The 115,343-nt window shown below is 70.0% G+C and carries 89 protein-coding genes and 4 pseudogenes (1 of these 93 running past the window's edge); 39 read left to right on the plus strand and 54 right to left on the minus strand.

Annotation, left to right across the window (positions count from 1 at the left end):
- Positions 1 to 62 precede the first annotated feature (62 nt).
- On the minus strand, positions 63 to 449 hold the full coding sequence (locus ABZ194_RS11330; RefSeq protein ID WP_355594885.1) for a hypothetical protein: 387 nt from the start codon (positions 447 to 449) through the stop codon (positions 63 to 65).
- Between the two features lie 343 nt (positions 450 to 792).
- Between ABZ194_RS11330 and ABZ194_RS11335 the strand changes: the two genes are divergently transcribed.
- On the plus strand, positions 793 to 1,446 hold the full coding sequence (locus ABZ194_RS11335) for an O-methyltransferase (protein ID WP_355594887.1): 654 nt from the start codon (positions 793 to 795) through the stop codon (positions 1,444 to 1,446).
- An 89-nt stretch (positions 1,447 to 1,535) separates the two neighbouring features.
- On the opposite strand, the gene ABZ194_RS11340 is transcribed toward ABZ194_RS11335, so the two are convergent.
- The 3 genes from ABZ194_RS11340 to serA all read right to left on the minus strand — a co-directional run bounded on the left by ABZ194_RS11340 (position 1,536) and on the right by serA (position 6,133).
- Positions 1,536 to 2,630 (minus strand): branched-chain amino acid aminotransferase, encoded by a 1,095-nt coding sequence (locus tag ABZ194_RS11340; protein ID WP_355594889.1) that lies wholly within the window; start codon positions 2,628 to 2,630, stop codon positions 1,536 to 1,538.
- Positions 2,631 to 2,809: 179 nt separating this feature from the next.
- Positions 2,810 to 3,856 carry a 3-isopropylmalate dehydrogenase gene (locus tag ABZ194_RS11345; RefSeq protein WP_355594891.1) on the minus strand — a complete coding sequence of 349 codons (1,047 nt, stop codon included), beginning with the start codon at positions 3,854 to 3,856 and terminating at the stop codon, positions 2,810 to 2,812.
- Between the two features lie 687 nt (positions 3,857 to 4,543).
- Positions 4,544 to 6,133, minus strand: a complete 1,590-nt coding sequence (gene serA, locus ABZ194_RS11350) for a phosphoglycerate dehydrogenase (protein ID WP_355594893.1) — start codon at positions 6,131 to 6,133, stop codon at positions 4,544 to 4,546.
- A gap of 204 nt (positions 6,134 to 6,337) precedes the next feature.
- Here serA and ABZ194_RS11355 point away from each other — a divergent pair, with 204 nt between their 5' ends.
- Entirely contained in the window at positions 6,338 to 7,192 is an 855-nt protein-coding gene (locus ABZ194_RS11355) for a hypothetical protein (protein WP_355594895.1), read from the plus strand.
- Positions 7,193 to 7,356: 164 nt separating this feature from the next.
- Here the strand turns inward: ABZ194_RS11355 and ABZ194_RS11360 are convergent.
- Positions 7,357 to 7,597 (minus strand): annotated as a pseudogene (locus ABZ194_RS11360) (PadR family transcriptional regulator); the annotation flags it as partial.
- Positions 7,598 to 7,685: 88 nt separating this feature from the next.
- Here ABZ194_RS11360 and ABZ194_RS11365 point away from each other — a divergent pair.
- Positions 7,686 to 8,231, plus strand: a complete 546-nt coding sequence (locus ABZ194_RS11365; protein WP_355594897.1) for a DUF1707 and FHA domain-containing protein — start codon at positions 7,686 to 7,688, stop codon at positions 8,229 to 8,231.
- A 311-nt stretch (positions 8,232 to 8,542) separates the two neighbouring features.
- Positions 8,543 to 9,355 (plus strand): CAP domain-containing protein, encoded by an 813-nt coding sequence (locus tag ABZ194_RS11370; protein WP_355594899.1) that lies wholly within the window; start codon positions 8,543 to 8,545, stop codon positions 9,353 to 9,355.
- A 108-nt stretch (positions 9,356 to 9,463) separates the two neighbouring features.
- Here ABZ194_RS11370 and ilvC read toward each other — a convergent pair whose 3' ends face one another.
- The 8 genes from ilvC to ABZ194_RS11410 form a co-directional block, all read right to left on the minus strand.
- On the minus strand, positions 9,464 to 10,444 hold the full coding sequence (gene ilvC, locus ABZ194_RS11375) for a ketol-acid reductoisomerase (RefSeq protein WP_355595138.1): 981 nt from the start codon (positions 10,442 to 10,444) through the stop codon (positions 9,464 to 9,466).
- Positions 10,445 to 10,483: 39 nt separating this feature from the next.
- Positions 10,484 to 11,008: an acetolactate synthase small subunit gene (ilvN, locus tag ABZ194_RS11380; RefSeq protein WP_355594901.1), complete on the minus strand. Its 525-nt coding sequence runs from the start codon at positions 11,006 to 11,008 to the stop codon at positions 10,484 to 10,486.
- Positions 11,009 to 11,087: 79 nt separating this feature from the next.
- Entirely contained in the window at positions 11,088 to 12,851 is a 1,764-nt protein-coding gene (locus ABZ194_RS11385; protein ID WP_355594903.1) for an acetolactate synthase large subunit, read from the minus strand.
- A 250-nt stretch (positions 12,852 to 13,101) separates the two neighbouring features.
- Positions 13,102 to 15,777 (minus strand): EAL domain-containing protein, encoded by a 2,676-nt coding sequence (locus ABZ194_RS11390; RefSeq protein WP_355594905.1) that lies wholly within the window; start codon positions 15,775 to 15,777, stop codon positions 13,102 to 13,104.
- Between the two features lie 249 nt (positions 15,778 to 16,026).
- Entirely contained in the window at positions 16,027 to 16,935 is a 909-nt protein-coding gene (locus ABZ194_RS11395; protein ID WP_355594907.1) for a 2-hydroxyacid dehydrogenase, read from the minus strand.
- A gap of 68 nt (positions 16,936 to 17,003) precedes the next feature.
- Positions 17,004 to 19,142 carry a VanW family protein gene (locus ABZ194_RS11400; protein WP_355595140.1) on the minus strand — a complete coding sequence of 713 codons (2,139 nt, stop codon included), beginning with the start codon at positions 19,140 to 19,142 and terminating at the stop codon, positions 17,004 to 17,006.
- A 54-nt stretch (positions 19,143 to 19,196) separates the two neighbouring features.
- Positions 19,197 to 19,868: a response regulator gene (locus ABZ194_RS11405; protein ID WP_355594909.1), complete on the minus strand. Its 672-nt coding sequence runs from the start codon at positions 19,866 to 19,868 to the stop codon at positions 19,197 to 19,199.
- Positions 19,865 to 21,580, minus strand: a complete 1,716-nt coding sequence (locus tag ABZ194_RS11410) for a sensor histidine kinase (RefSeq protein ID WP_355594911.1) — start codon at positions 21,578 to 21,580, stop codon at positions 19,865 to 19,867. The genes ABZ194_RS11405 and ABZ194_RS11410 overlap by 4 nt, the downstream gene beginning before the upstream one ends.
- A 270-nt stretch (positions 21,581 to 21,850) precedes the next feature.
- Between ABZ194_RS11410 and ABZ194_RS11415 the strand changes: the two genes are divergently transcribed.
- The 3 genes from ABZ194_RS11415 to ABZ194_RS11425 are packed head-to-tail and all read left to right on the plus strand — an operon-like array spanning position 21,851 to position 24,753.
- Complete coding sequence (locus tag ABZ194_RS11415; protein ID WP_355595142.1) at positions 21,851 to 22,717, plus strand: tripartite tricarboxylate transporter substrate binding protein; 867 nt, start codon at positions 21,851 to 21,853, stop codon at positions 22,715 to 22,717.
- Positions 22,717 to 23,253, plus strand: a complete 537-nt coding sequence (locus ABZ194_RS11420) for a tripartite tricarboxylate transporter TctB family protein (protein WP_355594913.1) — start codon at positions 22,717 to 22,719, stop codon at positions 23,251 to 23,253. Before ABZ194_RS11415 ends, ABZ194_RS11420 begins: the two co-directional genes overlap by 1 nt.
- Positions 23,254 to 24,753, plus strand: a complete 1,500-nt coding sequence (locus ABZ194_RS11425; RefSeq protein WP_355594915.1) for a tripartite tricarboxylate transporter permease — start codon at positions 23,254 to 23,256, stop codon at positions 24,751 to 24,753.
- Between the two features lie 92 nt (positions 24,754 to 24,845).
- Here ABZ194_RS11425 and gatB read toward each other — a convergent pair whose 3' ends face one another.
- The 8 genes from gatB to ABZ194_RS11465 all read right to left on the minus strand — a co-directional run bounded on the left by gatB (position 24,846) and on the right by ABZ194_RS11465 (position 35,593).
- Positions 24,846 to 26,351: an Asp-tRNA(Asn)/Glu-tRNA(Gln) amidotransferase subunit GatB gene (gatB, locus tag ABZ194_RS11430; protein WP_355594917.1), complete on the minus strand. Its 1,506-nt coding sequence runs from the start codon at positions 26,349 to 26,351 to the stop codon at positions 24,846 to 24,848.
- Between the two features lie 19 nt (positions 26,352 to 26,370).
- The gene (locus ABZ194_RS11435; protein WP_355594919.1) at positions 26,371 to 26,937 is read right to left on the minus strand and encodes a hypothetical protein; all 567 of its coding nucleotides are present in this window, start codon (positions 26,935 to 26,937) and stop codon (positions 26,371 to 26,373) included.
- Positions 26,934 to 28,022: an AAA family ATPase gene (locus tag ABZ194_RS11440; protein ID WP_355594921.1), complete on the minus strand. Its 1,089-nt coding sequence runs from the start codon at positions 28,020 to 28,022 to the stop codon at positions 26,934 to 26,936. Before ABZ194_RS11440 ends, ABZ194_RS11435 begins: the two co-directional genes overlap by 4 nt.
- A gap of 52 nt (positions 28,023 to 28,074) precedes the next feature.
- Positions 28,075 to 29,565: an Asp-tRNA(Asn)/Glu-tRNA(Gln) amidotransferase subunit GatA gene (gatA, locus tag ABZ194_RS11445; RefSeq protein WP_355594923.1), complete on the minus strand. Its 1,491-nt coding sequence runs from the start codon at positions 29,563 to 29,565 to the stop codon at positions 28,075 to 28,077.
- Positions 29,562 to 29,861, minus strand: a complete 300-nt coding sequence (gatC, locus tag ABZ194_RS11450) for an Asp-tRNA(Asn)/Glu-tRNA(Gln) amidotransferase subunit GatC (RefSeq protein ID WP_355594925.1) — start codon at positions 29,859 to 29,861, stop codon at positions 29,562 to 29,564. The genes gatA and gatC overlap by 4 nt, the downstream gene beginning before the upstream one ends.
- Before the next feature lie 211 nt (positions 29,862 to 30,072).
- Positions 30,073 to 32,139, minus strand: a complete 2,067-nt coding sequence (locus ABZ194_RS11455; RefSeq protein ID WP_355594927.1) for an EAL domain-containing protein — start codon at positions 32,137 to 32,139, stop codon at positions 30,073 to 30,075.
- Between the two features lie 148 nt (positions 32,140 to 32,287).
- Positions 32,288 to 34,468, minus strand: a complete 2,181-nt coding sequence (gene ligA, locus ABZ194_RS11460; RefSeq protein ID WP_355594929.1) for an NAD-dependent DNA ligase LigA — start codon at positions 34,466 to 34,468, stop codon at positions 32,288 to 32,290.
- A gap of 120 nt (positions 34,469 to 34,588) precedes the next feature.
- Positions 34,589 to 35,593, minus strand: a complete 1,005-nt coding sequence (locus ABZ194_RS11465) for a methionine synthase (protein WP_355594931.1) — start codon at positions 35,591 to 35,593, stop codon at positions 34,589 to 34,591.
- 178 nt (positions 35,594 to 35,771) lie between these two features.
- Between ABZ194_RS11465 and ABZ194_RS11470 the strand changes: the two genes are divergently transcribed.
- A complete protein-coding gene (locus tag ABZ194_RS11470; RefSeq protein WP_355594933.1) occupies positions 35,772 to 36,413 on the plus strand; it encodes an MBL fold metallo-hydrolase in 642 nt (213 codons plus the stop codon).
- A 97-nt stretch (positions 36,414 to 36,510) separates the two neighbouring features.
- Here ABZ194_RS11470 and mnmA read toward each other — a convergent pair whose 3' ends face one another.
- Together mnmA and ABZ194_RS11480 are read right to left on the minus strand one after the other, a co-directional pair.
- Positions 36,511 to 37,581: a tRNA 2-thiouridine(34) synthase MnmA gene (mnmA, locus tag ABZ194_RS11475; protein ID WP_355594935.1), complete on the minus strand. Its 1,071-nt coding sequence runs from the start codon at positions 37,579 to 37,581 to the stop codon at positions 36,511 to 36,513.
- Positions 37,582 to 37,646: 65 nt separating this feature from the next.
- Positions 37,647 to 38,810 (minus strand): cysteine desulfurase family protein, encoded by a 1,164-nt coding sequence (locus ABZ194_RS11480; RefSeq protein WP_355594937.1) that lies wholly within the window; start codon positions 38,808 to 38,810, stop codon positions 37,647 to 37,649.
- 144 nt (positions 38,811 to 38,954) lie between these two features.
- Between ABZ194_RS11480 and ABZ194_RS11485 the strand changes: the two genes are divergently transcribed.
- The 6 genes from ABZ194_RS11485 to ABZ194_RS11510 all read left to right on the plus strand — a co-directional run bounded on the left by ABZ194_RS11485 (position 38,955) and on the right by ABZ194_RS11510 (position 46,136).
- Positions 38,955 to 39,461 (plus strand): TetR/AcrR family transcriptional regulator, encoded by a 507-nt coding sequence (locus ABZ194_RS11485; RefSeq protein WP_355594939.1) that lies wholly within the window; start codon positions 38,955 to 38,957, stop codon positions 39,459 to 39,461.
- 386 nt (positions 39,462 to 39,847) lie between these two features.
- Complete coding sequence (locus ABZ194_RS11490; RefSeq protein WP_355594941.1) at positions 39,848 to 41,038, plus strand: MFS transporter; 1,191 nt, start codon at positions 39,848 to 39,850, stop codon at positions 41,036 to 41,038.
- Positions 41,039 to 42,199: 1,161 nt separating this feature from the next.
- The gene (locus ABZ194_RS11495; protein WP_355594943.1) at positions 42,200 to 43,099 is read left to right on the plus strand and encodes a hypothetical protein; all 900 of its coding nucleotides are present in this window, start codon (positions 42,200 to 42,202) and stop codon (positions 43,097 to 43,099) included.
- Between the two features lie 16 nt (positions 43,100 to 43,115).
- Entirely contained in the window at positions 43,116 to 44,012 is an 897-nt protein-coding gene (locus tag ABZ194_RS11500; RefSeq protein ID WP_355594945.1) for a transporter substrate-binding domain-containing protein, read from the plus strand.
- A 445-nt stretch (positions 44,013 to 44,457) separates the two neighbouring features.
- Positions 44,458 to 44,976 carry a hypothetical protein gene (locus ABZ194_RS11505; RefSeq protein WP_355594947.1) on the plus strand — a complete coding sequence of 173 codons (519 nt, stop codon included), beginning with the start codon at positions 44,458 to 44,460 and terminating at the stop codon, positions 44,974 to 44,976.
- Positions 44,976 to 46,136, plus strand: a complete 1,161-nt coding sequence (locus ABZ194_RS11510; RefSeq protein WP_355594949.1) for a methyltransferase domain-containing protein — start codon at positions 44,976 to 44,978, stop codon at positions 46,134 to 46,136. Before ABZ194_RS11505 ends, ABZ194_RS11510 begins: the two co-directional genes overlap by 1 nt.
- A 412-nt stretch (positions 46,137 to 46,548) precedes the next feature.
- On the opposite strand, the gene ABZ194_RS11515 is transcribed toward ABZ194_RS11510, so the two are convergent.
- The 16 genes from ABZ194_RS11515 to glgP form a co-directional block, all read right to left on the minus strand.
- Positions 46,549 to 47,502: an electron transfer flavoprotein subunit alpha/FixB family protein gene (locus ABZ194_RS11515; RefSeq protein WP_355594951.1), complete on the minus strand. Its 954-nt coding sequence runs from the start codon at positions 47,500 to 47,502 to the stop codon at positions 46,549 to 46,551.
- A gap of 18 nt (positions 47,503 to 47,520) precedes the next feature.
- A complete protein-coding gene (locus ABZ194_RS11520; protein WP_355594953.1) occupies positions 47,521 to 48,300 on the minus strand; it encodes an electron transfer flavoprotein subunit beta/FixA family protein in 780 nt (259 codons plus the stop codon).
- A gap of 341 nt (positions 48,301 to 48,641) precedes the next feature.
- The gene (locus ABZ194_RS11525) at positions 48,642 to 49,949 is read right to left on the minus strand and encodes a serine/threonine-protein kinase (protein ID WP_355594955.1); all 1,308 of its coding nucleotides are present in this window, start codon (positions 49,947 to 49,949) and stop codon (positions 48,642 to 48,644) included.
- Between the two features lie 163 nt (positions 49,950 to 50,112).
- Positions 50,113 to 52,131 (minus strand): serine/threonine-protein kinase, encoded by a 2,019-nt coding sequence (locus tag ABZ194_RS11530; protein ID WP_355594957.1) that lies wholly within the window; start codon positions 52,129 to 52,131, stop codon positions 50,113 to 50,115.
- Positions 52,128 to 54,581: a protein kinase gene (locus tag ABZ194_RS11535; protein WP_355594959.1), complete on the minus strand. Its 2,454-nt coding sequence runs from the start codon at positions 54,579 to 54,581 to the stop codon at positions 52,128 to 52,130. Before ABZ194_RS11535 ends, ABZ194_RS11530 begins: the two co-directional genes overlap by 4 nt.
- Positions 54,582 to 54,697: 116 nt before the next feature.
- Positions 54,698 to 55,219: a YbaK/EbsC family protein gene (locus ABZ194_RS11540; RefSeq protein WP_355594961.1), complete on the minus strand. Its 522-nt coding sequence runs from the start codon at positions 55,217 to 55,219 to the stop codon at positions 54,698 to 54,700.
- Positions 55,220 to 55,277: 58 nt separating this feature from the next.
- Positions 55,278 to 56,840, minus strand: coding sequence for an FAD-dependent oxidoreductase (locus ABZ194_RS11545; protein WP_355594963.1), 1,563 nt, complete (start codon positions 56,838 to 56,840; stop codon positions 55,278 to 55,280).
- 44 nt (positions 56,841 to 56,884) lie between these two features.
- Positions 56,885 to 58,108, minus strand: a complete 1,224-nt coding sequence (locus ABZ194_RS11550; protein ID WP_355594965.1) for a DUF6395 domain-containing protein — start codon at positions 58,106 to 58,108, stop codon at positions 56,885 to 56,887.
- Positions 58,105 to 58,596 (minus strand): hypothetical protein, encoded by a 492-nt coding sequence (locus tag ABZ194_RS11555; RefSeq protein ID WP_355594968.1) that lies wholly within the window; start codon positions 58,594 to 58,596, stop codon positions 58,105 to 58,107. Before ABZ194_RS11555 ends, ABZ194_RS11550 begins: the two co-directional genes overlap by 4 nt.
- A 90-nt stretch (positions 58,597 to 58,686) precedes the next feature.
- Positions 58,687 to 59,460 (minus strand): enoyl-CoA hydratase-related protein, encoded by a 774-nt coding sequence (locus ABZ194_RS11560; RefSeq protein ID WP_355594969.1) that lies wholly within the window; start codon positions 59,458 to 59,460, stop codon positions 58,687 to 58,689.
- A 151-nt stretch (positions 59,461 to 59,611) separates the two neighbouring features.
- The gene (locus ABZ194_RS11565) at positions 59,612 to 60,721 is read right to left on the minus strand and encodes a glycosyltransferase family 4 protein (RefSeq protein WP_355594971.1); all 1,110 of its coding nucleotides are present in this window, start codon (positions 60,719 to 60,721) and stop codon (positions 59,612 to 59,614) included.
- 58 nt (positions 60,722 to 60,779) lie between these two features.
- On the minus strand, positions 60,780 to 62,900 hold the full coding sequence (locus tag ABZ194_RS11570) for a glycogen debranching N-terminal domain-containing protein (protein WP_355594973.1): 2,121 nt from the start codon (positions 62,898 to 62,900) through the stop codon (positions 60,780 to 60,782).
- A 147-nt stretch (positions 62,901 to 63,047) separates the two neighbouring features.
- Positions 63,048 to 65,144 carry a M48 family metallopeptidase gene (locus ABZ194_RS11575; RefSeq protein ID WP_355594975.1) on the minus strand — a complete coding sequence of 699 codons (2,097 nt, stop codon included), beginning with the start codon at positions 65,142 to 65,144 and terminating at the stop codon, positions 63,048 to 63,050.
- Positions 65,141 to 65,974, minus strand: coding sequence for a sigma-70 family RNA polymerase sigma factor (locus tag ABZ194_RS11580; RefSeq protein ID WP_355594977.1), 834 nt, complete (start codon positions 65,972 to 65,974; stop codon positions 65,141 to 65,143). Before ABZ194_RS11580 ends, ABZ194_RS11575 begins: the two co-directional genes overlap by 4 nt.
- Positions 65,971 to 66,207, minus strand: a complete 237-nt coding sequence (locus tag ABZ194_RS11585; protein WP_355594979.1) for a hypothetical protein — start codon at positions 66,205 to 66,207, stop codon at positions 65,971 to 65,973. The genes ABZ194_RS11580 and ABZ194_RS11585 overlap by 4 nt, the downstream gene beginning before the upstream one ends.
- Positions 66,208 to 66,395: 188 nt before the next feature.
- The gene (gene glgP / locus ABZ194_RS11590; RefSeq protein WP_355594981.1) at positions 66,396 to 68,978 is read right to left on the minus strand and encodes an alpha-glucan family phosphorylase; all 2,583 of its coding nucleotides are present in this window, start codon (positions 68,976 to 68,978) and stop codon (positions 66,396 to 66,398) included.
- Positions 68,979 to 69,362: 384 nt separating this feature from the next.
- On the opposite strand from glgP, the gene ABZ194_RS11595 reads away from it, so the two are divergent.
- The 5 genes from ABZ194_RS11595 to ABZ194_RS11615 all read left to right on the plus strand — a co-directional run bounded on the left by ABZ194_RS11595 (position 69,363) and on the right by ABZ194_RS11615 (position 75,969).
- A complete protein-coding gene (locus ABZ194_RS11595) occupies positions 69,363 to 71,525 on the plus strand; it encodes an alpha-1,4-glucan--maltose-1-phosphate maltosyltransferase (RefSeq protein ID WP_355594983.1) in 2,163 nt (720 codons plus the stop codon).
- A 43-nt stretch (positions 71,526 to 71,568) separates the two neighbouring features.
- Positions 71,569 to 73,272 (plus strand): maltose alpha-D-glucosyltransferase, encoded by a 1,704-nt coding sequence (treS, locus tag ABZ194_RS11600; RefSeq protein WP_355594985.1) that lies wholly within the window; start codon positions 71,569 to 71,571, stop codon positions 73,270 to 73,272.
- Positions 73,273 to 73,276: 4 nt separating this feature from the next.
- Positions 73,277 to 74,590 (plus strand): phosphotransferase, encoded by a 1,314-nt coding sequence (locus ABZ194_RS11605; protein ID WP_355594987.1) that lies wholly within the window; start codon positions 73,277 to 73,279, stop codon positions 74,588 to 74,590.
- A gap of 255 nt (positions 74,591 to 74,845) precedes the next feature.
- The gene (locus ABZ194_RS11610) at positions 74,846 to 75,523 is read left to right on the plus strand and encodes a DUF433 domain-containing protein (protein WP_355594989.1); all 678 of its coding nucleotides are present in this window, start codon (positions 74,846 to 74,848) and stop codon (positions 75,521 to 75,523) included.
- A gap of 38 nt (positions 75,524 to 75,561) precedes the next feature.
- Positions 75,562 to 75,969 (plus strand): hypothetical protein, encoded by a 408-nt coding sequence (locus tag ABZ194_RS11615; protein ID WP_355594991.1) that lies wholly within the window; start codon positions 75,562 to 75,564, stop codon positions 75,967 to 75,969.
- Between the two features lie 332 nt (positions 75,970 to 76,301).
- On the opposite strand, the gene ABZ194_RS11620 is transcribed toward ABZ194_RS11615, so the two are convergent.
- Complete coding sequence (locus ABZ194_RS11620) at positions 76,302 to 77,534, minus strand: lipase (RefSeq protein ID WP_355594993.1); 1,233 nt, start codon at positions 77,532 to 77,534, stop codon at positions 76,302 to 76,304.
- A gap of 163 nt (positions 77,535 to 77,697) precedes the next feature.
- Here ABZ194_RS11620 and ABZ194_RS11625 point away from each other — a divergent pair, with 163 nt between their 5' ends.
- From ABZ194_RS11625 to ABZ194_RS11640, 4 genes are all read left to right on the plus strand, one after another.
- On the plus strand, positions 77,698 to 78,876 hold the full coding sequence (locus ABZ194_RS11625; RefSeq protein WP_355594995.1) for a histidine kinase: 1,179 nt from the start codon (positions 77,698 to 77,700) through the stop codon (positions 78,874 to 78,876).
- Positions 78,873 to 79,535 carry a response regulator transcription factor gene (locus ABZ194_RS11630; protein WP_355594997.1) on the plus strand — a complete coding sequence of 221 codons (663 nt, stop codon included), beginning with the start codon at positions 78,873 to 78,875 and terminating at the stop codon, positions 79,533 to 79,535. Before ABZ194_RS11625 ends, ABZ194_RS11630 begins: the two co-directional genes overlap by 4 nt.
- Positions 79,536 to 79,869: 334 nt before the next feature.
- Positions 79,870 to 80,409, plus strand: coding sequence for a GNAT family N-acetyltransferase (locus ABZ194_RS11635; RefSeq protein ID WP_355594999.1), 540 nt, complete (start codon positions 79,870 to 79,872; stop codon positions 80,407 to 80,409).
- A 236-nt stretch (positions 80,410 to 80,645) separates the two neighbouring features.
- A complete protein-coding gene (locus tag ABZ194_RS11640) occupies positions 80,646 to 80,975 on the plus strand; it encodes a hypothetical protein (RefSeq protein WP_355595001.1) in 330 nt (109 codons plus the stop codon).
- Positions 80,976 to 81,011: 36 nt separating this feature from the next.
- Here the strand turns inward: ABZ194_RS11640 and ABZ194_RS11645 are convergent, their stop codons facing one another.
- Both ABZ194_RS11645 and ABZ194_RS11650 read right to left on the minus strand, forming a co-directional pair.
- Entirely contained in the window at positions 81,012 to 81,224 is a 213-nt protein-coding gene (locus ABZ194_RS11645) for a DUF397 domain-containing protein (RefSeq protein WP_355595003.1), read from the minus strand.
- Positions 81,215 to 82,030 (minus strand): helix-turn-helix transcriptional regulator, encoded by an 816-nt coding sequence (locus ABZ194_RS11650; RefSeq protein WP_355595005.1) that lies wholly within the window; start codon positions 82,028 to 82,030, stop codon positions 81,215 to 81,217. Before ABZ194_RS11650 ends, ABZ194_RS11645 begins: the two co-directional genes overlap by 10 nt.
- A 375-nt stretch (positions 82,031 to 82,405) precedes the next feature.
- Here ABZ194_RS11650 and ABZ194_RS11655 point away from each other — a divergent pair, with 375 nt between their 5' ends.
- Entirely contained in the window at positions 82,406 to 82,858 is a 453-nt protein-coding gene (locus ABZ194_RS11655) for a hypothetical protein (protein WP_355595007.1), read from the plus strand.
- A gap of 67 nt (positions 82,859 to 82,925) precedes the next feature.
- Here the strand turns inward: ABZ194_RS11655 and ABZ194_RS11660 are convergent.
- Together ABZ194_RS11660 and ABZ194_RS11665 are read right to left on the minus strand one after the other, a co-directional pair.
- Positions 82,926 to 83,486, minus strand: a pseudogene (locus ABZ194_RS11660) (RNA-guided endonuclease TnpB family protein); the annotation flags it as partial.
- Between the two features lie 51 nt (positions 83,487 to 83,537).
- Positions 83,538 to 83,837, minus strand: a complete 300-nt coding sequence (locus ABZ194_RS11665; RefSeq protein ID WP_355595009.1) for a hypothetical protein — start codon at positions 83,835 to 83,837, stop codon at positions 83,538 to 83,540.
- Between ABZ194_RS11665 and ABZ194_RS11670 the strand changes: the two genes are divergently transcribed.
- Complete coding sequence (locus ABZ194_RS11670; RefSeq protein ID WP_355595011.1) at positions 83,838 to 83,975, plus strand: hypothetical protein; 138 nt, start codon at positions 83,838 to 83,840, stop codon at positions 83,973 to 83,975.
- 92 nt (positions 83,976 to 84,067) lie between these two features.
- On the opposite strand, the gene ABZ194_RS11675 is transcribed toward ABZ194_RS11670, so the two are convergent.
- The 3 genes from ABZ194_RS11675 to ABZ194_RS11685 all read right to left on the minus strand — a co-directional run bounded on the left by ABZ194_RS11675 (position 84,068) and on the right by ABZ194_RS11685 (position 85,216).
- Positions 84,068 to 84,475, minus strand: a complete 408-nt coding sequence (locus tag ABZ194_RS11675) for a VOC family protein (RefSeq protein WP_355595013.1) — start codon at positions 84,473 to 84,475, stop codon at positions 84,068 to 84,070.
- A 125-nt stretch (positions 84,476 to 84,600) separates the two neighbouring features.
- Positions 84,601 to 85,071, minus strand: coding sequence for a transposase (locus ABZ194_RS11680; protein ID WP_355595015.1), 471 nt, complete (start codon positions 85,069 to 85,071; stop codon positions 84,601 to 84,603).
- Positions 85,010 to 85,216, minus strand: coding sequence for a hypothetical protein (locus ABZ194_RS11685; protein WP_355595017.1), 207 nt, complete (start codon positions 85,214 to 85,216; stop codon positions 85,010 to 85,012). The genes ABZ194_RS11680 and ABZ194_RS11685 overlap by 62 nt, the downstream gene beginning before the upstream one ends.
- A gap of 843 nt (positions 85,217 to 86,059) precedes the next feature.
- Here ABZ194_RS11685 and ABZ194_RS11690 point away from each other — a divergent pair.
- The 13 genes and pseudogenes from ABZ194_RS11690 to sppA form a co-directional block, all read left to right on the plus strand.
- Positions 86,060 to 86,314: pseudogene (locus ABZ194_RS11690) on the plus strand (transposase); the annotation flags it as partial.
- Between the two features lie 48 nt (positions 86,315 to 86,362).
- Positions 86,363 to 86,761: pseudogene (locus tag ABZ194_RS11695) on the plus strand (transposase); the annotation flags it as partial.
- A 151-nt stretch (positions 86,762 to 86,912) separates the two neighbouring features.
- On the plus strand, positions 86,913 to 87,377 hold the full coding sequence (locus tag ABZ194_RS11700; RefSeq protein WP_355595019.1) for a hypothetical protein: 465 nt from the start codon (positions 86,913 to 86,915) through the stop codon (positions 87,375 to 87,377).
- 131 nt (positions 87,378 to 87,508) lie between these two features.
- On the plus strand, positions 87,509 to 87,850 hold the full coding sequence (locus tag ABZ194_RS11705) for a hypothetical protein (RefSeq protein WP_355595021.1): 342 nt from the start codon (positions 87,509 to 87,511) through the stop codon (positions 87,848 to 87,850).
- 676 nt (positions 87,851 to 88,526) lie between these two features.
- The gene (gene pglZ, locus ABZ194_RS11710) at positions 88,527 to 94,859 is read left to right on the plus strand and encodes a BREX-2 system phosphatase PglZ (protein ID WP_355595023.1); all 6,333 of its coding nucleotides are present in this window, start codon (positions 88,527 to 88,529) and stop codon (positions 94,857 to 94,859) included.
- A 364-nt stretch (positions 94,860 to 95,223) separates the two neighbouring features.
- Complete coding sequence (locus ABZ194_RS11715) at positions 95,224 to 95,604, plus strand: hypothetical protein (protein WP_355595025.1); 381 nt, start codon at positions 95,224 to 95,226, stop codon at positions 95,602 to 95,604.
- A complete protein-coding gene (locus ABZ194_RS11720) occupies positions 95,601 to 97,889 on the plus strand; it encodes a caspase family protein (RefSeq protein ID WP_355595027.1) in 2,289 nt (762 codons plus the stop codon). The genes ABZ194_RS11715 and ABZ194_RS11720 overlap by 4 nt, the downstream gene beginning before the upstream one ends.
- A 9-nt stretch (positions 97,890 to 97,898) precedes the next feature.
- Positions 97,899 to 98,360 (plus strand): DUF296 domain-containing protein, encoded by a 462-nt coding sequence (locus tag ABZ194_RS11725; RefSeq protein ID WP_355595029.1) that lies wholly within the window; start codon positions 97,899 to 97,901, stop codon positions 98,358 to 98,360.
- A 53-nt stretch (positions 98,361 to 98,413) separates the two neighbouring features.
- Complete coding sequence (locus tag ABZ194_RS11730; protein WP_355595031.1) at positions 98,414 to 99,760, plus strand: FMN-binding glutamate synthase family protein; 1,347 nt, start codon at positions 98,414 to 98,416, stop codon at positions 99,758 to 99,760.
- Between the two features lie 104 nt (positions 99,761 to 99,864).
- Positions 99,865 to 101,073: an amidase family protein gene (locus tag ABZ194_RS11735; RefSeq protein ID WP_355595033.1), complete on the plus strand. Its 1,209-nt coding sequence runs from the start codon at positions 99,865 to 99,867 to the stop codon at positions 101,071 to 101,073.
- Positions 101,074 to 101,438: 365 nt separating this feature from the next.
- Positions 101,439 to 103,730, plus strand: coding sequence for a 1,4-alpha-glucan branching protein GlgB (gene glgB / locus ABZ194_RS11740; protein WP_355595035.1), 2,292 nt, complete (start codon positions 101,439 to 101,441; stop codon positions 103,728 to 103,730).
- 253 nt (positions 103,731 to 103,983) lie between these two features.
- Positions 103,984 to 105,957: a S8 family serine peptidase gene (locus ABZ194_RS11745; protein ID WP_355595037.1), complete on the plus strand. Its 1,974-nt coding sequence runs from the start codon at positions 103,984 to 103,986 to the stop codon at positions 105,955 to 105,957.
- Between the two features lie 30 nt (positions 105,958 to 105,987).
- Positions 105,988 to 107,688, plus strand: coding sequence for a signal peptide peptidase SppA (sppA, locus tag ABZ194_RS11750; protein ID WP_355595039.1), 1,701 nt, complete (start codon positions 105,988 to 105,990; stop codon positions 107,686 to 107,688).
- Between the two features lie 133 nt (positions 107,689 to 107,821).
- Here sppA and ABZ194_RS11755 read toward each other — a convergent pair whose 3' ends face one another.
- The 3 genes from ABZ194_RS11755 to ABZ194_RS11765 all read right to left on the minus strand — a co-directional run bounded on the left by ABZ194_RS11755 (position 107,822) and on the right by ABZ194_RS11765 (position 110,346).
- Positions 107,822 to 108,301 carry a flavin reductase family protein gene (locus tag ABZ194_RS11755; RefSeq protein WP_355595041.1) on the minus strand — a complete coding sequence of 160 codons (480 nt, stop codon included), beginning with the start codon at positions 108,299 to 108,301 and terminating at the stop codon, positions 107,822 to 107,824.
- 131 nt (positions 108,302 to 108,432) lie between these two features.
- A complete protein-coding gene (locus tag ABZ194_RS11760; protein WP_355595043.1) occupies positions 108,433 to 109,293 on the minus strand; it encodes a GNAT family N-acetyltransferase in 861 nt (286 codons plus the stop codon).
- A 186-nt stretch (positions 109,294 to 109,479) separates the two neighbouring features.
- The gene (locus tag ABZ194_RS11765; RefSeq protein WP_355595045.1) at positions 109,480 to 110,346 is read right to left on the minus strand and encodes a GntR family transcriptional regulator; all 867 of its coding nucleotides are present in this window, start codon (positions 110,344 to 110,346) and stop codon (positions 109,480 to 109,482) included.
- Between the two features lie 1,166 nt (positions 110,347 to 111,512).
- Here ABZ194_RS11765 and ABZ194_RS11770 point away from each other — a divergent pair.
- Positions 111,513 to 111,959 carry a DUF6292 family protein gene (locus ABZ194_RS11770; protein ID WP_355595047.1) on the plus strand — a complete coding sequence of 149 codons (447 nt, stop codon included), beginning with the start codon at positions 111,513 to 111,515 and terminating at the stop codon, positions 111,957 to 111,959.
- Between the two features lie 290 nt (positions 111,960 to 112,249).
- Here ABZ194_RS11770 and ABZ194_RS11775 read toward each other — a convergent pair whose 3' ends face one another.
- The 4 genes in view from ABZ194_RS11775 to ABZ194_RS11790 are tightly spaced (at most 37 nt apart) and all read right to left on the minus strand, a layout consistent with a single transcriptional unit that may run on beyond the window.
- On the minus strand, positions 112,250 to 113,167 hold the full coding sequence (locus ABZ194_RS11775; RefSeq protein ID WP_355595049.1) for an ABC transporter substrate-binding protein: 918 nt from the start codon (positions 113,165 to 113,167) through the stop codon (positions 112,250 to 112,252).
- Between the two features lie 37 nt (positions 113,168 to 113,204).
- Entirely contained in the window at positions 113,205 to 113,876 is a 672-nt protein-coding gene (locus ABZ194_RS11780) for an ABC transporter permease (protein WP_355595051.1), read from the minus strand.
- Positions 113,873 to 114,535, minus strand: a complete 663-nt coding sequence (locus ABZ194_RS11785; RefSeq protein ID WP_355595053.1) for an ABC transporter permease — start codon at positions 114,533 to 114,535, stop codon at positions 113,873 to 113,875. Before ABZ194_RS11785 ends, ABZ194_RS11780 begins: the two co-directional genes overlap by 4 nt.
- Positions 114,528 to 115,343: the 3' portion of an ATP-binding cassette domain-containing protein gene (locus ABZ194_RS11790; protein ID WP_355595056.1), read on the minus strand. The gene runs 288 nt beyond the window's last position; only the last 816 of its 1,104 coding nucleotides appear in the window; the start codon falls outside the window, past its right edge; the stop codon is at positions 114,528 to 114,530. Before ABZ194_RS11790 ends, ABZ194_RS11785 begins: the two co-directional genes overlap by 8 nt.

The raw sequence follows: 115,343 nt of genomic DNA on the forward strand, positions 1-115,343 counted from the left end.
CCGTAGCGCGTCATCGCGCCCACCGCCGTGCGACCCGGGCCGGAGGGGTCCCGGGTCGCACCTCACGGCCCCCTCCCGGAGGGGGGAAGGGGGCCGCCCCATCCCTGAAAGGACAGTTCGGTGATCACGTCATCGGTGGTGGGAGCATCGCTCCCCTTCCTCCACAGACTGCGCTCAGCCTGTGCGACCTTGGCAAGCTCGTGCTTTCGCAGCGGCGCCACGACCCACCAGTCGGCTCGGCCGAACCTGGCACTCAACTCGGCGTGCTGCGCGTTGCGCAGGCTGACCTCCAGGCAGTGCAGAGGGCAGTAGAAGGCCTCCGACACCTCGATGTTCCACCGGAACAGATCCCATGCCCGCCTGTCATCCCCGCCCGTAGCATCCCGATACGGAGCGAAACGCGGCGAGGAGAACATCCGATGGAACCATTCGGGCAGCTCAAAGCTCACAGCGGCACTCCGGGGGAGGATCGGTTGTCGGGGAACGGGTGGCCGGATACACTTAGCCGGGTAAGCCCCGGGTCCGCCTCTGCTTCGCATGCCGCCCGGGGCACGGCCTTTTCTCCGCCCTTTCCCAGGCACCCATCCGCCGATGAGCCACCGGCCGCGGGAAGCGCCCTGCGCCACGCGAGAACGGTAGTGCCTTACCCCCGAGGCACGCAGACGTATTCCCGTACACAAACTGCGAACCTCCGTGAAGCCCGGCGCCCCGCTTCACATGGCGCGGAGATTTTTCCGGTACCGGACACCGATCGGACGGCCGCCGGCCCCGGTCCGGATGACAATGGTCTGTATGAAGGCGACCTATCTGGACCCCGCCGTCGGGCAGTATCTGCTCGCGCACACCACCCTGCCCGACGACCTCCTCGACGCGCTCGCCCTGGAGACCAGAGAGGTCACCGGCGACCGGGCGGGCATGCAGATCTCCCCCGACCAGGGGCGGTTCCTCACCATGATCACTCAGCTCAGCCGTGCGGGGAACGTGGTGGAGGTGGGGACCTTCACCGGTTACTCCTCCATCTGCCTGGCCAGGGGGCTCGGTTCCGGCGGCAGGCTGACCTGCTTCGACGTCAGTGAGGAGTGGACGGTGATCGCCCGGCGCTACTGGGAGAAGGCCGGGCTCACCGACCGCGTCGAGCTCAGGATCGGCCCGGCCGCCGAGCGGCTGGCGGAGCTTCCCGCCGACCGGGCCGTGGACCTGGCGTTGATCGACGCCGACAAGCCCAACTACCCCGTCTACTACGAGATCCTCATGTCGCGTCTCGCCCCGGGCGGCCTGATCCTCGTCGACAACACCCTGTGGAGGGGCCGCGTGGCCGACCCCACGGTGGACGACGAGGCGACCCGGGCCATCCGCGAGTTCAACGACCTGGTCGTGTCCGACAGCAGGGTGACCTCGCTGATGCTGCCGATCGCCGACGGCCTCACCATGATTCGAAAGCACTGACGAGCGACACGGGCAGGCTGGTCGAGGCGTAGGCGCCGTCCGGCGGAAGCCCGGCCGGGGTGTGGCGGCCGAGTCTCCCGAGGGGGCGGTCAGCAGATCTTGTGGATCCAGCCGTGCGTGTCGGGGCGGGAGCCGTACTGGATGCCGACCAGGGCCTCACGGATCCTGGAGGTGACGGGGCCCTGGGTGCCGTCGCCGACGGTCCAGGCGCGGTCGGCGCCCTTGACCGAGCCGACCGGGGTGACCACCGCGGCGGTGCCGCAGGCGAAGACCTCGGTGAGTTCGCCGGACTCGCAGCCGCTCTGCCACTCCTCGATCGACAGGCGCCCCTGCTCGGCGGTCAGGCCGAGGTCGGCGGCGAGGGTGAGGATCGAGTCGCGGGTGATGCCGGGAAGAAGCGTGCCGGTCAGGGCCGGGGTGAGCAGGCGGTCGCCGTAGACGAAGAACAGGTTCATCCCGCCCATCTCCTCGACCTGGCGGTGCTCGTGGGAGTCGAGCCAGACCACCTGGTCACAGCCCTGCTCGACGGCCTGGCGCTGAGCCACGAAGGCCGCCGCGTAGTTGCCGCCGCACTTGGCGAAGCCGGTGCCGCCGGGGGCGGCCCGGGTGTACTCGGTGGAGAGCCAGACCGAGACGGGCCTGCCCGCGCCGAAGTAGGCGGCGGCCGGAGAGGCGATCACCATGTAGCGGTAGGTCCTCGACGGGTAGTTCACCCCCAGCGCGGCCTGTGTGGCGATCATGAAGGGGCGCAGGTAGAGGCTGTGGCCCTGGATGGTGGGCACCCAGTCACGGTCGGTCTGGACGAGGAGTTCCAGTGACTCGACGAACGTCTCCTCGGGCAGCGCCGGCATCGCCATCCGCGCCGCCGACAGGTTGAAGCGGGCCGCGTTGGAGTAGGGCCGGAAGCTGGCGATCGTCCCGTTCTCCTGACGGTAGGCCTTCAGACCCTCGAAGAGCTCCTGGGCGTAGTGGAAGACCGAGGTCGCCGGGTCGAGGCTGAGCGGCCCGTACGGCATGAGCCGCGCGTCGTGCCAGCCCTCCCCCTCCGTGTAGTCGATCGAGATCATGTGGTCGGTGAAGGTCTGGCCGAATCCCGGATCCGCCATTACCCGCTCACGCTCGGCCGCGGTGCGCGCGTGGTCGGAGAGCTGCACGTCGAAGCTGAGCTTCTGAGCGGTGGTCATGGCCGAGATCCTTCTCTTTGTGGCGGACTACGCCTGAGTCCATTCTGCGATGGAGCAGGTAACGGGAAACTACTGCACCCTGTGGAAAACCGGCAGTGCCGGGGGCGGGCGGGGCAAAAAGAAGGCGCCTGGCCGCTCGGGTGAGCCGCCAGGCGCGTCTGAGCCGGGTGGGCGGCCTCTCAGCCGGCTACTCGGGCGGTGATGTCGTCGCCGATCTCATGGGTGGTCCGGCCGGTCCAGCCGGTCAGCCGCTCGACCAGGTCGTCGGCCACGGCCTGCTCGACCCTGGCGGCCTGCTCGGCCAGGCCGAGGTGGTCCAGGAGCATGGCGACCGACAGGATCGTCGCGGTCGGGTCGGCCTTGCCCTGCCCGGCGATGTCGGGGGCGCTGCCGTGGACCGGCTCGAACATGCTCGGCGCGGTGCGGTCGGGGTTGATGTTTCCGCTGGCGGCCAGGCCGATGCCACCGGCGATGGCGGCGCCGATGTCGGTGATGATGTCGCCGAAGAGGTTGTCGGTGACGACCACGTCGAACCGCTCCGGCTGGTTGACGAAGAACATCGAGGCGGCGTCGACGTGACAGTAGTCGGTGGTCACGTCGGGATACTCCAGGCTGACCCGGTCGACGGTGCGGGCCCAGAGGTCACCGGCGTAGGTGAGCACGTTGGTCTTGTGGACCAGCGTCAGCTTCCTGCGCGGCCGGGTGAGCGCCCTGTCGAAGGCGTAGCGGACGACGCGCTCGACGCCGAAGGCGGTGTTCAGCGACTCCTGGGTGGCGATCTCGTACGGGGTGCCCCGGCGCAGCACGCCGCCGGCGCCGGCGTAGGGGCCCTCGGTGCCCTCGCGGACGACGATCATGTCGATGTCCTCGGGGCGGGCCTTGCCCAGCGGGGTCTCCACGCCGGAGAAGAGCTTGACCGGGCGCAGGTTGACGTAGTGGTCGAGCTCGAAGCGGAGCTTGAGCAGCAGGTCGCGCTCCAGGATGCCCGGCGGCACGCTGGGGTCGCCGACCGCGCCGAGCAGGATCGCGTCGTATCCGCGCAACTCGTCCAGGACCGTTTCGGGAAGGGTCTCACCGGTCCGGTGGTACCGCTTGGCCCCCAGGTCGTAGGTGGTGGTCTCCACCTTCGTGCCGACCGCCTCCAGGACCTTCAGGCCCTCGGTGACGACCTCGGCTCCGATCCCGTCCCCGGGAATGACCGCCAGGCGAATGTTGCGCGAGTCCATGCACGCACCCTACCGGTCCGTCTCGGTGATCGAACCACCGATCTCACCCCTCGGACAGGTGTCCCACAGGTCGGAGACGGGAATTTTGCCTTTTTTGTCGCCTTTTAACCGTTTCTTTAAGGTCGCGATCCACCACCCGCCCAGGCGGGTTCCGGCAGAGCCGGCCCGCCGGGAGGGGTCCGGCTAGGAACGCGTGGGGATCCCGCCGTTGTCACGGCGGTCCAGGGCGGTCTGGAGTGCCTGGGCGGCCTCGTCCTCGGTCTCCTCGGGACGGTTCCAGGGATACATGTCGTACATGGTGACTCTCGTCTCGGTCGTGGGGAACAGATCACATGGAACGGGGGAAGGTGATCCGGGCTCCGGTCGTGGAGCCGGAAACAGACCCGAGGCCGCGAATCCGGATCACGGATCGCGGTGGGGGCGTGAGCCGGCCGGCGCCGTCGCACCGCGGCGGGCTGCCGGCCCGCCTCTGTCAGGCCCCGCCGCGGCAGGTGATGACTACAAAAACCTGCGGCATTCCCTGCCATGGTATCCGGCGGTTACCACACCGTCTCGCCCCCCGTACAGATTTCTCACATGCTGAGACAGTGCCGCAGGCGGCTCGGGAGCGTTCCAGGAACGGACACGGCCGGTGCCCCCGGCGATCCGGGGCGCCGGCCGTGTCACGGAGGGATTGTCCGGGAGGTACTACTCGGCCAGGTCGACCGAGCGACCGCTGTCGGCGCCGATCTCGGTGCCGATCTGGTCGATCACCTCGGACGGGATGGCGGTGTCGACGGTCAGCGCGATGAGCGCCTTGCCGCCCTTGACGTCCCGCGCCACCTGCATGGAGGCGATGTTGATGCCGTGGTCGCCGAGAATGCGGCCGACGACGCCGACGACGCCGGGACGGTCGGTGTAGGTGAAGAACGACAGGTGGTCGGTCGGCTCGATCTCCATCTGGAAGCCGTTGACCTCGACGATCTTCGTGATCTGGCGCGGTCCGGAGAGCGTGCCGGAGACCGAGACCGTGCGCCCGTCGGCGAGGACGCCGCGGACGGTCACCACGTTGCGCCAGTCGGGGCTGTCGGAGCTGGTGAGCAGCTCGACGATCACGCCTCGGTCCTTGGCCAGGAGCGGGGCGTTGACATAGGTGACCGAGTCCTCGACCACGTCGGTGAAGACACCCTTGAGGGCGGCCAGCTCCAGCACGCGGACGTCCTTGGAGGCGATCTCGCCGCGCACCTCGACGTCGAGCCTGGTGGCGACCTCGCCCGCGAGCGCGGTGAACACCCGGCCGAGCTTCTCGGCCAGCGGCAGGCCCGGCTTGACGTCCTCGGCCACCGCGCCGCCCTGGACGTTGACCGCGTCCGGCACGAACTCACCGGCGAGGGCGAGCTTCACGCTCCGCGCGACCTGGGTGCCGGCCTTCTCCTGGGCCTCGTGGGTGGAGGCGCCCAGATGCGGGGTGACGACGACCTGGTCCAGCTCGAAGAGCGGGCTGTCGGTGACGGGCTCCTTGGGGAACACGTCGATGCCGGCTCCGGCGACGCGCCCCTCCTTGATCGCGGAGTAGAGGGCGTTCTCGTCGATGATGCCGCCCCGGGCGACGTTGATCAGGCGGACGGACGGCTTGACCTGGTGGAGCTCCCGGTCGCCGATCAGCCCGACGGTCTCCTTGGACTTGGGCAGGTGGACGGTGATGAAGTCGGCCTCGCGCAGGACCTCCTCCAGCGAGACCAGCCGGACGCCCATCTGCGCGGCGCGGGCCGGCTGCAGGTAGGGGTCGTAGGCGATCAGCTCGACGCCGAACGGCTGGAGGCGCTGGGCGACCAGCTGGCCGATCTTGCCAAGGCCGAGGATGCCGACGACCTTCTCGTCGAGCTCCACGCCGGTGTACTTCGAGCGTTTCCACTCGCCGCCCTTGAGCGCGGAGTGCGCCTGGGCGACGTTGCGGGCGGAGGCGAGGATCAGCGCGACGGTGTGCTCGGCGGCGCTGGTGATGTTGGAGGTGGGCGCGTTGACGACCATGACACCGGCCTTGGTGGCGGCCTCCACGTCCACGTTGTCGAGGCCGACGCCGGCGCGGGCGACGACCCGGAGCCGGGGCGCGCCGGCGATCGCCTCGGCGTCCACCTGGGTGGCGCTGCGCACGATGAGCGCGTCCACGTCGGCGAGGGCGGGCAGGAACTGGGCACGGTCGGCGCCGTCGGTGTGACGGACTTCGAAGTCAGCGCCCAGAACCGCGAGGCCGGCCTCGGAGAGTTCCTCTGCGACCAGTACGACGGGCTTGTTCACAGGCAAGATCCTTAGAGACGTGGAGGCTGCACGAACCTCACGTAGTCTATCGGCGCTTGTGAACGCGTTCACGAGTGTCCCGCGATCCGAGACGTTACCCGCCTCCCGTGTGATCTGGGCGGAGAAAATTTAACTTGGCCTTGATGTCGAGAAATATTCGCGATTACCCTGATAAGCCGTGGTTCAGTACCTATGGTTCGTTATATGAGCATCGGGAACCCCGCTCTCGGCGACGTGCTCGCACAGCACGGCGATCCGCACCGGCTGCTTGCGGCGCTGGCCGAATGGGGACTTCTGGTGGCCGTGCGCCCCGACCGTTCCGTCGTGCTCGGCACGACCCAGGCCGGTGATCGGGTCCTGCTCGGATACACCTCCGCGAGCACCTACGCACGTCACCGTGGCAATCACTCGCTGTCGGCCTGCGACGCCGACACCATCCTCGACATCCAGCGCGTCACCGGCGTGCGGGAGATCGTGATCGACGCGGCGGGGCCGGCCGCCGCCGCCGTGCCGATCGAGGACCTCCAGCGTCACCTCCTCTCGACCCGCGGTGGTCCCGCGCCGGCGCTGTCGGCCGCGACCCCGACGGCGTACGCGACCGGAGCGATGGCCACGGTCTCCTCCCACATCCCCACGGTGAGCCAGCGGATCCCCGTGCCCGCGGCGCCCGCCCAGCCGTGGATCCCCGCGCCCCGCCCCCACCTGTCGGGGCCCATGCAGCAGGTGGACCCCGGCTACCGCCGGTGTGACCACCCCATCCTGCCCGCGCTGCGGGTCGCGGTCGCGGAATTGCTCACCGACTATCCGCTGGTCCACCACGTGTGGATCTCCGAGGCCCGGACCAGCTCCGGCGCCCCCGGGATCATGCTGCATGTCAAGGCGCACATGTCCGCGGCCGAGGAGGTCGTCAGGGACCTGCACCGCGGGGTGCGCGCCCGGCTGCCGCAGCTCGCGGCGAGCGAGGCGCCGATCCTGATGGCCCGGGTCGCCGACGCGCACAGCGAGCAGCGCATGATCGAGCTGGGCGTCCACGTGGTCTGCGCCGACGTCACCGACTGACCCGCCGCCCCGCGCGCACCGGGGCACGACCGGGGTACGGCCACGCCCTCGCGGGGCCGGGCCGCACCCCGGCGAGCGACCGGGCGCGGGCGCTATCCGATCCGGCGAACCGGCGTCGGCGTCGTCCTCGTCCGGCGCGGTCGAGGCCCTGGAGTGTGCGCGCCGAACCGTCGCTCCATCTCGATCCGACCGGCCTCGGTGATCGTGTAGACGACCCGCTCCCTGGTCGTCGTGTTCCCCGGGGGCCACCAGGCCGTCGCGTTCCAGGCGGGAGAGCGTCGTGTAGACCTGGCCGATGTCGAGCGGCCAGGTCGCCCCTGTCGGCGCCTCGAACTCGGTCCGCAACTGATAGCCGTAACGGGGGCCCCGGCTCAGCAGAGCGAGAAGTCCATGCCGGATCGTCATGGATACTCCGTATGCATACGCAGTATGGTTGCGGCAAGTGATCCGCATATTGTGGACAGGTTCCGCTTCTGGGGCCGATACTCGGGAGATGAGCTCGACGCATCCCCCGTCCCGCGCGTCCGATGGGGACCGCGATCGTGCGATCAACGAGCTCCGTGACCGCGCCGTCGAGGGCCGCCTCTCGCACGACACGTTCCTCGGCCGGGTGGACATGGCGTTGCGCGCGCGCAACCAGGGCGAGCTCGACAACCTGGTCGCCGATCTGCCCCCGCGCGGCCGGTTCCGCCGCGTGGTGACCGAGGTCGTCTCCTCGGCCTCCGACTTCACCAAACGCCTGGAGTCGGCCTGGCGGCGCCCCAGGCTGCCCCGCCTGGCGCTGCCCGGCGACAGCCGTACGCGCTACGTGGTGGGCCGCGGCTCGGCCTGCGACCTCGTCCTGGCCGACCTGACGGTGTCGCGGATCCACGCTGAGCTGCGCTGCGACGCGGAGGGCTGGCTCGTCATCGACCTGGGCTCGCTCAACGGCACCCGGCTGAACGACTGGCGTCTGGTCGGACCGGCGAAGGTCCGCCCCGGAGACGTGCTCTCCTTCGGTGACTGCGCCTTCATGGTGATCACTCCTCAGCTCGCCTGAGCCCCTCGGCTCCGAGCTTCCCGAACCGAACCGGCACCCCCCAGCACGCCCCGCCACGGCCCGCCACGGCATGCTCCGGTACTGCACGGTATGCCCCGGCACGGCCTCATCGAGCCGGCCCACACCGTCGCGGCGGCGAACGGGACACCACCGGACGGCGAGTCCCAGACGCCTCTGGAGTCACCCTGGTTTACCCAAAACCCGCAATTATTATCCGGATTTTGGTGACAGGAGTGATCCAATCCCGACAGAATGCGGAATTCATCCAGCGCCTAACAATCTGGAGGAAATCCATGCGTAGACCGCTAGGGATGCTTGCGTGCCTCGGGAGCCTGGTGGCGCTCGGCACGCCGATGGCCACCGCGCAGGCCGCCACACAGGCCGCGGCGAGCCCGCAGGCCGGGTGCCGTGTGTACGCGACAAAGCCCTATGTCACCTCTGACGGCAGGATTCAGGCGTCCGCCGCCCGCCTGGGCTGCGGCGACGTCGCCCGCGTCCGCGTCCAGATCAAGCGCGTCGAGGCCGGCCCCGACCCCGTGGTCAAGAGCGCGGCCAGGACGGGCTCCAACGGGCGGGTCACCGCGGCGCTGCGGTGCGCCCCCGGTGTCTACTACACCGTCGCCACCGACCAGCGGGGCGGCGGCGGCCGCTCGGGGACCGTCCGGCTGTCCTGCTCCCCCGGCACGCCGACCCCCACCCCGACGCCGCCTCCCACCCCGTCCCCCACGCCGTCCCAGGGCTCGTCCTCCCAGGAGGAGGTGGTCCGGCTGACCAACGTCGAGCGGCAGGCCGGAGGGTGCGGCGCGCTCAAGAACGACCCGCAGCTGCGCTCGGCCGCCCAGGGTCACTCGGACGACATGGCGACCAAGAACTACTTCAGCCACACCTCGCAGGACGGCCGGACCATGACCGACCGCATCAAGGCCTCCGGGTTCAGCCCGATGTCGGCCTGGGCGGAGAACATCGCGATGGGCCAGCGGACCCCGGCCGAGGTGGTCAAGGCCTGGATGAACAGCACCGGTCACCGGCAGAACATCATGAACTGCGCCTACACCCACATCGGGGTGGGCGTGGCGAACAGCTCCCGCGGCATCTACTGGACCCAGAACTTCGGCAAGCACTGACCCCGCCCCGGTCTCGCCCCGGATCCGCGAGAACCGGATCCGCGAGAACGGCCCGTGCCTCGCGACGTGAGACGTCGCGGGGCACGGGCCGTCCGGGAGGAGCCGAGGCTACTTGAGCCAGCTCATCATCGGGCGCAGCTTGGCGCCGGTCTTCTCGATCGGGTGCCCGGCCAGCTCCTCGCGGTAGGCGGAGAACCTCTTCTGGCCGCTGTCGAACTCCTCCACCAGTTCCCTGGCGAACTCGCCGGACTGGATCTCGGCGAGGATCCGCTGCATCTCCTTCTTGGTCTCCTGCGTCACGACGCGCGGGCCGCGGGAGTAGCCACCGTACTCGGCGGTGTCGGAGACCGACCAGTACATCTTGTGGATGCCACCCTCGTACATCAGGTCGACGATCAGCTTCATCTCGTGCAGGCACTCGAAGTAGGCGACCTCGGGCTGGTAGCCGGCCTCGATCAGCGTCTCGAACCCGGCCTTGATCAGCTCTGACACGCCACCGCAGAGGACGGCCTGCTCGCCGAAGAGGTCGGTCTCGGTCTCCTCGGTGAAGGTCGTCTTCAGCGCGCCGGCGCGGGTGCCGCCGATGCCCTTGGCGTAGGACAGGGCGAGGTCCCAGGCGCTGCCGCTGGCGTCCTTCTCCACCGCGACGAGGCAGGGCACGCCCCGGCCCGCGGTGTACTGGCGGCGGACGAGGTGGCCCGGCCCCTTGGGGGCGACCATGGCCACGTCCACCCCCTCGGGGGCCTCGATCAGGCCGTAGCGGACGTTGAGGCCGTGGCCGAAGAAGAGGGCGTCGCCCTCGACGAGGTTCGGGGCCACGTGCTCGGCGTAGAGGTGGCGCTGGATGTGGTCCGGCGCGAGGATCATGGTCAGGTCCGCCTCTTCGACGGCCTCCGCGGGGGCGAGCACACGCAGCCCGTCGGCCTCGGCCTTCTCCCGGCTCTTGGAGCCCTCGGGCAGGCCGACCCGGACGTCCACCCCGGAGTCACGCAGGGAGAGCGCGTGGGCATGGCCCTGGCTGCCGTACCCCAGGACGGCCACGTGCCGGCCCTGGATGATCGACAGGTCGGCCTGGTCGTCGTAGAAGATCTCAGTCACTTGCTTGACCTTTCAGGGTTTCTCGTAGGGTTACGCGGTCCGGTCCAGGGCCCGGAGGGAACGGTCGGTGATGGAACGGGCGCCACGGCCGATGGCCACCATGCCCGACTGGACGAGCTCCTTGATGCCGAACGGCTCCAGGAGCTTGATGAACGCCTGCAGCTTGTCCGGCGTACCGGTGACCTCTATGGTGACCGCGTCCGGCGCGACGTCGACGCAGCGCGCCCGGAAGAGGTTCACCAGTTCCAGCACACTCGAACGGCTCTCGGCGTCGGCTCGCACCTTGATCAGCGTGAGCTCGCGCTGCACGGCCTGCGCCGGGTCGAGCTCCACGATCTTCAGCACGTTGATCAGCTTGTTGAGCTGCTTGGTGACCTGCTCAAGCGGCAGGTCCTCGACGTTGACCACGATGGTCATCCGCGAGATGTCCCCGTGCTCGGTCGGGCCGACCGCCAGCGAGTCGATGTTGAACCCACGGCGGCTGAACAGCGCCGCGACGCGCGCGAGCACACCGGGCTTGTTCTCCACCAGCACGGAGAGCGTATGCCTGCTCATGCCTTCCTCCTCGCCTGGCCGGCCGCCGGGCTCTCGCTCTGCCTGTCCGTTCGCTGTCTGTTCGTTCGCCCGCCCACCGCTAGTCCTCGCTGTTCCAGACCGGCGCCATGTCGCGCGCGAACTTGATGTCGTCGTTGCTGGTCCCCGCAGCGACCATCGGCCAGACCATGGCGTCCTCGTGGACCACGAAGTCGATCACGACCGGGACGTCGTTGATCTCCATCGCCTTCTCGATGACCGCGTCCACGTCCTCGGGACGCTCGCAGCGCAGGCCGACGCAGCCGTACGCCTCGGCCAGCTTCACGAAGTCCGGGATCCGGCGGACCGTCTGCAGGTTGGTGTTGGAGTAACGCTGGTTGTAGAACAACGTCTGCCACTGGCGGACCATGCCGAGGTTACCGTTGTTGATGATCGCGACCTTGATCGGCACACCCTCGATGGCACAGGTGGCCAGCTCCTGGTTGGTCATCTGGAAGCAGCCGTCGCCGTCGATGGCCCAGACCGTGGCGTCGGGCCTGCCCATCTTGGCGCCCATCGCCGCCGGAAGCGCGAAGCCCATCGTGCCGGCGCCGCCGGAGTTGATGAAGGATCCGGGGTTCTCGTAGCCGATGAACTGGGCGGCCCACATCTGGTGCTGCCCGACGCCCGCGGTGAAGATGGCGTCCGGGCCGACGATCCGGCTCAGCCGCTCCATGACGTACTGCGGGGCGATGGAGCCGTCCTCGAACTCGGCGTAGCCCAGCGGGTAGGTCTTCCGGTAGTCGTCGAGCTGCCTCCACCACTCCGCGTAGTCGCCCTTGTGCGGCTCGTTGCGCATCACCGCGATCAGCTCGGAGATGACCTCCTTGCAGTCGCCCACGATCGGGACGTCCGCGTGCCGGTTCTTGGAGATCTCCGCCGGGTCGATGTCGGCGTGGACGATTTTGGCGTGCGGCGCGAAGGTGGACAGCTGACCGGTGACGCGGTCGTCGAAGCGGACGCCGAGCCCGATGAGCAGGTCGGCGCGTTGCAGTGCGCCGACCGCGGGCACCGAGCCGTGCATGCCCGGCATGCCGAGGTGCTGACGGTGGCTGTCGGGGAAGGTGCCGCGCGCCATCAGCGTGGTGACGACGGGGATGCCGGTCAGCTCGGCGAACTCCAGCAGCTCGGCCGCGGCCCTCGCCTTGTGCACGCCGCCCCCGACGTAGAGCACCGGACGCCTGGCCTCGACGATCAGTTTGACCGCCTCACGGATCTGCTTGGAGTGCGGCCGGGTGACCGGGCGGTAGCCCGGCAGCTGCATCACCGGCGGCCACTGGAAGGTCGTCCTGGCGCTGAGCGCGTCCTTGGCGATGTCCACCAGCACCGGCCCCGGACGCCCCGTCGACGCGATGTGGAAGGCCTCCGCGATCGTCCTGGGGATGTCGGCCGGGTTGGTGACCAGGAAGTTGTGCTTGGTGATCGGCATGGTGATGCCGGAGATGTCGGCTTCCTGGAACGCGTCGGTGCCGATGGAGTCACTCGGCACCTGGCCGGTGATCGCGACCATCGGGACCGAGTCCATGTACGCGTCGGCGATCGGGGTGACCAGGTTGGTCGCCCCCGGGCCACTGGTGGCCATGCAGACCCCGACCTTGCCCGTGGCCTGCGCGTAGCCCTGGGCCGCGTGCCCGGCCCCCTGCTCGTGCCGGACAAGCACGTGCCGGACCTTGACCGAGTCGTAGAGGGGATCGTAGGCGGGAAGAATCGCGCCGCCCGGGATCCCGAACACGGTGTCGACTCCGACGTTCTCCAGCGCCCTCACGAGGGCCTGGGCTCCTGTCATCTGTTCGGTCATCGGCTCGTTCCTTGTGTGGCTGAGCATGTTTGACGGCATAAAAAATGCCCCATCCCGCCGGGGATGGCGGAGCTGGGGCGGCGCGCAGGTCGAGGTGCTTCGCTATCGGCCCGCGCGCCGGCGAAGTACTACGAGGATCCCACGATGATGCATGGATCCACCATGGCCGACCGACCGGGCCCACGTCAAATTCGTGGGACGGGAGTCTCAAAGCCCGAGACAACAGATGTTAGGGGCCGGACAGGGCCCGAACCGCCGGGGGCGGGAGGGCCGGCGGTCAGACACCGCTGGGCAGACTGGAGCAGCTCGTGCGCATGAGGGAGACGACCCCGGGCGCGGCCATCGGCCGGGCCACCAGGAAGCCCTGGCCCCGGGTGCAGCCCATCTCGCGCAGCAGCTCCAGCTGCTCGGGGCGCTCGATGCCCTCGGCCACCACGATCAGGCCCAGGTCGTGGCCGAGTCGCACGATGGTGCGGGTCAGCAGGGTCAGCGTCTCGTCGCGGCCGAGGCCGGACACGAACGACGGATCAATCTTGATCATGTCCACCGGGAGCTGCCGCAGAAAGGCCAGCGAGGCGTAGCCGGTGCCGAAGTCGTCGATGGCCAGCCGTACGCCGAGCCCGCGCAGCTCCGAGAGGCGCGAGACGGTCTCCTCCGCGTCCTCGACCAGCATCTCCTCGATGACCTCAAGGGTCAGCGCGCTGGGCGGCAGGCCGCTCTCGGCCAGCGCCGACTCGACGCTCTCCACGAAGCGCGGCGCCATGATCTGCCGGGCCGAGAGGTTCAGCGAGAGCCCGATCTCCCACGAGGAGGCACGCCAGGCGGCCACCTCCCGGCACGCCTCACGCAGGATCCACTCACTCAGCGGGACGATCAGCCCCGTGTCCTCGGCCGGGCCGAGGAACTGCTCGGGCGGCACGAACACACTCCCCCGCCACCAGCGCACCAGCGCCTCCACGGCGGTGACCCGCGAGGTGGCCAGGTCCACCACCGGCTGGTACTCGATGACGAACTGGTTCTCCAGCAGCGCCCGCTGCAGGTCGGCGGCGAGCTCAAGACGGCGCACCACGTCGGCGTGCATGTGCGCGGCGAACACCTCGACCCGCCGTCCGCCGAGCTCTTTGGCCCGTGCCATCGCCACGTCCGCGTTACGGATCAGGTCCGCGGAGGACACGTTGTCGTCGGCGAAGGCCACCCCCACGCTGGCGGTCAGCGCGATGTCCCGATCGGCCACCCGGAACGGCTCCGAGGAGACCGTGCGGACCAGCCGCTCGGCCAGGTCCACCGCCGTCTGGGCGTCCGCCGCCGCCTCCAGCAGCACCGCGAACTCGTCACCGCCCCACCGGGCCAGGGTGTCGTCGGCCTGTACGGCGGCGCGGAGCCTGCGGGCCGCCTGGCCGAGCAGGTAGTCGCCGCTGGCGTGGCCAACCGAGTCGTTGACCGCGGTGAACCCGTCCAGATCCAGGAAGACCACGGCGGCGCTGCTCGCACCGGGCCGGCCGAGCACCTCCCGGGTGCGCTCCTCGAAGTAGGCGCGGTTGGGCAGGCCGGTGACGCCGTCGTGGAAGGTGAGGTGGGCCACCTGGTTGCGCAGGGCCTCCTGACCGCTGACGTCACGGGTGGTCACCAGCAGCAGGTTCTCACCGCGCATCTGCCGGGTCGCCGCCGACTCGGTGGGGCGCCAGGTGCCGTCGGCCGCCCGGACCCGGCAGGCGACCCGGCAGATGCCCGGCCCCTCGACGGGCTCGTCGTCCAGGCTCATGGCGCGCAGCGCCGCCTGTATGCCGGGGACGTCCTCGGGGTGGATGTAGTCGAAGATCCTGCCGCCGATCAGCTCGTCGGGGCGGTAGCCGTACGTGATCTCCACACCCTTGCCGACCTCCCGCACCACACCGTCGTAGTCGCAGAGCAGGACCACGTCCCCGGTGCTCTCGGCCAGGTCGTGCAGCTGCTGCTCGCCGAGGTCCACCAGGCGGCGCATCCGGCCGGTCTCGATCAGTGTCGCGAACAGGCGGACCACCAGCACCGCGACGACCGACGCCGACACCAGGGCCGGGACGGCGACCGGCCCCTCCAGCCTGCCGCCCAGCACGCGCAGCAGCACGACGGCGGTGGCGGCGACGACCAGGAGCAGCGGTACCGCCGCGACCAGCGACGAGGCGGTCCTCCCGGCGGGCGCCACGCTCTCCCGCGCGCTCCGGGCCTCCGCGGTACGGCCGCCCCACGCGGCCACGGCGAGCAGCAGGAAGGCCGCGGGCGCGGGCCACATCCAGCCGGACGGCGGCGTGTCGCCGGCCATCCGGGCCAGCGCGGTGACCGTCTCGGCCGCCGTGACGACCGCCAGCACGGCCAGCGCCGCGGGGCCGACGGGCCGGGCGGCCCTGCGGAGCGGCAGCACGGTGAAGCCCACGGCGCAGGTGAGGATCAGGCAGAACAGCGGTGAGGCGAGCGCGACGGCGAAGGTGCCGGCGTCACCGGCGTCACGGTAGGCCGGGCCCAGCAGCAGAACCCAGCCGATGACGAAGAGCGAGGCGGCGCAGACGTGCGCGTCGGCGAGGTCCCTCGCCGACGCCCGCCCGTGAGCGGGCCGGACGGCGGACAGGCCGGTGCCGACGGCGAGCATCGCCGTACCGGCGAGCAGCACCAGGTCGGCGAAGGTCACCACGAACGGCGTGCCGTCGGCGAGCGGGCGCACCCCGACCCCGACCAGCCAGGTGACCGAGCCGGCGGCCAGCCAGCGCCAGGCCAGCGCGTGGCGCCGGTCGGCGAGCCGGCGGGCCGCGGCGAAGAGCGAGACCGCGGCGACCGCGGCGGCGGTGACACCCGCCACGGTCCCGACGAGCACGAGGGGAGAACCTCCGGCGAGGGCGGCAACGAGCCCCACCGCGGCCATCACGGCGGCGGCGGTCAGCGCTACCCTGGGGTCACGCCAGCGCATCATTCGTCTGCCCATCGGTGTCGATTCGTCTCGCTCCCGCAGCGTTTCCTCACCGCTGCGCTCACGTTGCCATCGCGAACACGTCGTTCTCCGTCGTGCGCGTCCGTGACGACACACGGTCAGTGTGTGCTCTCCGGCCGGCGCGAGAGGTGACAACACCGTTGTCGTCACCGATCTGATAACCGTGCGATCGATCAGGATCGCAGTAATTCACCGTACGCACCCCAGGTCACGAGGTAGCCACGGTCAGGATTCCTTTCCCGGTCAGTACGGACCGGTGATCACGTTTTTAAGCGGCTCCCCCGCCAGGTGGCGCAGCAGCTGCGAGCGGAGCAGTTTCAGCATGCGCCGCGCGGAGGCCGGGCTGCTCCCCGCGACGTGCGGGGTGAGGAACACCCCCGGCGCCGTCCACAGCGGATGGCCGGCGGGCAGCGGTTCGGGGTCGGTGACGTCCAGCGCGGCCAGGATCCGGCCCCCGCGCAGCTCGGCGAGGAGCGCCCCGGTGTCCACCACCCCGCCTCTGGCCGCGTTCACCAGCACGGCGCCGTCCTTCATCGCCGCCAGGAAGCCGGCGTCGACCAGCCCGGTGGTTGACGGGGTGGACGGCACCAGCAGCACGACCACGTCCGCCCGGGGCAGCAGGCCGGGAAGTTCGTCCTGGCCGTGCACACCGTCCCGCGCGGTCCGCGCCACCCGGACGACGTCGACCTCGAACCCCTCCAGCCGCCGTTCCAGCGCCTGGCCGATCGAACCGTAGCCGACGATCAGCACCGTGGAGTCGGCCAGCGCGGCGGTGTGGTGGTAGGTCCACTCGCCCTCCCGCTGCGCGACGGTGAACCCGGGGAACTCCCGCAGGACCGCGATCATGGCTCCGACCGCCCACTCCGCGGTGCCCGCGTCGTGCACGCCCCGCGCGTTGCACAGCACCACGCCCTCCGGCAGGTGGGGCCGGTAGGCGTCCACCCCCGCCGTGACCGTCTGCAGCAGCCTGAGCCGGGACATCCGGGCGAGCAGCTCGGGGATCCGTTCCGTCGGGATCAGCGGCGGCACCCAGACCTCGACCTCGTCCGCCCCGTCGGGGAGCGGCTCCGTACCGTCGTAGACGGCGCACTCCACATCGGGCAGATCGCGGAGGACGTCCACGGCGGCCTTGAAGGGAACCCAGATTTTCATGGCTGCATTATCACCGATCGTCCGGTAACCTCCCCGGGCGTCCGGCGGCCCGGACCACCGGGCCCGGGCTAGTCGATCTGCTCGGACTGCTCGGGCTTGGCGGGCTCGGCGGGCTTGGTCGGCCGCTCGGGTTTGTTGGGACGCTCGGGGGTGGTGGAGACGCACTTGAGGTCGGTCTCCGGCCGGTAGACGGTCTTCTTCGTCTCCCGCCTGACCTCCGTGCCGTCCTTCTTGAAGATCCGGGTCACATCGATCGTGAACCCCTGCTGGCCGGTCATCGCGATGCAGCGGGGGCCGCTCTCGGTCGCGTGCTTGAACGGCGTGACGTCGTAGCGTTCCGAGGACGTCGACTCGATGTCGTAGCGCTTGGTGCTCCAGAAGGCGACGGTGATCCCCCTGTCGGTGTAGGAGGTCTTCACCAGCACGCCGTACTTGGAGTCGTTCCGCCAGCGGAAGTCCGGCTCGGGCCAGGAGACCGTGGACTCGCGGCCGGCCGGGTAGCGGGAGATGTAGAACTCGTGCGCCACGTGCTGGACGTCCTCCAGACCGCCGAAGAACACCGCGTTGTACATGGTGGTGACGAACTGGGAGATGCCGCCGCCCACGGAGTCGACCAGCCGGCCACCCTGGATCATGGGAGCCGGGACGAAGCCCCGGGCCGTGTCCCTCCGGCCGACGAGGCCGTTGAGCGAGAAGGTCTCGCCCGGCATGACCAGATGGCCGTCCAGGAGCCTGGCGAGCGTGCGGATGTTGGTCACCCGGGACGGGCAGCAGTCGTACGGCGTGGTGAACTCGCTGATCTTCTCCTTGATGCCCAGCCCGCGCACCTCGGCCTCGGAGATCCGAGGCCGGACGGTGGTCAGGGTGACCGGGATCGTACGGCCGCCGCCCCCGGTGATCACTCGGACCACGTCCTTGGCGAGCCTGTCGTCGTCGATGCCCTTGCCCTGGCGGCCGGGGATCAGCCTCGGCCTGTTCCCGACGATCTGGAAGGTGGGTTCCCTGGGGGCCAGCGCCGGATCGACGAGTTTCCGCTCCACCGTCACGACCGCCCGTCTGGCGTCGAACACCGGGTACATGCCGCCGGAGTCACCGGGCTCGAAGGACAGGTGGGTGGCGATGGTCTCCACCGGCAGCTGCACCTGTCTGCCCTGGTAGGTCAGGGTGATCGGACCGGTCAGGACCTTTCCGGCCTCGGCGGCGACCTTCTCGACCGCGTCGGCCGTCACCTTGGGCTTGATCACCGAGACCGGCAGCCCGACCTCCTCCTGCGGGCCGAGGAAGGCGGCCTCGATGACGCGGGCCGCGGCGTCGCGCTCCAGCTCGCGGCCGTCCCTGGGCAGGACGGCCACCGGCTTGACCCCCTCGAAGACGACCGCCCCCTCACGGACCTTGCGGTCGATCTTCTTGGCCAGGGCCGCGACGGCCGTCTTCATGAGGTCGGCGTCGACGGAGACCTTGGGGGCCAGGTCGGTGGTGCCGGTCAGCGCCCGCCAGACCTCCAGCGGGGCGGGGAAGTCGCTGGGCGCCTGGTCGATGGTGGCGACGACGTCGAACTCCAGCCCGGCCTTCTCCGGGTCGAAAGTGTGCTTCACGCCCGCGGCCCTGAGGGTCATCGCCTTGGTGGCGTCGGGCGTCAGCCGGTCCCTGAGCCTGTCCGCCGCCTCGGTCGCGGTCAGCCCGCCGATGTCGATGCCGTGCACCCGGGTGCCGGGCAGCATCTTGCCGGACATGACGATCGCCGGAACGGCGTAGGCGAGGCCCGCCAGCAGCGCGAGCAGCAGCAGCACGACGACGGTGAGGGCACGGCCCCGGCGGGGGGCGGGCTCCTCGTAACGGTACGGCCCCGGAGGGTCACCGTCAGGCGTGGCGGGCCCCTCCTCGGGAGGGCGACGCCGCGCCGGACGCTCGGAGGCGGGCATCTGCCAGGGCTGGGGCGGCGAGGCCGCGGGCGGCAGGGCGCCCGGCCCGACGGCGGGGCCCGTGGGGCGGCCGAACACCGGGGAGCCCAGGATGTCGGGCGAGACGCCCGGGGGAAGCCCGGACCCGCCCCTGGGCCGCGCTCCCGGGGGGAGGCTGGGGTCGCGGGCGCCCGGCCGGACGGGCCTGGAGGGGAGAGGCACGACCGAGAACGGGTCCGTCGGCGGGTCTGCCGACGCTCCGGCGTTCCGCACGGCCTCCGTCTCCTGCTGTTTCTCGGCGTCCACCTCAGTCAACCCTAATCCACAACCCTCAACGAGAGCCTCCAAAGAAATAACAAATCAACCCGTCCAGCGGTAGCGGTGCTCGGGTCTGCCCGCGGTGCCGTACCTGGGCCGGAGCTCGGCCTGGCCGGTCGCGCACAGATACTCCAGGTAGCGGCGCGCGCTGACCCTGGAGAGCCCGGTGAGCGCCGCCGCCTCCGCAGCCGAGACGTCGGTGCCGGTGTCCCTGAGCGCGTCGGCGACCAGGGCGCAGGTGGTGGTGGACAGCCCCTTGGGCAGCGGCGGCGGCCCTCCCCTGACCACCCCGAACAGCCGGTCCACCTCCTCCTGGCGGATCACGGAGCCGATCGCGGCGAGCTGCCTGCGGGTCTCGGCGTACTGTTCGAGGCGCTCGGTGAGCGCGCCCGCGGTGAACGGCTTGATCAGGTAGTTCACCGCACCGCCGCGCATGGCCGCGCGGACCGTGGCCACATCGCGCGCGGCGGTGATCAGCAAGACGTCCACCGGGCGGGACCCGCCCCTGAGCGTGGTGAGCACGTCGAGGCCGGACACGTCCGGCAGGTAGATGTCGAGCAGCACCAGGTCGGGCCGGTGCTCGGTCACCGCCGCGACCGCCGCCCTCCCGGTGTGCACCATGCCGATCGCGGTGAAGCCCGGTACCCGTGCCACGTAGCCGCTGTGAATCCTGGCCACCATGAAGTCGTCGTCCACGACCAGCACACGGATCACTTCGGCGTCTCCACATCCTCGTGCCCGCCCGGCCTGGCGGTGCGGGCGTCCCATCTGCCACCGATCCCGTTCACGCCCTCGTACCCGCCCCGCTTCGCGCTACGGGCGTCCCATCTGTCACCGGCTCCGCTCACATCCTCACGTCTTGGCAGCAGGGCCGTGAAGACGGCACCGCCGGCGTTGTGCACCCGCACCCAGCCGCCCCGGCGCAGGCAGGTCTGGCGGGTCAGGGCCAGACCGAGTCCGCGCGGGCCCGAGTGGGCGATCTTGGTGGTGAACCCCTCGCGGAACACCTCCTCTGCCAGGTCGGGGATGATCCCCGGACCGGAGTCGCCGACCCGGACGTGCAGGCCGTCCGCCTCGGTGCGGACCGAGACCTCGACCGTGCCCCCGATCTCGTCCAGCGCGTCGAGGGCGTTGGCCACCAGGTTGCCGACGACCAGCACGGCGTCGTGCGGGTCGCCGATCATACCCTCCTCCACCCGGGAGTCCTCCGCGAGCACCAGGGAGGCGCCCCGCTCGGCCGCCTCGGCCGACTTGGCCAGTAGCAGCGCGGCCAGGGTCGGGTCGGCGACCTTCTGGCGGATGCCCGACGCGTACCGACCGTAGTCCTCGGAGATCTGGGTGATGTAGTCGACCGCCGTCTCGTGCTCGCCGAGCTCCAGCAGACCCACCACGGTGTGCATTCTGTTGGCGAACTCGTGGGCCTGGGCGCGCAGCGCGTCGGCCGTGCTGCTCGCCTGGTCGAGTTCCTCGGTCAGGCGGATCAGCTCGGTCCGGTCGCGCAGCGTGACCACCCAGCCGCTCTGCCGCTCGCGGACCGCCACGGGGGTCCGGTTGAGCACCAGCACCCTGTCACGGTGGAGCACCAGCCGGTCGTCGCCGGAGTCCACCCCGTTCAGCACGTCGCGCATCCGGCTCGACAGCGGCATCTCCCGCAGGTTGCGGCCGACGTCGTGGTAGGACAGGCCGATCAGGTCGCGGGCGGCGTCGTTGACCAGCGTCACCTTGCCCTGGAGATCGAGGGCGAGCACCCCCTCCTTGACGCCGTGCAGCACTCCTTCGCGCTGTTCGAGCAGGGCCGCGATCTCCCGGGGCTCCAGCCCGAAGGTCTGGCGCCGGACCCGGCGGGCGATCAGCCCGGTGGCCGCGGATCCGGCGGCGAGTACGGCGAGCACGGTCCAGAGCAGCGGCGGAAGCGTCTGGCCGAGCTGGTCGTCGACGGTGTCCTGCAGCACCCCGACCGAGGTCAGCCCGATGACCCGGCCGGAGGAGTCGAAGATCGGCGCCTTGCCGCGCAGCGAGCGGCCGAGGGTGCCGGTCTCGACACCGGTCCAGGTGTGGCCGGTGTTCAGCACCTCCGAGGCGTCGGTGGACAGCTTCCTGCCGATCTCAACGCTGTTCGGGTGGGCGTAACGGATCTGCTGCCGGTTGGCGATAACCACGTAGTCGGCGCCGGTTGCCGCCTGCACCCCCAGCGCGATCGGCTGGAGGATCAGTTCGGGCCGGGACCGGCGGAAGGCCTCGCGTACCTGGGGCAGCCCGGCCACGGACTCGGCGATCGCAAGGGCGCGCTGCTGATACTGCCAGTCGAGCTGGCTGCGGGTGTGCTTCACCCAGACGCCGGCCGTACCGCCCACCGCGAGGAACACGATGACCATCTGCAACACGAACAACTGCGTGCCGAGGGAGGCGTTCATTATCCGTCGCACGAGTGAACCCCCTGGTCAGGGACCTTATGAAAACAGCTGGAGATAACGGTCGGGTTGCAACTGATGTGACCAATACGACCGATATGACGCCAAGATGGCAAAGGATCGACACTGTGCCTCACGGGGGCTCAGCATCCACAACACGCTTACCTAACGCTCTTGGAGTTGACCATGCGTCTTCGGAGACTCGCCGCACTTGCCGTCGTGTCCCTTGCCGCTCTCACCGCATGCGGCACCGGCTCGGAATCGGGGGTGGGGGCTTTGAGAATCATGGCTCCGGCCTCCCCTGGCGGCGGCTGGGACCAGACCTCCCGCACCGCGGAGCAGGCACTCAAGTCACTCGACCCGTCTCGCAAGGTCGAGGTGTACAACGTTCCCGGAGCGGGGGGCACCATCGGGCTGGCCCAGCTCGCGAGCGAGAAGGGCAACGGCAACCTGCTGATGACCATGGGCCTGGTCATGGTCGGCGCGGTGGAGCAGAACAAGTCGAGCGTCACGCTGAGCGAGACCACGCCCATCGCGAAGCTCACCGAGGAGTACGAGATCGTCGTGGTTCCGGCGGCCTCGCCCTACAAGACGCTGGCGGATCTGGCGGCGGCCTGGAAGGCCGAGCCGGCGAAGATCGCGATCGCGGGCGGGTCCGCCGGCGGCACCGACCACATCGTGGCGGGCCTGATGGCCAAGGCCGCCGGGATCGACCCCAAGCAGGTCAACTACATCGCGCACTCCGGCGGCGGCGAGGCGCTCAACGCGCTGCTGGGCAACAAGGTGGCGGTGGGCGTCTCCGGCATCGGTGAGTTCGCCGAGCACGTGAAGTCCGGCAAGCTGCGCGCCCTCGGCGTGAGCTCGCCCGAGCGCGTCGCCAACGTGGACTCGCCCACCCTGAAGGAGGCCGGTCTGGACGTCGAGCTGGCCAACTGGCGAGGCTTCGTCGCCCCCGCCGGGCTGAACGACGACGACAAGAAGAACCTCACCGACCTGGTCACCAAGATGCACGACTCGCAGGCGTGGCAGGACGCGGTGGCCAAGAACGGCTGGGCCGACGCCTTCCAGACCGGTCAGCAGTTCACCGACTTCCTCGCCGCCGAGCAGGCCAAGGTCAAGGGGATCATCGCGGAAATGGGCCTCGTCTCCTAATGTCCTCCGTCAAAGAGCCGGCCGGCACCACCAACCGTGATGCCGGCCCGGCGTACTCGTGGCGACGCCCAGAGCTGATCTTGGCCCTGGTCGTCCTGGGACTGGGCGTGTTCGTGCTCGTGGGGACCGCCAACGTCTCCGCGGCGGCCTCCTCGCTCGGGCTGGGCCCCCGTTTCTTCCCCGTGCTCGTCGGCTTCGCGCTGCTGCTGATCGGACTGTTCTACGCGGTCGACGTGGTGCGGGGCGGTCAGGGCGACCCGGAGGAGAGTGAGGACGTCGACGTCGGCGCGCGGGCGGACATTCGGACGGTCGTGCTGGTCAGCGCGATCTTCCTGGCCTTCGCCGTGCTGCTGGACCTGCTGGGCTGGATCATCGCGGGCGCGCTGCTGTTCTTCGGTCTCTCGGTGGTGCTCGGGGCCACCCGGCGGCTACACGCGGGCATGATCGCGATCCTGCTCTCCACCCTCACCTACCTGGCCTTCGTCAAGGGCCTCGGCGTGACGCTGCCCGCGGGGCTGCTCTCGGGGGTGATCTAGGTGGAATCCTTCCGGCTGCTGATGGAGGGCTTCGCCACCGCGCTGACCCCGGTCAACATGCTCTACGCCCTGGTCGGCGTCACCCTGGGCACGCTGGTGGGCGTGCTGCCCGGCATCGGCCCGGCCATGACCGTGGCGCTGCTGCTGCCGATCACGTTCAGCGTCCCCCCGGCCAGCGCGTTCATCATGTTCGCCGGGATCTACTACGGCGGCATGTACGGCGGGTCGACCACCTCGATCCTGCTCAACACGCCCGGCGAGAGCTCCTCCATGATCACCGCCCTGGAGGGCAACAAGATGGCCAAGCGGGGCCGGGCCGCGCAGGCGCTGGCCACCGCCGCCATCGGCTCCTTCGTCGCGGGGACGATCGCCACCGGGCTGCTGGTCGTCGCGGCGCCGCTGGTGGTGAGCTTCGCGATCTCGTTCGGTCCCGAGGACTACTTCGCGCTGGCCATCCTGGCCTTCACCGCGGTGTCGTCGGTGCTGTCGCGCTCGGTCGTGCGGGGCCTGGCCTCACTGGGGATCGGCCTGACCATCGGCCTGATCGGCATCGACCAGCAGACCGGGCAGGCGCGGCTGACCCTGGGCGTCCCGCAACTGCTCGACGGCATCGACGTGGTGATCGTCGCGGTCGGCCTGTTCGCCGTCGGCGAGGCGCTCTACGTCGCCTCCCGGCTGCGGCACGACGACCCGGAGATCGTCCCGGTCGGCCGGGCGTTCCTCGGCCGTTCCGACTGGTCCCGGTCCTGGCGGCCGTGGCTGCGCGGCACCGCGCTCGGCTTCCCCTTCGGAGCGCTGCCGGGAGGGGGCGCGGAGATCCCCACCTTCCTCTCCTACATGGTGGAGAAACGCCTGGCCCGCGGGGTCGCCCGGGAGGAGTACGGCAAGGGCGCCATCGAGGGCGTCGCCGGCCCCGAGGCCGCCAACAACGCCTCGGCCGCGGGCACCCTCGTCCCGCTGCTCACCCTGGGCCTGCCCACCTCGGCCACGGCCGCGATCATGCTGGCGGCCTTCCAGCAGTACGGCCTGCAGCCGGGCCCCCAGCTCTTCGACCACAACCCGGCCCTGGTCTGGGGCATGATCGCCTCACTGTTCATCGGCAACACCATGCTGCTGGTGCTCAACCTGCCGCTGGCCCCGCTCTGGGCGAAGGTGCTGCACATCCCCCGGCCCTATCTCTACGCCGGAATCGTGCTGTTCGCCGCCCTCGGCGTCTACGCGCTGAACGCCTCCTGGGTAGAGCTGATCATCCTCTACATCCTCGGCCTGCTCGGCTACGCGATGCGCCGATTCGGACTGCCGGTGGCCCCGGCGGTGATCGGCATGATCCTGGGCCCGATGGCCGAGATCCAGCTCCGCCGGGCGCTGGCCATCGGCGCGGGCGACGTGACGGCCCTGATCAGGAGCCCGATCGCGGCGTCGCTGCTGACAGTCTCCCTTCTGGTGCTGTTCGCCCCGCTGGTGAGGAGGCAGGCCAAGCGCCCGTCGCCCACCGCGTAGCGCGTTCTCTACGCCGGGGGCGTCGCGCCCTCGACGGCCTTCAAGGCCCCGCCGCACCGGAAATGCGGCGGGGCCTCGCCTTTTCCGCCGGGCTACCCGGAGACGCCGAGCTTCTCCAGGATCAGCTCGCGGGCCCGGCCGGCGTCGGCCTTGCCCCGGCTGGCCTTCATGACGCCGCCGACGAGCGCGCCGACCGCCGCGACCTTGCCGCCGCGGACCTTCTCCACCGCGGCGGCGTTGTCGGCCAGCACCTGGTCGATGATCGCCGACAGCTCGCCCTCGTCGTTGACGATCTGCAGCCCGCGGGCGGCGACCACCTCGTCCGGGGAGCCCTCGCCGTTCAGCACGCCCTCCAGCACCTGGCGGGCCAGCTTGTCGTTGAGCGCCCCCCCGGCGACCATCGCGCACACCCGGGCGATCTGGTCGGGGGTGATCGGCAGCGCGACCAGCGCGACCCCGGCCTCGTTGGCCCGGCGGGCCAGCTCGCCCATCCACCACTTGCGGGCGTCCGCCGGCGGGGCGCCGACGGCGACCGTCGCCTCGACCAGGTCGATGGCGTCGACGTTGTGCATGGACTCCATGTCCAGGTCGGACACGCCCCACTCCTGCTGGAGCCGCTTGCGCCGCAGGCGCGGCAGCTCGGGCAGCGCGGCCTTCAGCGTGGCCACCCACCCGGGGTCCGGCGCGATCGGCACCAGGTCGGGCTCGGGGAAGTAGCGGTAGTCCTGCGCCTCCTCCTTGGACCGGCCCGAGGTGGTGGTGCCGGTGTCCTCGTGGAAGTGCCTGGTCTCCTGCACGATCCTGCCGCCGCCCGCCAGGATCGCGGCCTGGCGCTCGATCTCGCCGCGGACCGAGCGCTCGACGCTGCGCAGCGAGTTGACGTTCTTGGTCTCGGTGCGGGTGCCCCACTCCACCGAGCCGCGCGGCATGAGGGAGACGTTCACGTCACACCGCATGGAGCCCTCCTCCATGCGCACGTCGGAGACGCCGAGCGTGCGCAGTACCTCGCGCAGCTCGGTGGCGTAGGCTCGGGCGGCCTCGGGGGCGAGCCGGTCGGTGCCGGAGATGGGCTTGGTGACGATCTCCACCAGCGGGATGCCGGCACGGTTGTAGTCGACGATCGAGTAGTCGGCGCCGTGGATACGGCCGGTCGCCCCGCCCACGTGGGTGGACTTGCCGGTGTCCTCCTCCAGGTGGACCCGCTCGATCTCGATGCGCACGGTCCGGCCGTCCACCTCGACGTCGAGGTAGCCGTCGAAGCAGAGCGGCTCGTCGTACTGGCTGATCTGGTAGTTCTTCGGCATGTCCGGATAGAAGTAGTTCTTCCGGGCGAAGCGGCACCACTCGGCGATCGAGCAGTTGAGGGCCAGGCCGATGCGGATCGTCGACTCGATCGCGGCGGCGTTGGTCGTCGGCAGCGCCCCCGGCAGGGCCAGGCAGACCGGGCAGACCTGGGTGTTCGGCGGGGCGCCGAACGTGGCCGGGCAGCCGCAGAACATCTTCGACGCCGTACCCAGCTCGACGTGCGTCTCCAGGCCCAGCACCGGCTCGAAGCGCTCCAGCGCCTCGTCGTACGGCATCAGCGTCTCCGCGCTCATCGGTCGTTCACCACTCTGCTCACAGGTAACCAAGTCCTTTCAATGCGTTCCTCGTCTCGGCGACCCAGTTCGCGTACGCGGGCACCTGGGCCAGGACGGCGAGGTCGATGTTGCGTCCTATGTACTCGAAGTAGTCGCGGATCGGTTTGCCCCGCCGGGGAACGGTCGCCGCCAGGATCCCGGACGGGTCGGCGATCCGCTCGACGTCACGCGGCCGGGCGGGCAGCAGGCTCAGGTCGCTGCCCGCCAGCCCGGCCCACACGCCGCGGTCGGCGAGCAGCCAGACCTCGGTGTTCCCCAGGCCGATGACCGGCACCAGATAGTGCGAGTGGTAGCGGACGCCCTCGGCCTTGCCGCGCGCCCGCTCGTCGTCGTGGGTGAAGAGCAGGTGGCAGTCGGCCGCCAGCTCCTCCAGCGCCGTGACCATGTGCTCACGGTCGCACGCGACGATCTCGGTCGCCTCCACGTCGACGGTGTGCGGCGACATCCAGGTGAGCTCGCGGAGCTGGCGGGAGATCACCACTCCGAGGAAACCCTCGTCGGCCTCGCACTCGGCGATCAGCCCGGGGACCAGCGGGCGGCTCATGCCGCGGCCTCCAGATATCTGCGGACCTGCCGGGGCGAGACGAACGTGCCCGGCTCACCGTCCGGCTGGATCGGCTTGGCCACGGTCACCCGCGACACCCGGTCCCCGTCGGGGTCGACGCGGACCGCGGTGTCCAGGAAGATCAGCGCGTCCGGGTCCGTCCGGTAGCCCTCGGCGACCACCACCGGGGAGTGGCTGGTGAGGATCACCTGCCGGAACGGCCGATCTCCCCCGGGCTCGGCGATCCGGTGCCGGATCCGCCGCAGCAGCTCGCCCAGCCGCCTGGGGTGCACGCCGTTCTCGATCTCCTCGACCAGCAGGGTTCCCGGATGGTCCGGATCGTGCAGGGCGGTGAGCAGGCCGAGCACCCGCAGGGTCCCGTCCGACAGCAGCGCGGACGGCACGCTCCCCTGACCGTCCACCACCAGGTCGAAGGCGCACTCCTCCCGGTCGAGCCTGGGCGCCAGCGCGACCACGTCGGGCACGACGCCCGCGAGGTCGGCCACGAGGTCGGCGAGCGCCGCCGACCCCGCCATCCGCCCGAGCACCGCGGCGAGGTTGCGTCCGTCCGCCGCGAGCGGACCCCGCTCCGCCGGAGAGCACCGACACCGCATCGCCTGCGGCGACAGGGCGTAGCGGTGCCACGACTGGACCGTACGGCGAGGCGTCACCCCCGGCTCCGGATCCTCCACGATGAACTCCAGCAGCTCCTCCGGGAGGTGGTGGGCCACGTGACTGACCACGGCCCCGCTGGACCGGGGGATGCGGAGCACCATCTCGGCCCCCACGTCGAACCGGATCGGCAGCACCGCACCGGGCTCGGGGGCGACCAGGGCCTCCACCGAGACGGCGAACCCGGGCACGGGGGCGCCTCGCGCGACCCGGTGGAACTGCTCGGCGGGCAGCCCCCTGCCCGCCGAGAGCAGGCCGCCGGAACCGGTGATCTCGTCGGCGACGAAGCCGAGCGCGTCGAACAGGTTCGACTTGCCGCTGGCGTTGGGGCCGACCAGCGCGAGGAAGGGCGGCACGTCGAGGACGAAGTTCAAGAAGGACTTGAACCCGTCGATCTCGATCCGAGTGATCATGCCACCGTTCCCCCTGTCTCCCCGCTTCCGCCCTGTCCTTTCGGAAAAAGCCCTACAGCACCGGAGCCCTGGACAGCAGGGCGCCGCCCCAGCGGGCTTCGAGAGCGCCCTCCACGGCCGCGGCCACCCGGTAGCAGCGGTCGTCGCCGAGCACCGGGGCCATGATCTGCAGACCCACCGGCAGCCCGTCCTCGTCCGCCAGGCCGCACGGCACCGAGATGGCCGCGTTGCCCGCCAGGTTGGTCGGGATGGTGCACAGGTCGGCGAGGTACATCGCCATGGGGTCGTCGGCCCGCTCGCCGATCGGGAACGCCGTGGTCGGCGTGGTCGGCGAGATGAGCACGTCCACCTGCTGGAAGGCCGCCTCGAAGTCGCGCGCGATCAGCGTGCGGACCTTCTGCGCCTGGCCGTAGTAGGCGTCGTAGTAACCGCTGGACAGCGCGTAGGTGCCCAGGATGATGCGCCGCTTGACCTCGGCGCCGAACCCGGCGGCCCTGGTCAGCGCCATGACCTCCTCGGCGCTCCGCGTGCCGTCGTCGCCGACGCGCAGGCCGTACCGCATGGCGTCGAAACGGGCCAGGTTGGACGAGGCCTCCGACGGGGCGATCAGGTAGTAGGCCGGCAGGGCGGTGGTGAACGACGGGCAGGAGACCTCGACGACCTTGGCGCCGAGCGACTCCAGCAGTTCGACGCTCTCGTGGAAGCGGGCCAGCACCCCCGCCTGGTAGCCGTCGCCGCCGAACTCCCTGACCACGCCGACACGGAGCCCCGCCACGTCACCGTGGCGCGCCGCCTCGACGACCGAGGGCACCGGGGCGTCGATGGAGGTCGCGTCCATGACGTCGTGGCCGGAGAACGCCTCGTGCAGGAGCGCGGCGTCCATCACGTTGCGGGCGAAGGGGCCGGGCGTGTCCAGCGAGCTGGCGAAGGCGATCACGCCGTAGCGGGACGAGCCGCCGTAGGTCGGCTTCATGCCGACGATGCCGGTGACCGCGGCGGGCTGGCGGATCGAGCCGCCGGTGTCGGTGCCGGTGGACAGCGGGGCCTCGTAGGCCGCGACCGCGGCGGACGAGCCGCCGGAGGAGCCGCCCGGGACGCGGGACGGGTCCCACGGGTTGCGGGTGGGGCCGTAGGCGGAGTTCTCGGTGGAGGAGCCCATCGCGAACTCGTCGAGGTTGGTCTTGCCCAGGATCACCAGGCCGGCCTCGCGCAGACGCCGGGTCACGGTCGCGTCGTACGGCGGGCGGTAGCCCTCAAGGATCCTGGAGCCGGCCGTGGTCGGCATGTCCGTGGTGGTGAAGACGTCCTTGTGCGCGATCGGCACACCGGCGAGCGGGCCGAGGTCCTCCCCTGCGGCCCGGCGGGCGTCGACCTCGCGGGCCTGCCGCAGGGTCGTCTCCGCGTCGACGTGCAGGAAGGCGTTGATCCGCGGCTCCACCGCGGCGATCCGGTCGAGGTGCGCCTGGGCGACCTCGACGGCCGAGACCTCACCACCCGTGACCAGTGCGCCGAGCTCGGCTGCGGACTTGTGGACGAGGCTCATGCTTCCTCCCCGAGGATGCGCGGAACACGGAAGCGGCCGTCCTCGACGGCGGGGGCCGCGGCCAGCGCCCGGTCGGGCGTCAGGCCGGGCCGCACCTCGTCGGGACGGTAGACGTTGGTGAGCGGGAGCGCGTGCGAGGACGGCGGGATGTCGTCGGCCGCCACCTCGGCGACGCGGGCGACCGCACCGATGATCTGATCGAGCTGCGCGGCGAAGTGGTCGAGTTCCTCGTCGGCCAGCGCCAGCCGGGACAGCCGGGCGAGGTGAGCGACCTCATCGCGGGTTATGGCGGACATGAGTCGTTGAACCCGTTTCATGAATGGCAATTGGACACTGTCATCCTAGGGCTCGTGACCTGACGTGCCCGACTCATTGTTTCCCCGGCACCTCGGCGAGGGGTGCCGAACGGCCCCGCGAAGGTGTGGAGCGGGGCGTCCGAAGATCCGGCGACACCTGGAGGGGGATGTCCGAAGACCCGGTGGAGACGCGGAACGGGGCGCCGGAGGGTCAGAGCGCCTTGGCCGGGCGGAGCAGGCCGAGGCCCGAGGCCGAAGGGTCCCGGTGCTCGCTGAGCCAGACGGTGGCGTCGGCGGCGGACATGGGTTCGGCGAACAACCAGCCCTGGGCCAGCTCGCAGCCCATGTCGGCCAGGCGGGCGGCCACCTCGTCCGACTCGACGCCCTCGGCGACCGAGCGGAGCCCCAGGGAGCGGACCAGGTCCACGATGGAGCGGACGATCCGCTCGTCGTCCTTGGACTCGACGATCCGGCGGACGAACGAGGCGTCGATCTTGACCTCGGAGACCGGCAGCCGCTGCAGGCGGACCAGCGACGAGTAGCCGGTGCCGAAGTCGTCCAGCGCGAGCTGGACGCCGAGTGCGGCCAGGGCGCGGACCGCGTCGGCGGTGTACGCCTGGTCGGTCATCAGCACACGCTCGGTGACCTCCAGCTGGATCGCCTTCGGCGGCAGCCGGTAGTGGGCCAGGCCCGCCCCCAGCCGTTCGGGAAGGGCCGAGTCGAGCAGATCGCGGGCGGAGACGTTGACGGAGATCTGCTCGCGCAGGCCGGCACGCCACCAGCGGGCGGCCTGCTCCAGGGCGGCGTCGATGACGTACTGCGTCAGAAGGTGCATCAGATAGGACTGCTCGGCCATCGGCACGAACTCGCCCGGCGAGATCATCCCTCGCTCGGGGTGGCGCCACCTCAGCAGCGCCTCCACCCCGCGCACCTGCCCTCCGACCAGGTCCAGCTTGGGCTGGTAGTGGAGCCGCAGCTCCGAGCGGTCGATGGCCCTGCGCAGGTCACCGAGGAGGTTGAGCCGCTCGGGACTGTTGCGGTCCTTGTCGGCGACGTAGATCTCGACGCCGGTGCGGCCCTCCTTGGCGAGGTACATCGCCACGTCGGAGCGCTGCATCAGCAGCTCGAAGTCCGGCGCGTGGTCGGGGTGGAGGGCGATGCCGACCGAGGCGTCCAGGTCGAAGGTCATGCCCTCCAGGCGGACCGGCTCGGTGAGGGCCACCCGGAGTCGCGCGGCCACCTCCCGGGCCGCGGCGGCGTCCCTGACCGAGGGCAGCAGCACCGCGAACTCGTCACCGCCGAGCCTGGCCACCACGTCGCCCGGCCGTACGCTGTGGGTGAGCCGATGCGCCACGATCTGCAGCAGCCGGTCGCCGACCGGGTGGCCGAGGGTGTCGTTGACCTCCTTGAACCGGTCGAGGTCGAGCAGGAGCAGGCCGACCCGCTCGCCCGGTCGCGCCTCGGCGAGCGCCTCCTCGGTGCTGACCACGAGCATCTTGCGGTTGGGCAGCCCGGTGAGCCCGTCGTGCGTCGCCTGGTGGTCGCGGCGGACCGACAGGGTCGCGGTGAAGTAGACGGCGGCCATCGGCGCGACGAAGAGCGGCACCAGCGCCGGGGAGTGGTTCATCACCACCACGACCAGCGGGGCCAGGCCGAGCAACCCGGTGTAGACCAGGCTCTGGTGGCCGATGGTGGTCCTGATCACCCGGTGGATCGACCGCCGCTCGTGCAGCGCCACCGCGCCGGAGACCAGCAGCGCCCGGACCCCGAAGTAGGCGAGCCCCGCCAGCACGATCGCCGGCATGTCGTTCCCCTCGGGCACCCAGGGGACGCCCGAGGCCCGGCGTCCGCCGACCACGCCGAGCACCGCACCGGCCGCGGCGCAGGCCAGCGTCGCCTGCGCGATGTTGAACATGATCCGGTGCCACGCCCTGCGGGTGACCGCGGCGTTGACCACGATGCCGACCGCCTGCGCCAGCACCGCGACCGGCAGCCCGTAGTGGAGCAGGGCGGCGAAGACGAACATCGTCGACGGGTAGGTGCCGCCCACCGTCATCGACGACGACAGCATCACCGGCCGCAGCTCGCCCAGCACGACCAGGACCGTCAGCATCCAGAAGAGCGGGCTGCGGACGAGGCCCGCCAACTGCTCCGAGCCGATCAGCCACGGCGCCACCGCGAGGACGATGAACCCGGTCGTGATGACGGCGGCGAGATAGGCCCACAGGGGTGAGCCCACGCGCGGTCCGGTGTCGCGTGTGTCGTTTGGGTCGGCCATGAGTAACAAAACCCCCATTAGTTCACTATGGGAGAGTACGGCCTCTGGGCCACTTCGCGAAACCGGTTGCGCACGTTCCGTTACCGGTCATTTGGGGCGCCTGTCGCGGTACGACGGCTCCCCTCCCGCCGCTTCCGCCGGGCGACGGCTACTCCTCCGCGGTGACCGTCAGCGCCCCCGCGGCCTCGGGGCCCTCGGCCAGCAGAACCTGGAAACCGTTCTCTTCGAGCACCGGAACACCGAGTTTGACCGCCTTGTCGAGCTTGGATCCGGCGTTCTCCCCCACCACCACGAAGGAGGTCTTCTTCGACACCGAGCTCGACACCTTGCCCCCCCTGGCGGCGAGGGCCGCACCGGCCTCGTCCCTGGTGAAGGCCGCCAGCGTGCCGGTCACCACGAAGGTGAGACCGGCCAGGGTCTGCGGGAGCCGCTCGGCCGGCGGCTCGTCCTCCATGCGGACCCCCGCCGCCTTCCAGCGGTCGATGATCTCCCGGTGCCAGTCGACCTCGAACCAGTCGCGGATCGCGGCGGCCACCCGCGGGCCGACCCCCTCCACCGCGGCCAGCTCCTCCTCCGAGGCCGCCGCGATCGCGTCCACGGAACGGAACTCGGCGGCGATGGCCTGGGCGGTGGGCGGCCCGACATGCCGGATGGAGAGCGCGACCAGCACCCGCCAGACCGGCTGGTCCTTGGCCCTCTCCAGCTCCTCCAGCATCTTCTCGGCGTTCTTGCTCGGCTCGCCGCTCTGGTTGGCGAAGAAGGAGACGACCTTGGGCTCACCGGTCTCCGGGTCGGCCTTGGGCAGCCCGGTGTCGGCGTCGCGGACCACCGACCGGATCGGCAGCAGCCGGTCCATGGTCAGGTCGAACAGGTCGGCCTCGGTGCGGACCGGCGGCTCCTGCGGCGGCAGCGGCTGGGTCAGCGCGGTGGCCGCCACATAACCCAGCCCCTCGATGTCGAAGGCCCTGCGCCCGGCGGCGAAGAAGATCCGCTCACGGAGCTGGGCCGGGCACGCCCTGGTGTTGGGGCAGCGCAGGTCGGCGTCGCCCTCCCTCTCATAGGCCAGCTCGGTGCCGCACTCCGGGCAGCGCGTCGGCATGGTGAACTCACGCTCGGTGCCGTCACGCAGGTCGGCGACCGGCCCGACGATCTCCGGGATGACGTCGCCCGCCTTGCGCAGCACCACGGTGTCGCCGATGCGGACCCCCTTGCGCGCGACCTCCGAGCCGTTGTGCAACGTGGCGCGCTCGACCGTGGAACCGGCGACCACGATCGGCTCCATGACGCCGTACGGCGTGACCCGGCCGGTGCGGCCGATCCCCACCTGGATGTCCCTGAGCTTGGTGTTGACCTCCTCGGGCGGGTATTTGTAGGCGATCGCCCAGCGAGGCGCCCGGCTGGTGGAACCCAGGTTGTGCTGGATCTCGACGCGGTCCACCTTCACCACGACACCGTCGATCTCGTAGGCGGGGTCGTGGCGGTGCTCCCGGTAGAACTCGATGAAGGCGCCGATGCCGTCGAGGTCGTCGACGACCCGGTAGAGGTCGCTGACCGGCAGGCCGAACTCCCCGAGCCGCCGGTAGACCTCGGAGTGGGTCCGGGGCGGAGCGGCCCCCTCCCAGCTGCCGACACCGTGGACGATCATGTGCAGCGGGCGCTGCGCGGTGATCCTGGGGTCCTTCTGCCGTAGCGATCCCGCGGCCGAGTTACGCGGGTTGGCGAACGGCGGCCTGCCCGCCTCAAGCAGCTGCTCGTTGAGCCTGGCGAACCCATCGACCGGTATGTAGACCTCGCCCCGCACCTCAAGCAGCGTGGGCACGCCGGCGCCGGCCAGCCGGTGCGGCACATCCGCGATGGTGCGCACGTTGGCCGTCACGTCGTCGCCCACCCGGCCGTCACCCCGGGTCGCGGCCCTGACGAGGCGGCCCTGCTCATACAGGAGCGAGATGGCCAGGCCGTCCACCTTCAGCTCGCACAGATAGGGGGCCGGGTCGTGCTCGGCCAGCCGCTCGGCCCGCGCCTGCCAGGAGACGATCTCGTCGAGGCTGAACGCGTTGTCCAGGCTCTCCATCCGCCTCAGATGGGCGACCGGCGCGAAATCAGTGGAGATCGGCGCGCCGACCTTCTGCGTCGGCGAGTCGGGCGTGCGCAGACTGGGATGATCCTCCTCAAGGCGCTGCAGCTCGCGCATCCACGTGTCGTACTGGGCGTCGCTCGCGGTAGGCGTGTCGAGCACGTAGTAACGCCAGTTGGCCTCGTCGACCAACTCGGCCAGCTCGGCGTGCCGCTCCAACGCCGCCACCGGCACACCCTCGACCTCGGCACCCATCGCCGGCTCTCCCCTCGTCAACCACAACCGAGGGAAACGCTATCGCCGGGCACCGACAGTACGGGACGGCCTTACCCGTAGATGGCCAACGCCCGGGAGATCACTCGGATGCGGGGAAGGTCACTCACCCGGATCGTCCCGCAGCACGCGGGCCGCCTCCCGGCACCTGGCCAGGGCCGCCCTGGCGTAGCCGGGTGAGGCTCCGGCCAGCCCGCAGGCGGGGGTGAGCACGACCTGCGAGGCCAGGCCGGCGACGGGGAAGCCGAGGCGGCGCCAGAGCCCGACCGCGGGTTTGGCGACCACCCCGACATCGGGCAGCGGGGCGTCGACGGCGGGCACGACGCCGAGGAGCAGCGCGATCCCGGCCTCGATCGACTCGCCGATCACGTCCTCGTCGCGCCGCCTGAGCAGGGAGGCGTCCAGCGAGACGCCGTCGACCCCCGCCCGGCGCAGGACGTCGAAGGGGACGGAGGGCGCACAGCAGTGCACGACGGTGAACGCCCCCGCCGGGAGCACGGCGCCGAGCCGGTCGGTGACGACCGGGGCGTCGATCGCCGGCAGCCGCCCGAACCCCGAGGCGGTCGGCACCGTACCCGCCAGGACGGCGGGCAGCCCCGGCTCGTCGAGCTGGACCACGATCCGCGAGGCGCCGGGCACCCGCCCGCGGACGTCGGCGACGTGCGCGGCGAGCCCCTCGGCGTAGGACTCCACCAGATCACGCACCGCCCCGGGGTCGGCGAGTGTCTTGTCGCCGTGGCGCAGCTCGATCGCCCCGGCCAGCGTCCACGGCCCCGCCACCTGAACCTTGAAGGGGCCCTCGTGCCCCTGGGCCGTCTCCTCCAGCGCGTCGAGGTCGCGCAGGAGATGGTCACGGGCCCGCTTGGAGTCGCGTCCCGGCCGGTCGGCGAAGCGCCAGCCCGACGGCTGCACCTCCACCGGCAGCTCCACCAGCAGCGAGGCGGTCCGGCCGATCATGTCGGCGCCGACGCCCCTGGCGGGCAGCTCCGGAAGGTACGGCAGCGCGGGCACCTCGCCGAAGACGACCCTGACCGCCTCCGCGTGGTCCTCTCCCGGATGCGACCCGACACCGGTCGCGGTCGACTCGTCCCACGGATATTCACTCATGCCGGCTCCCAGCCACGCTCGTCGAGGCACGGACGGCCGTCACCGCGCGGACCGGCCCGCCCGCCTCGATCGTTCACGGCTGCCAGCTTAGGACCGCCGGGCACCCCTCCGGCCTAGGCTGGGATCTTGGCCTCCTTCCCAGGGCTGAGCCCGGGGTCCTCACGCTCAAGGAGTTTCGATGAAGCTGACGAAGTTCGGGCACGCGTGCGTCCGCCTTGAGAGGGAGGGGTCGATCCTGGTGATCGACCCGGGAGCCCTCAGCGAGGAGGCCGCGCTGGACGGCGCGGCGACCGTCCTGATCACCCACGAGCACTTCGACCACGTGGAGGCCGGCCGGCTGCGCAGGGCGGCCCAGGCCAACCCGTCGCTGGAGATCTGGACCAACGAGGCCGTGGCCGCCGCCCTGGCCGGCGTCCCGGCGAACATCCAGGTCGTACGGCACGGCGACACCTTCGACACGGCCGGCTTCGGGGTGCGGGTCGTCGGCGAGTGGCACGCGCCGAACCATCCCGACCTGCCGATCGTACGGAACGTCGGTTTCCTGGTGGACGAGGAGGTCTTCTACCCGGGCGACGCCTTCACCCCGCCCGGGGTCGAGGTCCCCACCCTGCTCGTGCCGACCAACGCGCCGTGGATGAAAGCGCTGGAGATGGTGGAGTATCTCCGCCTGATCCGCCCGGCCAGGGCCTTCTCCACCCACGACGGCCTGCTCAACGAGGTCGGCCTCGGCCTGATCGACACCTGGCTGGGCATGGAGTCCGACCTGCAGAAGGCGGAGATGCGCCGTCTGAAGCCGGGCGAGTCCGTCACCCTGCCCTGAACGCCCTCCCCGCCCCGGAGGTCACCGCCCGCCGGATCACCCTTCCCGGAGGTCCCCGTCCGCCGGGGCGCGGTTCCGGGCGGGGCCGGGGACCGGGTCAGGCCGCCCTGGCGATGGTCGCCGATCCGATCACGGTGTCTCCCAGGTAGAGCACGGCCGCCTGCCCGGCCGCGACCCCGGTGGCGGGGGCGTCCAGCGTGAGGTGGACCTCCTCATCGGAGAGCAGCGCCAGGCAGCCGTAGACCTCTCCGTGCGCGCGGAGCTGGACCGTGCAGGCCAGCGGCTCACGCGGCTCGGCGACCGGGCCGTTCCACACCGGGCGCTCCGCCACGATGGTCGTGACCTCCAGGGCCGAGCGCGGGCCGACGGTGACCGTGTTGGAGACCGGTTCGATGGACAGCACGTAGCGTGGGCGGCCGTCGGCGGCCGGACGGTCGATGTGCAGGCCCTTGCGCTGGCCGACGGTGAAGCCGTACGCCCCCTCGTGCGCGCCGATCACCTCGCCGGACTCGTCGACGATGGGCCCCTGGGCCGCGCCGAGGCGTGCCTCCAGGAAGCCTCGGGTGTCGCCGTCGGCGATGAAGCAGATGTCGTGACTGTCGGGCTTGTTCGCCACCATGAGCCCGCGCCTCGCGGCCTCCTCGCGGACCTGCGCCTTGGTCGAGTCGCCCAGCGGGAAGACGGCGTGCCTGAGCTGCTCCCTGGTGAGCACGCCGAGCACGTAGGACTGGTCCTTGCCCCCGTCGGGGCTGCGGCTCAGCACGCCGTCGGCGATCCGCGCGTGGTGCCCGGTGGCCACCGCGTCGAAGCCGAGCGCGAGGGCCCGCTCCAGGACCGCCTCGAACTTGATCTTCTCGTTGCACCGCAGGCACGGGTTGGGCGTCCGGCCCGCGGCGTACTCGCTGACGAAGTCCTCGACCACGTCCCGGTGGAACCGTTCGGCCATGTCCCAGATGTAGAAGGGGATGCCGATCACGTCGGCGGCCCTGCGGGCGTCCCGCGAGTCCTCGACCGTACAGCACCCCCGGGCGCCGGTCCGATACGACTGCGGGTTGGCGGAGAGCGCCAGATGCACGCCGGTGACGTCGTGGCCCGCCTCGGCGACGCGGGCGGCCGCCACTGCGGAGTCGACGCCGCCGGACATGGCGGCAAGCACGCGAAGTCTCATAACACCCCTGAGCGTACCCGCGTCGGCCACCCGCGCGTCGGCCTGGAACGGGCTCGGAGGTCGGGTCAGCTGAGGCCCGCGCGGCGGGCGCGCTCGACGACCGTGCCGATCACGGCGACCACCCGGTCCACGTCGGCCTCGGTCGAGGTGTGACCGAGCGAGAAGCGGAGCGAGCCCCGCGCCCGGACCGCGCCGGCGCCCATGGCGAGCAGGACGTGGGACGGTTGTGCCACCCCCGCCGAGCACGCCGACCCGGTGGAGCACTCCACGCCCTTGGCGTCCAGGAGCATGAGCAGCGCGTCCCCCTCGCAGCCGGGGAAGGAGAAGTGCGCGTTGCCGGGGAGCCGGTCCACCGGGTCGCCGTTGAGCGTCACGTCGGGCACGGCCTGGCGGACCCCGCGGATCAGGTCGTCGCGGAGCCCGGCGAGCCGGGCGGAGGTCTCGGCCCGGCGGCTCACCGCGATCCGCACCGCCGCGGCGAACCCGGCCAGGGAGGGGGCGTCGAGGGTACCGGAGCGCACGTCGCGCTCCTGACCGCCGCCGTGCAGCACCGGCACGGGGTCGACGCCCCGGGCGAGCAGCAGCGCGCCGACGCCCATCGGGCCGCCGACCTTGTGGCCGGAGAGGGTCAGCGCGTCCACCCCGGAGTCGGCGAACACGACGGGAAGCTGGCCGATGGCCTGGACCGCGTCGGTGTGGAAGGGGATGCCGTGGTCGCGGGCGATCGCGGCGAGCACGCGGACCCCCTGGACGGTGCCGACCTCGTTGTTGGCCCACATGACGCTGACCAGGGCCACACTGTCCGGGTCGCGCTCGACGGCGGCGCGGAGGGTCCGCGGATGCACGCGGCCGAACTCGTCGACGTCGAGCGGTTCGACGACGGCGTCCTGGTGGTCGCCCAGCCAGTACGCGGGGTCGAGCACGGCGTGGTGCTCGACGGCGCTGATCAGGATCCGGTTCGCGCCCTTGGCGCGACGCGCCCAGTAGAGGCCCTTGACGGCCAGGTTGTCGGCCTCGGTGCCGCCGGAGGTGAACACGACCTCGCTGGGCCTGGCGCCGAGCGCGTCCGCGATGCTCTCCCGCGACTCCTCCACGACCCTGCGGGTGCGGCGGCCCGCGGTGTGCAGCGACGACGCGTTGCCGGCCTGATCGAGTTGGGCGACCATCGCCTCGATCGCCTCGGGAAGCATCGGCGTGGTCGCCGCATGATCGAGATAGGCGGACTCCACTACCGCACTCCCCTTCCCCGGACCGGTGATGGCCTTTCAAGGGTATCGGTGGTCAAGGAGAAGGCCGCCCCCGCATTTGCCGGTTAACGAGCGGACCGTCCGCGCATTTGACCACTAAACCGTCCGGACGGTACAGTAACGGACATGAAGCGGGAGGGGTTGCTGGACGCGGCGGAGGATCTGCTCTGCGACCAGGGCTCCCAGGCTCTGACCCTGTCGGCCGTCGCCGAACGCGCCGGATGCAGCAAGGGCGGCCTGCTCTACCACTTCGGCACCAAGGAAGCCCTGATCAAGGGCATGGTCGAGCGACTGATCGCGGATTTCGACGAGCTCGTCGCCGCTCAGGGCCACAACACCTACACCAAGAGCTATCTGGCGGCCACGTTCGCCGCCGTGCGGAGCGGCAGGCTGCGGCGGTGGGCCGTGGTCACCGGGGCCTCGGGCAACCCCTACCTGCTCGCCCCGCTGCGCGAGGCGATGGCCCGGTGGCACCGCGAGGGGCTCGCCGGCGAGCCCGACCCGGCGGCGGCGCAGATCGTCCGCCTCGCGTGCGAGGGACTGTGGGACGTGGCCAGCCATGACCCCGGTCTCTACAACGACGAGCACTACGCCGAGCTGAAACGGCGTCTGCTGGGCCTGCTGCCCGCCTGACGGGCGGAATCTCCCGGAGAACTGGCGGTCGCTCCCGCGCGTGCGGAAGCGACCGACTTCGGTGTGCCCGCTTACCGAACTTTTAAAACACGTTGTGAAGGGATTGACGTTGACTTCCTCCCCACGGCTGAAGCCGGGGGATCCCCCCCTCACGGGGTGGGGTTCCTGCTTCACCGCCAGGTGCCCGCCGGGCTCGCGCCCTTGAGGTCCTACCCCGGCTCCACAGGCGTTTCACCTCTCCGCTAGCCCGGCGGCGAGGAAACACCCGACCACGCTCCGGTGACTTGGTTATCGCCACCACCGGACAACCTAGCAGCCCGTACGGCGCTGTACCGGCTTTCCTCCCCAGGCCCAAAGCCCAGGGCCTCCAACCTCAAGGAGTTTCGATGACCCGCGACCTGAGGACGGCTCGCACCGGAGCGGTTCTCACATTCATGCTGGCCGGGCTGCTGTGCGGATCGATGACCGTGCGTATTCCAGCGCTGTCCGACAAACTCGGCCTGTCCGAGGCGTCGATCGGCGTCACCCTCCTGGTGTGGGGCCTGGGCGCGCTGGTGACCATGCAGTCGATGCGCGGGGTGATGACGCGCTTCGGCAGCCGGAGCATTCTGCGGGTCGGCGCTCCCCTCTGTGCGATCACCCTGGCGCTGCTGGCGTTCGCCCCGAGCTTCCCGTCGCTGCTGGTCGCCGCCGGTCTCTTCGGCATGGCGTTCGGCGCGGTGGACGTCGCGATGAACGCGCAGGGCTCGACGGTGGAGCGTGCCTACGGCCGGCCGCTGATGAACGGCATGCACGCGGGCTGGTGTGTGGGGGCGATCTCCGCGGGCCTGGTCGGCGCCGCGGCCATCTCGGCGGGACTGTCGTTCACCGCCCACCTGTCCCTGGTCTCCCTGGTCACGCTCCCCCTGCTGATCTTCATCAGCCGCACCTACCTGCCCGACCCCGTCGTGGCCAGGGGGGCGGCGACGGCCCGTCGCCGCATGCCGCCGGTGGTCTACCTGCTCGGCGTGATCGCCTTCTGCGCGTTCATGGTCGAGGGCACGGTCGCCGACTGGAACGGACTGTACCTGCGCGACGTGCTCGGCGCCCCCGAGGCGCTGGCCGCGCTGGGCTACCCGATCTTCGAGGCGGGCATGCTGTTCGGCCGCCTCACCGGTGACCGGGCACGGGCCCGCTTCGGCGCCCGCAGCATGATCATCATCGCCGGTCTTGCCACCGCCGCCACCTTCGCCGTGGTCCTCATGGCCCCGACCGCCCTGATCGCGGTCTCCGCCATGCTCTTCGTGGGTGTCGCGGTGGCGACGGTCTCCCCGATGGCCATGTCCCTGGCGGGCGAGGCGGTCGGCAACCCGGGTCCGGCCATCGCCCAGACCAGCGCGATGGGCTACGCGGGACTGCTACTCGGCCCGGTGATCATCGGTTTCCTCTCCGACGTGACCGACTTGAGGACCGCGCTCGGCATCGCCATCGCACTCGGCGTCCTGATCACCCTGTTCGCCCGATTCCTCCCACGTCCGGGCGCCACAGCCACCCACCGGCAGCAGGCCCGGGAGCAGGAACTGTCCATGGCGGCCTGACCGCCGGACCGCCACTCCCATGGGCCCCTGGCCAACCCGGAGATCGGCGAGCGCGAGGTCCTGGCCGCGACGCTCGACGCCGACGCCGCGGCCGATCACGACTACGTCCAGCCGTCCGGGAAGCCGATGAACGCCCGGCTGGAGGCCCGGCGCCGCGGTGGCCCGGCCCGTCTGCCCACCGTCACGCCTCCGGCCGACGTGCCGTCCAGCGAGGTCATCCCGCTGGTCCCCCACGGCCCCTTGGTCCGCGACCATTGCCAGAGAAGGCACGGAACGCGAGATCATGACACGTTGTTCCCCTCGCCTCCCGCCGACCAGCGAGGCGATGCTCCGACGGGCGACGATCGGCACGCTGTCGCGAATCACCGACGTCATCCCGCTCAGCGGCCAGGACTCCGTCCGCTGGAATGGATCGCCGAACCCCGCGATCACCTCTCAAACACCCGCTCAGGCTATATGCGAACGCAAGCTTGTAGGGCATCCCCACACCCTGACCTTCCTTACCGGATGAGACAGTGCCCACTCTTCACACCTTCAATAGCATCGAAATGCGACCGGGAGCGGGGCGTCTCCCGCTCAACGGGCAGGACCACAATCGAGGAAGCCAGCCGTTACCCAAGACGTGTGACAATCGCTGAAGCGCTTGAGTCGACTTCCGTACGATACACATCAGCAGGTGAACTCCGCGCGAGGAGTTCGCGGTCGTGCGCACGCCGGGCCTCCTGCCCGGTGGGCGCGAGGCCGATCCACAGCATGTTTCAATCGTTTGGCCGAATGTCGACCCCGCCGTCCGCCAAGATATTCCTTGGCCCCCACCTGTGCCGGAACGCTTCGTGCGGTACTTCAATGAAACTTCAACCGGTACAGGTGAGAAGATCTCCGTGCCGTACAACGGCGGCGACAAGCCGCCCTCCCAAAAGGGCACCTGCTCCGTCCGCGCCAAGCCGCATGCGTCCGAAGGGCGGGTGAACGCGGGGCTGGGGAGTCGGCGCGCGCCGCCAAGTCCAGACTACTGCCCGCTTCGTGTGGGTCGGCTCGCCAAAGCGGGCTCGTGCCCAAACTCCGCGAAGCAGGATGAAAAACTCAGCGCAGCCAGGAGATTTACATAACGGTTTGACATCTTCCCTTGGCCCAGGTTTCTTTTTCCGGAGAATGTAAAGAGTGACGAGACGCGTCGTGTTGCGAGTGGGAATAGTCCTGGCCATCGTCAGCGCAAGCACACTGACGATGGCGCTCACGATGTCCGGGCTGGAAGCAGCCGACAAGCTGGGCAGCGTGATAGGCGCGATCGTCAGCACGGTAGGTCTGGTCACGGCGACCTTCATAACACCGCAGAGCGACGATGGGCCTGTCGAATCGCCCTCGGAAAGGGAGGGAACCGGCCGGAGAGCGGAGGGCGTCTCCCGTTTGGCGCTGCAGAGAATGTTCTCCCCTCGGGAACTGTGCTGGTTCATACCAATATTCGTCGGAACCGGCCTCGGCGGAGTCGTTTTTCTCGCGCATTACTCCAAAAACGGCGTGAACGAGCCTCTGCTGCTCGCAGGTCTGGCCATCTCATTCTCGATCGCGCTTTTCTATCGCCCCAGAGCTCCCCGTACCACCGTGGAAAGACGGAGCCTCTGGTGGATGCTGTCGGCGTCGGCGGCCATAGGAGTCCTTCTCGCGTCAACGGTGTGGTTCATTCTCCACAAGCCCGACAGAAGTGTTACGGGGATCGCGGAATTCAATGTCAAAGAAATGAAAGAGGGGGATAGTGCTCAGATAACTTTTTCCAGCCCGCCCGCAGGCTATGAGAACCTCGCCCTCACTCTCAGCCTTACCAATCTGGATTCAACGGGTAACTGCGTCGTACCGGCACGGCTCGAAGTCACCCCTGAGGTGGTTGGGGTTCCGGGGCAAATCTCCTCACGCTCCTCCGTGAAGGATGTTTCCTCCGGGAAGGAGGTTCGGCTACCTGTCGCCGGAATCGAGCGTGGAGGACACATCCTCGTCACCCTGAATAAGGTCAACAAAGGCTGCAAGGTCAAACCGGAAGTCTCCGAAGCCGTCCTTTTCAACTAAGAACCCGAGGTAATTCATGATTCGTTCCCTACGATACGTCGCCCTCGGAGTTGTCCTTCTCTCCGCCGCCTGCGCTTCCACTCCAGGCTCTTCTCCTCCCCTCTCTGGGGCTCCTCGCCCTCTGACTCTCACACCGGGTGCGCACGTTAACATCGGCATTGTCACGGACCACCCCGGCTTCTCACTCGTGGAGCAGGGAAACCCTAGCGGGAACGATGGATTCGATCTGCAGTTGGCCGATTGGCTGCTCAGAGAACTGAAAATCGAAAAAGAAAACGTTCCCATCTCCCTTAAGGAAAGGGTGAGCAAGCTCCGGCAGAGAGAGGTCAGCCCGGGAGGGGTCAGCATGGTTGTGGCAACCTTCTCCATGACCGATGACCGTCGAAAGCTAGTGGACTTCGTCGGTCCATATCTGATAACAAAGCAGGGAGTAATGGTCCGTGCCGACAACAGCACGATCAAGGATGTTGACGACCTGAAAAACACGGGAAAAAACGTATGCACCATAGCCGAAACAACAGGAAACGACAAGCTCAAGAAGGCCGAAACCAGTGGGAGCAATATCTTTGTCACCACCAAGCCCTCTTTGAAGGACTGCATGGAATCACTCATCGATGGAGACGTTGAAGCGGTCTCCACCGACCAGATCGTCCTGTACGGATTCGCGCAGAGCAAAACATATAAAGACCATGTAAAAGTACTGAGCGACATCTCCTTTGGGGACGAGGAAAATTACGGGATCGGCATCCCCAACAACTCCCACGCGGACTGTGAAGTCATAAAGGAGAAGCTGGAAAAATTCCTCAACGACGAATGGAAAAGCTTCTTCGACGACAATTTTCCCGATATTCCCAATAGTGATTACATCAACTATCGCCCCACCAAGACCGACGAATGCGAAAACGGCACATAAACCATGAGAGGAGCTCCCCTCCGCGCTTGACGGGTTCGACATCGAGCCCCTGACCGGCGGCACGCTCCCGCACCTCGGCAACCTCCACCTCTACAAGACGATGTACGGCCCCGCCGAAGGCTGGGAACTCCGGGCCCACGCCACGTGGCCGTGGCCTGCGACTTCAGGTGAAGAAAGCCTCAATCGGCACCAAAAGACACGATCGCCCCACCGGAGACCACCTCTCTCCCGGGTGGTCCCACCAGACGACCGACCCCCCGCACGAGAGCCTCGCCCACATCCTGGCCGCCAGCGGATACGCCTTTCACCGAGTCGATACCGAGCACCGCAAGACGCCGCTGTGGCCCTCACCGGCCACATCCTTGGGCTGTCGTCACGGGCGTCATACCCGCCTCGGGAAAGACCGGCGTCGGCTGCGCCGTCCGCGAGGCCCGGGAGGAGGTCGGTGTCACCATCGCCCCCGGCCGTCCGCGACCGGCCGTCGTGGTCCATCACCTGCGAAGGCCGGCCGCGAGTCGGGCTCTTCTTCGCCGTCGGCATCTGGGACGGCGAGGTGGTCAACGCCGAGCCGAGCAGGTGCGCCAAGGTCGAATGGGCGCCCATCGACATGCTCCCGGGCAACACCGTCCCGTACACCGCCACCGGAGCCGGCTTCTACCGCATCGGCATCGGGATCAGCGTACATGGCTGGTCTGAGGCGGAAACGACGCAGGAAGGCCCCAGCGCGGGTACACGGCGTGACAAGACTGTCCCCTTGCCCGCATACACTCGGTGCGCATACGGTCACGGTGAGGAAACAAGGGCGGGTGACGGTGGGGAGAAGCTCGTGGGAAAGCACGACGACGGCAAAGGCCCCCAGGACAGGGATCTCGACCTGTCGGAGATCGTCCACAGCCCCGACCGGAAGCGCGACCCCGTAGGCGAGCACGCCGGTGAGGGCAAGGGCAAGGACGGCGGTAAGTAGTGCCCGGGGTTCCCGAGCGCGTCGAGCGCCTGATCGCTTCCCTGGGCCGCCTGGAGGAGCCGGTCGTGCAGGCGATGCGAGCGGTGCCCCGCCATGACTTCGTCCCGGAGCTGGCGATGGTTCCGCACGACGGGAGCCTTCGCGTCATCGACCGGAACACCGACTCGGAGGCGTGGTGGGAGGCGGTCTACCGTGACGAGTCGATCGTCACCCAGCTCAGCGACGGCGCGCTGGCCATCACCGACCTGGCCGGCGTCGACGGTGTCGTGGAGCTGCCCGCCGGGGCCGATTACACCTCCTCCTCGTCGGCGCCCAGCACCGTGGCCGGGCTGTTGAACCTGCTGGAGGCCGAACCGGGTCACCGGGTGCTGGAGGTCGGCACCGGCACCGGATGGACGGCCGCGCTGCTCGCGCATCTGACCGGCGGCAGCGGGCAGGTCATCTCGATCGAGGTCGATCCGGCGGTGGCCGAACAGGCCGCCAAGCACCTCGCCTCCACTGGTAACGACCGGGTGCGCCTGGTCGTCGGCGACGGCGCCCGGGGCCATCCCGAAGGCGAACCGTACGACCGGGTGCATGTGACCTGCGGGGTACGCGCGGTGCCGTACGCCTGGGTGCGACAGGCCAGGCCCGGCGGCGTGGTCGTCGCCCCGTACGTCCCCGGGTTCGGCACCGGCCACGAACTACGGCTCGTCGTCACCCCCGGCGGGCTCGCGCACGGCCGCTTCCCCGGGTTCGCCTCCTACATGGTCATGCGCTCCCAGCGCCTCCCGCCTGGAGGCGTCCTGAGCCACACACGAGACCACCGAGCCGGCGTCACGGCGGTGGACCCGCGCACCATCGGCCACGCCCCGGCCGGGGCCGATCTGGCGATCGCCGCGCTGACCGGCCTGTACTCACGCAATCTGATCTGGGACGACGCCTACCGGCTGTGGGTGTTCGAGCCCGCCACGCCCCGGGCCGCCGCGGTGACCTGGCGGCCGGGCCAGGCCGAGTTCGAGGTCCGCCAGTACGGCGACCGTCCCGTCTGGGACGAGGTCGTCGCCGCCTACTTCCAGTGGGTCGCCTGGGGAGAGCCGGACCGCGGCCGGTTCGGCATGACCGTCGCTCCCGAGGGGCAGCGAATATGGCTGGACGAGCCCAGCCGGACGATCGGCTGACCCGCCCGGTCTTCACCGCCGATGATCGACCGGAGAAATGCCCCGTCCTCCCGGAAGCGAACAAGCAAGCGCCTGCGCGGAGGTTCCGCGCATGACGCGGCCACCTGTCCGTACCGAATGTAACGATCCCGTGTCCGGCCCACCGCGCGAGCCCGTGATCGGCTGATTTGGCCGCCGAGCGGCTCGGCAGCGACAAGGACTCTCCGCAGTGCCCGGAAGACGCGGAACGGCGCCGCACCCCCGGAAAAGGTGCGGCGCCGTCCCGGCCGTGCCGTCGCCCGCCGTTCACGCACGGGGCGCGCGGCGCCTGGCGGCGCCCGGATGACCTCCAGCGGACGCCCGACGGCGTCTGATAGCGCCTGCTGACGGCCGCCCGGCGCCCCGGTGGGCGCGCCCAACATCGCCCAGGCGGCTACTTGCGCTTGGTGACCTCGTCGGTGAGCTGCGGGACGACCTGGTTCAGGTCACCCACGACGCCGAAGTCGGCGAGCTCGAAGATCGGAGCCTCGGCGTCCTTGTTGATCGCGACGATCGTCTTGGCGGTCTGCATGCCGGCCCGGTGCTGGATGGCGCCGGAGATGCCCGCCGCGATGTAGAGCTGGGGCGACACGGTCTTGCCGGTCTGGCCGATCTGGAACTGGTGGGGGTACCAGCCGACGTCGGTGGCGGCGCGGGAGGCGCCGACGGCCGCGCCGAGCGAGTCGGCCAGCTTCTCGATGATGGCGAAGTTCTCCGCCGAACCCACGCCACGGCCGCCGGAGACCACGATCGCGGCCTCGGTGAGCTCGGGACGCGCCCCCTTCGCCTCCTTGACGCGTTCCACGATCCTGGCGGCCTTGGCCGCGTCGGAGAGGGTCACCGAGACCTGCTCCTCGGCGCCCGCGCCCGTGGCGGCCTCGATCGGCGTCGAGTTGGGGCGGACCGCGACGATCGGGGTGCCCTTGGTGACACGCGACCGGACGTTGACGCCGCCACCGAAGATCGGCTGCTCGGCGACCATGCCGTCCTGGACGCCCACGACGTCGGTGAGCACCCCGGAGTCGATCTTGATGGCCAGCCGCCCGGCGATCTCCTTCGCCTCGGCCGTCGCGGCGACCAGCACCGCGGCCGGGGACTTCTCCGAGACGAGCCGGGCCAGCAGCTCCGCCTTGGGAGCGACGACGTAGTCGCCGATGTCGGCGGAGTCCGCGACGTAGACCTTCTCGGCGCCGTACTCGGCCAGCTTGGCCCTGGCGTCGGGAGAGTATCCGGCCCCCGCCCAGACCGCCGACGGCGCGCCCAGACTCCGGGCGAGCGTCAGCAGTTCGAGCGTGACCTTCTTGACCTGACCTTCGACGTGCTCGACCAGAACGAGAATCTCAGACATATCAGCTAACCCCCGTTCTCAGACGAACTTCTTCGACGCGAGGAAGTCGGCGGTCTTCACGCCGCCGTCGCCCTCGTCCTTGACGATCGTGCCGGACGCGCGGGGCGGGGCCGTGGCGAAGTCGGCGACCTCGCTCCAGGAGTTGGCCAGGCCCACCTGGGATGCGTCGATACCGGCGTCGGCGACGCCCAGCTTCTCGACCGGCTTCTTCTTGGCGGCCATGATGCCCTTGAAGGAGGGGTAACGCGGCTCGTTGATCTTCTCGACCACGGAGACCACCGCGGGCAGCGTGGCCTCCACCCTGTCGTAACCGTAGTCGGTGACGCGCTGGACGGCGATCGCCTCTTTGTTCACCTCGACCTTGTTGGCGAAGGTGAGCTGCGGCACGCCGAGGCGCTCGGCCAGCATGGCCGCGAGCACGCCGGTGCGGGCGTCGGTCGACTCGGAGCCGAGCACGACCAGGTCGAACCCGATCTTCTTGAGGGTCTGCGCCAGGGCGTAGGAGGTGCCCAGGGCGTCGGACCCGTGCAGCGCGTCGTCCACCAGGTGGACGGCCTTGTCCGCGCCCATGGCCAGGGCCTTGCGGATGGTGTCGGCGGCCCTGTCGGGCCCCATGGTGAGAACGGTCACCTCACCGCCGTGCGCCTCTTTCAGGCGCAGGGCCTCTTCGACCGCGTATTCGCACAGCTCGTTGATGACGCCGTCGGCGGCGTCACGGTCGAGCGTCTTGTCATCGGACCTCAGCTTGCGCTCGGTCGCAGTGTCGGGGACCTGCTTCACGCAGACGACGATGTTCATGACCGGTGGCCGACCTCCCGTGTTCGCGTACGCCCCGCATCGCTGCGGTTGGCGTCGAATGCTCGGTACGTGCACGCGGGGCACGCGCACGTGATGCCAAGACTGCCAGGTGCCCAAGGGTGGTGTGGCAGTTGGGTGGACCGGCCGGGCCATACCCGCCCCTGCCCCTCCGACACCATGTTACCCATCAGTAATTTAGGCGCAAACCACCGAGCCGTACGGCCCGCACCGAAAAACCACACGCCCGCCTGATCGGTCACGCTCCCCACCTTACCGAGCTATATTCCGGAACAGGTGAGGGGGATCCCGTTACGCCCCGCAGCCATCGGATGTCACCGAGGCTAGCTGGACAGCAGGATCGCCACCAGGACGAAGAGGACGGTCCCCAGGGCCAGCGCGAGGGTCAGCGGGCTGAAGAACGTGCCGAGCGCGGCCCAGAGCACGATGGCACCGGCACCACCGGCCAGGTCGACGATCGCCCGTGCGCGGTTCCTCCGGGCGAACAGCGCGATCCCCCCGTCCACCAGCATCACCGAGCCGTAGCCCGTCAGCAGCAGCAGCGACACCTCCGGCAGCGGGTTCCTGGCCGCCGCGGCGGCCAGCGAGACGAGCAGACCCGCGCCGACCACCCAGCGGCGGTGCAGGACGGCCCTGCGGCGCTCGCGGGCCTCGTCCACCGAGAGCCTGCCCGGCGGCGGACGGCGCCCCAGACGCCACACCCTGGTGGTGAGGGCGTGCACGCCGGTCTCCGGCGCCCGGAGCCCCGCGTCCCGGGGGTCGGCGACCTCGCGGACCCCCTGGCCGCCGGGGGCGGCGGAGGCCGTACGGGACCTCGGGGTCGCCGGGTGTGCCGCCGGGGCGTCGGCGTCCAGCCGGGCCAGGAGCGCGCCGGCGGAGGGCCGGTCCCGGGGGTCGCGCCGCATGCACTCCTGGAGCAGCGGCGCCAGCCAGCCGGGCGCCCCCTCCAGATCGGGGTCGTGGTGGACGACGCGGTAGCCGACCGCCAGGGCGGGGCCGGCGCCGTAGGGGTGCCGGCCTGTGGCCGCGTAGGCCAGCGTGGCCCCGAAGGAGAACAGGTCGGCCGCCGCCCCCGGGTCGGCGCCTTCGAGCATCTCGGGGGCGAGGTAGCCGGGCGTGCCGAGAATCGCCCCGGAGACCGTGACCGAGGAGGAGTCGAGCGCGCACGCGATGCCGAAGTCGATCACGACCGGCTCGCCGTCGGCCAGGATCACGTTGGCGGGCTTCAGGTCGCGGTGGACGACGCCGGCGGCGTGGATGGCGACCAGGGCCTGGGCCAGGCCGCGTGCGAGCCGTACGAGGCGCTCGCCCTCGACCGGCCCGTCACCGGAGATCACCGTGCTGAGCGGGCGGCCCTGCACGTAACGGGTGACGAGGTAGGGACGGGCGCCCTCCATCGCGGCGTCCAGGACCTCGGCGACGTAAGGCCCCTGGACGCGGCGCATGGTCGCCACCTCGCGGGCCAGCCGGGCGACGGCCGTCGCGTCGGCCGCGACGTGCGGGTGCAGGATCTTGACCGCCACCGTGTGCCCGCCGGGATCCAGCGCGAGATGGACCTCGCCGAAACCTCCCGCGCCAAGCGTCGACAGCAGGCGGTAAGGGCCAAGACGTTCACCGTCCGCCGCTCCCATGCGACTCCTTCCGGCCGGTCCCCTTCATCGTGCATCAGCGGAACCGTTCTCGCACGGCGCGGCCCCAAGAAAACCCCCCATGCATGGACACATGCCGCACAAATACGATGTTTCCCGCGCCGCCTTGTCTTCCACCGGCCGCCCAGGACTCTGGACAGAACGGCTAGAAGGTGACGAACCCGAGTCCGAGGCTGTCCATCAGGTCGTTGAACAGGCCGCGGATCAGGTCGAGCGCGCCCATCTTGCCGTTGTTGACCTGCTCCCGCCAGGCCCTGGTGAGCTGCTCCACCACGTCGGACGGCTGGTCCCACGGCACGAAGGACGGCACCATCGTCAGCGCGGCCATCACGGTGAAGAACGCCAGCGTGCCCAGGGCGATCGTGGTCACCATCGCGGCCCCCGGGCTGCGGATCACCCCGGTCAGCGCGCGGGAGACGGCCTTGCGCGGCTTGCCGCCGCCGGGCAGCACGAACAGCCCGGCCACGAACGCGCCCGCCGCGTAGGCGGCGGCCGGGTCGGTCCGCAGGTGCACGACGAACCTGAGGGCGCCCCACACACACATGCCGAACATCGCGGCCAGCGGGGCCGTGACCAGCGTCGCGAGCACCGCCTTGATCAGCGCCCAGGGGGTGCCGACCAGCGCGAGCAGCGGATCGGCCGCGCTGTTGCCCCGCACCGAGCGGCGCTGGGCCAGGTCGCCGAAGAGATACTCGCCCACCCGGAGGCAGAGCGCGGCCACCACCGCGAACGCGCTGACCACGACCGGCAGCACGCAGGCCAGCGCGACCAGGATCGTCAGCAGCAGCGCGGCGGCCAGCGGGTGTCCGGCGCGATACTGCGAACGCTCCCTCGGCTGGGTCTGGGGCCGGGGCGCGGGCGGCGGCACATACGGCCGGGCCTCACCGGGCGGAGGGTACGGACTGCTCGGTGTGGTGGGCCTCGGCGGCGGATATCCGGCGACCCGTTGATCGGCGTAGGGCGGCGGGGCGACCCTCTGCTGGGCCGAGGGCGGCGCGGGGACGTACGGCGGAGGCGGGGTGGCCGGCACGTACGGGGGCGGAGCCCCCACCCCGGAGCGGTCCGCCTCGGGGCGCGGCCTGCGCTCACGCCGCTCGGGCTTGGCGTACTCCACCGGAGGGAGCAGGTCCGAGTAGGTGCTGTCCTGCGGCAGCACCCGGGTCCCGTTCGCCGGGGGCGGGGGCGGGGTCTGGGAGGAGGGGGGCGACGGCGCGGGGCTCTGACCGTCCAGGACCCTGGTGCCGTCGGGGTTGAGAACCCTGGTGCCGTCCGAGTTGAGCACCTTGGTGCCATCGGTGTTGAGCACCTTGGTGCCGCCGTCGGCGACCGAGGCGGGCGGCGCCTCGTGGAAGACCGTCACCGTCGGGTCGAGGGCGCGCGCCATGCGGTGCAGCTCCTGCGCGCTCGGCCGGGCCGCCGGATCGACGGCCAGGGCCCGCCGGAGCCAGCCGCGCAGCCAGGCGGGAGCCAGGTCGACGTTGGCCCGGCCCTCCATGATGTTGAAGCAGACGACCTCGAAACTGCCCGTGCCGAACGGCGGCTTGCCGGTCGCGCCGAAGAAGACCGTCGAGGCCAGCGCGTGGACGTCGGCGGCCTGAGTGATCTCGGAGTCACGGATGATCTCCGGGGCGAGGTAGCCGGGCGTGCCGACGAACATGCCGGTCTGGGTCAGCCGGGTGGCGTTGACCAGGTGGGCGATGCCGAAGTCGATGACCAGCGGCTCACCGTTGACGATCATCACGTTGGAGGGCTTGAAGTCGCGGTGGATGACGTCGGCCGCGTGGATCGCCACCAGCGCCGCGCACATGCCCTGGGCGAGCTTGATGACCTCGCGCGCCGTGAGCGGGCCGTCGGTGAGGACGGTCTCCTCCAGCGTGCGGCCCGGCGCGAAGCGGGTCACGATGTAGGGCTGCCCACCGGTCAGCTTGGCGTCGAGCACCTCGGCGACCTGCGGGCTGCGCACCCGCCGCATGGTCTCCACCTCGCGGGTGAGCCGGTCACGGGCCTTGAGGTCCGCGGCCACGTGCGGGTGCAGCACCTTGACGGCCACCTCGCGGCCGTCCTCGTCCAGCCCCAGGTGGACGACCCCCATGCCGCCCTCGCCGATCTTCTCCAGCAGCCGGTATGGCCCCAGCCTCTCCGGCGCCCGTGTCTCCCCCGTCATCGCGCCGCCTTGTCTCGTAGGTCCTGCAGTTTCTCCACCACCGTCCCGACATCGACCGGTGTCCACCGCGCCTCCCTCGCACGCGTCCCCACGGTGCCGATCGTCAGAAGGAGCGTGAGCACGGCCAGCGCCCCCAGCGCCGAGGCCGTGAGAACGGCCGCGCCGCGTGAAGGCAGCAGTGATGCCAGGGTACGTCTCATCTGCCGGTTGGGGCCCTCCACTCCGGGTCCGGCGCACACGGTCCACAGTGCCACCGTCGCGCCCCAGCTCAGCGCGTTGCCGGCCGGCATCCTGGGAACCAGCACGGCCAGCAGCAGCGTCACCGGCAGGCCGAGGATCAGCCCGTACGGCACGAGCGCCGCGGTGACGCCGGCCGACTTCGCCAGCGCGGCCGGCTGGCCGAGCACCCGGAAGACGTCGGCCGCCGCGTCGCCCGCCGCCCGCCGGGCGTTCAGCCGGGGCTGGGCGATGTCGGCCGCGCGCAGCAGGATCACGGCCGGGATCACCACGGCGGCGACCAGGATCGGCGCGAGGACGGCCGTGAGCGCCACGGTGAACAGCAGCAGCGCGCTCGCCACGCCGTACGCCTTGGAACGCTGCAACGCGTGGCCGGGACGCTGACCGGGGTGGAGCGGTGCGGGCGCCTGCTGCCGGTGCTGTGGTTGCGGGTGGGGATAGGGGTAGGGCGGCGGCGCGTGCGGCGGTGTGGAGTGCGGCCCGGAGTACTGGCGGACCTGCGGCGTCTGCTCGAAGGACGCCTGCTGCCGCGAGTACGACTGGGCGGGGTGCGCCTGGCCGGGGTGGCGCCCCTGGTTTCGGTACTCCTGCAGGTCCTGAGGGCGGACGCGCTGGGTCGGGATGTCGCCGTCCTGCGCCGGCGGCGTGGCGCCGAGCCGACCGGCGGTGTTCGGAGCGCCGGGGCCGGCGGGGTCGCCGAAAGCGTGGGGGGCGTTGGGGCCGGCGGGGGTGTTGGACCCGCCGAAGACGTTGGGCCCGGGGGACGCCTTCGGGGCGCCGAAGGCGCCGGGGCCGGTGGAGGCACCCCTGGTGGGGGTGTCCTCCGGACCGAGCAGGCCGGTGGGCAGGTCGTGCGAGGACCGCTGGGCCGCCTGGCGCAACTCCTCGGCCGTCACCCTGCGGGTGGGCCAGGAGTCGGGCTCCTGCCGGTCGCCGAGCAGCGAGACGTACTCGCGCGGCGGCGTCACGGGGGGCGGCGGCCACGGAGTGGGCGTCCCCGGCCGGGACGCCACCGGGGTCGGCAGGTCACCCGGATCGGCCTCCCCACGGCCCGGCGCGCCGGGGCCGCCCGGGGCACCGGTACCCGAGGGAACACCGTGATTCCCCTGACCCGGCGACCGGCCCGGGAGGCCCGGCCCGTCGGGAAGGCCGGGCCCTGTGGCGGGAAGCGGCCCGGTGGGCAGGAGGGAACCCGTGGCGGGGAGGGAACCGGTGGGCAGGAGGGAACCCGTGGGGAGCAGCGGGCCGGTGGCCGGGAGGGGGCCGGTGGGGAGCAGCGGGCCGGTCACCGGCGGGGCGCCGGAGAGGCGGTCCCGGCCGCCCCGCGCGGGCGGGCGGCCGGGGCCGGAGTCGTCGAAGTCCGCGACCGTGGCGACGTCGTCGGGCACCCGGCCCCGGCCGCCCGCCTGGGGCAGCAGGCGTTCCACCCGGGCGGCGAGCTCGGCCGCCCTCGGCCGTTTGGCGGGGTCGCGCTGGAGCGCGGCGCGCAGCACCGGTTGGAGCGGCTGCGGGACCGCGTCCACGTTCGCCTTGCCCGCGGTGATGTTATAGAAGATCATCTCCAGCGTGCCCTTGCCGAAGGGCGGCTGGCCGGTGGCCGCGAAGACCAGCGTGCCCGCCCAGGCGTGCACGTCCACCTCGGGCCCCGCCTCGTGCCCCTCGATGATCTCGGGGGCGAGGTAGCCGGGCGTGCCGATGAACATGCCGGTCTGGGTGAGCCGGGTGGCGTCCACGGCCTGCGCGATGCCGAAGTCGATGAGGACGGGCTGGCCGTCCAGGATGAGCACGTTGCCCGGCTTGAGGTCCCGGTGGATCACCCCGACCGAGTGCACGGCGGCGAGCGCCGCCGCCACCCCGTGGGCGACCTTGAGCAGCGCGGGCAGGTCCATGGGACCGTCCTGCTTGATCAGCTCGTCCAGCGGGCTGCCGGGAACGTAGCGGGTCACGATGTAGGGCCGGTGGCCCGTCACATCGGCGTCGAGCACCTCGGCGATGTGCTCGCTGCGCACCCGCCGCATGGTCTCCACCTCCCGGGAGAGCCTGCGGCGGGCCACGTCGTCACCGGCCACCTCGGCGCGGAGGACCTTTACGGCCACCTGCCGCCCTTGGGGGTCGACGGCGAGATGAACCACGCCCATGCCTCCCTCACCGAGCCGCCGGAGCAGTCGGTAGGGACCTAGTCGATCGTCCTGATTCATGGCACGAAGAACCATACCGGCTTAAACACCGCCCATGAGATGAACCATCAGGCCACATTCTTCGATAGAACAACGTGTGCCAGGCCCCAACGGTTTCCCAAAGCCGGGTAACACTCAATCTCTTTTCGGCGTCAGTTCGCCAGGCGAATCACCCGCGCGGTCTTCAGACCGCACAGTACGGCTCCGGGAAGTGCCAGTTTGGAACGGCGGACGCCACTGCCGACCACGACCCCCGGATGGACCGCCACGGCCTCGTCCACGAGCACCGGCCACTCCCCGGGCAGTCCCAGCGGGGTGATCCCGCCGTACTCCATCCCGGTCAGCTCGACCACGTCCTCCTGCGGCGCGAACGAGATCTTCCGCGCGTCCAGGTGCCGCCGGACCACACCGTTGACGTCGGCCCTCGTCGTGGCGAGCACCACGCAGGCGGCGTACCGGATCTCTCCGGCCCGCCTGGCCGCCACGATCACACAGTTGGCCGCCTCGTCCGCGGCCACGCCGTACCGCTCGCAGAACGCCGCCGTGTCCGACAGTCCGGGGTCGATCTCGGCGGCCTGGACCCCGTCGAGCCCGGCGACGGCCCGCGCCACCGGCTCGGCCAGCAGGTCCAGCCGCTCCGTCGCCCTCACCCAGCCGAGCGTCCCGATCGCCATCCCCGTCTCCCATCGGCCGTCCGTTCCTGAGACTGTACGGCCGGATCCGAGGGAACGTTCAGGACGGCGTCTTCAGGACCCGGCTGTGAAGTCCGGTTACGGCCTTTCTGGCCGACTCCATCGCCCCGGCCTGCCAGGCCACCAGGTGGGTGAGCCAGTCACCGGCGAAGTAGACCCGCCCCGCCGGGCGTTGCAGCAGGGCGAAACCGCCGTCGTAGGAGGGCCAGTGGACCCAGCCGCCCTCCAGGTGTGGCTGCCGCTGCCAGGCGATCGAGAGGCTGGAGCGCAGCTCGGCCCGGTACTTCTCGCCGTGGATCTTCCTGCCCTGGGTGAGCGCGCGGGCGCGGCGGTCGCGGGGGGAGAGCCCGCCGTACAGCTCGGCGTTCTCCTCGGTGTTGTAGTAGCCGACGATCAGGCCGCTCCCGGAGTGGTAGCCGTGGGAGGGGTACCAGATGTGGGTGATGTCCAGGTCCGTCTCGGTGATCCCACCGTAGATCCGGTCGTCGATCTCCCACCACCGCCTGCCGTACTCCAGGCCGATCTTGCCCGCGGCGACCGGGACGGGGGCGCGGAGCGCGGCGGTGACCGGGGTGCCCAGGTTGTGCGGGAGACGGGCGAGCAGGTGGGGCGGGAGGGTGGCGACGCAGTAGTCGGCGCGGAGCGTGCCGCCGGGGTGGGTCACCTCGACGCCGTCGGCCAGGCTCCTCAGGCCGGTGACCCGGGTGCCCGTCCTGATCCGGTCGCGGCCGACCTCCCGGACCAGCGCGGTCACGATCGCGTCCATCCCGCCCACCGGCTGGAACATGGGCGTGGCCTGGTCATAGCCGAAGTCCATGGTGATCGCCCGGCCCGTGCCGGCGGCGAGCACGTCGCTCAGCGAGGACGGCGCGGCGAGCGGGACGCCGTCGCCGGCCCCCGGGAAGGTCTCGAAGCCTCGGCGGGTGGAGCCCCGGTAGGCCAGGTCGGGGCCGAGGTCGCCGAAGCGGCGCAGGAACTCCGCCAGCCGTTCCCCGTCCTCCTTGGTGAGCCTGCGGTCGAGCGCGCCCGTCCCGGCCGCCTTGGCCAGCAGCTCGGCGACGTAGCCGTACAGGTCGGCGCGGGCGGTGCGCGCCCGGACCGGGGCGGTCATGCCCCGCGTGTAGACGTACGCCGAGGCGTTGCTGTTGACGAACGTCTCGATGGGCACGCCCAGCTCGCGGCAGTAGTCCATGGCGACCATCCACGGCGCGATCCTGCCGGGCCCCGCGTTGAAGTAGGTGCCCTCCTGGAAGGCGGCCGTCTGGGTCTCGCCGCCCGTCTCGGTCAGCCGGTCCCCGCCGCGCAGCGTGAGACTCCGGCCGCCCACCCGGTCGGCGGCCTCCAGGACCGTGCAGTCGTATCCCGCCTTGCCCAGCTCGTAGGCGCAGGTCAGCCCGGCGATCCCGGCGCCGAGCACCAGCACCTTCGCCGCTGCCCTGCCGCTGAGGGAGAAGTCGGAGGGCCGCGGCGGGACGAACGCCCTCTCCTGGGACTCGGGGGCCAGGCCCAGCGCCCCCATCGCGGCGAACATGGCTCCGGCGCCGCCGGCCGCGCCCACGCCGACCAGCAGCGCCCGCCGCGTCATACCGCTGGACTCGCTCATCGCGCGTCAGCCGCGTCCGCCGCCGGCGGCGGCCGGGTCGCCGGTCATCCCAGCCCCCAGGTCTCGACACGGCGCGCCTCGTGGGCGCTCATGAAGCCGATCTCGTCCGCCATGAAGTCGTGGACCTGTTTCCGCCACGGCTCGGGGATCTCCTCGATCGCGGGCGGATAGCAGCGGTCCAGCCAGGCGGTGGACGCCTCGGTCGCGCCGAGGAACCTCGCGGCCCTGCCGAAGACCGTGTCCTCGACGCCGGGCACCCGGGCGCAGCCGTACTCGATCATCTCCTGCCCGCCGTACGGCGGGGGCTCCTGCCACTTGCGGGCGACCGGCCGGGCCGGGCCGATGGTGGTGCGGAGCGGGCGGCGTTCGACGGCCGCCTGGATGAGCTCCTTGTACAGGCACTTGCCGCAGGTGCCGCAGGGGCCGTTGACCCCGCGCAGGCACCAGCGGACCTGGGGGCGCAGCTCGGAGCCGAGGGCCAGCCGCATGGTGACGGCCTCGCTGACCCCGCCGACCGGCAGCACGATGTGCAGGCCCGCGGCGGCGAAGGCCCGGCCCCACGCGCCGTGCGGCGCCCACATCGGGTTGTCGGGAGTGTATTCGAGCAGGTAGCGATCTCCGCCCAGCCAGCGCGAGCCCAGCTCGTAGCCGAAGGCGAGGCCGCCGAGGTCGAGCTCGTCGGCCAGCAGCAGCGCCCCGGCGGCCACCGCGTGGTGCTCGGGATAGCCGGGGCGGGGCTCGGCGAGGGTGAACTCCAGGTCGGAACGGACGACGGTGAGCTCCCGCCCGGTCCGCTCGGCCAGGGTGGCCAGGACGTCGGCGCGGTAGTGGGTCCAGCGGTTGGGCACGCGCGGGTGGGAGACCCGCTGGAAGTGCACGAACGGCGCGTCGGGCAGCATCGCGGCCACGGCCGCCGAGTCCGCGCCGCCGCTGTAGGAGATCGCCAGCCTGCCGCCGGAACGCGGCGAGCCGCCGACCGGCCCGGCCTCGACCCCCCAGCCCTGCCCGATCGCCAGGGCGAGTTCCGGCGAGATCGGCCGGTCGAAGGCGACCGCGCGCCGGGTCCACGGCGCGACGACCGTCCACGCGGCCAGGGCCGACAGGTCGGGGTGGATGTCGTACGGCTCGCGCGGCAGCTCGATCCGGCAGGAGTTGGTGGCCAGTTTCAGGGGCTGACCGTCGGCGCAGAGTCCGGTGATGGTGTCCTCGGGGTCCAGCCGGAAGGTCAGGTGCCGGACACCGCCGTCCGCCGCCCAGCTCACCCTCATCCGGCGCTCCGGCAGGGGCGCTCCAGGCTCGTGGAGGGCGTCCGCCCGGCGGGCGCGTCCGCCGGGGGCCCGCTCACGAGGGGGGAACTCGCGGAGGAACCGTCCGCGGAGAACGTGGAGAAGGCGCTCGCGCGGGAGGCGTTCACCGAGGGCCCGTCTCCTGACCGGCGGTCCACGGCCTGCCAGAGCAGCACCTCGTTCTGGAGCACGTGCTCCATCGCCGCGGCGGTCTCCCCGGCCAGCCGGTGGGCGTCGTCCCAGCGCCTCACCCTGGCCTGGTCGGGCTCCGCCTTGGCCACCTGCGCCCGGAGCCGGTCGACCTCGGCGCGCAGCGCGGTGACCTCCCTGCCGAGCGTCTGGACCTCCCAGAGCGCGTCCTTGATGTCCTGTCGATGGTCGGCCCGGGAGATGTATCGGGAGTCGAACCATCCACGCACCGCGCGCTGGAGCCGGGCGGGCACCAGCGCGCGTTTCCACAACCGCACCATAGTGCGGCACGATACCGGCAAAGCACGATCTACCAGGACGGTCTTCCAGACTTCCCCTTTACCGCCTTTGTCATCTTTTGCATCTACCGGTCAGCGGCCGGTGAACTTCGCCTGTGTCTTCTCGGCGAAGGCGCGCGTGCCGATCCGGGCGTCCTCGGTGGCGAACAGGGCCAGGAACTGCAGGCGCTCGACCTCCAGGCCGGTGTCCAGATCCGTCTCCAGGCCCCGGTCGACGGCCTGCTTGGCGGCCCGCAGGGCCAGGGCCGGCCCGCCGACGAACGCGGCGGCGTAGGCGAGGGCCTCGCCCTGGACGTCGGCGTCGGGGACGACGCGGTCCACCAGGCCGATCCGCAGCGCCTCGGCGGCCGAGACGTGGCGGCCGGTGAAGATGAGGTCCTTGGCCCTGGCGGGACCGATCAGCCGGGACAGCCGCTGGGTGCCTCCCGCGCCGGGCATGATGCCGAGCAGGACCTCGGGCTGGCCGAGCTTGGCCGACTCGCCCGCGATCCGGATGTCGGCGCACAGGGCCAGCTCGCAGCCGCCGCCCAGGGCGTAGCCGGTGACGGCCGCGACGACCGGCTTGCCGATCTTCGCGACGGCGATCATGCAGTCCTGTAGCAGCTGGGAGTGAACGGACATGTCGGCGTAGGGGATGTCCGCCATCTCCTTGACGTCGGCGCCCGCCGCGAAGACCCGCTCCCCGCCGTAGAGGACCACGGCGAACACCTCGGGGTCGGCGTCCACCTGGCGGGCACAGGCCGCGACCTCCTCCAGGACCTGCCGGTTGAGCGCGTTCATCCTCGGCCGGTCGAGTCTGATCGTCGCGACCCCGTCGGCCTTCTCCACCCGTGCGAACTCACCCATGGTCGTCCCCTCCGCCGGAAACACCGTCACGCCGACACCCGCCGGCGCCCTCGCGCCGTCATCGGCGCGCGGCCGTCATCACGACACCAACATCGCCACACCAACATAGAGGGATCCTCCCCGGTGGACGCCACCAGGTCCTTGTGTCCTCTCAGGTGACGGGCAGTGCCAGATCCCTGGCTCCTCCTCCGGCGGGCTCGGCGAGGGCGGCGATGATCCGGCGGTAGACCCGCTCGTACCTCTCGGTCATCACCTCGACGTCGAAGTGCCGCGCGACGTGCGCCCGGCAGGCGTGCGGGTCGAGCGCGCCGGCCGCCTCGACCGCCTCGGGCAGCTCCCAGGCCCGGCTCCGGACGAGCCCGGTGACCCCGTCCACGATCACCTCGGGCACGGCGCCCCGCCCCAGGGCGACCACGGGGGTGCCGCAGGCCATGGACTCGATCATGACCATGCCGAACGGCTCCTCCCAGAGAATCGGGAAGAGCAGGCAGCGGGCCGCCGCCAGCAGCTCGCGTTTGCGGCCGGCGTCGGCCTCCCCGAGATACTCGGCGTCGGGACCGAGCCTCGGCCTGACCTGCTGTTCGAAGTAGTCGTGCTCCCCCGGCTCGATGAGCTTGCCCGCCAGCAGGATGCGGCGCCCGGCCGCGCGGGCGACGTCGATGGCCAGGTGCGCGCCCTTGTCCCTGCTGAGGCGTCCGAGCCAGAGCACCCAGTCCTCCTTGTCCTCCCGGAAGGGGAACGACGCGGTCTCGATCGCGTTGTGGATGACACCGGCCCAGTTCAGGCCGGGGGCGATCCGCCGCTGGGCCTCGGAGATGCCGACCATCGACACGGTGGTGCCGAGCAGCCGGTAGTACTCGCCGAGCTCACCCTCCACCTCGCCGTGACAGGTGATCACCGTGGGCACCGGCCGCGCGGACGCGGTCAGCGGCCCGGCCAGCGAGTGGTCGTGAACGATGTCGGCGTCGAGGCCGGCGGCCATGCCGTACGCCTTGGCCGCGTGCAGCACCTCGGGCAGCGACTCACCGATCCGCGCGGAGGGCGCCAGGTCGTAGGTGGGCAGGAAACGGGCGGACGTCCCCGCCTTGCCGGCCCCGATCAGGGTGATGTCGTGCCCGCGCCGGGAGAGCCCGGCGACCAGCTCGGCCAGCATCGACTCGATGCCTCCGTAACCCAGGGGCGGCACGTTGTACCAGGGAGGAGCGATCATCACGATGCGCATCGCGTCGCTCCGGCCGGAAACACCTGTCGTGGCAGTCATGTCAACCTCACCTACGCTCGTGCGGCCCGCGGATAATCCGAATCGGCTGGACAGGCTGTCAGGGGACGTGGCGCAGGGCGGCCGCGGTGGGGCGACGGGGTTCGTTGATCAGGGTGACCCCCTCGGGCAGCCCGGAGACACAGACGCCGGAGTCGCCGACCTCGATCGTGACGCGGGAGCCGTCGAGGGGCAGTCCGGTGATCCGCATGTCCTCCAGGCCGACCGGGTCGAGCCAGACCCGGCCGTAGGGCAACCAGGGGTCCAGGCGGAGCAGGGTGCGGACCAGGTGGATGGGGGTCGCGGCCGCCCAGGCCTGCGGCGAGCAGGAGGTGGGGTAGGGCACCGGCCAGGCGAACTCGGCCCGGTCGAAGCCGCAGAACAGCTCGGGCAGCCGCCAGCCGAAGATCTCGGCCGCGTCCAGCAGGCCGAAGGCGATCCGCTTGGCCTCGTCCGCGAAGCCGTACCGCATCAGACCGGCGGCGATCAGGGCGTTGTCATGCGGCCAGATGGAGCCGTTGTGGTAGCTCATGGGGTTGTAGGCGCCCATGTCGGCGGCAAGGGTGCGCACGCCGTACCCGGTGAACATCTCCGGTGACATCAGGTGCCCGGCGACCGAGGCGGCCCGGTCCTCGTCCACGATGCCCGTCCACAGGCAGTGACCCATGTTGGAGGCGAGGCTGTCGATGGGACACCCGGCCCCGTCGATGCCGACGGCGTAGTATCCCCGGTCCGGCAGCCAGAACCGTTCGTTGAACGCCTCCCTGATCCGCGTGGCGCGGGCGTTCCACTGCTCCTCCAGGGCGCCGTCGCCGGCCTGGTGGGCGAAGTGGGCGCGCGCGATGTAGGCGGCGTAGACGTACCCCTGGACCTCGGCCAGCGCGATGGGCGGGCGGGCCAGGGTGCCGTCCGCGAAGCTGACGCCGTCGAAGGAGTCCTTCCACCCCTGGTTGATCAGGCCGTGGTCGGTCTTGCGGCGGTAGGACAGAAACGGGTCGGCGGACCGGGTGATCCAGGCGAGGGCGTCCTCGGCGTACGGCATGAGCTCGTCGACCGCGTCCCCGTACATCCCCCACCGGCGCAACTCGCCCAGGAGCATCACAAACAGCGGGGTGGAGTCCACCGAGCCGTAGTAGGCGTTGCCGCCGTGCGGCGAGGCGCCGGTCTGCACGCCGAAGCGGAGCTCGTGCAGGACCTTGCCGGGCTCCTCCTCGGTGAGCGGGTCGTCCACCTTGCCCTGCAGCCTGGCCAGGCGGCGCAGGGTGCCCAGCGCGAGGGACTGGTCCAGGGGGAGCGCCATCCACGATGTCAGCAGCGAGTCACGGCCGAACAGGGTCATGAACCAGGGCGCGCCCGCGGCGACCGTCGGCGGTTCCTCCGGCCGGTCGGGCTCGAACAGCCGCAGCGCGCCGAGGTCCTCCCTGGAGCGGTGCAGCACCTGGCCGAGAATGCGGTTGGAGGTGGTGACCGAGGTGCTGAGGCGGTCCCAGTCGGCGCGGCGCCTGGCGGGTTCGGCGTGCTCCACCGGGTGGTGGGTGGAGAACCAGGCGGGTGACTCCTCCCCCTCCAGGATCGGGTTGACCTGGAGGCTCACCGTCCACTCCCCGCGCGCGGGGACGACGATCCGGAAGATGAGCACGCCCGGCACGGCGAACGGCGCGGGCTCGGCCACCACCCGGCTCCCGCGCGACCGGCTGGCCGAGAAGATCAGCAACCCCGACCGGTCGGCCGTCATCTCCACGTCGGTCACGTGCCGGATCCGGCCGACCTTCACCTCGAACAGGTCGGCCATGTCGGAGCCGATGTGGACGTCGACCACGCATCCGGCCGGCTCGTCCGACAGGTTGCGCAGGGTCAGGTCCTCGCGGAGGCCGCCGCCGACGTACCGGTCCCTGACCACCAGCAGGCTGCTCTCGGCCCGTCCCGGCCTCGGCGCGGCCCTGCCGATGAACGTCGCGTGGTACGGCTCGCCCGCGAGCACCCTGAGCGGCTCCACCGCCACGTCGTCCACCCGGAGCTCCCAGCGGGACAGCAGCCGCGTGTCGGCGTGGTAGACGCCCTGCGCGCCGCCCTGCAGGATGTCTCCGCCGCGCGCGGACACGCAGAAGGAGCCACCCTCGACCAGGGTCACCGTGGTGTCCCCCAGCGCGCCGGGCTGGCCTTCGAAGGTCCAGGCGTCCAATGTTCTCCCCGGAGTCCGGAAATGTCGGCTTTTATAACCATTCCCCGCCGGGGCCGGAAAGGAACGGGATCTCCACCGACCATTAGCCTGTCTTGCCTGATCAGAGGCCTGGCGCCCTCCCGGGCCGCCGATCGGCGCCGGTCCCGCTCACCGTCGTTTTCTGGGCAGGACGCGCTTGATGTCCTCAGGGGTCGGCAGCCGTCCTCCGAACCTCCGTCCGTCCAGGAGACGCTTGAGCCGCCCGGACTCCCGCCCGCTGATCGACGGATCGGAGACGAGGGGGTTCAGCAGGCCGGGGTCGTAGGGAAAAGAGCTGATCGCCGGATAGGGGACGACACTCGGCCACAGCCTCCCCGGCACCGCGGCCGGCACCGTCAGGGGCAGGGTCGTGGACGGCACGGTGCCCAGCCGGAAGTCGACGCGGACGCCGGGGAGCGGGACGGGATCCCGGTCGAAGGGCAGCGGCAGCGCCGTCAGCAGGAACAGCCCGATCGCGAACACCCCTCCGACGGCGGCGACCCGGAGTTTCCGCCTGTTCTCCTCACGGGTGGCCACGTCCTCGGCGGGCGAGACGGTCATCGTCTCGACGGGTGCCCCGTTCCGCGGACTCCCCTCGGCGTCCTGGCTGAGCCAGGCCCCGGCGTCGACGCCGAGCGCGTGCAGACGCAGGCGGAGTCGTTCGACCTCGGCGAGGCCACCGGTCACCGCCGCGCCCACCAGCTCGCGGAACTCGGAGACGGTGACGTTCCCCGCGGCCGACGCTCCCGCCTCGGTCCAGACGAGCCGGTCCGGACCTCCCCAGGACATCTCCCAGCGGGCGCGGCCCCGGGTGACCAGGGCCTGGCCGACCAGCGCGAACAGCGCGGTCTCCAGCCGCCGCCGCGCCGCGTCCCCGCCCGTCCGCCCGTCCGAGGGGCCGTCCGATGGGGAGTCGTCGTCCGCCGCCACGAGGGGATCGGGGAGGTGCGCCGCCAGACGCCGGCCCGCGCCACTTCCCAGCAGGTCCAAAACCACGGCCAGGGCGGGCCTGGAGGGGTCGCCGAGCCGGTGGGCGGCCCGCACCAGCTGTCTCACCGGCTCGGTGGCCAGGGTCTCGGCCGTCAGATCCAGCCATTCGCGCCACGGCAGCGCGGCCGAGCCGGCGGCCTCCGCGGGAAACACGCATCTCCGTACGGCCCGCGGGGTCGGCCCCCGGTAGGGGAAGCGCTCGGCCGCGGGGACCGGATCGCGCTCCCCCACCGGCCCGTCGAGCCTGCCGAGTGCCCGCAGGCGCCGGGCCAGGCTGGGATGGGAGTCGTATTTCCTGGTGCGCTCCGGGGGCGGAAGCCGCCTCAGCTCCTCCAGCCGGGCCCGATAGCCGGGATCGGCCAGCATGGCGGCGAACGCGGCGAAGGGATCGTCCGGGACGCATCCCCTCGCGCGCATCGGGTCGAGACAGCGGGTCCGGAACTCGCTCCAGGCCACGGGCAGGACATGGAGGGACCGCCAGAGCGCCTCGGCGGCGATCTCGGTACCGGCCACCCTGGCGGCCACCGCGTCGGCCTGGAGTTCCTGCCTGCGGTTGACGGCGTAGCAGAGCCGGAAGTACAGGGCGGCGTAGCCGAGGAACGGCCACCACATCCAGGAGACCGGACCGCTCGAACGGGCGGGACCGCGCGCGCCGACGGCGGGCTTGCGCAGGAGTTCGAGCCGGTCCAGGGTCTCCCGCACCGACAGCTGCCCCCGGTAGGTGATGGCGCCGAGCCGGGTGTGCGCGTGCGCGTAGTGCCCCAGCTCATGGCAGAGCACCACGCGCAACTCGTCGGCCGACAGCCCGGCCAGCAGTGGCAGTCCGACGTAGAGACGCCGCGTCCCGCCGAAGAGACCGAGGAACGACGTCTCCTCGGTCACCTTGGCGTTCACCTCCCCGATGAGACGTATCTCCGCCGGGGGCCGGGTGCCGACCTCCTCAGCGAGCTCCCGCACCGACGCCCACAGGGCCGGCGCCTCGCTACCGGACACCCGCAGAGAGCGCGGGTCGGGCCCGGCCGAGCCGCCGAGGGCGAACAGGCCGCGCATGACCCAGAGCGCGGGGACCGTGGTGAACAGCGTCATCATCACGGAGCCGGGGAGCGGCCTGCCCAGTGCGATCGAGTCCCGCACCAGAAGGACGATGAAACCGAGGTCGACGGCCACGAGGGTGAAGCAGAGCAGGTAGAGGCCGATGAGCAGCCCGAGCGCCAGGAGCGCGCGCAGCAGGATCATCTCGGCTCCCGTCCGCCGGCGGCGGGCTGCGCGGACTCGATCACGCGGTGAACCCGCTCCAGCGCGACCCCTTCGGCCTCGAACGCCTCCCCGAGCCAGGCCGAGACGTCGCGCAGGACCACGGCGAGCGGGTCGGCGAGAAGGCCGCCGGGGAACGTGAGCCGCTCTTCGGAGCGCCGGGACGGCCGGGTCAGTCCCATCAGCCTCTCCAGCTTGCGACGCGCCTGGAAGAGGTAGACGGCCACCAGCGCGCTCTTGACGCCGAGCGCCGCGGCGATCTCCTTCTGCGGCAGACCGTACACGCAGTGGGCCAGGATCACGATCCGTTCGCGCTCGGCCAGCGCGGGGAGCGCGGCGAGGACCATGGTGACCTCGGCCGTCTGCTCCGGAGACGAGTACGGCCTCACCGGCACCTGGAGCTCCCCCGCCTCCCGCCTCCTCCGCCGCCCCGCGACCTTCCACCACCGCCGCTGCATCGTGGTGTGCACCCACTTCTCGGCGGCCCGCCGGTCGTAGCGGCCGATGCGGTCCCAGTGCCTGAACGCCTCCAGGTAGGCGTCCGCCACCATGTCCTCGGCGTCCTGCCTGCCTCCGCAGATCATGGTCGCCCTGGTCAGCATGCGGGCGGAGGTCAGCTGGTAGAACTCCCCGAAGGCGGCCGGGTCCGACCTCGCGGCGTCCTTCCCCGCCTCCCCCCGCACTCCCCTGCCGCCCGTGTCCCGCGTATGTCCCGTGTCCCCGCCGGGTTCCGTGTCCGGGGTTTCCCACGGCGTCTCCCAAGACGCGGTGGTTCCCATGCCGTCGGGTCGCGCGACGTTCTGCTCGGTCACCGTTCGTCCTTCCGCCGGAGGCCGGCCTCCGAGGACTTCTGGAGGTATACGACCAGCGTCCCCTCGCCGGCCCTGTAGTCAATGACCACGGGCCCCGTTCCCGCTCGCACCCGGACCACCGTGATCCCGCCGCGCGCCCCGGCCCCACCTGACGTGCGCGCCCGGCTCATGATCATCAGCAGCACCAGCCTGACCGCGCCCGCCACCAGGGCCAGGAGAATCGGATCGCTCATCGTGAGATCGCCTTCCAACCGAGAGACGGCCGGCGTGATCGCCGGCTCCGTGCTCTCAAAAAGGCCCTCGCGACGAGAAATCTTTACAACGGAATCGCCCCGGTTCTCGCCGGGCGCCGATCCCGCGCGATCGCCCCTCGTCTCGCGGCGGAGAAGCGGTCGCCCGACGCACCACCAGGCGTCAACTGTCAGCGCAGGGTGCCGTTGGTCATGCCCACGGGCTCCTCCGGGACCGCGATCAGCCCAAGCTCGGAGGGCGAGGCCACCAGCGGGTGGTCGGGCACGACCCGGACGGTGTAACCGAAGGAACCGGTGCGGTCCAGCGGGACCGTACCGGTGAAGACCGCCCTGCCGTCGTCCGCCTCCGACTCCACGGTCAGGTCGGCGTAGGCCGGGCCGACCAGCTCGTCATGCGGCCCGACCAGGCCGTAGGCGGCCTGGACCCGGACGTCCGAGGGTCCCAGGTCGCCCAGGGCCATGGTCGCCCGCAGCTCCAGGGACGCGCCGACCTCGGGGGTGTCGCCCAGGTTGGCGGCCTCCACATGCTCGACCCGCACCCCCGGCCACGCCTGGCGGACCCGCAGCTTCCAGGCGGCGAAGCTCCGGGCCGGATCGTGGTCGTCCGCCGACAGCGCGCGGGCCGAGGAGGCCGCCGGGGCGTAGAGAGCGATCACGTAGTCGCGGAGCATCCGGCCCGCCAGGACCTTGGGACCGAGAGAGGTCAGGGTGTGCCGGACCATCTCCAGCCAGCGCAGCGGCAGGCCGTCGGAGGCGCGGTCGTAGAACCGGTCGGCCACCTCGTGGTCGATCAGGTCGTAGAGCGCGTTCGCCTCCAGCTCGTCGCGGCGGTCGGGGTCGGCGACACCGTCCGCGGTGGGGATGGCCCAGCCGTTGGTGCCGTCGTACCACTCGTCCCACCAGCCGTCACGGATCGACAGGTTGAGCCCGCCGTTCAGCGCGGCCTTCATCCCGGACGTGCCGCACGCCTCCAGCGGGCGGAGCGGGTTGTTCATCCACACGTCACAGCCCTGGACGAGCAGCTGGCCCAGGGCCATGTCGTAGTCGGGCAGGAAGACGACGCGGTGCCGCACGTCCTCCCTGTCGGTGAACTTCACGATCTGCTGGATGAGCTTCTTGCCGCCCTCGTCGGCGGGGTGCGCCTTGCCCGCGATCACGATCTGGACCGGCTTGTCCGGGTCGAGCAGCAGCCGGCGGAGCCGATCGGGGTCGCTCAGCATCAGGGTGAGCCGCTTGTAGGACGGCACCCGGCGGGCGAAGCCGATGGTCAGCACATTCGGGTCGAGGGCGTCGTCGATCCAGCCGAGTTCGGCTCGCGACGCGCCCCTGGCGAGCCAGGACCGGCGCAGCCGCTCCCTCGCCGCCTCGACCAGGCGGGCCCGCAGCCGTCCGCGTATCCCCCAGACGTCCGCGTCGGCGATCTTGTTGACCCCCTCCCAGCCCTGGGCCCGCTCGACCAGGGTGGGCAGCTCCCGTCCCGCCAGCTCCATGATCTCGCGGCCCACCCAGGTGGGCGCGTGCACGCCGTTGGTGATCGACCCGATCGGGATCTCATCCAGGTCGAAGCCGGGCCAGAGCCACCGGAACATCTCCCGGCTGACCGCGCCGTGCAGCTCGGAGACGCCGTTGACCCGCTGGGCCAGCCGCATGCCCATCGCGGCCATGTTGAACCTGCCGTGCTCCTCCTCGGCCCCGAGCTCCAGGATGCGGTCCACCGGAACCGTGGGCCAGGCGTTGTCCCCGCCGAACTGGCGGGCGATCATCTCGCTGGGGAAGCGGTCGATCCCGGCGGGGACCGGGGTGTGGGTGGTGAAGACCGTCCCGGCGCGGACCACCTCCAGGGCCTCGTCGAAGGAGAGCCTGGCCTCGGTGAGCTCGCGGATGCGCTCCAGGCCCAGGAAGCCGGCGTGGCCCTCGTTGGTGTGGAAGACCTCGGGCTCGGGCTGGCCGGTGACGCGGGCGTAGGCCCGCAGGGCGCGGACCCCTCCCACGCCGAGCAGCAGCTCCTGCATCAGGCGGTGGTCGGTGCCCCCGCCGTACAGGCGGTCGGTGACGTCGCGGGCCGCGGGGTCGTTCTCGGCCACGTCGGAGTCGAGCAGCAGCAGCGGGACCCGGCCCACCTGGGCCACCCAGACCTGGGCGTGCAGGGTGCGCCCCTCGGGCAGGCCGATCGCGATCCGGACCGGCGTGCCGTCATCCTCCTTCAGGAGGGTCAGCGGGAGCCCGCCGGGGTCGAGGGACGGATAGTGCTCCAGCTGCCAGCCCTCCGGGGAGAGCGACTGACTGAAGTAGCCGTGGTGGTACAGCAGGCCGACGGCCCAGATCGGCACCCCGAGGTCGCTGGCGGCCTTGAGGTGGTCGCCGGCGAGGATGCCCAGGCCGCCGGAGTACTGCGGCAGCGCGGCGGCGATGCCGTACTCGGGGGAGAAGTAGGCGACGGCGCGGGGGGCGTCGGGGATCGTCTGGTACCAGCGCGGCGCGGTCATGTATTCGCGGAGGTCGTCCGCCGCGTCCGCGAGCCGCCGCAGGAAGCGGCGGTCGGCGGCCAGTTCACGGAGGCGGCTCGGCTCAACGGCCCCGAGAAGGGCGACCGGATCATGGCCGGCCCGCTCCCAGACGACCGGGTCCACCTCGGCGAAAAGGTCCAGTGTTTCGGGGTGCCAGGACCAGCGCAGATTGTGCACAAGCTCGCCAAGGGAGGCCAGCTCCGGTGGAAGGACGGTGCGGACGGTGAACCTGCGGATTGCTCTCACGGTGCCAGACCCTACGTACTCAGCGCCACGAGGGCGACCAAAACACTCACGGCTCTCCCCCTCACCGCTATCAAACGGCCCCAAACACATCAAAGGCGGGTTGATCACGGTAAGAGCCTGTCTGCATGGACAACTCGCCGAAGAGTAAGAGGTCCCGCACTCTTCCACCTTCACGCATGAAGATGGACTATTGGGGCAGCGCAGCTAGAAGCCACATCTAGCCGCCGTAATGTTCTGCCCCCGGGGAACCGGCCGTCCGCACAGGGGGCAGGACACGATCCTGCCCCCAGGCCGGTCCGCGGGGGATGGTTTGATAAAGCGAAGATCTTTTCCTGTTGACTTTTTCCGACGGTACCGGGCGTGCCGTCGCTACCTTGAGACGCGATGATCGGACGAATTCCAATCCAGGACATCCAGCCCACGGTCGACTGCGGGCACTACCCCGCCAAGGCCGCCGCGGGCGAGACCTTCGAGATCACCGCCACCGTGTTCCGGGAGGGACACGACGCGGTGGCCGCCGGAGCCGTGCTGACCGGTCCCGACGGCGTGCGCGGGCCGCTGCTGCGGATGCGCGAGCTGGGGCCCGGCACGGACCGCTGGGGCGTCGAGGTGACACTGCCCACCGAGGGCGAGTGGCACTTCCGCGTCGAGGCGTGGAGCGATCCCGTCGCCACCTGGCTGCACGACGCGGGCATCAAGATCCCGCGTGACCTGGACGCCGAGCTGATGTGCGAGGAGGGCGCCCGGCTCTTCGAGCGCGCCGCGAGAGCCGTACGGCCCGCGGACTGCCGGGCGGCGGGCGGACACCCGCCGGAGCACCGCGGCGCCCGTGATTCCCGCGATTCCCACAGTTCTCACAGTGTCCGAGAGTCCCGAGAGTCCCGCGAGTCCCCTGGCGCCCGCGATTCCCAGGGGGGCCGCGGAGCCCATGTGTGCGGGCACCGGGCCGCGTTGCAGGCGATGGCGGCCAAGCTGCGAGACGAGCGGCTCGACCCGCGGGCCCGCTTCTCGCTGGCCCAGCTTCCCGAGACCGCGGAACCGCTGCGGGCGCACCCGCTGCGGGACCTGGTGACCCGCTCCGCCAGGCGGACGGTCGTCGTGGACCGGCGCAGGGCGCTCTTCGGCTCCTGGTACGAGTTCTTCCCCCGGTCCGAGGGTGCGATCGTCGAACACGGCGTGGCCCCCAAATCCGGAAATTTCAGGACTGCCGCGAACCGGTTGCCGGGGATCGCGAAGATGGGCTTCGACGTCGTCTACCTCCCCCCCGTCCACCCGATCGGGCACAGCTTCCGCAAGGGCCGCAACAACACGCTGACGCCCGAGCCCTACGACCCGGGCTCGCCCTGGGCGATCGGCTCCGAGGAGGGCGGGCACGACGCCATCCACCCCGACCTCGGCACCTTCGAGGACTTCGACGCCTTCGTGGCCAAGACCCGCGAGTTCGGCATGGAGGTCGCCCTCGACCTGGCCCTGCAGTGCGCGCCGGACCACCCCTGGGTCAAGGAGCACCCGGAGTGGTTCAACATCCGCGCCGACGGTTCGATCGCGTACGCGGAGAACCCGCCGAAGAAGTACCAGGACATCTACCCGCTGAACTTCGACAAGGACCCCGAGGGCGTCTACGCCGAGGTCAAGCGGGTGATACGGCTGTGGATGGACCACGGCGTGCGGATCTTCCGGGTGGACAACCCGCACACCAAGCCGGTGGCGTTCTGGGAGCGGCTGCTGGCCGACATCGCCTCCACCGACCCGGACGTGCTGTTCCTCGCCGAGGCGTTCACCCGTCCGGCGATGATGCAGACGCTGGCCAAGGTCGGGTTCCACCAGTCCTACACCTATTTCACCTGGCGGAACTCCAAGCCGGAGATCGAGGAGTACTTCCACGAGCTCTCCCACCGGACCTCGCACTTCCTGCGGCCCAACCTGTTCGTCAACACGCCGGACATTCTTCACGAATACCTCCAACACGGGGGAGTCGCGGCATTCAATATCAGAGCGATTCTCGCGGCGATGGCGATGCCGACCTGGGGCGTCTATTCGGGATATGAACTCGCGGAGAATGTCCCGGTTCGCCCTGGTAGTGAAGAATACCTAGATAGCGAGAAATATCAGTACAAGCCTCGCAATTGGGCTGAGGCCGAGCGAGAAAGCCGCAGTCTGGCCCCTCTCATCACACAACTTAATTTGCTACGAAGAGCGCACCCGGCGCTCCAGGAACTGCGTAACCTACGATTCCACAACGTCGATCATCCGGACGTGGTCTGCTTCTCAAAGCGGCTACCCGGCGCCTACGACACGGCCACACGACGGCACGGCCTGGGCGACGTGGTCCTGACTGTCGTGAACCTCGATCCTCACAACACCCACGAGGCGACGGTGTCCCTGGACATGCCCGCCCTCGGTCTCGACTGGAACGCCGAATTCGTCGTCGACGACGAGCTTTCCGGACAGTCGTACCACTGGCGGCAGACCAACTACGTACGCCTCGATCCTCATATCCACTCAGCACACATCTTCACTCTGCGTGCCACGGCGAACCAGCGGTGAGCCGGCCGGGTACGCATACCGGCAAACAGCGGGGAGCCCACTGGTGAATCAGGTACCTGAGCCTATTCCGAACACCTTCGACGAGGAGAACCCTCGCGACCCGTACTGGTTCAAACGCGCCGTCTTCTACGAGGTGCTGATCCGGGGATTCGCCGACTCCAACGGGGACGGCACCGGAGACATCCGGGGCCTGATCGAGAGGCTGGACTACCTCCAGTGGCTCGGCGTGGACTGTCTCTGGCTGCTCCCGCTGTACGAGTCGCCGCTCCGCGACGGCGGCTACGACATCGCGGACTTCATGAAGATCCTGCCGGAGTTCGGCGACCTCGGGGACTTCGTGAAGCTGGTGGACGAGGCACACAAGCGCGGCATGCGGGTCATCGCCGACCTGGTGATGAACCACACCAGTGACCAGCACCCCTGGTTCCAGGCGTCCCGGCACGATCCGGAGGGGCCGTTCGGCGACTTCTACGTCTGGCACGACGACGACGAGCGCTACCAGGACGCCCGGATCATCTTCGTCGACACCGAGACGTCCAACTGGACCTACGACCCGGTGCGCCAGCAGTACTACTGGCACCGCTTCTTCCACCACCAGCCGGACCTCAACTACGAGAACCCGGACGTGCAGGACGCCATGCTGGAGGTGCTGCGGTTCTGGCTGGACCTCGGCATCGACGGGTTCCGGATGGACGCCATCCCCTACCTGTTCGAGCAGGACGGCACCAACTGCGAGAACCTGCCCAGGACGCACGCCTACCTCAGGCGGGTCAGGGCCGAGGTGGACCGGCTCTACCCCGACCGGGTGCTGCTGGCCGAGGCCAACCAGTGGCCCGCCGACGTGGTCGAGTACTTCGGCGAGCCCGCGACCGGCGGCGACGAGTGCCACATGGCGTTCCACTTCCCGCTGATGCCGCGCATCTTCATGGCGGTGCGGCGCGAGTCGCGCTACCCGATCTCGGAGATCATGGCCCAGACGCCCAAGATCCCCGAGCACTGCCAGTGGGGCATCTTCCTGCGCAACCACGACGAGCTGACGCTGGAGATGGTGAGCGACGAGGAACGCGACTACATGTACTCCGAGTACGCCAAGGACCCCCGGATGCGCGCCAACGTGGGCATCCGGCGGCGGCTGGCCCCGCTGCTGGAGAACGACCGCAACCAGATCGAGCTGTTCACCGCGCTGCTGCTGTCGCTGCCCGGCTCCCCCGTGCTCTACTACGGCGACGAGATCGGGATGGGCGACAACATCTGGCTGGGCGACCGCGACGGCGTGCGCACGCCCATGCAGTGGAGCCCGGACCGCAACGCCGGGTTCTCCAGCTGCGACCCCGGCCGCCTGTACCTCCCGGTCATCATGGACCCGATCTACGGCTACCAGGCGATCAACGTCGAGGCGCAGCAGAAGAACTCCGGGTCGCTGCTGCACTGGACCAAGCGCATGATCGACATCCGTAAGCGCCATCCGGTCTTCGGTCTCGGCGCGTTCACCGAGCTGAACTCCTCCAACCCGAGCGTGCTGGCCTACGTGCGTGAGCTGGGCGACGACCGGATGCTGTGCGTCAACAACCTGTCGCGGTTCCCGCAGCCGGTCGAGCTCGACCTGCGCCGGTTCGAGGGGTCGATACCGGTGGAGACGATGGGCGGAGTCCCGTTCCCGGCGATTGGCGAACTTCCGTATCTTTTGACGCTTCCTGGGCATGGGTTCTACTGGTTCACCCTGCCGCCCACAGCCCAGGAGGCGTAAAGCCGTGTTGACGGAGCTCCTTTCCGGCTGGATCATCCACCAACGATGGTTCGCCGGTAAGGGGCGCCCGATCGACGAACTCGGCGTCGAATTCGACACGGAGTTACGGCCCGGCCTGCGCCACCTGATCGTCTCGGTGCGCCAGGCCGGCGAGCGCGACCGCTACCAGCTGCTGCTCGGCACCGAGGGGGAGACCTCCGGGCGGTTCAGCCACGCCCGGATCGGCGACGGCTACTACGACGCCGTCTACAACCCCGACCTCACCGGCTCCCTGCTGGAGGAGATGGCCGCCGGGCGCGACCTCGGCCCGCTCCGCTTCCGCCGCCTGGAGGGAGTGGAGATCGACACCTCGCTGCGCAGCCTGGTGCTCGGCGCCGAGCAGTCCAACACCTCCCTGGTGTACGGCGAGACCTACATCTGCAAGCTGTTCCGCCGCCTGATCCCGGGCGTCAACCCGGAGCTGGAGATCGTCACCGCGCTGGCCCGCCACGGCGCCCGGCACATCGCGCAGCCGTACGGCTGGATCGAGATCGACCTCGACGGCGAGCCCACCACACTGGCGATGACCCAGGAGTTCCTGTCCACCGCCAACGACGGCTGGGCCCTGGCCCTGACCAGCGTCCGCGACCTCTACGCCTCGCTCGACCCCTCGGCCTCCAACGCGGGCGGCGACTTCAGCGCCGAGTCCTACCGGCTCGGCGTCGCCACAGCCGAGGCCCACCACGAGCTGGCCGCCGCCTTCCCCACCGGGGTGATGGGGGCCCAGGACGTCAAGCAGACGGTCGAGGACCTGCGCCGCCGCCTGGCCCAGGCGGTCATCGAGGTGCCCCGGCTCGCCGACCACGCGCGGGTGGCCGAGGAGGCCTACCGGCGGGTCGCCGACGTGGTCGCCGAGGTGCCGGTCCAGCGGGTCCACGGCGACTACCACCTGGGCCAGGTGATGCGCACGACCAGCGACTGGGTCATCCTCGACTTCGAGGGCGAGCCCGGCCAGCCGCTGGCCGAGCGCCGCGCCCTGTCCTCCCCGCTGCGGGACGTGGCCGGCATGCTCCGCTCGTTCGACTACGCGGCCCGCCACCTGCTGGCCGACCACCCCAAGGCCGACGCGCTGCGCCCCCGGGCCGTGGAGTGGGCCGACCTGAACCGCTCGTCCTTCCTGGCCGGCTACTCCGCCGGCGGTGGCCGCCTGCACGCCGAGGACGCCGTCCTGCTCCGCGCCCTGGAGATGAGCAAGGCCGTCTACGAGGTCGTCTACGAGGCCCGCAACCGCCCCACCTGGCTCCCCATCCCCCTCGCCGCCTTCCAAACCGACCGTTGACCCGCTCGCCGGGCCTCTGATCAGTCGTCCCACAGAAGGCCTCAACCGAGTCTCCGCCGCACAGAATCAGGGCCATACCCTCAAACACAATCATTAACATTAAAAATATACATAACAGACAATATCATCATGATCAATAAACTCCGGACCGGACCTTTTCGAAATACCCTCGCTAATCGCAAATTCATGATGTGATTCATCCGTTCTTCTCCGGCAAGGGTTGCCAAAGGACACACCGATGGGATGATGCACACCATGAAAGGCGTCGTTGACCTCCTCGGACGACCGACATATACAATGTCGCAGGTCGATCGCCTGCTCGGCCTGTGCCCCGGCACCGCGCGACGCTGGATTGACGGCTACGTCCGTGGCGGTCGCACCTACGATCCGGTCGTCCGGCAGCGCCACACCGGAGAAGAGACGGCCACATGGGGCGAGTTCGTCGAGACCCGCCTGCTGGCCGAGTACCGCGACGCGGGCGTTCCCATCATTAACATGCGGCCGGCCATAGCGAAGTTGCGAACCGAGACTCGATTGCAGTACCCCCTCGCACAGTCGGCGAATTTCGTGACCCCCCACGGCAAAGAGCTCGTCCAGCGAGTTCAGGAACAGGTCGGACTGCAGAAGGAACTTCTTCTCGTGGTGGTACGCAGCGGCCAGCTCGTCATGGCCGACCCTGTTGAGATCTTCGTCAGAGCAGTGGAGTTCGACAACGGAACCGCCGTGCGCATGCTCCCCGATCCGGAGCTTCCCGGCGTCAAGATCGATCCGTTACGGGCCTTCGGCGAACCCGCCGTTCGATCGGTTCCCACCGAAGTCATCGCCGAGCAGGTCAGGGCGGGCGACTCCGAAGAGACGATCTCCGAACTGTATGAACTCCCACTTGAACAGGTACGTGCCGCAGTCTTGTTCGAGAAGCGCCGCAGCGCCTGAGCCTCTGGAACGTCATGCCCCCCATAGACCCGCAGAGCATGCGCTTTTTCGTTGACGAGACCTCTCTCGGCGTTGGCCGGGCTCTGGCCCTTCTGCGCCGGGACGTCATCCACACCAACCATCGGCTCATCCCCGAGGTGCCTCTCGGCGCGCTGGACGATGACTGGATTCCCAAGGTGGCGGCCAGGGAACTGGTAGTGATCACACGGGACAAACGCATCCGCACCAAGCACGCGAAGGCCATACTCTACGCCCAAAATGGGCTACGTGTGTTCTGGATCGCCGGTAAGAAGGATCTCTCCAATTGGGACACCATGTGCCTGCTGGCACGCCGGTGGAATGACATCGAACGGGAAATCAAGGAGCGTGGTCCCGGCCCCTGGTTCATGGGGATCAGCGAGACCAAGCTCAGCGACATGCGGATCGCACTCCACGGGCAGTGGTAAGTCCACTGCCTTGTACGGCGAACTGCTCCCGCACACCTGGCGCGCCCGACAGCGCGGTGGAAGCCCTTTGGGGTGCGATCGATCTCGGCCTGGGGATCCTTGCCGGCCATCTCGCGCTTGCAGCGCATCCGTGAAAGGCATCCACCGGCATGTGGAACCAAGTCCCGGCCAGGATGTCGAGAAGTTCCCCGGCGATGCCGGTCCGGTCACCTCGGCGAGGGTCGGTGACAACCGCGCCCGGCCGCCCCCCAGCCGCATGGAGCCTCGCGAGTGATGTGCGGCGCGCTCTCCGGCTCGGCGCCCCGCCCTCCCTCGCCCGCGGCGGCCGGCGGTCAGGGAACCAGTGTGATCTCGGGATATCGCCGGTCCGGCGTGTCGAACAGGTGTGTGGCCCGTCCCTTGAGATGCAGGTCGAAGAAGGCGGTGATGTGGGCACGCTGCACCGCCACCGACCGTGCCGGATCGATCGTGCCGACGAGATCCTTGACCTGCGGCAGCATGACCTGCAGGTCGGTGAACGAGCCATGCGCAGCGCCGGCCAGCCTCAGCTCGCGCCTCCATCCGCCGGAGGCGTTCCAGAAGGACTTCCAGGTAGGATCGCCCGCCCGGGTGTGCGCCTGGGCCGCGAACTGCAGGAACGGCCTGCGCACCCCTGTCCGTGCCACGGGACCCACGTAGGAGCCGTCGAGGTTGACGCCCGCGTCGACGCGAGGGTCGTCGTGGGCGAGCTGGGCGGCCACGGATCCGCCGATGGACTGGCCGAGTATCCCGATCTTCGAGAGGTCCGCGACACCGCGCAGTCCGGCGATCTTGTCAAGGCGGCCGAGTACGAACCTCATGTCCGCCAGACGGATCCCGGCGTGCTTTCCGAGCAGCTTCGCGATGACGCTCGGCGTCAGCTTCGACGGTAGCGGGACGGCCCGCTCGACCCTCCCCCCGGGGAACTCGACCTGATCGGCCTCGTAGGTGTGGTCCACGGTGACCACCAGGTAGCCACGGCTGGCCAGCTCCTCCACGAGCACCGTGCCGAGGGTCCGCGGCCCACCGTCCCCCGCCGAGAACAGCACCACCGGCAGCGCCCCGGCCTTCCGGTCGACCGGCGCCCCTTCCCGGGCGTGGGTCGTCGTGGCGGCCCAGTCCACGCTGCCCCGTTTGATTCCCATCGCGGGTGCCGAGCGCCGGTCCCAGTCGGCCGCCGCCATCCGTGACATGTGCGGTGCCGGAGGACGATCGGAGGGTCCGGCCGGATACCAGAGGCTCACCATCAGCTCCCGATACGGCCGCGCCTTCACCAGCGGATCCCGCCGCGACGAGTCAACCAGCCGCAACGCACGGGTGCCGATCGAATACCGCCCCGTGGGGGCGGGCAACGTCACCTTGACTGCGGGGGCGGGGGAGGCGGCGAGCGTGGTGGCCGCCCCGGCGATCGTCGCTCCGCCGGCGGTGGCCGCGGCCGTACCGGAGGCGGCGTGGGCGGGGTGGGCCGTCGACGGGACGGCGGTGGTGGTCGCGAGGGCGAGCGCGGCGATGGCCACGCGGCGGCGTGTGAATGCGGTGGTCGGCATGTGGTCGGCTCCGTTCTCGATGCGTATTCCTGGTTCAGGAGCTTTCCAGCGATCTTCCGGCCCGCACGAGCGGCCGGGAGCTGATCCGGCCATACGACTTCGGGCTGACCCTCCTCCCAGGGGAGGAGGGAATTCGGCCTGGCAGATCGCCTAGTGTGGCGATATGAACGGCCGGCCCCGGATGCTCGACGCCCTGCCGGCCGCCGCGATCTTCCTCGTCACCCTCGGCCCCGGCCAGGTTCTGCGGGGCGGTCTTGAGGTGGTGCTCCTCCAGGTCGGCCTCGTGCTGCCCCTGGTGTGGCGGCGGCGCGCCCCGCTGACGGTGTTCGCGGTGATCGCGACGGTGGCGGGCCTTCAGTGGCTGGCCGGTGTTCAGCTGCCCGCGGACGTGGCGCTGCTGGTGGCCCTGTACACCGTCGGCGCGCACGCGACGTGGCCGCGCACGCTCACGGCCGCGGCGGTGGTCGAGGCCGGGGCGGTGCTGGCCTCGGCACGGTGGGCGCCCGAGGGGCAGTTCCTCCTGTCGGTGACGGCGTTGACGGCGATGATCGCCGCCGCGGCCGTCACCGGCACGAGCATGCGGACCAGGCGTGCCTACCTCGCCGCGCTGGAACGCGACCGCGACCAGCGCGCCCGGCTCGCGGTCGCCGAGGACCGGGCCCGGATGGCACGCGACATGCACGACATCGTCACCCATAACCTCTCCGTCATGATCGCCCTCGCTGACAGCGCCCACTACGTCGGCGCCGACGCCCCGGACAAGGTGTCCGCCGCCGTCGGCCAGATAGCGGAAACCGGCCGCCAGGCCTTGGCCGACATGCGCCGTAGCCTCGCCCCGCACTCCGACGACCACGAGCCGGACGCGGCCGGCGGGACGGGATCGCGGGCGGCCGGCGACCTGCGGCGGCACCCGACACCCGGTCTCGCCCAGCTCCCGGCCCTGGTCGACCGGCTGCGAGCCGCCGGGCTAGCGGCCGGCCTCCAGACGTACGGCGACGCCGCCCGGATCCCGGCCGCCGCCCAGCTCACCGTCTACCGCCTGACCCAGGAGGCCCTGACCAACGTGCTCAAACACACCCCGCCCGGAACCCGCGCCGAGGTCCGGATCGAGGTCTCGCCCGAGGCCGTCACCCTGGAGGTCACCGACAACGGCACCGCCCCGGCGGCCGTCGGCGGCGGGCACGGCGTCGAAGGCATGCGTGACCGGGTGGCCGCCTACGGCGGAACCTTCCGGGCAGGCCCACTCCCGGCGGGGGGCTGGCGGGTATCGGCTCGGCTGGATCTCACCGCGACCCACCGTGGGACGCTCCGGGAGGGCTCGCGAGACGGGAGCGCGGCGTGACGATTCGCATCCTCCTCGCCGATGACGAGTCGCTGCTGCGCATGGCCTTCACCATGGTTCTCGGGATCCAGCCCGACATGTCGGTGGTAGGTGAGGCCGCCGACGGGGCACAGGCCGAACGCCTGGCACGTCAACTCCACCCCGACGTCGTCCTCATGGACATTCGCATGCCGGGCACCGACGGCATCGAGGCCACCCGCCGGATCGTCCGCGCCTGCCCGCGGACCCGAGTGCTCATTCTGACCACCTTCGACCTGGACGAATACGCCTTCGCGGGCCTCAAGGCGGGCGCGTCCGGCTTCCTGCTGAAGAACTCCCGCCCGGACGATCTACTGGCCGCCATCCGCAGCATCGCCGACGGCGACGCGGTGGTGTCCCCGAGGATCACCCGTCGCCTGCTGGAGAACTTCGCCCCGCAACTGCTCAACGGCGGCGGCCCCGATCAGGACGGACGGCTCGCCCGCCTGACCACCCGCGAACGCCAAGTGCTCATCCAGGTGGGCCGTGGCCTGTCCAACGCGGAGATCGCCGCGGCCCTGCACCTGGCCGAGGCGACCGTGAAAACCCACCTGGGCAGAATCCTGGACAAACTCCAGCTACGCGACCGGGTACAGGCCGTGGTTTTCACCTACGAGTCCGGCCTCATCCAGCCGGGTTGACCAGCCCGTCCGAGCCCTCTTCAGCGGCTGGAGCGGAGCGACAGCCATGATCGTCTCACTCCCCGGTCGCCGGCGGATCACGGGTTGAGCGGGAAGGGAAGGGCCGCGTCGTGGACCCGCGTCGGACACGGGGACGGCCCCCTCGATGAGCATGGCCGACTCGGCTTCGATGTCGATCGTGATGAAACCGCCGTGGCGGCTCAACGCGTAGGACACGAGAAGCCTCTGGCGGCCGTCAGGGACTTCTCTTGGTGCTGAGAGCAGGATTAGAAGCAATGCCGGGGAGTTAAACGTCTCCCGTTTTGCTGATTTGACCACCTGTTAGCCTGCGCGTATGGAAGATCTGGGACCCGTGGCTTGGCCACCTGAGCCGATTAGGACCAAGCGGCTCGTGCTCCGTGAGCCCGAGGCCCGGGACCGTGCGGCTTCCATCGAGCTGCTTGCCTCGCCAGAGGTGCACACCTACCTCGGCGGCCCCCGGCCGCGTGACGAGCTTGAGCGCGAAATGTCCGGGGCTCCCGAGCGGCGGCCCGGGAGCTTCGTCGTTGATCTCGACGGGTCGATGATCGGCCAGATCCTGTTAAGGAGAGCAACGGGGCACCGTCACCCGGCTGCCGTGGGGAAGGCCGATCTCGGCTACCTGTTCCTGCCGCGGGCGTGGGGATTCGGGTACGCCGCCGAGGCGTGCGCGGCGGCACTCGGCTGGCTCACCGGCGCGCTTCCCGGCGAGCCGGTGGTGCTCACCACCCAGACCGCCAACGTCCGCTCGATGCGTCTCGCGGCGAAGCTGGGGTTCACCGAGGTGGAGCGGTTCGAGGCCTGGGGCGCCGAGCAGTGGCTCGGCATGTGGTCTCCGGTCACGCCGTCCAGTTGAGTTTGCGACGGAACCGCCGGGAAGCACCCGCCCATCCACGCGCGAGCGTCCTGCAACCGCGACGTGCCCGCGCGCATGCCGGGCGTCACCTCTAAAAGCAACGCCGTTCAGGGCTCGTTCCTGGCCCGGCTCGGCGCGCTGACCGTGCGGATCATCGACGCCGAGAGCTGAAATCCACAATCCTGGGCGGGTGGGTTCTCCCAGCCGGGATCGAGCAGGAGATCCGGGCCCTGCTGGTGGCCTACCAGGCGCTGCGGACCGCGATGACCGACGCCACCGACAGCGTCCCGAACACCGACCCGGACCGCGCAGGATTCACCATCGCGCTATCTGACGCCCGCGACCAACTCGTCCTGGCCGCGGGCATCATCACCGACACCGCCATCGACCTGGCCGGAGTCATCGGCCGCCACGTGCCGGCCCAGCTCCTGCCCAAGCGGCGGGTCCGCACCAAAGACCGCATCGTCAAACGAGCGATCTCCAAGTACAACGCACGCGGACCCGCCATCGACCGGACCACCTACAAGGCCACCATCAGCGTCAGCATGCTCCCGACCGACCCTTGACAGCATCCAGTCCGCTCTAACCGAACGGCGTTGGGATTAGAAGTCGAACTCGCCCTTCTTGGCGCCGTCGACGAAGGCATCCCACACACCGGCACTCAGCACGAACGGCGCCCGCTCCGGGGCCTCGGTGTCCCGCAGACCAACCCGGCCACCCGACAACGGAGCCACCTCAAGGCAGTTCCCCTGGTTGGACGCGCTCTTGGTCGCCTTACGCCAGGCCGCGGTCTCCAGCTCGTCACTCAGGTCCATAATCTCTGCGCCTCTCTGATCAACTCGATCGAGACATGCTGTGGATGTGCCCCAGCTCGGATGGTGTCATATCGGGCGTGAATCGCCTCGACATCTTCCAACCGATCCGTCACGTGGCCGTGAATCGCAGATTCGATATATACCGTATCCGCACTTCCTGGTAGCTGCGCGATAATAAATCCCCCCGAGGTGCCGGTGGTCGCCCCAAGCGCCAAGGGGACGACTTGGATGCCGATCCTCGGCAGATCGACTGCTTCCAGGAGGCGTTCGACCTGACGGAGCATGATCTCTTTACCGCCGATCGGACGGTGCAGGACTCCTTCGTCGAGGACAACCCAGAGCATCGACCGAGTCAACAGGGCAAAAGCTGCCTGTCGCTCCATTCGTGCCTGCACGGCCTTCTCCACCTGCTCATCCGTTATGCCGGGCTCACCTCGGATCACCACTCGCGCATATTCCTCCGTTTGGAGAAGGCCAGGCACGACGAGCGGTTCCCAAGTATGCAGGGATTGAGCCTCTCGCTCGATGTCCAGCCAGCCGCGGAACCAGCGGGGGCTTGCCGCGCGGGTGAGGTGTTCCCAGAGACGGACAAGCTCTCCACCTGCCTCCAGGGCGTCGTCACAGCGCTGGACGAAGTTGCGGCTTGGCGTGCGCTGACCCCTTTCGATGAAGCCGACCAAGCTCATGCTGAATTGGATGATTTCCGCCAGGCGCTCTTGGGACATGTCAGCCCCTTTTCGGTGCTTGCGGAGTTCGGCCCCGAAAAGAACCAAGGGCTTTCCTGGCGGGTCAAGCTCGGAGGACACGGACATTTCAACTCCGTCCGATGAGTTGGGGGGAGGAACGCCACATCGGCACCACAAATGCCACAGCCGCACTACAAACTGTCTTGGCGGCGTGCCGGGGGTTCTGATACCCAACGTATCCCGCCGGAGGCACTCTGTGAAGAGTCTCGGAAAGCAAGAACGCCGCCGGAGAGGCCTTTTTATGCACGCAGGGCGCACCCCCAGGAAAACGTCGTCAAAATCACCTTCTATGTCCGGATAAGAGGGGTGAAGAATGAACACGAGGAGATCGAAAACATATGATTCAGCGAGTGATTCACCGACCTTCCGGATACAGAGCTGTCACCACCTCGTAAGCCGCGCGGGAACAGTCCGGCCACCCGAGGGGGTCGCGGCGTGATCTGGCATGACACCTGGACACGGATGAGCGGGCGGCACCGGCGTGGCGAGCCCGTCATGCCGGTCCCTCCCCGCCCCTGGGACGTGGCCAAGCAGGCCGCCGCCCGGCGGATGGACCTGACCGAGCCCGCGTGGACCGTCTGGTACGGCCTGGGGGCGCGGCGCTTCTACGCCGTCGCCACCTGGCCCGCCCCCGAGCCCCTGATCGTGCAGGCCCGCACCGCCGACGAGCTGTGCGCCCTGATGCGCGAGGCCGAGCAGGCGACGCCGTCACCCACTTGGCTCGTCCCGAACGGCCCCGCACAGCCGTCCCCACCCTCATCCTCGGCACCGGCTCCGGCCACGGCCGACCGGCCCGGCCCAGCCCAGCCCGCCGGACGCCTCCCCCACTCCTGTCGATCCCCCCCGCGCACACCTCACCCCCACCCGGAGAAGCTCCGACGCCCATAGCGCCGGACGGCCTGCGCACCGTCTGCTGGGACCTGCCCCACGACCGTTCGCTGGTTCTCAGTGTTTCTCAGTGAGTACCGGCGAGTCGCCGCGTTGCCGCGACGGCGTTCCCCGTTTTCCGGGGTTCCCGTTTCGCCGGTGCGTGCCCGGCGCGGACGCCGGGTCTTACCGCTCCTCCACGGGCGTTTTCCGTCTCCCCGCGACTCTGGGCGACGTCGGCCGCGAGCGCGGCCAGGTTGAGCGCGGCGTTATGGTCCCGGTCCAGGACCAGGCCGCACCCGGTGCAGGCGTAGGTGCGTTCGGACAGGGCGAGCCTGGCTTTCACCGCGCCGCATCCCGAACACGTCTTACCGGAGGCAAACCAGCGGCCGGCGACGACCAGACGGCCGCTGTTCCACCCGGTTTTGTAGGTGAGCTGCCGCCGCACCTCGGCCATGCCGACATCGGCGACCGCACGGGCCAGACGCCGGCCGGCGAGCATGCCGGACACGTTCAGGGCTTCGACCACGACCGTGCCGTAGATACCGGCCAGGCGGCTGGTGAGCTGGTGGACGCCGTCGCGCCGCCGGTTGGCGACGCGCGTGTGCGCCTTGCCGAGCGCCGCCCTGGACTTGGCCCAGCGGGCGGACGGCTCGCGCCCGCCGCCGTCGGGGGTGCGCGGGCCGACACGGCGGGCGAGTTACCTGTTCAGCCTGCGCAGCCGCTTCAACGCCGACCGGTGATGCCCGGGGTTGGCGTCGACCTCTCCGGTGGACAGCACCGCGAGGTCCTTCACGCCGAGGTCCACTCCCACGACCGTAGCCGGGTGGTCCGAAATGCGTTCGGTGCGGTCGAGTTCGCAGGTGAACGCGACGAACCAGCGGCCACCCTCCCACCGGACCGTGGCCGACAGGATCCGGCCGGTGCCACGTTCCAGATGCCGGGCGAGCTTGCGTGTGGACTCGTGGGTGCGGATCGTCCCGAGCCGGGGCAGCCTCACATGGCGGCGGCCGGCCTCCCGCTGCTCAAACGCGTCGCTCCGCCGATCGCCGCCCTGATCGGCCTCGTCCTGACCGGCCGGCTGATCCGCTGGGCCCCGCGCCCTCGGAGCGACCGCGACCGCCCCGGCAATCACTGAACCATTGGGTGGGACCCGATGGTCCCACGCCCGTCAAACGGTGTTCCGAGGGTGCCCGATCAGCATTGGAAAGCGTATAAGCCGGGCCGGGCCTACTCCGCTGAGATGCCATGTTGAGTACGGAAGGCCTCCACCTCGGCGTCACTCGAATCGACACAGAATTCATTTCCATCCGGGTCTGCCATGACTATCCAACCTATGTCATCCACCCTGCGATGCTCGCTGATGACGGTGGCTCCCAGATCTATCAGACGGGCCACCTCCCGAGCCAGACTAACCTCGCCGGGATTCAGATGCATGTGTAGCCGGCTCCCCACGCCGGGTGTTTTGTCACTGTGTAAAAAAAGTATCCGTGACGGCTGGTTGCCCTGAGGGAGATCCACCCAGCACCCGGAGGGGCCCGTATCGACCGGCAGATCACCAAGCGCGGCGCCCCAGAATCGCGCAAGCTTGAGTGGAACCTGAGACTGGAAGACCAGGTATCTGAACAGCGAGGCCATGTGCCCAGTGTCGCAGAACCCTCAGATGCCCGGAAGGGGTAACACGTACTCATGGTGATCACATTAGCGCCGAGAGTGCATATTAGATATTCGGTTTCACTGTAACTGAGCTTGAAAGGCTGAAGTTACAACGGTTCGAGGATCAGGCCGGTCTGGGCGATGAAGCCATCGAGCAGCGCGGGACGGTACTGCATCCGTTTGAGCTTGGTCTTGACCAGCGCGGTGAGCTGATCAACGTCATGGGGAGCGAGGTTGGCCAGGCCGCGTTTGAGAACCGACCACACCCCCTCGGCCGGGTTCAACTCGGGCGCATAAGCGGGAAGCTGGAAGACCGTCAGCCACGGACGCACCTCGACCGCGGTGCGCATCGCCCGTGACAGATGACGGCGGTCGTTGTCCCACACCACCACGAGCGGCCCGCCGAGTTGAGCGTGCACGGCATCCAGCAGCGCCGCGAACCGCGCAGGCCCGAAGCCCTTGACCTCACCCGGCTGCCCGCGCCGGACCAGCACCCGATACACCAGCCGGGTACGCTCACCCGGCTTGGCGCACACCAGCCCGGCCACCGCCACCCGGCCGTACCCTTTGCCGGTCACCGTCACCACCGGAGTACTGCCGCGCGGCGCCCAGGTGGTCGCCCTGGGCGGTCTTGAGGTTCTGCCCGGCCTCGTCGGCCCAGCACAGCCAGGCGCCCAGGTCGAGCGCCGCCCTTTCATGACCGGCCACTGCTCGGCGGCCCACGACTCGATCACCCCCTCGCCGCGCTCGACGGCCCGCCGCACGGGGATCTGCGGCGTCCAGCCGAGGCGATGCGGTCAGCCCGCCGCCCTCGGCATACCTCATACCTCCGGGATAGCCGATCGCCGTAGGCCGTCACCGGCCGCCCCCTGGTAACACCGGCCTTTCAAGCTCAGAAACAACCCTCTTGATCTACTCGATTTTCCCAGATACCGTCCATTTATGTCACGAAATATCAATCGACCTGTTAACCAAAAAGATCGGATGCAAGTGCGGAAATTCGGCAGGCCGGTCTCACTGGATGCTGGATCTCGGTGAACAACCCCTTTCAGATCACCGCATCAGAGCAGAAGATCCACGGCCAAGGCTGGATCACCAGCTGCACCTCTGGAGTAACCGACTGTCGGGTCGAGGTAGACCTTCTCAAAAACGGAAGCGCGGTTTCCACTTCGGCGATCTATTACGGATACTCTATTAATAAGCGACGTATCGTGAATTACGCATGTTCCTACCATCCTACGGGTACGTACAACTACACAACAAGGGGCTGGCTGTCGGTAGAGATCAACGGGACATGGCACCCAAATGCCGCCGACAGCGGCATAACTAAGTACTATTGCGTCTGAGATAAGCCCTCAGCATCCCAGAAACTTCAAGTCCACGAGAAGCCCCCTCGATCTTTCACGATCCTTGTGTGGTCAGCTGGTGTCTTCGGCTAATACTCCAGCCGCAGATCGTGAGGCTGAGCAGGATCGTGCGCACGTGAACCTGTAGGCATAGGGCCACAGGTTCGAGAGACGGCCACCGCTGTGACCATTCAGGTGTGATGGAACTGAAGATCAGGCGGTGGCCGCGTTGGCCAGCGTAGAACACCTCGACGCCGCGGGTCTGCACGCCGGCTTGGACGACGCGTTCGCCCATATCGCAGGCCGCTTCAAACGCCGGGAGGTCCGGCTGCGCGCCCGGCGCTGCCTGACCGGTCTGCTGTCCGGGCTGCAGCGCACCACCGGCTGGTCCCTGGCCGAGCACGCCCTGCCGCACGAGTACCCGCCCTGGCGGAGCGTCTACGGCTACTTCGCCCACTGGCAGAACGACGGCGTCTTCACCCGGCTCAACGGCCTGCTGCGGCACCTGGCCAGCACCGCAGAAGGCCGCGATCCCAACCCCACGGCCTGCGTCATCGACGCCCAAAGCGTCAACACCTCCGCCAACGTACCCGCCGCCGGCCAGGGCTACGACGCGGGCAAGAAGATCGCCGGCCGCAAGCGCAGCATCGTCACCGACACCCTCGGTCTGCTGCTGGCGGTCATGGTCACCGCTGCCGGCGTCTCCGACGGCGCCGCAGGCCTGCCCCTGCTGACCCAGGCCGCCGCAGACAACCCGACGATCACCAAGGCCTGGGCCGACAGCACCTACCGCACCAAGGTCATCGAAGGCGGCGCCGCACTGGGCATCGACGTCGAAGTCATCCGCCGTGACCCCGCCACCAGGGGATTCACCGCCCTCCCGCGAATCCACCCCAACCTGGAGAGACGCCTGAAGCACTAATCAGACAGAACTCACGGGATCAAACACCCACTGAGGGAAACGACACGCCTCGTGATAACTACTCAAATACGTTCCAAGAGGCCGATAACGAACGGATTCCAGATACCTTCCAGGATTGCTCCGGCGGGGGGCACCTTCTATAAACCTTGGGATGCACGGTGAGAACGGGACGCGGGAGCGTGGGTGGCGGCGTGGCCGCATAGTGGGGGCGGCGCTGGGGGCGGCGCTGCTGGTCGGTCTGGGGACCGGCCTCGTGGCCCGGCTGCTGATGCGCGCGATCAAGCTCGCCATCGGGGTGGACGTGGAGTTCTCCATGGCGGGGACGGCGGGGATCCTCATCGTCTTCGTGGTGCTCGCCGTACCGGCCGCGGTGACCGCGACCGCGCGGCCGGTGATCAGGCACGGCGGCCGGTGGGTGACCGCGCTGGTCACGGGCTGGGCCTCGGCGCGCACCGGTTTCGCCGACGCGCAGTCGATCCTGCTGGCCGATGAGGGACGGCTACCGCTGCTGGCGGCGCTGGCTGTGGCCTTCGCCGTGCTGGTGGTCGCCCAGGGGCAGCTCACACAGCGGGTGACGCGCCACCTGGCGGGTGGGGGAGGAGGCGTGGATCCATGACCTGGGATCCGCCTTTGACTCGACCATCGACTTTCGAATGCCGACGGAAACCCAGTCATTGAGGTTGCGCCCACCGAATTCGGATATCACGAGTCGCATGTGATACTTCAACACGACAACGTAGGAGCCATGTGACACAAGACGAAAAGCGCGAACCAACAATGGGGATCGTCACGGAATGGCATGGCGTCGACGGCCTAGGAGTGATCACCTCCGAGGACGTTCCCGGCGAGATCTGGGTGCACTTCTCGCACATCATGAATCCCCCACGGAATCTCACGGTAGGCCGGCCGGTCCGATTTACCTGGGAGGAGTTCCCACAAGACGGTTACCGATTCCGAGCTGTGCGGGTCTGGCCGGACGATCACGAAGATCAATTCGATGGAAATCCTGCCGACGAGGCTCCGTCGGCCGAGTTCGGGGGCTACGAGTCGCATTTGGAAATTCAATACGACAACGTAGAGGCCGATTAAGGCCGGGGGGCGGGCCGTCACGGTGAGCCCGCCTTCTTGTCCCGGTGGATCCGGAGACTGCCGACGTAGGCGGCGCCACGGCTCCGCGCCCTGTGCTCCGCCGCGCCAGGACCGGGATCGCCCCCGACGAACGTCCGAGTCGCCCGGAGGTCGAAACCGTCCTAGAGGGTGGCATTCCCCGGTGAAGCGGACACGCTGTCCCGGCACGAGGGGCCTGGAGCCCTCACCGTCGATGATCATCGGGAAGAGAACGAGAACACCCCCTGGGGCATCGACGGATCCGATGAAGGTGAAAACGTTCAGCGGCGGCCATCGCGCGCTCCCGCGCGACTCATAATCGGATCCACTTGCAGATATAGGGGGAAAACGGAGATCTCGCCCATATACCCCCTCACACCCCGGCCGGTTGAGACTTAAAACGACTTTCGTTCCTCAAGCCCGCGGAGCATGATGAAAAACGCCCACTTCCAGTTGCCCATACGGTGGCCGTCTCCCTGAAAGCAGTACAGGAGTTTGCTTTCGATGACATGTTTCCCCGCCGGTAACAAGTGGTACTTCCGACCTGAATGACGGCCGTGTCGTACGCGGTCTATTATCGGAGTCCCTGAATCCCTGGGCGTTCGCGATCCGTCCTGTCCCACGGTCACGCAGCCCCCCTTCCTTGGAGATTCCAGACGTGCGAGAAGGCCGTTGGACGACAATCACGCCTTCCCAGTACCATTACCGGCACGAACGCGAAGCCCTGGAACACATCCGCGCGGCACTGCCCGAGACGGAGCCGTACCGCGCGTGGTCCAACTTCACCTTCACCGCCGACAGCGGGCATGTCCGCGAGGTGGACCTGTTCGTCGCCGCTCCCGGTGGGCTCTTCCTCATCGAGATCAAGAGCCTGGACGGGTGGCTGAGCGCGGACGGCGCCCACTGGGTGCAGTCGACGGACCGGAACACCCGTTACCTCGACGACCCGCTGCCCCTGGCGAACTCCAAGGCCGGACAGCTCACCTCCCTGCTACGGAGGACCGCCGGTCACTCGGCCAAGATCCCCCCAATCCGCGCGGCGGTCCTCCTCCCCATCCCGTCCCTTGAGGTGGACCTGCCCGAGCACCGGCTCAACGGGATCTTCGGCCCCGAGAACGGCCGGCTGCCGAAAATCCTGTCGGACCTGCTCCTGGTGGCGCCGGACGACCAGCGGCACCGCATCACCCCGGAGATCTCCCGGCGGCTCGACGGCCAACTGCGCGGAGCCGGCATCGCCAAGAGCCGTTCCCACCTGTGGGTGGGGGCCTGGGAACTGGAGCCCCGCCCGCTCGACACCGGGCCGACCTGGGAAGACCATCTGGCCACGCACGGCGAGATCGAGTCGGAGAAGCGCCGCGTCCGCGTCTACCTCGTCGAGCGCGACGCCGACGAGCGCGCACGCGCCGACACGGTCCGGGCGGCCCGCCACGAGATGCTGACCCTGCGCGGCATCGGCCATCCGGGCATCGTGCGGGTCGACACCATGGAACAGCACGCGACGGGACCCGCGCTCATCCTCCGGCACGACCCGGAGGCCGTACGCCTGGACCACTTCGTCGGCGAGTACGGCGCGCGCCTCGACCTGCCCACCCGGCTCAGCCTGATCCGCCGGCTCGCCGAGGCGGTGTCGTACGCCCACGGACGGCACCTGCACCACCGGGCGCTGTCGGCGCGCAGCGTGCTGGTCACACCGGGCACGGCGCCCGGCGGAGCCGAGGAACGGGGCCGGCTCAACCCGCGGCTCCAGATCGGCGACTGGCGGGCGGCCACGCGCGCCGGCGGCGGCGCCGAGGAGCGGACGAGCCCCGACGGCCCCGCCGTACCCCACCTGGAGCTCTCGGCCCAGGCATACCTCGCCCCCGAGCTGAACGCGCCGGACCCCGACCCGGTGGCACTCGACGTGTTCGGCCTGGGCACCCTTTCCTACCTGCTGCTCACCGGGCGGCCTCCGGCCGACCGGCGGACGGAGCTGCTGGTCCGCCTGTCGAGGGAGGACGGCCTGCGTCCATCGACGGTCGACGACTCGATGACCGAGTTCATGGACGAGCTCGTCCAGGCGGCGACCGCGCCCGAACCCGCGCGGCGGCCGACCGGCGTGGCCGAGTTCCTGGAGATGCTGGAAGCCGTCGAGGCCGAGGCGACCGCGACCCGGCCGGTCCACCCCGCCCGTTCCGGCGACGAGCGTCCAGGAGACGACCTCGACCCGCTCGACGCCCGCCCCGGCGACGTGGTCGGCGGTGAGTGGCGGGTGGACAGGCGCCTCGGCACCGGCTCCACCTCCCGCGCCCTGCTGGTGGAGAACCTGCGGACCGGGAGGTCCGAGGTGCTCAGGGTCGCCCTGTCGGAGGAGAGAACGATCCGGCTCGACCACGAGGCGTCCGTACTGCGCGACCTGCGCGACGGCTCACCCGTCGTCAACCTGGTCCGCCCGGAGCCGATCCGCGTCGGCGGGCGCACCTGCGTCGTGCTGGAGCGGGCGGGCGAGCGGACCGTCGCCCGCGAGATCCGCGAGCGGGGGGCGCTGTCCCCGGACGAGCTGGAGACCTACGGCGACCACCTCTTCGGCGCGATGGACTTCCTGGAGAGAGAGGGCGTCACCCACCGCGACGTCAGGCCCGGCAACATCGCGATCAGGGTCCGTCCGGACCGCGCCCGCCGGCTCGTCCTGTTCGACTTCTCACTGGCCGGCACCCCGGTCAGGGAGATCTGGACGGGAACCCCGCACTACCTCGACCCCTTTCTCGGTACGGCCGGCCGCACGGTCTACGACGCGCACGCCGAGCGCTACGCCCTGGCGGTGACCCTGCACGAGATGGCCTCCGGCAAGCTGCCGGTCTGGGGCGACGGCACGACCGAACCCCGCCACACGGAGGGCCCGCCGACCCTGGCCGCCGAGGCGTTCGACCCGGCGGTGCGCGACGGCCTGATCGAGTTCTTCCCGCGCGCGCTGCATCGCGACGCCAGGCAGCGGTTCGAGACGCTGAGGGACATGCGCGACGCCTGGATCCAGGTGTTCCGGCGCTCCGGCACGGTGTCCCCGGTGTCCCCGGTGAGCACGGTGTCCCCGGTGAGCACGGGGCGTCCGGGCGGCCTGCCCGCGGAGGACGCCACCGCCACCGAGGCCCGGGACGCCGCCGCGCTGGCCGCCACCCGCGTGACGGTGCCGGCGGCGGCCGGTCTGTCGTCTCGCGCGGTGTCGGCCGCGCACCGCCTGGGCGCGGCCACGGTCGGCGACCTGATGGACCTCCCCTCCACGGTGCTCCTCAGCCTCCCCGGGCTCGGCGCCGGGACCCGGCGGGAGCTCCGGCACCGTGTCCGCGACTGGAGGACACGACTCAACCGGGGCGAGCCCATCACCTCCGATGAGAAGGCCGCCGCGCACGAGGAGGTCGCGTCCGCCGTTCAGGACCGCGACGCGGAGACGGCGCTCGGCCGCGTCGGGCTGGACACGATCGCCGCCCTGCTGGTGCCCGACCCGCACTCAAACGGCCGGAACGGCGGGGATGTGGAGGCCACTCGGCTGCTCCTGGGACTTCCCGACGCCGATGGGACGTTGCCGGAGCCCTGGCCACAGCAGCCGGTGGTCGCCTTGGCGATCGGCATGACGCCGGGCCGGGTCGCACAGATGCTCACCAGGCAGCGGAGACGGTGGAGTGCGGAACGTGTGATCCACAGCGTCCGCGACGAACTGCTGGAACTACTCGTGCAGAGTGGCCGGGTCATGACGGCGGCCGAGGCGGCCGAGGCGATCCTCGCCTCCCGTGGCTCCCACCGCGCCGATCCGAGGCTCCGCCTGGCCCTCGCCCTCGCGGCCGTGCGAGCGGCCGTGGAGATCGACCCGCTCGTCGAGGAGCCCAAGGAGCCGAGGCTCCTGCTCCGCCGTCACGGCGACCGGCTGCTGATGGCGCTGGAGGTCGGGGCGGACGACTCCCCCGGCACCACCCCGGCACCGGCGCTGCTCGACTACGCCGACGCGCTGGGCAAGGCCGCCGACCGGCTGGCCGCCCAGGAGGTGCTTGCGGCCCCGGCGACCGTGCTACGCGAGTTGCGGGCGGTGGGCGTTCCCGGACGGGTTCCCTCGCTGGAGGACGGCCGCCTCGTCCGGCTCGCCGCCGCGGCCTCCCGGCGGGCGGCCGCCACCTCCCGGCTGGAGATCTATCCCGGCGACCTGGACCCGGTGCGTGCGCTCCGGCTCGCCCAGGCGGGCGCGATCCCATCCGGCGGAGGCGACGGGCGCCCCGAGGGGCTGAGGCCCGAGCGGATACACGAGCGGGTACGGGCCCGTTTCCCCGCGCTCGCCCCCCTCCCCGGGCGCCCGCATCTGGACATACTGCTGCGCGAGGCGGGTTTCGACGTCAGGTGGCGGGAGGGCCGCTACGTCCGGCCGCAGCCCCCGGACGCGGTGCCGGGCACAGGGGCGGGGTCGGGCACAGGATCGGGCACGGGGTCGGGCGCGGGGTCGGGCGCGGGGTCGGGCGCGGTCAGCCGACTTTTCGTGGCGAAGCTCTGGCGGCTGGTCGAGGAGGGCTTCGGCGTCCAGCGGACGGACCCCCGGCTGGTGGCGGAGGGGTGGGCCGCCGAGGCCCTGATCGACGCCATGCCTCCCGGCGGGTGGCCACGTCCGGCGGGCGCCGTACTGACCCGGGAGACCGCACTCAGGCGGCTCGCGGCCCAGCGGCTCCGGCTCGACCGGCTGGGCGTCGACGCGGAGGAGCCGAACGCCGCCACGCTGCTGCGGTGGAGCTCGGACGCGGTCGCGGTCGAGGCGTTTCGCGGCCTGCGCGGGGCTGAACGCGCCGGGCTGTCGGCGTGGCTGCGCGAGACCGCCGGCAGCCTTGCCGAGATCCTGTTCCATCTGGTGGACGGCGGTCACGCGAGAGACGCCCTCGCGCTGGGGCTGGTCTGCGGCGCACTGTGGAACCCCCTGGCGGAGCAGGTCGCATGGCGGGCGCGCGGCGATATGCTGACCTACCTCTCGACCATGAGCGCGGGCACCGCTTACACGGACACCGCTTACACGGGCACCTTTTACGCGGACACCTTCTCCTCGGGCGGCTCACACCTTTCGGCGCGGGAGGCGGGTGTCCGCGGCTTCGCGTCCACCGCCGAGGGCGTAGTGACCCGGCTGCTCCACAAGGGGGGCTCCGCGAGCGAGACGCGCCTGGCCCACTACGTCCTCGACCGGGCCGAGGAGCTCGTCGTCCGGTTCGGCGCCCGTCCCGCGGCCCGCCACAGCGATCTGCTCCGCTCCGGCTTCGAGGACAGGATCGACGACGTCGCGAGCGCGCTGACGTCCGCGCTCAAGGAGCGTTCGCCGGAGAGAGTGAGCGCGTCGGCCGAGTCGGTCGCCCGGCTGCGGGCGCACGCCCTGGCCGGGGCGGAGGCCCACCGGGTACGGCGTGCCGAGATGGCCCAGCGGCTCCTGCAGTGGCTGGTGCGGCGGCCGTACGATCCGGCGGAGCACCTCGCCGGCGGCGTCGGCGCGGCCGTACAGGCACAGATCGACGAGTGGGGATGGGTCGACCGCGCCCGAGAGGACGTCTGGCTCGGGGAGCCCTGCAACTCGTCGCTGAAGGACGCCTACAAGCGGCTTCACGACCTCGCCTGCGAGCGAGGCCACGAGCTGAACAGGGCGTTCGCCTCGGAGCTGTCCGCCTGGACCGCCACCGAGCCCGGCGACCTCCTCACCGTCGACACCCTGCTCCCCCGTGTGGTGGCGCCTCTCGTCGCCGACGGCTCCGACCTGCGGCGTCCGCTGCTGCTCGTGGTCCTGAACGGGATGAGCGCCGCCGTCGCCGTCGAACTGGCCGAGGGTCTCCGGGAGCAGCGCTGGGAGGAGTACGACCCGCTGCCGGGAGCCGGGGAGCAGGCCCGGCGGCGCGCGGCGGTGGCGGCGGTTCCCACGCTGACGAGGGTCTCCCGGGCCGGCCTGTTCGCCGCCCGTCTCACCACGGGTGGCGCCGCCGAGGAGCGCGAGGCGTTCGAGAACCATCCGTTCTGGGAGGGGAGGACGGTCCGGCTGTTCCACGAGGACGGCCTCCGGGGAGCGGTGGGCGAGTCCCTGGGGGACGAGCTCACCACGTCGCTGCAGGACGCGTCGGTCCACGTCGGCGTGGTGCTGAACACGATCGACGACACGCTGGACAAGGGCAGTGGCCGGATCGACGACGTGTGGGGGGGAGCCGACCTCGGTGTCCTTCGCTCCCTGCTCGACCATGCCCGCCTGGGGGGCAGGACGGTCATCCTGACGAGTGACCACGGTCACGTGCTGGAGCGGGGCGGAACGCTGCGGCCCCTCCCGTGCGCCCGTTCGGCCCGCCACCGCGACGCCGGAGGGCCGGTATACGACGGCGAGGTGGAGCTCACCGGCCCCCGGGTGGCGGGCGGCCGCCTCATCGCGCTGTGGGACCCCTCCCTCCACTACCTTCCCGGCAAGGCCGGCTACCACGGCGGGGTCTCCCTGGCCGAGGTCACGATTCCCCTGCTGGCCTTTCTCCCGCACGGCTCCTCCGTACCCGCCGGGTGGAGGGCCCTGCCCGACCAGCACCCCGAGTGGTGGTCCCTGGAACCCGGCTCTCCGCGGACCGAGCCTCCGCGGACTGGACCTCCGCAGGGGCCTTCGCAGACCGGGCCTTCGGCGGCGGGAACCTCGACGGATCCGGACGCGCCCCTGGTCGCCAACCTGCTCGCCACCGAGCTCTTCGCGGCGCAGCACCAGATGATGCCGCGCAGGGTGCCGAAGGCGAGGATCCAGGCCGTTCTGCTGGCCCTGCTGAGGGCCGGGGGCACGCTCCCGCTGCCCGTGGTGGCCCAGAGCGCCGGAGAGCACGCGGTGCGGGGGCCGGAATTCGTGGCCACCCTCCGGCGGATCCTCAACGTCGACAGCCATCCGGTGCTGTCCATCACCGACAACGGCCGGAGCGCACGACTCGACGTTCACCTTTTGAAGGAGCAATTCGGACTCGGTGCGCCCAGGGGGCCGAAAGGGTGACGGTCGTGGCGGCACGCGTGTCCGCGAGCCGGCCCGTCCGGCGCCTTCGGAATCCGACGGGTTCGAGGTCGGCGCCCATGTGGCGGAGTGGCCGCTCAGCGTCCTTATCCGCTCGGGGCGAGCCGGTCAGCTCATCGCCCGTCGCCCGAAATGACGAATACCGGGGCGCACAGAGAGTTTTATTCACATTAGCCCTACGCCCACCAGGAGGACATGGGGCGACATATAAGACACACCTCTCTAATCATTAATGATCTGTTGAAGGTTTTACTTCTATAGGGATACGATTCGGCTTACGAGGTTGCCGACTTCCAGGCGTCCTTGATAATTGAATTGTCGTTCACGCCGTCCGGCAGGAGGACCCGTGGCAGCCGATTTCTCCGTCATCCATCTGGAGATCACCGAAGACGGTGCGGACGATGCCTGGATGGACGGGATGACGGGTGATCTCCTCAAAGAGCTTCGAGACCGGGACCTCGAAGTGGAACGCGTTTCATTAACGCCTCCCCCGGGCGCGAAGTCCGGCGTGGGATTCGCCCTCGCGACCATCGCCGTCACCGCCGCCGGATCGCCGGTCATCGCCGAGCTCATCGGGATTCTCCGCGACTGGCTCGGCCGAGGGCGGGAAAGAACCGTCAGATTGACGTATCGGGGGGAGACGATCGAGCTGTCCTCGGCCACGGCCGAGGAGCAGGTTTTCATCGTCGAGGCGTGGCTGAGGAAGAAGGGGCCGCGCGACACATGAGCCCCCGGCGCCTCGCCCTCCTGGTGGCCACCGACGAGTACGCCGAGCCCACGCTGTCGCGGCTCCCCTCGGTGAACACCGATTCCGAGCGGCTGTCCGCCGTGCTGAGCGACCCGCGGGTCGGAGGCTACGGCGTGCGCCTCCTCAAGAACGAGCCCTCGTATCACGCCAACGCCGTGGTGGAGGAGTTCTTCACCGAGGCCCGTTTTGACGATCTGCTGCTCCTCTACATCTCGGGGCACGGCCTCAAGGACGACCACGGCCGGCTCTACTTCGCCTCGAAGAACACCCGCCGTGAACGCCTGGGCTCTTCGGCCGTCTCCTCGGCGTTCATTCACGAGCAAATGGCGAAAAGTCGTTCTCGGCGAATTCTCGTCATACTTGACTGTTGCTTCTCGGGGGCCTTCTCCGTTTCAGGGCGGCGCCGCGCCGCCGAGCAGGTCGATGCGATAGAGCGGCTCTCCGGGCGCGGAAGGGCGATTCTCACCTCCTCCACCGCCCTGCAGTACTCGTTTGAGAGCCCTCCGCCGGAGGGTCCGGAGGGTGACGTCACAGACCCGCTCCCCTCTGTTTTCTCCGGCGTTCTGATCGACGGTCTTCACACGGGCGAGGCGGATCTCAACGCGGACGGCCTGATCGATGTGGGCGAACTCTACGAGTATGTCTACCGTGGGGTCCGGCGGAAGACGGCACATCAGACCCCCGTGCTCAGCAGTGAGCTTGAGGGGCCTTTCCATGTCGCTTTCAGTTCACCGGAGCGCCGGTCTCCGCTCGTCGCGCCCCCCTTCTCCTCCCCTTCCCCTTCCCCGGTCCCGCCGCCGGACGCGGGCACGGGCACCGATTCCGGCACCAGTTCCGGAACCGATTCAGATTCAGATTCAGGCGGACGCGCGGACCCGTCGGAGCGGAGCGCGGAGGACGCCCTCTCGGTCCGCCTGACCCCCGACGGCCTGATGGAGCTCTCCATAGGGCGGCGCCAATTCCTGATGGCGGGCTCGGCGCTGCTGATCCAGCCGCAGCCGGTCTCCCCGGAGAAACAGGCGGGCCGATGGGCGATCGACTTCTCGCCGTTCGGCGACGACCCTTACCGGTTCGCTCATTTCATCCGGGCGCACTGGCCCGACGTGACCATCTCCCGGTCGCTGTCGCCGCAGGAGTCCGACTGGATGCTGACCCTCCCCGGCGGCAACGCCTTCGGTGGGGCCGTGCTCGCCGCGCAGATGCACGGTCACCTCGGCGCGGACGACGGGCTGAGCACCGTCGGGGATGGAAATCCGAGGCGGGTGACGAGATTCGTCGGCGCCTCCTACCGCGGTCTGCTGGTGGCGGCCGAGACGAGCGGGGAGACGCCCAGGTTCTTCGCCCTGGGAAAGCACGAGGCCCGCCGTCAGCTCAACAGCGGCCTGAACGACCTCAGAAGTGTCAAGATCCCGTCCGCCTATGAGCTGGACGATCTCACCTACGGGGTGCTCTGGGCCGCCGCGAACCTCGACGACGCCCTCCAGGAGGACGAGATCCCCCTGGCGGAGAACCGCAGGCGGCTACGGTCCTACGGCAGCCTGCCGAGCTCGGCGGTCAGCCGTGAGGTGGTGGGCGACCTGACGAAGGTGTCACAGATGTGGCTGGGCTCCGACTTCTGCGCCCAGTACATAATGAACCAGCTGAAGACCTGGAACGACGTGCCGTCGTACTGGACGCGGGAGAAGTCCGGTGAAGAGGCCTGCATGTGGCTTCTCATCCAGCACAAGTACGAATACCTGCGTAAGACCGGCCGCCGGTTCGCCGGTTCTCCGACCCCCTCCATGAGGGCGTTCTGCATACCCGAGTCGGAGGTCGGCGACGCCTCCGCGGCACACCGTACTCTGATCTTCCTCGCCATCGCCCTGATGGAGATGCTGAAAATACAGGTCCGCGTCTGCGTCGACCCGGCGTACACCGAGATCGAGGGGTTCGTGCTCGCGCCTCGCCGGCAGGGCATGATCGCCAACTGGGTCCGGGGCCGGGGGATCTGGCACGTCGACACGGTCGGCCGCAGGTCCGACGTCGCCGGTTTCGGCGATGCGGTCACGTATGCCACCGCGTATTCGGTGGCGGCCGGTGAGACCGCTCCGCAGCGGCTGAGATCCCTCGCCGAATATCTCGATCTGGATTGGCCATGGCTCCGGCGCCGATGCGGCGAGCTGGGAAGGGCCGGGTGGAGAGGGCTGGTCCAGCCCCGAAGCCGGCTGCTGGGAACGGGCGCACTCGACGCGGTGTGCAGTTATGTCGGCGAACTACCGGAATAGAAGGCGAAAATGAAGAGTGCAGAGTTCCGGATCGGCCGGACATTCGGCGTCGCATTCGAGCACGGTGACGACTTCTACGCCACCCTGAGCGGATTCTGCGGCGAGAACGACGTCCGCCAGGGATACATTCCCATGTTCATCGCGGGCTTCGCCCAGGCGGATCTGGTCGGAACCTGCGAGAAGCTGGAGAACCCCCAGGCGCCGGTCTGGTCGAAGGTGCATCTGGAGAACGTCGAGGCGCTTGGCGGAGGCACCATCGCGTATGACCCGGAGAACCGGCGCATCCTGCCGCACATTCACGTGACCGTGGGCATGAAAGAGCTTTCCGCTCTGGGACACACCAGTCACCTGCTCTCCGCGACGGTGCAGTTCCTGGTGGAAATGATCGTTGTGGAGGTGCTGTCGCCGAACATGCTGAGGATTCCACATCCCGGTCTGTTCGGCGTTCCCCTGCTCTCCTTCCGCGACTGAGCCCGACCGTGATGGGCGGCGCGTGGGTTTGGATCGCTCCAACGCTTCTGGTCGTGCTTGGGACGGCTGCTCTCGCGGTTCACGACAGAGTTCAGCGCTCCCGGCCCGTGCTGCGCGTCTATCCGGTGGTGGGGCGCTTCCCGGATCTGCTGCGGAGACTGCGGGAGATGTCCCACACCGACCCCTCCGCGGGATTCCCCTTCTCCGACGAGGACCTGAAGGACATCAGGAGGCGGGCGCTGAACGGGTCCTCGGTCGGTTCGTTCGGTACGGCACGCCGGCCGGACCCGGCCACCTTTCTCGCCGCCGACGTGGCGATTCTCCCCGTCGCGCCGAACCCGATGGAGAAGATCGCGGTCTTGAACTCCAGCGGTGCCGGCACGCGGGAGATCTCCGTGCTCAACTTCGGCGCCCTGGGCTTCGGTCCGGTGAGCGCGAACACGATCCGGGCCATCACCGTCGCCGCCGGTGAGGTCGGCTGTCATCTGAACACCGGGGAAGACGGGCTCACGACCATACACAGGGCGGCTCCGGCGCGTCTGATCTGGCAGGTCGGCACCGGGTACTGGGGATGCCGGAACGCGGATGGAGAGTTCTGCGGGGAGGCGTTCCAGTCGACGGCCGCGCTGGAGAGCGTCGACCTCATAGAGCTGAAGATCTCCCAGGGCGCCAAGCCCGGCGCGGGCGGGTTTCTGCCCGCGGCCAAGAACACCCCGCGCGTCGCCCGGATACTGGGGGTGACCCCGGGCGTCGACATCGTCTCGCCTCCGGCGCATTCGGCGTTCGACTCCGTCGAGTCCATGCTCAGGCACGTGGCCTGGATGGAGGAGCTGGCCCTGGGAAAACCCGTGGGAATCAAACTCTGCATCGGATCGGCCCGTTCCGTGGACGAGTTGACCCGGGCGATGGAGGAGACCGGCGTCGTTCCGGCCTTTATCACGGTGGACGGCGGCGAGGGCGGAACAGGGGCCGCCTCCTTCGAACTCCAGACCCACGCCGGGCTTCCGGTGGACTTCGGGCTTCAGCTATTGGACAGACGTCTCAGGGCGATGGGCGCGCGAGACAGAACCCGGATATTCGCCGCCGGTCGCGTCAAAACAGGTTTTGACCTTTTCCGGCTGATCTGCCGTGGAGCCGACGGCTGTTTCTTTACCCGCGCGCCAATGATTGCCATGGGGTGCGTCCAGGCCCGTCGCTGTCATGTCGGCGACTGCCCCTCCGGAATCGCCACCCAGTCGCGGTGGCGCCAGGCGGCCGTCTCACCCGACGTCCAGGGCAGACAATTGGCGCGCTACTATCGCACGGTGATCGACGGATACATTCAGTTACTCCGCGCGAGCGGAAGGAGGTCCGGCCGGGAACTGGGCGGGGACTGCCTGATATCCCTGAACGACCGGTGACCCGGAGCGATACATGTGATGAAGAATTCATATTCCCCATCCGATGTCCGGAAAACTTCCCCCACAACCGTCCCGACAACGGCGATGTAATGAGGTTGCCAATCATGAGTCTTCCCGACGACACGCGGTGCTGGGTCACGGACTCGTTCTCGATGACGCCGGCGAAGACCGGCGTGCTCAGCGAGAGCACCGTGGCGCTGAAGGACCTGTTCTCCATCGCCGGTCATGTTCCGTCGTTCGGCCATCCCCGCTGGCGCGAGACCCACCGGGCGGAGACGGAGACCGCACCGGTCGTCTCACGGCTCCTGGACGCCGGCGCCTCGATCCGCGGCCTCGCGAAAATGGACCAGCTCGCGTACTCACTGATCGGCAACGTGGGAGAGGGAGAGGCTCCGGAAAACCCTCTCCATCCGGATCGGTTCACCGGAGGCTCCTCCTCCGGTTCGGCCGCGGCCGTGGCCGGCGGACTCGCCGACGTGGGAATCGGCACCGACACCGCCGGGTCGATCAGGGTTCCGGCGGCCTCCTGCGGAATCTTCGGAATTCGCCCCACGCACGGTCTGGTCGACTCGACCGGAGTTCTGCCCCTCGCCCCCTCGTTCGACGTCGTCGGAGTGCTGACCCGCGACCCCGCACTGCTGCGGACGGTGCTGGAGGTGCTCGCCGGTCCCCTACAGGACGAGATGAACGTCCGCGAGGTCCGTGTTCCGGCGGACATACTGGCGGAGACCGGCCCCGAGGTGGCCGCAGCCGTACGCGGAACGGCCGCGGCGGTCGCGGAGGCCGTTGACGGCAGAGTGGTGGAGCGGGACCTGGGCTCGTTCGTCAACGGAGAGGTGGCCGACCTGTTCGCGCGCGTCCAGGGCAGGGAGATATGGGCCGTGCACGGCGGCTGGATAGCCGCGAACAAGGAGTTTCTCGTGGACGACGTGCGGATGCGGCTTGACCGCGCGGAGGCGCTGAGCTCCGGCCCGGAGGCCGAGAGGTCGGCGGACGTGCGGGCTCGCGAGAGGTATCGGGCGGAGTTCTCGGAGTTCACCTCGGATGACTCGATCACGGTCCTGCCGGTGATGCCCGATCTGCCGCCACGCCGCGACGCCACCGCCGGGGAACTGTCCGCGTTTCGAGTCGGCGCCTTCCGATACAGCGCCCCGAGCAGCCTCGCGGGAGTTCCGGAGGTCGTGATCCCGGTCCTGCACGTCGCCGGCGGCAGGCGTCTCGGCATCGGCCTGGTCGGCGGTCACCGCCGAGACGGTGGACTCGTCAGGGCGGCGATGTCGGTCTGCCCCGGCGGCAAGGTGCTTGAGGTCTGAACACGGCCGTCCGTGCGGCGCGCCGTACCGGGCCGTCCTCCGCGAGCGCCACCAGCACCGCGACGGCGAAGCCCCGGACGGGCCGCAGTGGCCGGGGCGGGGGGAGGAAGCCGATCACAGCTCTCGCGTCCCCGGCGGGAGCGATGGTCGGACGTATGGATACGCGTACGGATACATCGCCATCCTCCGTGTGATCAACTGGATTGGCGGACAGTATTTCCCTGACACCGGAAGATGGCCATCGGAAATCCCCAACCCACATATCTGCCCATTTTCATGACACGCATGGTGATAGCGGACAGGGGCAGGAGTTGAGGGGCCCGCATGGGGCAGGGGCAGGGGATACCGATCTACGGGAGTGATCCATGAACGCGGACTTGGACCTGGAGCGGCTCGCGGGCGGAGCGCACCACGATCCGCACTCGATCCTGGGCGCGCATCCGGGTCCCGGCGGCGTGACCGTCAGAGCGCTGCGGCCACTGGCCGAAAAGGTGCAGGTCGTCGAGGACGGCCGCACCCACGACATGGAGCACCTGGCCCACGGCGTGTTCACCGTGACACTCCCCGGACTGGACAAGATTCCCGACTACCGGCTCAGAGTCCTCTACCCGGGGGCCGAGCCGTACGAGATGGCCGACCCCTACCGCCACTGGCCCACCCTGGGCGAGGTGGACCTGCACCTGATCGGCGAGGGGCGTCACGAACGGCTCTGGGAGGTGCTCGGCGCGCGGGTCATGCGGCACGAGGACGTCGAGGGGACGGCCTTCGCCGTATGGGCGCCGAACGCGCGGGGCGTCCGGGTGATCGGCGACTTCAACCACTGGGACGGCACCGCCTACCCCATGCGCTCGCTGGGCAGGTCCGGGATCTGGGAGCTCTTCGTCCCCGGGCTGGGTGAGGGCGATCACTACAAGTTCGGCGTGCTGGGCGCGGACGGGGTCTGGCGGGCCAAGGCCGACCCGATGGCCCGGCGCACCGAGGTGCCGCCCGCGACCGCCTCGGTGATCGACCGGTCGGCCTACCGGTGGCGGGACGACGAGTGGATGCGGCGGCGCGCGAGCCGGGTCGCGCTGGACGAGCCGATGAGCGTCTACGAGGTGCACCTCGGCTCGTGGCGTCCCGGGCTGTCCTACCGTGAGCTGGCCACGGAGCTGGTCGACTACGTGGTCGGCATGGGGTTCACCCACGTGGAGTTCCTGCCGGTGGCCGAGCACCCGTTCGGCGGTTCCTGGGGTTACCAGGTGACGTCCTACTACGCGCCGACGGCCCGCTTCGGCACCCCCGACGACTTCCGCCACCTGGTGGACCGCCTGCACGAGGCCGGCGTCGGGGTGCTGGTCGACTGGGTGCCCGCGCACTTCCCGATGGACGACTGGGCGCTGGCCAGGTTCGACGGGACGCCGCTGTACGAGCACGCCGACCCGGCCAGGGGCGAGCACCCCGACTGGGGAACCTACATCTTCGACTTCGGCCGCAGGGAGGTGCGCAACTTCCTGGTCGCCAACGCGCTGTTCTGGCTGCGCGAGTTCCATGTGGACGGGCTGCGCGTGGACGCGGTCGCCTCGATGCTCTACCTCGACTACTCACGGCGCGAAGGCGAGTGGACGCCCAACGAGTACGGCGGGCGGGAGGACCTCGACGCGGTGGAGTTCCTCAAGGAGATGAACGCGGTCTGCTACCGGGACCAGCCGGGGATCATCACCGTGGCCGAGGAGTCGACCGCCTGGCCGGGGGTGTCGCGGCCGGTGCACCTGGGCGGGCTGGGGTTCGGGTTCAAGTGGAACATGGGCTGGATGCACGACACCCTGGCCTACCTCCAGCACGAGCCGATCTTCCGGCGGTACCACCACCACCAGATGACCTTCTCGCTGATGTACGCCTACTCGGAGAACTTCGTGCTGCCGCTGTCCCACGACGAGGTGGTGCACGGCAAGGGGTCGCTGCTCGGCAAGATGCCCGGCGACGAGTGGCAGCGGTTCGCGAACCTGCGCGCGCTGTTCGCCTTCATGTGGGCCCACCCCGGCAAGCAGCTGCTCTTCATGGGCGGCGAGTTCGGCCAGGGGGCCGAGTGGTCGGAGGCCCGGGGGCTCGACTGGTGGGTGCTCGACTTCGACGGGCACAAGGGTGTTCAGAGACTGGTCCGGGACCTCAACCGGATCTACCGGGAGACGCCCGCCCTGTGGACGCTCGACGCCTCCCCCGACGGTTTCCGGTGGATCGACGCCGACGACGCGACGGGCAACGTGTTCTCCTTCCTCCGGTACGCCCCGGACGGCTCGGCCGTGGCCTGCGTGGCCAACTTCTCCGGCGCGCCCCACGAGGACTACATCCTCGGTTTGCCCTCCGGCGGCTCCTGGGAGGAGGTGCTCAACACCGACGCCTACGACTACGCGGGCAGCGGGGTGGGCAACCTCGGCGCCGTGGAGGCGGCCGAGGAGCCCCGGCACGGCCTGCCGTACTCCGCCCGTCTGCGCGTGCCGCCGCTGGGCGCCCTCTGGCTCCGGCGGAGCGCGCCCGCGGTCCCCGCCCGGGCCGAGGCCGAAGCCGAGGTCGCGGCGGAAAGGCCGGAGAGGGCGGAGAGGGCGGAGAGAACGTCGAGTTCCACGACGGCCGGAGGCGGAACCACCACACCCCCGCCACCGTCGCGGGCACGATGATCCACACGGGGAACCGGGACCTGAGTGGCGCGTTCTCCCGGCAGGCCGGCGGCGACACCCTCAACGAGGGGGCTGGGTAACGCAATCCCCAGGGGGCTCAAGTAAAATTCCGGGCACTCGACCCTCCGTGTGCGTCACGCCGCGGAGGGTCGAGCCATGTCGGAGAAGATCCACAAAATCCGGAACAGGTATTCACCGGCGGTAAACAGCTGTTTAGACTCCACATCGCCTGTTCGATCTTTCCGGAGGACGTGTGCGACTTCGAGCCCTCGCAGCCCTCGTGGCGGCCCCGGCGGCAGCCCTGGCACTGGTGCTCGGCACCGCTCACGCCATGCCCGCCCCCGCCATACCCGTCCTCGCCGGAGTCCCGGCCGCCGCCTTGAGGTCCGCGGCCGTCGCCGACGAGGACGGGGCCCGGATGATCGTCGAGGTGACCGCCCCCGCCGAGGCCGCCCGGGTGGCCCGAGAGGCGCGGGCGCTGCCCGGCGCCGAGGTGGTGCTCCAGCCGCCGGACGCCTCCTTCATCGTGGTCGAGGGCGCGGGTGAGTCGCTGGCCGCGCTGGCCGAGGACCCCCGGGTGGTGTCGGTCCGCCGCGACCGCACCTACTCCCCGGCCTCGCTGGCCTCGGGCCTGAGGCTGATCGGGGCGGACCGGGCCCGTGCGGGGGGAGCCGACGGCACGGGCACCACCATCGCGATCGTCGACACCGGGATCGACCGGGACCATCCCGCGCTGGAGGGCAGGATCGTGGCGGAGAGATGCTTCTCCGTGGCGACCGAGGGCGTGAAATCCCTCTGCCCCAACGGGAAGGGGGAGGACACATCCGCCGACGCCGAGACCGCCGCCTGCCATCGGGGCGCGGAGAACCTGTGCGAGCACGGCACCCACGTGGCGGGCATCGCCCACGCCGTCGCGCCCGGCGCGGACATCGTGGCCGTCCAGGTCTTCAGCCGCCGGGACGACTGCGCGGAAAGCGGTGCGAGCTGCCTGAGCGCCTACGAGTCCTCTCTGCTGCTCGCGCTCGACCACCTGGCGGAGCTGAAGGACGCCACGCCGGGCCTCGTCGCGGTGAACCTCAGCCTCGGCGGCGGCCTCCACGACGGGGCCTGCGACGGCGACCCCGAGGTCCAGGCGATGAAGGAGAGAATCGACACACTGCGCGCCAGGGGCGTGGTGACCGTCGCCGCCGCCGGGAACGAGGGCATGGCCGGCGCCGGAGTCCCCGGGTGCCTCTCCGCCGCGGTGACCGTGGGCGCGACGGGTGACGACGACCGCGTCCCCGGCTGGTCCAACCGCGGCTCCGTACTCGACCTCTTCGCCCCCGGCGTCGAGATCGACTCCTCGGTGCCCGGCGGCGGCACCCGGGTCCACAGCGGGACCTCGATGTCCACCCCGCACGTCACGGGCGCGCTGGCGGTGCTGGCCCAGGGGCCGGCGACGGCCGGGGACCCCGACCTCCTGGTCGGCAGGCTCACGGCGGCGGGGCGCCCGATCGTCCACGACGGGGTGACCACGCCCCGCCTCGACCTGTACGGCGCGCTGACCGGACAGCCCCCCTCGTCACCCGTCACCCAGTCGCCGGACCCCGAGGCCCCGCGAAATCCTGAGGACCCCGACCCGGACGGTCCCGGGGACGGCTCCCCCGACGATCCGAGCCCCGATCCGAGCTCCGGCCCTCCGCCCTCCAGCCCTTCGCCGGCTCCCACCCCGGTCCCGCTGCCGACGGTGACCGTCACGGTCACCGTGACCGCCACCCCCGCTCCCGCCGCACCGCGGGCGGCGGTGTGCGCCCGGGGGAAGGCGAGAAAGACACTGAGCGCCGCGCGCTGGGCGGCGGAGACCGGCCGCCCAGCCCCGAAACCCCGGGGAACCTCCGGTGCCCGGGAGAGAGGAAGACTGCCGGAGGCGACGATCAGGTGCTACCTCGGCCTGGTGGGCAAGGCCAGCAGGGTCTTCTCCGAGCTCACCTCCGTCTCCACGCCCGCCGCCGCCCGCCGGGTGCTCAGCCCCGCCGGGAAGACCGGAAAGGCCCGGCTGGAGAGCGAGCTACTGGCCGCGTGGCTGAACTGGGCACACGGCGGGGTCAACCTGACCGCCGGGGTCGGCGGGGCCGCCACGGTCAAGGACGTCCTCACCTCCGCGGAGGACAGGCGCCTGCGGAACGTGTTCCCCGAGACGTCGATCTCATTGCTGAGAAAGCAGGTCAACGCACGCCGTACCGCATAAAGCCCGTGATGCGTCGCTTAGGGTGAGACCATGGACGCGACCAAGGTGATCATCGACACAGTCGACCGGTTCCGGCAGCGGCGCACCGCTCCACTGGTCCTTGAACTCGACCTCACCGAGGGGCTGACCGAAGGACCACAGGCGGATCCGCTGAGCGCGATCCTGTCCATGCGCAAGGCACGCCTGGCCGACGTGCTCTCCGGGCTGAGGCGCGCGGGGAGGGACCCCCGGGTCAAGGCGCTGATCGTCAAGATCGGCACCCAGCCGCTGGGGCTGGGGATGGTGCAGGAGCTGCGCCAGGCCGTGACGCGGTTGCGGGCCGACGGCAAGCTGACGGTCGCGTTCGCCGAGACGTTCGGCGAGTTCGGCGCGGGCACCGTGCCCTACTACCTGGCCACCGCCTTCGAGCGGGTCTACCTGCAGCCGTCGGGTGACGTCGGGCTGACCGGCGTCTCGCTGGAGCAGCGCTTCCTGCGGGGCGCGCTCGGCAAGCTCGGCGTCGAGTACCAGATCGGCCAGCGGCACGAGTACAAGACCGCCGCCAACACCTTCACCCAGGACCACATGACCGAGGCCCACCGCGAGTCGATGGGCCGGATCACCGAGTCGGTCACCGAGCAGGTCGTCGCGGGCGTCGCCGAAGGGCGCGGGCTGGACCCCGCCGATGTCCGCGAGCTCATCGACCGGGGCCCGTTCATCGGCGCCGAGGCGGTCGAGGCCGGCCTGGTGGACCGGATGGCCTACCGCGACGAGGTCTACGACGAGGTCAAGCAGGTCGCCGGCGCCGACTCGCTGCTCCTCTACGTCGGCCGCTACGCCAGGGGGCCGATCGCCCGCAAGCTCCCGCACCCCGGTGAGCGGACGGTCGCGCTGGTCCACGGCACCGGCCCGATCCGGCTCGGCCGCAGCGGCCGGAGTCCGCTGGGCGGAGGCGGCGCGATGGGCTCGGACACCGTCTGCGCGGCCCTGCGCGCGGCCCGGCGCGACGAGCACGTCAAGGCCGTCGTCTTCCGGGTGGAGAGCCCCGGCGGCTCCTACGTGGCCTCCGACGCCATCTGGCGCGAGGTCGTGCTCACCCGCAGGGCGGGCAAGCCGATCGTGGTCTCCATGGGCGACGTGGCCGCCTCCGGCGGCTACATGGTCTCGATGGCCGCCGACGCGATCGTGGCCCAGCCCGGCACGCTCACCGGCTCCATCGGCGTGTTCGGCGGCAAGGCGGTCATCGGCGGGCTTCTGAAGAAGATCGGCGTCTCCTCCGAGATGGTCGGCGAGGGCGCCAACGCGGGGATGTTCTCCCCCACGAACGCCTTCTCCGAGGCCCAGTGGGCGCGGGTCAACGCCTGGCTCGACCGGGTCTACGACGACTTCGTGAACAAGGTGGCCGAGGGCCGGGGCCTGTCGCGCGAGCGCGCCCACGAGCTGGCCAAGGGCCGGGTCTGGACCGGTGCCGACGCCCAGGCGGGCGGGCTCGTCGACGAGCTCGGCGGTCTGGAGGACGCCCTGGCCCTGGCCCGCGAGAAGGCCGGGCTCCCCTCCGACGCCCCGGTGCGCGGCTATCCCAGGCTGAACCCGCTGGAGCGCCTGCGCCCGGCGGACTCCAGCGAGGACAGGACCGCCGCACTGGCCCAGGTCCGCCTGGAGGCCTGGGGGCCCCTGGCCCACGTCGCCACCGAGCTGGGCCTGCCGTCCTACGGCCCCCTCATGCTCCCCGGCCGCTGGACCGTCCGCTGACCCCACCGGCACCCCGTACGGCCGCGTCCCCGGCGTCCCCGGCGTCCCCGGCGGGCGCCACCCCGTGCCGGGGATCGCCGCGTCGAGCGCCCCCTGACCGCGGGGGCCGCCGGGGCGTCCGACGCCCCGGCGGTCAGCCGACGGGGCGGTAGCGGCCGCGGAGCCGTACGAGCGGGGCGAGTCCCGGGGTGACGTAGTCCACCGCCAGCACGCGGGCGACGAAGAGAGTGTGGTCCCCGGCGGGGAGGACCCGGACGGTCTCGGCCTCCAGCGCGGTGACACCACCGTCCACGACGAGCGCCTCGCTCAGCTTCCCCCGATGGTGTGGCGTCCCGGCGAGCAGGAGGCGGGCACCCGGCCGGCCCGCCGTGGCGAAGCGGCTGGCGATCGCCTTCTGCCCGGCGGAGAGCACGCTGGCCGCCCAGCGGTCACGGCGGAGCAGCAGCTCGTTGAGGTAGCCGGTGTTCTCCATGCTCACCATGACGAGCCGCGGGTCCAGCGAGACCGAGGTGAAGGTGCCGACCGTGGCCCCCACATCGTCGCGCTCGTCCTTCACCGTGACGACCGTCACGCCGGTCGGCACCTGCGCCATGGCCTCGACGAACTCGTTCATCCCGCCATCATCCCGGAGGGGCGCCCGGCCTCGAACACCGGAGCGACCCGTCACCACCGAGTCTCTCGTCGCCGGAGGCCACGCGGGTGTGATCCGCGGCGCACGCCGGCCCCCGGCCCGGCCGCGGAAGGTCATCTGTCGTTCCGGGACGCCGTTGAGCGGGTGGACGGCGATGTCGAGGACGCGGTTCGCGCGGGGCCCCGCATCGGAGGGTGCTCATTTCCAGGCGGTCCGAGAAACGACCTTGAGCAGAAGAGAGGCGCACAGGGGGTGGCCGCCACCGCGGATGCCCCCGCTACCATCGCGTGGCCCCCTGTACCGCGGGGTGCCGAAGAGGCGTCGGGCCTCTGGCCTTCGACCACCAGGCGTGGGGTGCCGAGTTCTTCGGCGGGGCGCTCGAAGAGCGCGCACGCGGCGTAGCCCGGAACCAGGTCGTCGAATATTCCCATGGGCTTGAAGCCGTGCTCGATGTAGTACTGGTGTAATTCAACGTTCGTGGTCCACACGTCGACCCTGACCGATTCAAGGCCGTCGGCGGCGGCCCGGGTCGCGGCCCAGTCGAGGAGCTCGGCGCCGACCCCCTGCCCGCCGTACCCGCCGTCCCGCCTGACGATGAGGCGGTGCACGTAGAGGGCGCCTCTGGCCCGGCGTCGCGCCCGGCCCCGGTGCGGCGTCTGTCCGGCGCGGACGCGCTGTTCCCACCTCGCCCATATCTTGGGCGCGAAGGTGTCCAGTGTCAGTGTCGCCACGGGAGTCTCTCCGTCCCAGGCGATCCATGTGTGCCCCGACCGGATCCCCTTCCTTATCCGCTCCCTGCGGCCTTCACCGTCGGTCGCCCACTGGTCTTTGTTCTTCACTTTCTGCAACCAGGCGGTCGCGTTTTCCAGCAGCTCGAAGATATGTCCGGTTTCACCTGAGTCAGCTTTTCGGAGCACCAGCCTCAGCTCTGCCGGGACTTTCGGATCGGTTGACTCAGACGCCGAGGGATTCATTTTTCGGCCTCCATTGATAAGGATCGGGTGATGCTATTACCGTTTCTGCCACGCGAGCGGCAGTCTCAGTAATAGCAACCGAGAGTCGCCCCATGGAAACAATTGCGGCTATGGACGGATGGCCTGATTGGAATTTTGATGTATCGAGGCCGGGATGACGGGGAACGGCGGAAAACCCACTTTCGGTTAGTCGCGGGGAACCTGACCGGTCTCGTACGAGATCCGATGCCGTGCCGAATCGAAGATGGTCTGTGTCAGGCGCAGGGGACATCCGTCACCCGCGTAGGCGACTCTGCGCACCTCCAGCACGGGCTCGGGCTCACGCATCTCGAAGAAGGCGGCCTCGTCCTTGGTCGCGTTTCGAGAGAGGACGACGTCTCGATAGCCCACCTGCGCCAGCCCCTGCGCGGCCAAATACCTGATGGTGCCCTCGGTGATGTCCTTCACGGAGTGGAGCCGGGGGGCGCGATCGGCGATGGAGTCCGGGTAGAACGTTCGCTGCAACGACCCGGGTTGCACGGTACGGACGTCGTAGGAATGCGGCGCGTCCCCTGTTTTGATGAAAGCCGGATCGGTGTCCGGGGCCGACCTTCTGGCGAAGAATCGTTTGAGGGCTCGGCGGACGAACTGCTCGTCCTCTCCCAGCACCAAATCCTTCCGGTCGGTCTCGGAAGGGGCGGCCATGCGTACCTCGGGGCCCTCGACCAGGGGGACCAGTCCCTGCTTGATCACCGCTGCCCGGTAGGCGTCGAGCTCGATGGGCAGGTGGGAGTTGTCGGCCTCCTCCACGTCCGCCCCCTCCTCCCGTGACAGGTTGATGACCAGCACGTAGGTCGACGAGATGATCCGGCCCTCGACGACTCGATAGCGATCCGTTCGCCCCGTCTTGCTGATCAGGTCTTCCTTCACCAGCTCTTCATAGGCCCTGCGCACAGTGCTTGGCGCCATGCCGCGCTCGCCGGCCAGAGCCCCCACACTCGGCAGTTGGTCACCGGGCCCGAGGTGGTCGTCTCGCTCCGCGTCCACCATCCGGTCCCGCAGGTCACGTGCCACCTCTTGCCACTTTGTCGTGTCGGCCGCCACGCGCTCCGCCACCTCCTTCCATTAGTACGTATAAGTCGTTCAAGTGCGTAGATAGGGAGTAGCCATGTAACTGATTTGCTTCGTTACACACCTATCATCCGTGCGGTATGTATGAGTTAACGCAACCACCAGGAGACAGGAGAAGACCCTAGAACCAAACTGTGGCTACGGCGAGCCGAAACCCGCAGATTTGTGCCAAGCAACGAGCTGATCATCCTTTCCGGTGGGCACCTTTGGGATGATCAGCCCAATAGGCCACAAGGACGCCAAATTCCCCACAAGGGGATTATGTGCACAAAATTCTTCTTCAGGGGTGGTGATACATGTTCAAGGGTTAGCGATATGACCGACCGCCGGCCCCGGCGCCGTCCAGGCATCGCCCTGTCACCGCCGTCGATCGAGCGCTTTCCTCCTCGATCGGGCCGAGGCCCGCCGACTTCCCGACGCCAAGATCCCTCCACCCATCGGTCACACCGCGGTTGACCGAAGGACGGTTGACCGGCCCCGGCCCATCCACCGCCGGGGATCGAGGGAAGGGACTTCTCTCCAAGAAGTCGGAAATGGGGGATCGCATGTCCCTGGGACGCCATGAAGGCGAAAGGCGGGCACCCTCCACGCGCTGGCCGGCCATTGCTCGCGCCACGGCCAGGTGGCTCATGCGAGCGGCCTGGGAGATGATCCAGCAGCTGATGGAGGGGGACGGTTCCAATCTCTTTTCTTAAAGAGATTGGAACCGTCCGAAACGGAGGTTCTCGTACCGTTGTACAGTCTGGCGAGACATCTGCGGTGCGAGAACTTCCTTCACCGGGATCCATCAAGGCGATGGCATGTTCTCCCGGGGTGAACCTCTTCCAGCTTGACACGGACAGTCGGGCGGAGCCAGTACAGGGCTTTCTCACCACTGAGTAATCAGAAGGTTGTCACGGAGCGCCATTGAATGGTCGCACCCGATAGCCCGCCGATCCTCGCGGGCTACATTCGAGATTACTTCTGCCGCCGATGCAGACTTCCACTCCTTTTCCAGGGGATACTCAACTCAAAGCCCACCGGAAAGGGGTAAAAGGGTGAAAAATTCACTTCCACCCCAGAAGTACCCACAGCTCTGGGTAGATCTCCCTCAGGCGTATATCGCCTGCGTGGCGACCGCACTGGTCCAGCAGGGGGTCCAGGTCACCGACCTGTGGCCGGACCCCTGCGAACCCCGCGACGCGACGATCAAACTCGCGGGCCCCGAACCGCTCGCCCTGGTCTGGGACGAGGTGACGGGATGGAGGTACGCCCCCTACGTCACCGGCCACCGAGGGGTCCGCACCAAACTCGTCACAAGCGAGATCACCTACATCGGCGATCGCGTACTCCCCGCCCCCTGGGCCGTCGCGCGAGACTTCGTCACGGAAGCCTCCCGCCCGGCGCCCCCCTCCTATCGCTCCTACCTCGACTTCGCCGACGGACTCGATGACCAGCTTCGGGGCTACGACACCGGATCACACCCATACGGGCGTGAACTGTACGACAGCCTGGAGTACACCCGGCTGATAGAGCCGCTTCTCGCCCGGACTCATCGAACGGCTCTCGCCGCCTGAGTCTCGGACCACCGATCCGCCGCGACTCAGGCGGCCGGTGAACTCCCATGTTCCACGGTAAGGCCCGGCGGCGGCGCCAAGGCGTCTCCCCGGGCCCGATCGAGCGCCGGCACGGGTCCGGCGCCGAAGAGCACGCTCGCTGTGCGATCTTCGGCGCCGGTGGACGGCACCCGGTGTCAGACGGCCCGGCGCCGGCCGACGGCATCCGGGGCGGACGGCCGGGCGCCGTCACCCGCGGCCGATCCGCGGTCGCGCCCGGCCCCGATGACCGTGCCGGGCCAGGGCGGCGGTTACGCCAGGCCGTTCTGGGTCAGCCAGTCCTTGGCGACCGCGGCCGCGTCGTCCTTGTCGACCGAGACGCGCTTCATCAGCGCCAGCAGGCCCGCGGTGTCGAGCTTGGCGGAGACGGCGTTCAGCGTGGTCTTCACGGTGTCGTTCGCGCCGGCCCTGTTGACCAGGGGCACGATGTTGTCGGCGGCGAAGGCGTTCTTGGTGTCCTTCAGCGAGACCAGGTCGTTGAGCACGATCCTGGGGTCGGTGGTGAAGACGTTGCCGACCTGGACGGTGCCGTCCTTGAGGGCGTCGACGGTGGCGTCACCGGTCTTCTTCCACTCCTTGAACTCCAGGCCGTAGGTGTCCTTGAAGTTCTTCTCCTGGCGGGACCTGAACTCCGGCGGACCGCCCACGGCGTAGTCCTTGGAGACCTTGACCAGATCCTCGATCGTGGTGAGACCGTTCTTCTGGGCGGTCGCCTTGGTGACGGTCAGCGAGTTGTTGTCCTCGGCCGCGGCGGGCCGCAGAACCTCCAGCTCGGCCGGGAGCCTCTCCCCGAGCCCGGTCAGGACGTCGTCCTCGGTCTTCGCGGTGGTCGTCTTGTCGACGAAGGCGAGGAGCGAGCCGATGTACTCCGGCAGAACCGTCAGGCCACCGCTCTTGATCTGGTCGTAGAGGATCTCGCGGCTGCCGATGTTGAGCTTCTTCTCAACCCGCACGCCCTTGGCCTCCAGGGCTTGTGCGTAGATCTCGGCGAGCAGGACGTTCTCCGGGAAGTTGGCCGAGCCGACGACGACCTTCCCCCCGGCCGCCGACGCGTCTCCCGAGCCCGTCGGGCCCGTGGAGGCGCTGGTGAGCGGGTCGCCACCACCGCACGCGGTAAGTGTGAGCACGGTGGTGAGGGCGACCACCACAGTGCCGAAAAGTCGCTTCATCGTACTTTCCCCTTCTAAACGGGAGGGAATAGGGACATTATCGTACGGTCTGCCGTCGGCTCACCCCCGGAGAGACCACGACGCGCTGGAGAAGGGTGAAGCCCAGCTGGACGATGAGGGCCAGTAACGCCACCAGGACCGCCCCTCCGAGCGTGCTCGGGAAATCCTTGGTCGCGAGACCGTCGATGATGAAACGGCCGAGACCTCCCAGGCCCACGTAGGCGGCCACCGTCGCCGTCGACACCACCTGGATCGCGGCTATCCGCAGGCCCAGCAGGATGAGCGGCAGCGCGACCGGCACGAGCACCCCGCCGAGGACCTGTCCGCCGCGCAGGCCCATGCCGTACGCGGCGTCCCGCAGGTCGGGGTCCACGCCGCGGATGCCCTCGTAGGTGTTGACCAGGATGGGCGGTACGGCGAGCGCCACCAGCGGGATCAGCACCGGGACGCCGGTGCCGACCCCCATCAGCAGCACGATGAGCACGAGCAGGCCCAGCGTCGGGAGGGCACGGGCCGCGTTGGCGCTCAGGATCGCGAACAGCGCGCCCCTGCCGGTGTGGCCGATCCAGAGCCCGAGGGGGATGGCGATCAGCGTGGCGCAGAGCAGCGAGATCGCGGAGAACTCCAGGTGCTCCAGCAGCCGGATCGGGATGCCGTCCGGGCCGGACCAGTTGGCGGGGTCGCCGAAGAAGTCGATCAGCCAGTTCACGACGTTCCCCTCGCCCGCGCCCACGGGGTGAGCAGGCGCTGGGCCAGCACCAGCAGCGCGTCGACGATCCCGGCGAGGATCACCACCAGCACGATGCCCACGATGATCGGGGTGTAGAACTGCCGCTGCCAGCCGTCGATGAACAGGTAGCCCAGGCCGCCCCTGCCGACCAGCGCGCCCACGCTGACCAGGCTGATGCTGGAGACGGCGGCCACCCTGAGCCCGGCCAGCACGACGGGCACCGCGATCGGCAGCTCCACCCGGAGCAGCCTGCGCAGCGGGGTGAAGCCCATGGCCACCGCGGACTGGCGCACGTGGTCGGGGACCGAGGTCAGCCCGTCGACGACGGCGGGGATCAGCACCGCCATGGCGTAGAAGGTGAGCGGGACCATGACGGTCGTCCGCGTGGCGAGGCCGGTGACGGGGATGAGCACGATGAAGACGGCCAGCGAGGGCAGCGAGTAGATCACGTTCACCGCTCCGACGGTCGGCTGGTAGAGCCGGCGCCAGCGGACGCCGGCCAGCCCGAGCGGGAGCGCGATGAGCAGTCCGACGACGACCGGCACGAGCGCCATGACGACGTGGTCCTCCAGCAAGGCCTGGATACCGGGCCAGTTACGCCCGATCCAGTCCCAGCGGATCAGCGGCTCCTCACGCACGGGCGCCCCCGGCGACCCTGTCCAGCGCCTCGTCGAGCGCCTCACGGGTGGCCACACCCCGGACCCGCCCGGAGTCGTCCACCGCGATCGCGCCTCCCGAGGGGGAGAGCAGCGTCGCGTCCAGCGCGCCGCGCAGCGAGTCACGCCCGCTGACGAACGACCCGTACGGCGCGAGCCGTATCCCCGCCAGGGTGCCGGACTCCGGCAGGTCCCCGACGGCCACCCAGCCCAGCGGCCGGTCGTCGGCGTCCACCACGGCCAGCCAGGGCTCCGCCGTACCGCGCAGTGCGGAGACGTCGGTGGAGACGGGCACGGTCAGGTCGGCGCGGAGCCTCAGTCCCTCGTCGGAGACGAACGACAGCCGCCGGATGCCCCGGTCACGGCCGAGGAACTCGGCGACGAAGTCGTCCGCGGGCCGGGCCAGCAACGTGGGGGGGTCGGCGAGCTGCGCCAGGTGTCCGCCGACGCGCAGCACGGCCACCCGGTCGCCGAGCTTGACGGCCTCGTCGATGTCATGCGTGACGAACACGATGGTCTTGTTGAGTTCGGCCTGGAGCCGGAGCAACTCCTCCTGCAGGCTCGCGCGGACGACGGGGTCCACCGCGCTGAACGGCTCGTCCATGAGCAGCACCGGCGGGTCGGCCGCCAGCGCGCGGGCCACGCCGACGCGCTGCTGCTGGCCACCGGAGAGCTGAAAGGGGTAGCGGCCGGCCATCCCGGGGTCGAGCCCGACCCGTTCCAGCAGTTCCATGGCCCGGCCCCGGGCCTTCCTCCTGTCCCAGCCGAGCAGGTAGGGCACCGTCGCCAC

Source organism: Streptosporangium sp. NPDC006007, assembly GCF_040614315.1.
In the GTDB taxonomy this organism is placed as follows: domain Bacteria; phylum Actinomycetota; class Actinomycetes; order Streptosporangiales; family Streptosporangiaceae; genus Streptosporangium.

Excerpts from the sequence above, each read along its gene's own strand:
- ABZ194_RS11525 (WP_355594955.1), bottom strand. The coding sequence starts at position 49,949 with ATGGGAGCGGCGGACGGTGAACGTCTTGGCCCTTACCGCCTGCTGTCG.
- sppA (WP_355595039.1), top strand. The coding sequence starts at position 105,988 with ATGGACGCGACCAAGGTGATCATCGACACAGTCGACCGGTTCCGGCAG.
- ABZ194_RS11555 (WP_355594968.1), bottom strand. The coding sequence starts at position 58,596 with ATGGTGCGGTTGTGGAAACGCGCGCTGGTGCCCGCCCGGCTCCAGCGC.
- ABZ194_RS11515 (WP_355594951.1), bottom strand. The coding sequence starts at position 47,502 with ATGTCTGAGATTCTCGTTCTGGTCGAGCACGTCGAAGGTCAGGTCAAG.
- ABZ194_RS11540 (WP_355594961.1), bottom strand. The coding sequence starts at position 55,219 with ATGGCGATCGGGACGCTCGGCTGGGTGAGGGCGACGGAGCGGCTGGAC.
- ABZ194_RS11500 (WP_355594945.1), top strand. The coding sequence starts at position 43,116 with ATGATTCGTTCCCTACGATACGTCGCCCTCGGAGTTGTCCTTCTCTCC.
- ABZ194_RS11675 (WP_355595013.1), bottom strand. The coding sequence starts at position 84,475 with ATGGCCTCGCTGTTCAGATACCTGGTCTTCCAGTCTCAGGTTCCACTC.
- glgB (WP_355595035.1), top strand. The coding sequence starts at position 101,439 with ATGAACGCGGACTTGGACCTGGAGCGGCTCGCGGGCGGAGCGCACCAC.
- ABZ194_RS11520 (WP_355594953.1), bottom strand. The coding sequence starts at position 48,300 with ATGAACATCGTCGTCTGCGTGAAGCAGGTCCCCGACACTGCGACCGAG.
- ligA (WP_355594929.1), bottom strand. The coding sequence starts at position 34,468 with ATGGGTGCCGAGGTCGAGGGTGTGCCGGTGGCGGCGTTGGAGCGGCAC.
- ABZ194_RS11565 (WP_355594971.1), bottom strand. The coding sequence starts at position 60,721 with ATGACTGCCACGACAGGTGTTTCCGGCCGGAGCGACGCGATGCGCATC.
- ABZ194_RS11355 (WP_355594895.1), top strand. The coding sequence starts at position 6,338 with ATGAGCATCGGGAACCCCGCTCTCGGCGACGTGCTCGCACAGCACGGC.
- ABZ194_RS11535 (WP_355594959.1), bottom strand. The coding sequence starts at position 54,581 with ATGGTTCTTCGTGCCATGAATCAGGACGATCGACTAGGTCCCTACCGA.
- ABZ194_RS11395 (WP_355594907.1), bottom strand. The coding sequence starts at position 16,935 with ATGAAAATCTGGGTTCCCTTCAAGGCCGCCGTGGACGTCCTCCGCGAT.
- ilvN (WP_355594901.1), bottom strand. The coding sequence starts at position 11,008 with ATGAGCAGGCATACGCTCTCCGTGCTGGTGGAGAACAAGCCCGGTGTG.
- ABZ194_RS11635 (WP_355594999.1), top strand. The coding sequence starts at position 79,870 with ATGGAAGATCTGGGACCCGTGGCTTGGCCACCTGAGCCGATTAGGACC.
- ABZ194_RS11725 (WP_355595029.1), top strand. The coding sequence starts at position 97,899 with ATGAAGAGTGCAGAGTTCCGGATCGGCCGGACATTCGGCGTCGCATTC.
- ABZ194_RS11545 (WP_355594963.1), bottom strand. The coding sequence starts at position 56,840 with ATGAGCGAGTCCAGCGGTATGACGCGGCGGGCGCTGCTGGTCGGCGTG.
- ABZ194_RS11365 (WP_355594897.1), top strand. The coding sequence starts at position 7,686 with ATGAGCTCGACGCATCCCCCGTCCCGCGCGTCCGATGGGGACCGCGAT.
- ABZ194_RS11340 (WP_355594889.1), bottom strand. The coding sequence starts at position 2,630 with ATGACCACCGCTCAGAAGCTCAGCTTCGACGTGCAGCTCTCCGACCAC.
- ABZ194_RS11625 (WP_355594995.1), top strand. The coding sequence starts at position 77,698 with ATGAACGGCCGGCCCCGGATGCTCGACGCCCTGCCGGCCGCCGCGATC.
- gatB (WP_355594917.1), bottom strand. The coding sequence starts at position 26,351 with ATGAGCGCGGAGACGCTGATGCCGTACGACGAGGCGCTGGAGCGCTTC.
- ABZ194_RS11615 (WP_355594991.1), top strand. The coding sequence starts at position 75,562 with ATGCGCTTTTTCGTTGACGAGACCTCTCTCGGCGTTGGCCGGGCTCTG.
- ABZ194_RS11670 (WP_355595011.1), top strand. The coding sequence starts at position 83,838 with ATGGCGGCGGCCGGCCTCCCGCTGCTCAAACGCGTCGCTCCGCCGATC.
- ABZ194_RS11595 (WP_355594983.1), top strand. The coding sequence starts at position 69,363 with ATGATCGGACGAATTCCAATCCAGGACATCCAGCCCACGGTCGACTGC.
- ABZ194_RS11530 (WP_355594957.1), bottom strand. The coding sequence starts at position 52,131 with ATGACGGGGGAGACACGGGCGCCGGAGAGGCTGGGGCCATACCGGCTG.
- ABZ194_RS11370 (WP_355594899.1), top strand. The coding sequence starts at position 8,543 with ATGCTTGCGTGCCTCGGGAGCCTGGTGGCGCTCGGCACGCCGATGGCC.
- ABZ194_RS11760 (WP_355595043.1), bottom strand. The coding sequence starts at position 109,293 with ATGAATCCCTCGGCGTCTGAGTCAACCGATCCGAAAGTCCCGGCAGAG.
- ABZ194_RS11735 (WP_355595033.1), top strand. The coding sequence starts at position 99,865 with ATGAGTCTTCCCGACGACACGCGGTGCTGGGTCACGGACTCGTTCTCG.
- ABZ194_RS11455 (WP_355594927.1), bottom strand. The coding sequence starts at position 32,139 with ATGGCCGACCCAAACGACACACGCGACACCGGACCGCGCGTGGGCTCA.
- ABZ194_RS11645 (WP_355595003.1), bottom strand. The coding sequence starts at position 81,224 with ATGGACCTGAGTGACGAGCTGGAGACCGCGGCCTGGCGTAAGGCGACC.
- ABZ194_RS11415 (WP_355595142.1), top strand. The coding sequence starts at position 21,851 with ATGGCTCCGGCCTCCCCTGGCGGCGGCTGGGACCAGACCTCCCGCACC.
- ABZ194_RS11440 (WP_355594921.1), bottom strand. The coding sequence starts at position 28,022 with ATGATCACTCGGATCGAGATCGACGGGTTCAAGTCCTTCTTGAACTTC.
- ABZ194_RS11435 (WP_355594919.1), bottom strand. The coding sequence starts at position 26,937 with ATGAGCCGCCCGCTGGTCCCCGGGCTGATCGCCGAGTGCGAGGCCGAC.
- gatC (WP_355594925.1), bottom strand. The coding sequence starts at position 29,861 with ATGTCCGCCATAACCCGCGATGAGGTCGCTCACCTCGCCCGGCTGTCC.
- ABZ194_RS11390 (WP_355594905.1), bottom strand. The coding sequence starts at position 15,777 with ATGGGCAGACGAATGATGCGCTGGCGTGACCCCAGGGTAGCGCTGACC.
- ABZ194_RS11700 (WP_355595019.1), top strand. The coding sequence starts at position 86,913 with ATGCACGGTGAGAACGGGACGCGGGAGCGTGGGTGGCGGCGTGGCCGC.
- gatA (WP_355594923.1), bottom strand. The coding sequence starts at position 29,565 with ATGAGCCTCGTCCACAAGTCCGCAGCCGAGCTCGGCGCACTGGTCACG.
- ABZ194_RS11720 (WP_355595027.1), top strand. The coding sequence starts at position 95,601 with ATGAGCCCCCGGCGCCTCGCCCTCCTGGTGGCCACCGACGAGTACGCC.
- mnmA (WP_355594935.1), bottom strand. The coding sequence starts at position 37,581 with ATGAGACTTCGCGTGCTTGCCGCCATGTCCGGCGGCGTCGACTCCGCA.
- ABZ194_RS11485 (WP_355594939.1), top strand. The coding sequence starts at position 38,955 with ATGAAGCGGGAGGGGTTGCTGGACGCGGCGGAGGATCTGCTCTGCGAC.
- ABZ194_RS11585 (WP_355594979.1), bottom strand. The coding sequence starts at position 66,207 with ATGAGCGATCCGATTCTCCTGGCCCTGGTGGCGGGCGCGGTCAGGCTG.
- ABZ194_RS11560 (WP_355594969.1), bottom strand. The coding sequence starts at position 59,460 with ATGGGTGAGTTCGCACGGGTGGAGAAGGCCGACGGGGTCGCGACGATC.
- ABZ194_RS11470 (WP_355594933.1), top strand. The coding sequence starts at position 35,772 with ATGAAGCTGACGAAGTTCGGGCACGCGTGCGTCCGCCTTGAGAGGGAG.
- ABZ194_RS11490 (WP_355594941.1), top strand. The coding sequence starts at position 39,848 with ATGACCCGCGACCTGAGGACGGCTCGCACCGGAGCGGTTCTCACATTC.
- ABZ194_RS11550 (WP_355594965.1), bottom strand. The coding sequence starts at position 58,108 with ATGAGGGTGAGCTGGGCGGCGGACGGCGGTGTCCGGCACCTGACCTTC.
- ABZ194_RS11610 (WP_355594989.1), top strand. The coding sequence starts at position 74,846 with ATGAAAGGCGTCGTTGACCTCCTCGGACGACCGACATATACAATGTCG.
- ABZ194_RS11575 (WP_355594975.1), bottom strand. The coding sequence starts at position 65,144 with ATGATCCTGCTGCGCGCGCTCCTGGCGCTCGGGCTGCTCATCGGCCTC.
- ABZ194_RS11345 (WP_355594891.1), bottom strand. The coding sequence starts at position 3,856 with ATGGACTCGCGCAACATTCGCCTGGCGGTCATTCCCGGGGACGGGATC.
- ABZ194_RS11465 (WP_355594931.1), bottom strand. The coding sequence starts at position 35,593 with ATGAGTGAATATCCGTGGGACGAGTCGACCGCGACCGGTGTCGGGTCG.
- ABZ194_RS11420 (WP_355594913.1), top strand. The coding sequence starts at position 22,717 with ATGTCCTCCGTCAAAGAGCCGGCCGGCACCACCAACCGTGATGCCGGC.
- ABZ194_RS11755 (WP_355595041.1), bottom strand. The coding sequence starts at position 108,301 with ATGAACGAGTTCGTCGAGGCCATGGCGCAGGTGCCGACCGGCGTGACG.
- ABZ194_RS11775 (WP_355595049.1), bottom strand. The coding sequence starts at position 113,167 with ATGAAGCGACTTTTCGGCACTGTGGTGGTCGCCCTCACCACCGTGCTC.
- ABZ194_RS11335 (WP_355594887.1), top strand. The coding sequence starts at position 793 with ATGAAGGCGACCTATCTGGACCCCGCCGTCGGGCAGTATCTGCTCGCG.
- ABZ194_RS11385 (WP_355594903.1), bottom strand. The coding sequence starts at position 12,851 with ATGCTCAGCCACACAAGGAACGAGCCGATGACCGAACAGATGACAGGA.
- ABZ194_RS11620 (WP_355594993.1), bottom strand. The coding sequence starts at position 77,534 with ATGCCGACCACCGCATTCACACGCCGCCGCGTGGCCATCGCCGCGCTC.